The organism is Ravibacter arvi (genome assembly GCF_039540405.1).
Classification (GTDB): Bacteria; Bacteroidota; Bacteroidia; order Cytophagales; family Spirosomataceae; genus Ravibacter; species Ravibacter arvi.
Window position 1 is genome coordinate 1 of record NZ_BAABEY010000028.1, and the last position, 115,343, is coordinate 115,343.

The 115,343-nt window shown below is 51.0% G+C and carries 101 protein-coding genes and 1 tRNA gene (1 of these 102 running past the window's edge); 46 read left to right on the forward strand and 56 right to left on the reverse strand.

Annotation, left to right across the window (positions count from 1 at the left end; translation table 11 throughout):
* Positions 1-286: 286 nt before the first annotated feature.
* Positions 287-577, reverse strand: coding sequence for a chaperone modulator CbpM (locus ABD852_RS15645; RefSeq protein ID WP_345030579.1), 291 nt, complete (start codon positions 575-577; stop codon positions 287-289).
* Between the two features lie 99 nt (positions 578-676).
* Complete coding sequence (locus tag ABD852_RS15650; RefSeq protein ID WP_345030581.1) at positions 677-1,579, reverse strand: DnaJ C-terminal domain-containing protein; 903 nt, start codon at positions 1,577-1,579, stop codon at positions 677-679.
* A gap of 328 nt (positions 1,580-1,907) precedes the next feature.
* On the opposite strand from ABD852_RS15650, the gene ABD852_RS15655 reads away from it, so the two are divergent.
* The 3 genes from ABD852_RS15655 (at position 1,908) to ABD852_RS15665 (ending at position 7,680) form a co-directional block, all read left to right on the forward strand.
* Positions 1,908-3,221 (forward strand): TolC family protein, encoded by a 1,314-nt coding sequence (locus ABD852_RS15655; RefSeq protein ID WP_345030583.1) that lies wholly within the window; start codon positions 1,908-1,910, stop codon positions 3,219-3,221.
* Positions 3,222-3,253: 32 nt separating this feature from the next.
* Positions 3,254-6,499, forward strand: a complete 3,246-nt coding sequence (locus ABD852_RS15660; protein ID WP_345030585.1) for an efflux RND transporter permease subunit — start codon at positions 3,254-3,256, stop codon at positions 6,497-6,499.
* 68 nt (positions 6,500-6,567) lie between these two features.
* Positions 6,568-7,680, forward strand: a complete 1,113-nt coding sequence (locus ABD852_RS15665; protein ID WP_345030586.1) for an efflux RND transporter periplasmic adaptor subunit — start codon at positions 6,568-6,570, stop codon at positions 7,678-7,680.
* Positions 7,681-7,689: 9 nt separating this feature from the next.
* Here the strand turns inward: ABD852_RS15665 and ABD852_RS15670 are convergent, their stop codons facing one another.
* On the reverse strand, positions 7,690-8,082 hold the full coding sequence (locus tag ABD852_RS15670; RefSeq protein WP_345030588.1) for an ExbD/TolR family protein: 393 nt from the start codon (positions 8,080-8,082) through the stop codon (positions 7,690-7,692).
* 48 nt (positions 8,083-8,130) lie between these two features.
* Positions 8,131-8,805, reverse strand: a complete 675-nt coding sequence (locus ABD852_RS15675) for a MotA/TolQ/ExbB proton channel family protein (RefSeq protein ID WP_345030590.1) — start codon at positions 8,803-8,805, stop codon at positions 8,131-8,133.
* 379 nt (positions 8,806-9,184) lie between these two features.
* Between ABD852_RS15675 and ABD852_RS15680 the strand changes: the two genes are divergently transcribed.
* From ABD852_RS15680 to ABD852_RS15710, 7 genes are all read left to right on the forward strand, one after another.
* Positions 9,185-10,021, forward strand: a complete 837-nt coding sequence (locus ABD852_RS15680) for an MBL fold metallo-hydrolase (RefSeq protein WP_345030592.1) — start codon at positions 9,185-9,187, stop codon at positions 10,019-10,021.
* Positions 10,022-10,060: 39 nt separating this feature from the next.
* Positions 10,061-10,825 carry a patatin-like phospholipase family protein gene (locus ABD852_RS15685; protein ID WP_345030593.1) on the forward strand — a complete coding sequence of 255 codons (765 nt, stop codon included), beginning with the start codon at positions 10,061-10,063 and terminating at the stop codon, positions 10,823-10,825.
* 171 nt (positions 10,826-10,996) lie between these two features.
* Positions 10,997-12,196, forward strand: a complete 1,200-nt coding sequence (locus tag ABD852_RS15690) for an aminotransferase class V-fold PLP-dependent enzyme (RefSeq protein WP_345030594.1) — start codon at positions 10,997-10,999, stop codon at positions 12,194-12,196.
* 80 nt (positions 12,197-12,276) lie between these two features.
* Complete coding sequence (locus tag ABD852_RS15695) at positions 12,277-13,521, forward strand: amidohydrolase/deacetylase family metallohydrolase (RefSeq protein ID WP_345030595.1); 1,245 nt, start codon at positions 12,277-12,279, stop codon at positions 13,519-13,521.
* 87 nt (positions 13,522-13,608) lie between these two features.
* Positions 13,609-14,076 carry a RidA family protein gene (locus ABD852_RS15700; protein WP_345030596.1) on the forward strand — a complete coding sequence of 156 codons (468 nt, stop codon included), beginning with the start codon at positions 13,609-13,611 and terminating at the stop codon, positions 14,074-14,076.
* A 280-nt stretch (positions 14,077-14,356) separates the two neighbouring features.
* Positions 14,357-15,385 (forward strand): RluA family pseudouridine synthase, encoded by a 1,029-nt coding sequence (locus ABD852_RS15705; protein ID WP_345030768.1) that lies wholly within the window; start codon positions 14,357-14,359, stop codon positions 15,383-15,385.
* A gap of 88 nt (positions 15,386-15,473) precedes the next feature.
* The gene (locus tag ABD852_RS15710; RefSeq protein WP_345030598.1) at positions 15,474-15,917 is read left to right on the forward strand and encodes a GNAT family N-acetyltransferase; all 444 of its coding nucleotides are present in this window, start codon (positions 15,474-15,476) and stop codon (positions 15,915-15,917) included.
* A 175-nt stretch (positions 15,918-16,092) separates the two neighbouring features.
* Here ABD852_RS15710 and ABD852_RS15715 read toward each other — a convergent pair whose 3' ends face one another.
* Positions 16,093-16,620: a CopD family protein gene (locus ABD852_RS15715; protein WP_345030600.1), complete on the reverse strand. Its 528-nt coding sequence runs from the start codon at positions 16,618-16,620 to the stop codon at positions 16,093-16,095.
* 186 nt (positions 16,621-16,806) lie between these two features.
* Between ABD852_RS15715 and msrA the strand changes: the two genes are divergently transcribed.
* The gene (gene msrA / locus ABD852_RS15720; RefSeq protein WP_345030602.1) at positions 16,807-17,373 is read left to right on the forward strand and encodes a peptide-methionine (S)-S-oxide reductase MsrA; all 567 of its coding nucleotides are present in this window, start codon (positions 16,807-16,809) and stop codon (positions 17,371-17,373) included.
* Positions 17,374-17,512: 139 nt separating this feature from the next.
* Positions 17,513-18,043 (forward strand): hypothetical protein, encoded by a 531-nt coding sequence (locus ABD852_RS15725; protein WP_345030604.1) that lies wholly within the window; start codon positions 17,513-17,515, stop codon positions 18,041-18,043.
* Positions 18,044-18,135: 92 nt separating this feature from the next.
* On the opposite strand, the gene ABD852_RS15730 is transcribed toward ABD852_RS15725, so the two are convergent.
* The 5 genes from ABD852_RS15730 to ABD852_RS15750 form a co-directional block, all read right to left on the reverse strand.
* Positions 18,136-18,501, reverse strand: a complete 366-nt coding sequence (locus ABD852_RS15730; RefSeq protein ID WP_345030606.1) for an SxtJ family membrane protein — start codon at positions 18,499-18,501, stop codon at positions 18,136-18,138.
* 10 nt (positions 18,502-18,511) lie between these two features.
* Positions 18,512-18,661, reverse strand: coding sequence for a DUF5989 family protein (locus tag ABD852_RS15735; protein ID WP_345030608.1), 150 nt, complete (start codon positions 18,659-18,661; stop codon positions 18,512-18,514).
* A 51-nt stretch (positions 18,662-18,712) separates the two neighbouring features.
* Entirely contained in the window at positions 18,713-19,825 is a 1,113-nt protein-coding gene (locus ABD852_RS15740) for an SGNH/GDSL hydrolase family protein (RefSeq protein WP_345030609.1), read from the reverse strand.
* Between the two features lie 36 nt (positions 19,826-19,861).
* On the reverse strand, positions 19,862-21,724 hold the full coding sequence (locus tag ABD852_RS15745; protein WP_345030610.1) for a carbamoyltransferase family protein: 1,863 nt from the start codon (positions 21,722-21,724) through the stop codon (positions 19,862-19,864).
* Positions 21,725-22,033: 309 nt separating this feature from the next.
* Positions 22,034-22,288, reverse strand: coding sequence for a 4a-hydroxytetrahydrobiopterin dehydratase (locus ABD852_RS15750; RefSeq protein ID WP_345030612.1), 255 nt, complete (start codon positions 22,286-22,288; stop codon positions 22,034-22,036).
* Between the two features lie 269 nt (positions 22,289-22,557).
* On the opposite strand from ABD852_RS15750, the gene ABD852_RS15755 reads away from it, so the two are divergent.
* The 4 genes from ABD852_RS15755 (at position 22,558) to serS (ending at position 26,491) form a co-directional block, all read left to right on the forward strand.
* On the forward strand, positions 22,558-23,229 hold the full coding sequence (locus tag ABD852_RS15755) for a tetratricopeptide repeat protein (RefSeq protein WP_345030613.1): 672 nt from the start codon (positions 22,558-22,560) through the stop codon (positions 23,227-23,229).
* 78 nt (positions 23,230-23,307) lie between these two features.
* Positions 23,308-23,811 (forward strand): 6,7-dimethyl-8-ribityllumazine synthase, encoded by a 504-nt coding sequence (ribH, locus tag ABD852_RS15760; protein WP_345030614.1) that lies wholly within the window; start codon positions 23,308-23,310, stop codon positions 23,809-23,811.
* Between the two features lie 19 nt (positions 23,812-23,830).
* Positions 23,831-25,171, forward strand: coding sequence for an aspartate kinase (locus ABD852_RS15765; protein ID WP_345030615.1), 1,341 nt, complete (start codon positions 23,831-23,833; stop codon positions 25,169-25,171).
* 45 nt (positions 25,172-25,216) lie between these two features.
* Positions 25,217-26,491 carry a serine--tRNA ligase gene (gene serS, locus ABD852_RS15770; RefSeq protein ID WP_345030616.1) on the forward strand — a complete coding sequence of 425 codons (1,275 nt, stop codon included), beginning with the start codon at positions 25,217-25,219 and terminating at the stop codon, positions 26,489-26,491.
* 64 nt (positions 26,492-26,555) lie between these two features.
* Here serS and ABD852_RS15775 read toward each other — a convergent pair whose 3' ends face one another.
* Positions 26,556-27,506: an acyl-ACP desaturase gene (locus ABD852_RS15775; protein ID WP_345030617.1), complete on the reverse strand. Its 951-nt coding sequence runs from the start codon at positions 27,504-27,506 to the stop codon at positions 26,556-26,558.
* Positions 27,507-27,738: 232 nt separating this feature from the next.
* On the opposite strand from ABD852_RS15775, the gene ABD852_RS15780 reads away from it, so the two are divergent.
* Positions 27,739-28,491 (forward strand): lysophospholipid acyltransferase family protein, encoded by a 753-nt coding sequence (locus ABD852_RS15780; protein ID WP_345030619.1) that lies wholly within the window; start codon positions 27,739-27,741, stop codon positions 28,489-28,491.
* A gap of 193 nt (positions 28,492-28,684) precedes the next feature.
* Entirely contained in the window at positions 28,685-29,062 is a 378-nt protein-coding gene (locus ABD852_RS15785) for a hypothetical protein (RefSeq protein WP_345030621.1), read from the forward strand.
* Between the two features lie 27 nt (positions 29,063-29,089).
* Here ABD852_RS15785 and ABD852_RS15790 read toward each other — a convergent pair whose 3' ends face one another.
* The 6 genes from ABD852_RS15790 to ABD852_RS15815 all read right to left on the reverse strand — a co-directional run bounded on the left by ABD852_RS15790 (position 29,090) and on the right by ABD852_RS15815 (position 33,948).
* Complete coding sequence (locus tag ABD852_RS15790; RefSeq protein WP_345030623.1) at positions 29,090-29,557, reverse strand: GNAT family N-acetyltransferase; 468 nt, start codon at positions 29,555-29,557, stop codon at positions 29,090-29,092.
* Positions 29,558-29,577: 20 nt separating this feature from the next.
* Entirely contained in the window at positions 29,578-30,528 is a 951-nt protein-coding gene (gene ctlX / locus ABD852_RS15795) for a citrulline utilization hydrolase CtlX (protein WP_345030624.1), read from the reverse strand.
* A gap of 97 nt (positions 30,529-30,625) precedes the next feature.
* Entirely contained in the window at positions 30,626-31,339 is a 714-nt protein-coding gene (locus ABD852_RS15800; RefSeq protein ID WP_345030626.1) for a DsbA family oxidoreductase, read from the reverse strand.
* Positions 31,340-31,498: 159 nt separating this feature from the next.
* The gene (locus ABD852_RS15805) at positions 31,499-32,479 is read right to left on the reverse strand and encodes a YheT family hydrolase (RefSeq protein WP_345030628.1); all 981 of its coding nucleotides are present in this window, start codon (positions 32,477-32,479) and stop codon (positions 31,499-31,501) included.
* A gap of 9 nt (positions 32,480-32,488) precedes the next feature.
* Positions 32,489-32,866, reverse strand: coding sequence for a co-chaperone GroES (locus ABD852_RS15810; RefSeq protein ID WP_345030629.1), 378 nt, complete (start codon positions 32,864-32,866; stop codon positions 32,489-32,491).
* Between the two features lie 65 nt (positions 32,867-32,931).
* Positions 32,932-33,948 carry an alpha/beta hydrolase gene (locus ABD852_RS15815; RefSeq protein ID WP_345030630.1) on the reverse strand — a complete coding sequence of 339 codons (1,017 nt, stop codon included), beginning with the start codon at positions 33,946-33,948 and terminating at the stop codon, positions 32,932-32,934.
* Positions 33,949-34,324: 376 nt separating this feature from the next.
* Here ABD852_RS15815 and ABD852_RS15820 point away from each other — a divergent pair, with 376 nt between their 5' ends.
* The 4 genes from ABD852_RS15820 to carB all read left to right on the forward strand — a co-directional run bounded on the left by ABD852_RS15820 (position 34,325) and on the right by carB (position 41,286).
* Positions 34,325-36,544: a bifunctional alpha,alpha-trehalose-phosphate synthase (UDP-forming)/trehalose-phosphatase gene (locus ABD852_RS15820; RefSeq protein WP_345030632.1), complete on the forward strand. Its 2,220-nt coding sequence runs from the start codon at positions 34,325-34,327 to the stop codon at positions 36,542-36,544.
* Between the two features lie 3 nt (positions 36,545-36,547).
* Positions 36,548-38,104 (forward strand): alpha,alpha-trehalase TreF, encoded by a 1,557-nt coding sequence (gene treF / locus ABD852_RS15825; RefSeq protein ID WP_345030635.1) that lies wholly within the window; start codon positions 36,548-36,550, stop codon positions 38,102-38,104.
* Between the two features lie 112 nt (positions 38,105-38,216).
* Positions 38,217-38,287: transfer RNA gene (locus ABD852_RS15830), tRNA-Gln, on the forward strand.
* A gap of 170 nt (positions 38,288-38,457) precedes the next feature.
* Positions 38,458-41,286 carry a carbamoyl-phosphate synthase large subunit gene (gene carB, locus ABD852_RS15835; protein ID WP_345030637.1) on the forward strand — a complete coding sequence of 943 codons (2,829 nt, stop codon included), beginning with the start codon at positions 38,458-38,460 and terminating at the stop codon, positions 41,284-41,286.
* 70 nt (positions 41,287-41,356) lie between these two features.
* On the opposite strand, the gene ABD852_RS15840 is transcribed toward carB, so the two are convergent.
* From ABD852_RS15840 to rpsL, 4 genes are all read right to left on the reverse strand, one after another.
* Positions 41,357-42,733, reverse strand: coding sequence for a Gfo/Idh/MocA family protein (locus ABD852_RS15840; protein WP_345030639.1), 1,377 nt, complete (start codon positions 42,731-42,733; stop codon positions 41,357-41,359).
* A gap of 235 nt (positions 42,734-42,968) precedes the next feature.
* The gene (locus ABD852_RS15845; RefSeq protein ID WP_345030642.1) at positions 42,969-44,810 is read right to left on the reverse strand and encodes a carbon starvation CstA family protein; all 1,842 of its coding nucleotides are present in this window, start codon (positions 44,808-44,810) and stop codon (positions 42,969-42,971) included.
* A 236-nt stretch (positions 44,811-45,046) separates the two neighbouring features.
* Positions 45,047-45,514: a 30S ribosomal protein S7 gene (rpsG, locus tag ABD852_RS15850; protein WP_345030645.1), complete on the reverse strand. Its 468-nt coding sequence runs from the start codon at positions 45,512-45,514 to the stop codon at positions 45,047-45,049.
* A 117-nt stretch (positions 45,515-45,631) separates the two neighbouring features.
* Positions 45,632-46,042 carry a 30S ribosomal protein S12 gene (gene rpsL, locus ABD852_RS15855; RefSeq protein ID WP_345030648.1) on the reverse strand — a complete coding sequence of 137 codons (411 nt, stop codon included), beginning with the start codon at positions 46,040-46,042 and terminating at the stop codon, positions 45,632-45,634.
* Between the two features lie 300 nt (positions 46,043-46,342).
* On the opposite strand from rpsL, the gene glmS reads away from it, so the two are divergent.
* The 5 genes from glmS (at position 46,343) to ABD852_RS15880 (ending at position 51,039) form a co-directional block, all read left to right on the forward strand.
* Positions 46,343-48,181 (forward strand): glutamine--fructose-6-phosphate transaminase (isomerizing), encoded by a 1,839-nt coding sequence (glmS, locus tag ABD852_RS15860; RefSeq protein WP_345030651.1) that lies wholly within the window; start codon positions 46,343-46,345, stop codon positions 48,179-48,181.
* A 151-nt stretch (positions 48,182-48,332) separates the two neighbouring features.
* The gene (locus tag ABD852_RS15865) at positions 48,333-48,932 is read left to right on the forward strand and encodes a hypothetical protein (RefSeq protein ID WP_345030654.1); all 600 of its coding nucleotides are present in this window, start codon (positions 48,333-48,335) and stop codon (positions 48,930-48,932) included.
* 115 nt (positions 48,933-49,047) lie between these two features.
* Positions 49,048-49,623 carry a gliding motility lipoprotein GldD gene (gene gldD / locus ABD852_RS15870; protein WP_486374942.1) on the forward strand — a complete coding sequence of 192 codons (576 nt, stop codon included), beginning with the start codon at positions 49,048-49,050 and terminating at the stop codon, positions 49,621-49,623.
* Between the two features lie 107 nt (positions 49,624-49,730).
* Positions 49,731-50,462, forward strand: a complete 732-nt coding sequence (locus tag ABD852_RS15875; RefSeq protein WP_345030657.1) for a hypothetical protein — start codon at positions 49,731-49,733, stop codon at positions 50,460-50,462.
* Positions 50,455-51,039: a precorrin-2 dehydrogenase/sirohydrochlorin ferrochelatase family protein gene (locus ABD852_RS15880; protein ID WP_345030658.1), complete on the forward strand. Its 585-nt coding sequence runs from the start codon at positions 50,455-50,457 to the stop codon at positions 51,037-51,039. Before ABD852_RS15875 ends, ABD852_RS15880 begins: the two co-directional genes overlap by 8 nt.
* Before the next feature lie 27 nt (positions 51,040-51,066).
* On the opposite strand, the gene ABD852_RS15885 is transcribed toward ABD852_RS15880, so the two are convergent.
* Genes ABD852_RS15885 through rsmA form a run of 4 tightly spaced genes read right to left on the reverse strand, consistent with a single transcriptional unit; the run spans position 51,067 to position 53,990 of the window.
* Positions 51,067-51,390 carry a nucleotide pyrophosphohydrolase gene (locus tag ABD852_RS15885; RefSeq protein ID WP_345030660.1) on the reverse strand — a complete coding sequence of 108 codons (324 nt, stop codon included), beginning with the start codon at positions 51,388-51,390 and terminating at the stop codon, positions 51,067-51,069.
* 1 nt (position 51,391) lies between these two features.
* Positions 51,392-51,844, reverse strand: coding sequence for a D-aminoacyl-tRNA deacylase (gene dtd, locus ABD852_RS15890; RefSeq protein WP_345030661.1), 453 nt, complete (start codon positions 51,842-51,844; stop codon positions 51,392-51,394).
* Positions 51,841-53,196 carry a magnesium transporter gene (gene mgtE, locus ABD852_RS15895; RefSeq protein WP_345030663.1) on the reverse strand — a complete coding sequence of 452 codons (1,356 nt, stop codon included), beginning with the start codon at positions 53,194-53,196 and terminating at the stop codon, positions 51,841-51,843. The genes dtd and mgtE overlap by 4 nt, the downstream gene beginning before the upstream one ends.
* A 23-nt stretch (positions 53,197-53,219) precedes the next feature.
* On the reverse strand, positions 53,220-53,990 hold the full coding sequence (gene rsmA, locus ABD852_RS15900; protein ID WP_345030664.1) for a 16S rRNA (adenine(1518)-N(6)/adenine(1519)-N(6))-dimethyltransferase RsmA: 771 nt from the start codon (positions 53,988-53,990) through the stop codon (positions 53,220-53,222).
* Positions 53,991-54,153: 163 nt separating this feature from the next.
* Between rsmA and ABD852_RS15905 the strand changes: the two genes are divergently transcribed.
* Positions 54,154-57,768 carry a PAS domain S-box protein gene (locus ABD852_RS15905; RefSeq protein ID WP_345030666.1) on the forward strand — a complete coding sequence of 1,205 codons (3,615 nt, stop codon included), beginning with the start codon at positions 54,154-54,156 and terminating at the stop codon, positions 57,766-57,768.
* Here ABD852_RS15905 and ABD852_RS15910 read toward each other — a convergent pair whose 3' ends face one another.
* From ABD852_RS15910 to ABD852_RS15920, 3 genes are read right to left on the reverse strand one after another with little or no spacing between them, the layout of a single operon-like run.
* Positions 57,769-58,335, reverse strand: coding sequence for a hypothetical protein (locus ABD852_RS15910; protein ID WP_345030669.1), 567 nt, complete (start codon positions 58,333-58,335; stop codon positions 57,769-57,771). It lies immediately after the preceding gene.
* Between the two features lie 21 nt (positions 58,336-58,356).
* Positions 58,357-58,662 carry an NADH-quinone oxidoreductase subunit NuoK gene (gene nuoK, locus ABD852_RS15915; protein ID WP_345030671.1) on the reverse strand — a complete coding sequence of 102 codons (306 nt, stop codon included), beginning with the start codon at positions 58,660-58,662 and terminating at the stop codon, positions 58,357-58,359.
* A complete protein-coding gene (locus ABD852_RS15920) occupies positions 58,659-59,183 on the reverse strand; it encodes an NADH-quinone oxidoreductase subunit J family protein (RefSeq protein ID WP_345030673.1) in 525 nt (174 codons plus the stop codon). Before ABD852_RS15920 ends, nuoK begins: the two co-directional genes overlap by 4 nt.
* A gap of 192 nt (positions 59,184-59,375) precedes the next feature.
* On the opposite strand from ABD852_RS15920, the gene ABD852_RS15925 reads away from it, so the two are divergent.
* Both ABD852_RS15925 and ABD852_RS15930 read left to right on the forward strand, forming a co-directional pair.
* The gene (locus tag ABD852_RS15925; RefSeq protein WP_345030675.1) at positions 59,376-60,863 is read left to right on the forward strand and encodes a peptide MFS transporter; all 1,488 of its coding nucleotides are present in this window, start codon (positions 59,376-59,378) and stop codon (positions 60,861-60,863) included.
* A gap of 9 nt (positions 60,864-60,872) precedes the next feature.
* Positions 60,873-61,286, forward strand: a complete 414-nt coding sequence (locus tag ABD852_RS15930) for a MaoC family dehydratase (protein WP_345030676.1) — start codon at positions 60,873-60,875, stop codon at positions 61,284-61,286.
* Positions 61,287-61,374: 88 nt separating this feature from the next.
* On the opposite strand, the gene ABD852_RS15935 is transcribed toward ABD852_RS15930, so the two are convergent.
* Positions 61,375-61,551, reverse strand: a complete 177-nt coding sequence (locus tag ABD852_RS15935; protein WP_345030685.1) for a histone H1 — start codon at positions 61,549-61,551, stop codon at positions 61,375-61,377.
* Between the two features lie 281 nt (positions 61,552-61,832).
* Complete coding sequence (locus ABD852_RS15940; protein WP_345030687.1) at positions 61,833-63,101, reverse strand: aminotransferase class I/II-fold pyridoxal phosphate-dependent enzyme; 1,269 nt, start codon at positions 63,099-63,101, stop codon at positions 61,833-61,835.
* Between the two features lie 379 nt (positions 63,102-63,480).
* On the opposite strand from ABD852_RS15940, the gene queA reads away from it, so the two are divergent.
* Together queA and ABD852_RS15950 are read left to right on the forward strand one after the other, a co-directional pair.
* Positions 63,481-64,530: a tRNA preQ1(34) S-adenosylmethionine ribosyltransferase-isomerase QueA gene (gene queA, locus ABD852_RS15945; RefSeq protein ID WP_345030688.1), complete on the forward strand. Its 1,050-nt coding sequence runs from the start codon at positions 63,481-63,483 to the stop codon at positions 64,528-64,530.
* Positions 64,531-64,602: 72 nt separating this feature from the next.
* Positions 64,603-65,277, forward strand: a complete 675-nt coding sequence (locus ABD852_RS15950; RefSeq protein ID WP_345030690.1) for a 2-C-methyl-D-erythritol 4-phosphate cytidylyltransferase — start codon at positions 64,603-64,605, stop codon at positions 65,275-65,277.
* Positions 65,278-65,343: 66 nt separating this feature from the next.
* Here ABD852_RS15950 and ABD852_RS15955 read toward each other — a convergent pair whose 3' ends face one another.
* Together ABD852_RS15955 and ABD852_RS15960 are read right to left on the reverse strand one after the other, a co-directional pair.
* Entirely contained in the window at positions 65,344-67,260 is a 1,917-nt protein-coding gene (locus ABD852_RS15955) for an SGNH/GDSL hydrolase family protein (RefSeq protein WP_345030692.1), read from the reverse strand.
* Between the two features lie 73 nt (positions 67,261-67,333).
* The gene (locus tag ABD852_RS15960) at positions 67,334-68,947 is read right to left on the reverse strand and encodes an acyl-CoA carboxylase subunit beta (protein WP_345030694.1); all 1,614 of its coding nucleotides are present in this window, start codon (positions 68,945-68,947) and stop codon (positions 67,334-67,336) included.
* A gap of 194 nt (positions 68,948-69,141) precedes the next feature.
* Here ABD852_RS15960 and ABD852_RS15965 point away from each other — a divergent pair, with 194 nt between their 5' ends.
* Together ABD852_RS15965 and ABD852_RS15970 are read left to right on the forward strand one after the other, a co-directional pair.
* A complete protein-coding gene (locus ABD852_RS15965; RefSeq protein WP_345030695.1) occupies positions 69,142-70,851 on the forward strand; it encodes a PQQ-dependent sugar dehydrogenase in 1,710 nt (569 codons plus the stop codon).
* Positions 70,852-70,915: 64 nt separating this feature from the next.
* A complete protein-coding gene (locus ABD852_RS15970) occupies positions 70,916-71,788 on the forward strand; it encodes an aldo/keto reductase (RefSeq protein ID WP_345030696.1) in 873 nt (290 codons plus the stop codon).
* On the opposite strand, the gene ABD852_RS15975 is transcribed toward ABD852_RS15970, so the two are convergent.
* The 7 genes from ABD852_RS15975 to ABD852_RS16005 form a co-directional block, all read right to left on the reverse strand.
* Entirely contained in the window at positions 71,789-72,787 is a 999-nt protein-coding gene (locus ABD852_RS15975) for a PorP/SprF family type IX secretion system membrane protein (protein WP_345030697.1), read from the reverse strand.
* A 1-nt stretch (position 72,788) separates the two neighbouring features.
* Positions 72,789-75,539: a PKD domain-containing protein gene (locus ABD852_RS15980; RefSeq protein WP_345030698.1), complete on the reverse strand. Its 2,751-nt coding sequence runs from the start codon at positions 75,537-75,539 to the stop codon at positions 72,789-72,791.
* Positions 75,540-75,687: 148 nt separating this feature from the next.
* Positions 75,688-77,193: an ATP-binding cassette domain-containing protein gene (locus tag ABD852_RS15985; protein ID WP_345030700.1), complete on the reverse strand. Its 1,506-nt coding sequence runs from the start codon at positions 77,191-77,193 to the stop codon at positions 75,688-75,690.
* A gap of 124 nt (positions 77,194-77,317) precedes the next feature.
* Positions 77,318-78,298, reverse strand: a complete 981-nt coding sequence (locus ABD852_RS15990) for a pyruvate dehydrogenase complex E1 component subunit beta (RefSeq protein WP_345030701.1) — start codon at positions 78,296-78,298, stop codon at positions 77,318-77,320.
* Between the two features lie 250 nt (positions 78,299-78,548).
* Positions 78,549-80,864: a penicillin-binding protein 1C gene (gene pbpC, locus ABD852_RS15995; protein ID WP_345030702.1), complete on the reverse strand. Its 2,316-nt coding sequence runs from the start codon at positions 80,862-80,864 to the stop codon at positions 78,549-78,551.
* Between the two features lie 77 nt (positions 80,865-80,941).
* Entirely contained in the window at positions 80,942-81,691 is a 750-nt protein-coding gene (locus tag ABD852_RS16000) for a tetratricopeptide repeat protein (RefSeq protein ID WP_345030703.1), read from the reverse strand.
* An 86-nt stretch (positions 81,692-81,777) separates the two neighbouring features.
* Positions 81,778-83,091, reverse strand: a complete 1,314-nt coding sequence (locus ABD852_RS16005; protein ID WP_345030704.1) for a DEAD/DEAH box helicase — start codon at positions 83,089-83,091, stop codon at positions 81,778-81,780.
* 115 nt (positions 83,092-83,206) lie between these two features.
* Here ABD852_RS16005 and ABD852_RS16010 point away from each other — a divergent pair, with 115 nt between their 5' ends.
* Complete coding sequence (locus ABD852_RS16010; protein ID WP_345030705.1) at positions 83,207-86,155, forward strand: FAD-binding and (Fe-S)-binding domain-containing protein; 2,949 nt, start codon at positions 83,207-83,209, stop codon at positions 86,153-86,155.
* Between the two features lie 7 nt (positions 86,156-86,162).
* On the opposite strand, the gene ABD852_RS16015 is transcribed toward ABD852_RS16010, so the two are convergent.
* The 6 genes from ABD852_RS16015 to ABD852_RS16040 form a co-directional block, all read right to left on the reverse strand.
* Positions 86,163-86,951, reverse strand: coding sequence for a TPM domain-containing protein (locus tag ABD852_RS16015; protein WP_425568818.1), 789 nt, complete (start codon positions 86,949-86,951; stop codon positions 86,163-86,165).
* Positions 86,952-86,953: 2 nt separating this feature from the next.
* Positions 86,954-87,397 carry a TPM domain-containing protein gene (locus ABD852_RS16020; RefSeq protein ID WP_345030706.1) on the reverse strand — a complete coding sequence of 148 codons (444 nt, stop codon included), beginning with the start codon at positions 87,395-87,397 and terminating at the stop codon, positions 86,954-86,956.
* Positions 87,398-87,433: 36 nt separating this feature from the next.
* A complete protein-coding gene (locus ABD852_RS16025; protein ID WP_345030707.1) occupies positions 87,434-88,015 on the reverse strand; it encodes a LemA family protein in 582 nt (193 codons plus the stop codon).
* A gap of 156 nt (positions 88,016-88,171) precedes the next feature.
* A complete protein-coding gene (locus ABD852_RS16030) occupies positions 88,172-89,314 on the reverse strand; it encodes a deoxyribodipyrimidine photo-lyase (RefSeq protein WP_345030708.1) in 1,143 nt (380 codons plus the stop codon).
* Between the two features lie 51 nt (positions 89,315-89,365).
* The gene (locus ABD852_RS16035; RefSeq protein WP_345030709.1) at positions 89,366-91,057 is read right to left on the reverse strand and encodes a S41 family peptidase; all 1,692 of its coding nucleotides are present in this window, start codon (positions 91,055-91,057) and stop codon (positions 89,366-89,368) included.
* A gap of 107 nt (positions 91,058-91,164) precedes the next feature.
* Positions 91,165-93,126, reverse strand: coding sequence for an acetoacetate--CoA ligase (locus ABD852_RS16040; protein WP_345030710.1), 1,962 nt, complete (start codon positions 93,124-93,126; stop codon positions 91,165-91,167).
* A 321-nt stretch (positions 93,127-93,447) separates the two neighbouring features.
* Between ABD852_RS16040 and ABD852_RS16045 the strand changes: the two genes are divergently transcribed.
* Positions 93,448-95,067 carry a pseudouridine synthase gene (locus ABD852_RS16045; protein ID WP_345030712.1) on the forward strand — a complete coding sequence of 540 codons (1,620 nt, stop codon included), beginning with the start codon at positions 93,448-93,450 and terminating at the stop codon, positions 95,065-95,067.
* A gap of 18 nt (positions 95,068-95,085) precedes the next feature.
* Here the strand turns inward: ABD852_RS16045 and trpB are convergent, their stop codons facing one another.
* The 7 genes from trpB to ABD852_RS16080 form a co-directional block, all read right to left on the reverse strand.
* A complete protein-coding gene (gene trpB / locus ABD852_RS16050; protein ID WP_345030714.1) occupies positions 95,086-96,291 on the reverse strand; it encodes a tryptophan synthase subunit beta in 1,206 nt (401 codons plus the stop codon).
* 61 nt (positions 96,292-96,352) lie between these two features.
* The gene (locus ABD852_RS16055; protein ID WP_345030716.1) at positions 96,353-96,991 is read right to left on the reverse strand and encodes a phosphoribosylanthranilate isomerase; all 639 of its coding nucleotides are present in this window, start codon (positions 96,989-96,991) and stop codon (positions 96,353-96,355) included.
* A gap of 15 nt (positions 96,992-97,006) precedes the next feature.
* Positions 97,007-97,819 carry an indole-3-glycerol phosphate synthase TrpC gene (gene trpC / locus ABD852_RS16060; protein ID WP_345030718.1) on the reverse strand — a complete coding sequence of 271 codons (813 nt, stop codon included), beginning with the start codon at positions 97,817-97,819 and terminating at the stop codon, positions 97,007-97,009.
* Positions 97,820-97,822: 3 nt separating this feature from the next.
* Positions 97,823-98,557: a carboxylesterase family protein gene (locus ABD852_RS16065; RefSeq protein ID WP_345030720.1), complete on the reverse strand. Its 735-nt coding sequence runs from the start codon at positions 98,555-98,557 to the stop codon at positions 97,823-97,825.
* A 38-nt stretch (positions 98,558-98,595) separates the two neighbouring features.
* Complete coding sequence (gene trpD / locus ABD852_RS16070) at positions 98,596-99,588, reverse strand: anthranilate phosphoribosyltransferase (RefSeq protein WP_345030722.1); 993 nt, start codon at positions 99,586-99,588, stop codon at positions 98,596-98,598.
* 56 nt (positions 99,589-99,644) lie between these two features.
* Positions 99,645-100,211: an anthranilate synthase component II gene (locus tag ABD852_RS16075; protein ID WP_345030724.1), complete on the reverse strand. Its 567-nt coding sequence runs from the start codon at positions 100,209-100,211 to the stop codon at positions 99,645-99,647.
* 77 nt (positions 100,212-100,288) lie between these two features.
* Positions 100,289-101,698: an anthranilate synthase component I family protein gene (locus tag ABD852_RS16080; protein ID WP_345030726.1), complete on the reverse strand. Its 1,410-nt coding sequence runs from the start codon at positions 101,696-101,698 to the stop codon at positions 100,289-100,291.
* A 381-nt stretch (positions 101,699-102,079) separates the two neighbouring features.
* Here ABD852_RS16080 and nth point away from each other — a divergent pair, with 381 nt between their 5' ends.
* Positions 102,080-102,727: an endonuclease III gene (gene nth, locus ABD852_RS16085; protein WP_345030728.1), complete on the forward strand. Its 648-nt coding sequence runs from the start codon at positions 102,080-102,082 to the stop codon at positions 102,725-102,727.
* Between the two features lie 146 nt (positions 102,728-102,873).
* The gene (locus ABD852_RS16090; protein WP_345030731.1) at positions 102,874-103,728 is read left to right on the forward strand and encodes an FKBP-type peptidyl-prolyl cis-trans isomerase; all 855 of its coding nucleotides are present in this window, start codon (positions 102,874-102,876) and stop codon (positions 103,726-103,728) included.
* A gap of 84 nt (positions 103,729-103,812) precedes the next feature.
* Here the strand turns inward: ABD852_RS16090 and ABD852_RS16095 are convergent, their stop codons facing one another.
* From ABD852_RS16095 to ABD852_RS16105, 3 genes are all read right to left on the reverse strand, one after another.
* On the reverse strand, positions 103,813-105,042 hold the full coding sequence (locus ABD852_RS16095) for a metallophosphoesterase family protein (RefSeq protein ID WP_345030733.1): 1,230 nt from the start codon (positions 105,040-105,042) through the stop codon (positions 103,813-103,815).
* A gap of 66 nt (positions 105,043-105,108) precedes the next feature.
* A complete protein-coding gene (locus tag ABD852_RS16100) occupies positions 105,109-105,825 on the reverse strand; it encodes a hemerythrin (protein WP_345030734.1) in 717 nt (238 codons plus the stop codon).
* A gap of 105 nt (positions 105,826-105,930) precedes the next feature.
* Positions 105,931-107,406, reverse strand: a complete 1,476-nt coding sequence (locus ABD852_RS16105) for an arginine deiminase family protein (RefSeq protein ID WP_345030735.1) — start codon at positions 107,404-107,406, stop codon at positions 105,931-105,933.
* 200 nt (positions 107,407-107,606) lie between these two features.
* Here ABD852_RS16105 and sufC point away from each other — a divergent pair, with 200 nt between their 5' ends.
* From sufC to ABD852_RS16140, 7 genes are all read left to right on the forward strand, one after another.
* The gene (gene sufC / locus ABD852_RS16110; RefSeq protein WP_345030736.1) at positions 107,607-108,365 is read left to right on the forward strand and encodes a Fe-S cluster assembly ATPase SufC; all 759 of its coding nucleotides are present in this window, start codon (positions 107,607-107,609) and stop codon (positions 108,363-108,365) included.
* Positions 108,366-108,397: 32 nt separating this feature from the next.
* Positions 108,398-109,720, forward strand: coding sequence for a Fe-S cluster assembly protein SufD (gene sufD, locus ABD852_RS16115; RefSeq protein WP_345030739.1), 1,323 nt, complete (start codon positions 108,398-108,400; stop codon positions 109,718-109,720).
* Positions 109,721-109,782: 62 nt separating this feature from the next.
* Positions 109,783-111,012 (forward strand): aminotransferase class V-fold PLP-dependent enzyme, encoded by a 1,230-nt coding sequence (locus tag ABD852_RS16120; protein ID WP_345030742.1) that lies wholly within the window; start codon positions 109,783-109,785, stop codon positions 111,010-111,012.
* A gap of 11 nt (positions 111,013-111,023) precedes the next feature.
* Positions 111,024-111,452, forward strand: a complete 429-nt coding sequence (locus ABD852_RS16125; protein WP_345030745.1) for a SufE family protein — start codon at positions 111,024-111,026, stop codon at positions 111,450-111,452.
* A gap of 12 nt (positions 111,453-111,464) precedes the next feature.
* Positions 111,465-111,785 carry an SUF system Fe-S cluster assembly protein gene (locus tag ABD852_RS16130; protein WP_345030747.1) on the forward strand — a complete coding sequence of 107 codons (321 nt, stop codon included), beginning with the start codon at positions 111,465-111,467 and terminating at the stop codon, positions 111,783-111,785.
* Positions 111,786-111,833: 48 nt separating this feature from the next.
* Positions 111,834-112,262 (forward strand): BrxA/BrxB family bacilliredoxin, encoded by a 429-nt coding sequence (locus ABD852_RS16135; protein ID WP_345030748.1) that lies wholly within the window; start codon positions 111,834-111,836, stop codon positions 112,260-112,262.
* Positions 112,263-112,353: 91 nt separating this feature from the next.
* The gene (locus ABD852_RS16140) at positions 112,354-113,454 is read left to right on the forward strand and encodes a vWA domain-containing protein (RefSeq protein WP_345030750.1); all 1,101 of its coding nucleotides are present in this window, start codon (positions 112,354-112,356) and stop codon (positions 113,452-113,454) included.
* A 17-nt stretch (positions 113,455-113,471) separates the two neighbouring features.
* Here the strand turns inward: ABD852_RS16140 and ABD852_RS16145 are convergent, their stop codons facing one another.
* Positions 113,472-114,116, reverse strand: a complete 645-nt coding sequence (locus tag ABD852_RS16145; RefSeq protein WP_345030752.1) for a response regulator — start codon at positions 114,114-114,116, stop codon at positions 113,472-113,474.
* Positions 114,117-114,404: 288 nt separating this feature from the next.
* Between ABD852_RS16145 and ABD852_RS16150 the strand changes: the two genes are divergently transcribed.
* Positions 114,405-115,343 carry the 5' portion of a sensor histidine kinase gene (locus ABD852_RS16150; RefSeq protein ID WP_345030753.1) on the forward strand. It continues 402 nt past the right edge of the window, so 939 of the gene's 1,341 nt are visible here — the first part of the coding sequence; the start codon lies at positions 114,405-114,407; its stop codon lies beyond the right edge, outside the window.

Genomic DNA, 115,343 nt, shown 5'->3' on the forward strand with positions numbered 1-115,343 from the left:
TTACTCTAAAAGAATATCAGCTTATGCTTCTTTATATTAGCCCCTTTCAAACATAATACCTCTGCGGTTTACTTTTAACCACAAAGCTCACAAGGAGCACAAAGGCCCTTGGCGCCTAATTCATTAAAATAACCTCTGCGCTCTTGGTGTTCTCTGTGGTTTATTTTTTGACCACAGAAAATAGACAGGCTGTTAACAGGTCCGCCTGGGTGAGAGATTTCCTGTTTTACAAATAACTTGGTAGTTGCCTCAAAGCAAATAAGAAAGGGGAAATGGATAAATTTCGCTAATCCTCGTATAGTTTCAGTCTGTTCTGAAGCCCGGCTACTTCGCGCTTCAATAGATCAATTTTGTACAAGAGGTACTGAATCGTTTCTATTCCCTCGGAATTAATGTCAAGCTCATAGTGCCACCGGATGTACTTTTCAAGCTGTGGCAGGACTGAAAACGGCAGGAATCGCTCATTTTCGAAAAAAACAACCTCTATCAACCCCCCTTCGGCGAGAGATTCAATGAAGGTCCGCTCAATGTCATACTTTCGACAATAGCTCGTTACGCTGATCATTTCAGTCTTCATATTTATAAAAGGTTGTCGGCTTTGTTCAGCGGGCGATCCACAGAATGATTCCGAAGGTTGGTATCCGACTGCTTACGTCTGCCTTTTTTATGCTTTTGGTTATAACCTTGCAATCTCTTCAAACAGTGCTTTTTGCTTTTCCGAGAGATTGACAGGGATCTTTACCTGGTAGGTCACAATCAGGTTGCCAAATTCGCCCTGCTTTTTGTACACGGGAAATCCCTTCCCTTTTAACTGCACTTTGGTGTTATTCTGCGTACCGGCAGCTACTTTCAGCTTGACCTGTCCGGTCAGTGTTTCCAGGGTTATCTCCCCGCCCAGGACCGCTGTATACAAATCTATTTCCCGGGTCATATAAAGATGGTCTCCAACGCGCGAGAACACCGGGTCCGGGAGAATGGTAAAAGTAATGTACAAATCGCCGGGCGGACCGCCGTTGGCCCCCGGCGCGCCATAGCCGCTCAGTTTAATCACCTGCCCGTCCGACACGCCGGCCGGAATAGTGATCCTGATATTTTTTCCATTCACAGTAAGCACACGTGGCTGAGTCTCTGAAGCTTCCCGAAGGCTCAGCGAAAGCTCGGCCTGGTAATCGTGTCCCCTGAACCGCGACTCACGGCTGCCTGAACGACTGCGTTGCCCGAAGAGGGACTCAAAAAAGTCGGAGAAATTACCGCTGTCAAAATCCCCGGTGTAGTCTTGCCACCCCTGATAGGCGCCGCCGGTACCGGCTGACGAACCCTTCTGCCGTCTCCCCGCCTGCTCGAATTGTTCCGCATGCTGCCAATGCTCGCCGTACTCATCATACTTTTTCCGCTTTTCCGGGTCGCTTAGTACCTCATTCGCTTCATTAAGCTGCTGAAACTTCAATTTGGCTTCTTTGTCGTCCGGATTTAAGTCCGGATGTAGCTTCCGTGCAAGTTTTCTGTAAGCTTTTTTAATGTCGTCGGGGGAAGCATCCCGGCTGACCTCGAGAACTTTATAATAATCGATATAGGCCATTGGTTCCTTTCAGGTTACGAAGATGAAAATACGACTTTTGTCGCTCAAATAATATAGTCCGCTTTGAAACAGATCCCGTCCGGACTCCCCGTAACAGAATAAAAAACTAAAATAAAGGCTCGCTTCCTTATAAAATTTTGAACTAATACAACTTATTTCATAAATAATCGAATAAATGATAACTTTTTTCAATTTGCTTTGTTTGCCTAATCAGGTGCCCTTTTTCCGAAAAAAGTTCTTTATGATCGCCCGCGTATCAAAAAGTTTCATCTATCTCTTTTGTTGGTTCTCCGCATCATTGTCAGTTCACGCCCAACAGACCATTTCTTTGCCTGATGCCGTAAAGACCGCCAAAGAAAACTACGGAAGTATTAAGGCCAAGGCAAAATATGCCGCCGCTTCCAAAGCCGCCGCCGACTATACCCGGAGCGAATATCTGCCCAATCTCAATTTATCGGCGCAGTGGGATTACGGAACCGTAAACGGGCAAATAGGACCGGCCTACGGGTTCGGCGGGTTGGGTGTTGCCTCGTCCGGTCTCCCGTCGGCTTCTCAAAACTGGCGCGCGGCATTCGGGGCCATTTACCTGACGAATGTCAACTGGGACTTCTTCGCCTTTGGCCGTGTAAAACAAAAGATCAAAACTTCCGAGTCGATCGCCGTACGTGATGAGAAAGACCTGGAACAAGAAATATTCCAGCACACGATCAAAGTCTCGGCCGCCTACCTCAACCTGCTCGTTGCACAAAAGCTGCGCGCTTCCCTCGAAAAAAACCTGGAAAGAGCGCAAGCTATCGGCCTGGTGGTGACCACACGTGCGCGCACAGGGCTGGTTCCCGGCGTAGACTCGTCGCTGGCAAATGCCGAAATTTCAAATGCCCGGATTGCGATCACCCGTGCGCTCGACTTTGAGCAGGAACGGAGCAACCAACTTTCGGTACTGATGGGCGTGGCTCCCGAAACACTCACACTTGATTCATTATTTGTGACCAGCATACCCGTCGGACTTCAAACGCCTGCCGGACAGGTCAACGATACCCACCCGACCCTGCAGTATTATAAAAGCCGCATCCGGGTGAGCGAGCAGCAACGCCAGTATCTCAAAACGTTTTATTACCCGACCTTCTCTATGGTAGGGGTATTTCAAACCAGGGGATCCGGCTTCGGGAGCGCCTACGCGGCCAACCCTACCGATTATACCCACAGTATTCTTACGGGCTTTAATCCGGTAAGAAGCAACTTCCTGTTCGGCCTGGGTGTTACATGGAACCTCACCCAACCGCTTCGGTACGCACACCAGGTAAAATCCCAGGATCTTATAAGCCGCGCCTTGCTGGATGAGTACCAATTGGCCGCCCAACAGCTGGACGCCCAGGCTGTACTTGCCGAAACCAAAATCAAAAATGCGCTCGACAACTACAGGGAAGCGCCGTTGCAAGTCAAAGCCGCCTCGGATGCTTACCTCCAGAAAACGGTCATGTACCGGAATGGTCTTGCGAATCTGGTAGACCTTAACCAAACCTTATATGCCCTCATCAGGGCAGAAACAGATCGCGACATTGCCAACAACAACGTTTGGCAGGCGTTACTTCTCAAAGCCGCGGCATCGGGCGATTACTCAGTTTTCGAAAACGCGTTTTAATTATCTCCGGAACGACCAGCAGAAAAATTACCATGAATCTCATACGTTTCGCTTTACGAAAACCCATTACCATTATGGTACTGGTCTCCGGCATGCTTTTCTTCGGAATCAACGCGGTCAGAACGATTAAAATTGACATTTTCCCGAAGCTCGACCTGCCGGTCATGTACCTCGCCCACCCGTTTGGCGGTTATACTCCCAACCAGATGGAGACATTTTTCGGCAAACAGTACGTCAATATACTACTGTTCGTCAACGGGATCAAGACCATCGAAACCAGGAACGTCCAGGGACTTACCCTGATGAAAATTTCGTTTTATCCCGGTACGAATATGGCACAGGCCTCGGCCGAACTGAGCGCTTTTTCCAACCGGATACAAGCCATTTTCCCACCGGGTTCCAACCCGCCCTTCATCATCCGCTTTGACGCGTCCACGCTCCCGGTAGGCCAACTGGTCCTTTCCAGCGAGACCCGCGACAATAACCAGTTGCTTGACCTCGCCAACGTTTACGTGAGATCCTCATTTACATCCATCCCGGGGATTGTATCAGCGCCTCCCTTCGGGGGAAATGTGCGCACCATCGTGGTGAAAGTCAACCCGGAGCAGTTAAGGGCGCACAACCTGACGCCTGACCAGCTGGTGGAAGCCATCCGGCTCAACAACCAGACAAGCCCGTCAGGCAATATTCGCGTCGGTGAAAAGAACTACATTACCCCCACCAATACCACGATAAGAAACGTTGCTGATTTCGGCGATATACCACTTTTTAAAGGGGGTGGGGTACAAAACCTCTACCTCCGCGATATTGCCACCGTTGAAGATGGCGCTGATGTAACCATGGGGTACGGATTGGTCAACGGAAAAAGATCGGTTTACCTCAGTATTGCCAAAAGCGCCGACGCCTCTACCTGGGAAGTAGTCCAGAACCTGAAAAGAAGCCTGCCCCGCATCCAGAGCACTCTCCCTGAAGATGTCAGGCTCAGCTACGAATTTGACCAGTCACAATACGTGATGAATGCGGTCAAAAGCCTGGTCGAAGAGGGTGTTATCGGCGCGATACTTACCGGTTTAATGGTATTGTTGTTCCTGGGCGACCCGAGGGGAGCGCTCATCGTAATCCTCACTATTCCCACCTCGATTATTACGAGTATCCTCTTTCTCAACCTTTTCGGCCAAACGATCAACATTATGACATTGAGCGGGCTGGCCCTCGCTATCGGGATTCTCGTTGACGAAAGCACGGTAACTATCGAAAACATCCACCAGCACCTGGACATGGGAAAACCCAAAGCGCTGGCTGTCTGGGACGCCTGTAAGGAAATTGCATTCCCTAAATTACTGATCCTCTTTTGTATTCTTGCCGTTTTCGCGCCGGCTTTCACCATGCAGGGCATTCCCGGCTCCATGTTTATGCCCCTGGCGCTGGCGATAGGCTTCAGCATGATAGCCTCTTATTTCCTCTCCCAGACATTTGTGCCGGTCATGGCCAACTGGATCATGAAAGGGCACGAGAAAAAGCAACTGCCTGCCGACCTGGAGGCCCACCTGACGGACAGCTCGTGGGAGCAGAAGCAAATCCTCCTGGAACGGGAAGACAGCAATCTTGACGGAAAAATAAGCCGTTTTGAACGGCTTCGGATGCGCTTTCTGCGATTTACCCGCCGGACCATGCCCTACCGGCGGCCTATCGTGGTGATCTATCTGTTGTGCACCGTCCTGCTGGCAGGGTTCATGGTTCGCCATATCGGGAAAGATGTTCTTCCCAAAGTAAACGGACGGCAGTTCCAGGTCCGTTTGCGCGCCGCCGAGGGCACCCGCATCGAACGCACCGAACAAAAAACACTGGGCCTGATCCAGGTGGTAAAAGACCTCGTAGGAGCCGAAAACGTATCCGTCACCTCGGCTTATGTAGGCCAGCACCCCGGCCAGTTTTCCGTAAGCCCCATTTATCTCTGGATGTCCGGGCCCCAGGAAGCTGTATTGCAGGTCGCGCTGAAAGAAGGATTCCACGCCGATCTTGATGAACTGAAAGAACAAATCAGGCAGCACACTAAGAAAGTCATACCCGACATCACCCTCTCCTTCGAACCCATAGACCTTACCGACAAGATTCTCAGCCAGGGCTCACCCACCCCTATTGAAGTCAGAATGATGGGCCGGAGCAAGGCGGTCAACGAAGCGTACGCGAAAAAAGTGATGGAGAAAATGCGGGAAGTTCCTTTTCTCCGGGATATACAGCTTGGGCAATCCAACAAATACCCCGCTATCAAAATAGAAATCGACCGTTTGCGCGCATCACAACTCGGGGTAGATATGGCCGATGTTTCCAGGTCGCTGATCACCTCCACTTCTTCCTCCCGCTATACCGACAAAAATATCTGGGTAGACGAAAAAAGCGGCAACAGCTATGCTGTGCAGGTACTGGTTCCGGAAAGCCAGATGAACAGCATCTCGGATCTCAACGAAATACCGGTACTCAAGGGACAGGCCAGGCCGGTTTTGGGTGACATCGCCACTTTTACACCTGATACTACTTACGGGGAGAACAACAACCTTGGTGCGTTGCCCGTTCTTTCGGTAACTGCCAATTTATATGAAAAAGACCTCGGCGCAGCACAGAAAGCGGTACAGGAAGCCATTGCCTCGCTGGGTGAACTTCCCCGTGGCCTGACCGTGGAGCTGATCGGGATGAGCCAGACGCTTACGAGCACCCTGGATAGCCTCGAAAGCGGGCTATTGGTAGCCATTGTCGTGATTTTCCTGATGTTGGCAGCCAACTTTCAGTCTTTCAGGGTTTCGGGCATTGTCCTCACCACAGTGCCGGCGGTAATTGTCGGCTCTCTTGCGCTTTTGCTGATGACCGGATCCACGCTCAATCTTCAGTCGTACATGGGTATTATCATGTCCGTGGGAGTGTCCATTTCCAATGCCGTACTCCTGATTACCAACGCAGAGGAGCTCCGGCTTAAAAGCGGTAATGCCGTTGATGCAGCCTATCAATCGGCCTCGCTGCGCCTGCGCCCTATCGTGATGACGGCCCTGGCGATGGTGGTAGGCATGATCCCCATGGCCCTTGGCCTCGGCGACGGCGGCGATCAAACCTCCCCGCTTGGACGGGCCGTGATCGGCGGGTTGTTTACCTCAACCTTTGCCGCTTTGTTTATTCTCCCGCTGGTATTCGCCTGGGGACAAGGCAAAAGCTCCACACAGAGCGTTTCGCTTGATCCCGAAGATAGCGAAAGCAGGTTTTACGTTGCACCACCGAAGGGCCAATGAATATCATTCCGATAAAAAACAGAAAACATAACAGAAAACGGGATTCACGTCTCCATATTCCTTTTGTCATGACATCAGCCAGTCCGATCCGTCTTTTATTGCCTGCCTTGTTTGCGGCCGCCGTCTTATCCGGTTGCGGGAAAACTACCGCGAAGGAGCCGGAACAAGCCGAGGCTGCACCTGTCGAAGTAATCCGTTTAAAGAAAGGCGGGGTCTCATCCGAGTTAAAGCTGCCGGGTGAGCTTATTGCCTTTCAGAACGTGGACCTGTACGCCAAGGTCAACAGCTTTGTCAGGAAGCTGCATGCAGATGTGGGCAGCCAGGTGAGGGAGGGCACCCTTCTTGCCACGCTGGAGGCCCCTGAGGTAACCTCGCAACTTGCGGGCGCCGAGTCCCGCCTGAAATCGCAGGAAGCTGTGTTCCTGTCCAGCAAAGCCACTTACGAACGTTTGCTGGAAACCAGTAAAACCCCGGGAACCGTATCCCCCAACGACCTGGACATAGCTTTTGCCAAACAACAATCGGACGCCGCCCTGCTCGAATCGGCAAGGGCCACACACCGCGAAATTGCCGATAACCGCAACTATCTCGAAATACGGGCCCCTTTTTCAGGAGTCATCACAGCACGGAATGTCAGCACAGGCGCCTATGTCGGCCCCTCGGGAAAAGGGTCTGAATTTCCGCTTTTTTCTTTAGTGGAACAGCAAAAGCTTCGTTTGGTCGTAAGCCTCCCCGAAGCATACACCGGGTATACCAACCCCGACGCTGCTATCAGGTTCAGCGTGAGGGCGCTCCCCGGCAAGTTTTTTGAAGCCAAAATGAGCCGGCAATCCGGTGCTTTGGATGCCCGGCTCCGCGCTCAGCGAATTGAAATGGATGTACCGAACCAGGCCAAAACGCTCCTCCCGGGTATGGTTGCCGAAGTAAGCGTTCCCTTGTCCACAAAAGATTCTTCACTGAATGTCCCGGTAGGAGCCGTTCTGAATGCTCCGCTCGGCCTGTTCGTCATTAAAGTCACTGACGGGAAAGCCGTTTGGGTTCCCGTTACAATGGGCAGGAACGACGGGGTGAACGTGGAAGTAATAGGAAATATAAGCGAAGGAGACCTGGTCGTCCGGCACGCAAACGAAGAAATCCGGGATATGTCGACCCTGAAAAATGTAAAAGAAGCGGAGAAATAAAACCGGGTATTATTTGGCGGTTGCCATCACCATTTTGATATCCTCCTTAGCTCCGATTTCAAGCACATCTACCAGGTCCTGAACTGCCAGGCTTTTATCCAGGCGCAGCACAATGGTCCGCTCCTGGACATTCAGGAAAGTATTGTGCAGGGTTGTCTCCAACTGGTCCACCGGTATCGGTTGCTTGTCCAGGAAATAATTCCGCTCAGCATCAACCGATAAAGTCATTTGTTTGGTATAGCTCCTTTGGGCGGCAGCTGCCTGGGGCAGCATCAGCTTGATCACGTTCGGGTTGGCCATCGTAGAGATAATCAGGAAGAACAACATCAGGAAGAACATGATGTCGTTCAGCGAATGGGTAAAAACCTCCGGGGCAAACCTGCTTTTTCTGCGTATTTTCATTACCAGTTCAATTTCTCGCGACAAATTTCACATCAATGCGGGGGCGGCTTACTTTCCTACCGGCTTTTGAAGCACGTCCAGGAAATCGGAAGCAGCCATTTGCAAACGCAATGCAAAGCGATCAATTTTCATGTTCAGCATATGATAGCCGGCGTAAGCGATCAAACCGATAATCAGACCTGAACCTGAAGTGATCATCTTCTCATACATACCACCCGATATTGTGCTGATATTGAAATCGTTGGAGAGTGAAATGTCATAGAAAATCCGGATAATCCCTGCAATGGTACCCACGAACCCCAACATGGGAGCGATACCCGCAATTACCCCCAGGTACGACAGGTTTCCTTCAAGACGCTGCAGTTCGATCTGGCTGGCATTTTCGATAGTCGTTTCAATATCTTTGATCGGGTAGCCGATGCGGCTGATGGCGCGCTCGAAAATTCTCCCGATGGCGTTCCGCTGGTTACGGCAAAGAGATTCGGCCGACTTCAGATTGCCTTCCTGAACAAAGTCTCTGATGTTGTCCACAAAATTCTGCTCAACTTTTCCGCTGGCATTGATTCCGAGAAAACGTTCGATAATCAGAAATATCGTTATCAGCAACAACAGCCCCAAGGGAAGCATTACCCATCCCCCTTTGCTCAATAAACCAAATAATGTCAGTCCCTGATCGGATGTAGCAACAAGGGTGGTATCGGAAATAGCCTGAAGAAGTACCATTCTGGAAAATTTACAAAAATTATGTTATCTGGATCTTATGTATGACGCCAAGCCGGGATGCTTTACACAAAAAAACGGGAACGATCCCGGTTTATTGTTTCAGGCCCAAAGTTAGAAAAATAAATATAGCACAGCCTTCTACTCATCCACCGGGCATTAAATAATTTAGAATTGTTAACATGATAAAAAGGTTTGAGCGGTGAGCGGTGAGCTATTTATTCATCAGTCGTTTGTGTGCCGCTTGTAGCTGATACCTCAAAGCTCATGGCTATTTCAGGCTTCCCTGCCTTTCCCAACGGTTATCGCCTGCCGATTGCGTTGATTTTTTGAAGATATTCCTTTAATTGCCGCCATTCTCAGGCAAATGAGATTATAGCTTATGAATTTACACATAATTGATACCGGGTTTTTCAAACTGGACGGCGGGGCGATGTTCGGCGTCGTCCCGAAATCGCTCTGGAGCAGGCACGTACCCGCCGACGAAAACAACCTGTGCAACTGGGCGGCAAGGTGCCTGCTCATAGAAGACGGCGATCGCCTGGTACTGGTCGACACCGGGCTGGGCGACAAGCAGAGCGAAAAGTTTTTCGGCTATTACTTCAGGAACGGTGACGCCTCTTTGCTGGATTCGATACATAAAGCCGGGTTCAGCCCGGCAGACATAACGGATGTGGTGCTCACGCATCTCCATTTCGATCACGTCGGAGGAGCCGTAAAGCGGGTAGCCGGCGGTTTCGGACCGACTTTCCCCAATGCCAGGTATTGGTCCAATGCCGCACACTGGCAATGGGCAACGCATCCTAACCCACGGGAAAAAGCATCGTTTTTGTCAGAAAATATTCTCCCCCTGGAGGCCTCCGGGCAACTGAATTTTATCAATGAGGGGAACTCGCCGTTTACCCATATTTCATTTCTGCATGTTAACGGCCATACCGAACAAATGATGCTGCCGTTGATCAACCAGGGCAAGAGAAAAATTCTGTTTGCCGCCGATTTACTCCCTTCAAGCGCGCATATCCCGCTGGCCTGGGTAATGGGCTACGATGTGCGCCCGCTGCTCACAATGGAAGAAAAACAAACCATATTGACAAGGGTGCTCCATGAAGAAATCGTCCTCGTTTTTGAACACGACGCCACCTTTGAAGCCGGTGTGCTGAAACAGGGAGAAAGGGGGGTCGAAATCGCCGAACGGGGTTTGTTAAGTGATTTTATCTGAAGCGAAAGCGGCCGAAATCAAAGATTTAGCAATTGGGTCATGACCACAGGATTGGTATTGTCCGGCGGCGGGGCGAGGGCCTTTATGCACCTGGGCGTCATTCAGGCACTCGAGGAATCCGGAATAAAGATTGATCACATCTGCGGCACGTCGGCAGGCGCCATAACGGGTGCTTTCTACGCACACGGGTACAGCCCCAAAGAATGCCTTGAAATACTGAGCAAGTCGGAACTCCTGCGGTCGGTGAGAATCGCGTTTGGCGGGAAAGGTCTCCTGAGAATTTCCAGGATGGAAAAATTATTGAAAAATTATCTTCCCGACAACCAGTTCAGTGCATTGAAAATCGGCCTTACGGTTACGGCAACCGATATTGTCGCCGGAGAAACCGTTGCTTTCGACTCTGGAGAAGTCATACAACCCATATTGGCCTCTTGCGGGCTGCCCGGCCTTTTTGAGCCGTACCACTATGACGATCGGGAGCTGGTAGACGGCGGGGTGCTCAATAACATGCCCGTTGAAATGCTGGCCGGAAAAACCGACTTTGTTATCGGTTCGCACTGCAACCCTTTTTTACTCGATCGCCCCCTGAAAAATTCGCTGGAAGTCGCCTACCGGGCACTGCTTCTGGCCGTTCATCACCAAAACCTCGACCGGTTGAAAAGTTGTGACCTGCTTATTGAGCCGCCTGCTATGTCACGATTCAGCATTTTCGATTTCGGAAAGGCCGGCCAGATTTTCAATGCCGGCTACGAATACGCCGTGGCCGCCCTGAGAGAAGCTCCTGACCTGCCCGAAAGGAGATAAAGTACAATTTATTCGTCAAAAAGAGTAAAACCAAAAGCTCTCTGTCTCTTTGATTCATGTGAATGAAAGCTGTGAACTGCGAGGTATTGATTATGCGGCCGGTTTATGCCGCTAAACCTTGCGGTTTGTGGTGATTCCATCAAATCCATCAAACTTCCCCCGTTGTGATTTATGCTGAACCGAAGACAAGTGATCAAAAAGCTTTCGGTTGTCCCGTTGATCGGGAGCCTGGAAAGTAATGCAGCCCCGCCGGCACCGCCCATTGACTGGGTCAAAGACCTGGGAATCAGAACATTCATTAACGCAGCCGGTACGTATACGTCTATGACCGGTTCACTTATGCCGGACGAAGTGATGCTGGCCATCCGGAATGCCTCGACGAGCTTCATGATGCTGGACGACGTACAGACCAAGGTCGGCGAGCGGATAGCTTCCATCACGCATGCAGAGGCCGCCGTGGTAACCGCCGGGTGCTTTTCAGCGCTTACCCTGGGGCTGGCAGGTGTGCTCACCGGAACGGATCAGGCAAAAGTTGAGGCGCTGCCCCACCTGGAAGGAACGGGTATGAAATCGGAAGTGATCATGCAGAAAGGTCATTCTATCGGCTACTCACATGCATTGACCAATACAGGCTGCAGGATCATCTACATTGAAACCAGGGAAGAACTGGAAAAAGCCATCAGTGAACGAACCGCCCTTATGTGGTTTCTCAATATTCAATCCGATAAGGGCCAGATCGGGCATGAGGAATGGGTAACCATCGCAAAAAAGAAGGGTATACCCACCATGATCGACATTGCCGCAGACGTACCGCCGGTAGAAAACCTGTGGCGGTTTAACGATATGGGCTTTGACCTGGTTTGTGTATCGGGAGGCAAGGCCATGCGCGGTCCGCAGAGCGCCGGCATCCTGATGGGCAAAAAACACCTGATCGAGGCAGCCCGGCTGAGCATGCCCCCACGCGGATCCACCATCGGCAGGGGTATGAAGGTCAATAAAGAAGAAATTATCGGCATGTACGCAGCACTCGACCGGTTTGTGAAACTGGACCAGAAAAAAGAATGGCAAATCTGGGAACAACGCACCGCCACGATTGAAAATGCTGCGAAAAGCGTAAGCGGCGTTACGACCAAAGTCACCCATCCGCCGCTGGGCAACCATACCCCTACCCTGAACGTTGCGTGGGACTCCTCGAAAATCCGGCTCGATACCAAGGGACTCCTCGAAAAACTCAGAAATGGCGAGCCATCCATTGAAGTGATGGGCGCCGGACCGGCCGCAATCAACATAACCACCTGGATGCTCAAAAGCGGGGAAGAAAAAATTGTTGCCAGCCGGCTGAAAGAAGTCTTAAGCCAGGCGGCGCGATAATAGCTTTGAGGTGTGAGGTTTGAGCCGTAAGCCGCACAAACGACCCGCACCTCACACCTCACTACTCAAACCTTGTACCTATGAAGAAATCAATCCTAAGCGTTTTCCTGGCTGTTGTCGCCGTATTGGCGCAGGCGCAGGAATATTCAGTTCTTATAAAAGGGGGGCATTTGATCGACCCCAAAAATAACATCAGCCGGGTAATGGACATCGGCCTGCTCGATGGGAAAGTGAAGAAAGTAGCCCCCAATATAGACCCCAAACAGGCCCGGCAGGTGGTGGACGCGAAAGGCATGTACGTAACCCCCGGATTAATTGACATTCACGGCCATATCTTTGCGGGGACGCAGGCCAATCACTACCTGAGCGACGGGTTCGTGGCGGTGCCGCCCGACGGGTTCACCTTTCGTGTCGGCGTAACCACGATCGTAGACTGCGGCGGTGCGGGCTGGAGCAATTTCGACACCTTTAAACGGAATATTATTTTCAATTCGCAAACGCGGGTCCTTTCGTTCATGAACATCGTCGGACAAGGCATGCGCGGCGGCAACTGGGAGCAGGATACCAGCGATATGGACCCCATGATGGCCGCAGCCATCGCCGTCAAAAACAGGAACGACGTAGTGGGCTTCAAGGTCGCGCACTTCCAGGGCCGGGACTGGAAGCCGGTAGACAACGCCGTAAAGGCAGGGATGATAGCCAAAATGCCGGTGATTGTTGACTTCGGCGGCGCGAAACCCGCGCTCTCATTGGAAGAGCTGTTCCTGAAACACCTCCGTCCGGGAGATATCTTCACCCATACTTACACGCTGCTGCCCGGGGATATTCGGGAAACGATTGTCGACGAAGCCAGCGGAAAGGTAAAACCCTTCGTTTGGGAAGCCCGGAAACGCGGGATTATTTTTGACGTGGGTTACGGCGGTGCAAGCTTCAACTATACCCAGGCTATTCCCGCAGTTAAAGAGGGATTTCTCCCAACCACCATCAGCACCGACCTTCACATCGGCAGCATGAACGGCTCGATGAAAGACATGCTCTCCATCATGTCCAAGTTTTACGCGATGGGCATGAAGCTGGAAGATGTCATTAAGGCCAGCACCTGGGAGCCCGCCGTTGTCATTCAAAGGGAAACGCTGGGCCACGTGTCGGAAGGCGCCATTGCAGACCTCGCGGTCTTTTCCATGCGGAAAGGCAATTTCGGCTTTTACGACAAAACCGGCTACAAGGTGAGCGCCAAAGAAAAACTGGAATGCGAAATGACCATTAAAGGCGGTAAAATTGTTTACGACCTGAACGGAATTGCCACCCCGGTTTACTCGAAGTAACAACCTCGGGAACTTTGCGCTATTACCAGACAAATCTCCCTATATTACCACGATCATCCCTAGTATTCATACTTAACACGTAATTTCATGAACACAGAAAAAAGAAGATCGCTGCTGAAAAGACTGGTAGCCTCGGTTGCCGGCGTAGCCGGGCTGGGCACCATGGCAAGTGCCAAAAATGCACCCGATGCAGCGCCGGAAAAGGAAGTCGGAGACGTAGTAAACTACCAGGACGTACCCTTGTTTTCAGGGCATACCAAATTCGGCAATCTCATTTTTGTGGCCGGGAAAGGCGCCCATTTCGACGGCGATATCACCGCACATACCAACCATGTACTGGACGAGCTTGAAAAAGAGCTGAAAAAGGCCGGCTCCTCAATGGAAAAGGTGCTGAAAGTAAGCGTCTTCCTCCATGATCTGAACGATTACAAAAAGATGAACGAAGCTTACAAGGGCCGGTTCGGGAACAAGCCCCCCTGCCGCACCACCGTGGCAGTGTATGGCGGCGTGCCCGGCGATTCACTTGTAGAAATGGACTGTATTGCTTATATCTAGGGTTTCCCTGCCAATGGAAATTCAAGTAGCTTTCCTGCGTTTTACCGATAACTGAAAACTATCGGTAAAACCGGGACTGACGTTGACGGATGAAATCGGAAGTCGGAGGTCGGAAATCGGAAGACAGGAGTCGGAAATCGGAAGACAGGAGTCGGAAGACAGAAATCAACCGCTTCGATATGCGGCGCAGCCGATTTCCGATTTCCGACCTCCGACTTCCCACTATATTGCCGGAACTGTCTTACTTTTGCTACCCGAAAAGAAAGCAATTGATCGTGATATGAATACAGAACCTGTCCTTGAGGAAGACGACGACGAGCTATTTGAGCACTACCGGCTGGTTGCCGACAAGGGACAAGGGCTGATGCGGCTGGATAAATACCTGAGCCTTCATGTCCAGAATGCTTCCCGCAACAAGGTTCAAAACGGTATCGAAGCCGGAGCCATTAAGGTAAACGACCTGCCCACGAAAGCCAGCTATAAAATAAAACCGGGGGATGTTGTCACCCTGTCGCTTCCCAAGCCCCCGAGAAATACTGACATTCTTCCGGAGAATATTCCGCTGGACATCATCTACGAAGACGACGAACTGCTGGTGGTCAACAAACCCGCCGGCATGGTGGTACATCCTGCGCACGGCAACTGGGAAGGCACACTCGTCAATGCGCTGCTGTACCATTTCCGGAATCTACCGACCTCGGCCAACGGTGAAATCCGCCCCGGGCTGGTCCATAGGATCGACAAAGACACTTCCGGGTTGCTCGTCATTGCCAAAACCGAATTTGCCATGACGCACCTTGCCAACCAGTTCTTCCATCATTCCACCGAACGAACGTACCTGGCTTTGGTATGGGGCGAAATGAAGGAAGAAAAGGGCACTATTACCGGCAATATCGGCCGGAGCGTTAAAGACCGTAAAGTCATGGCGGTGTACCCGGACGGGGACCAGGGCAAGCATGCCGTCACTCATTTTGAAGTAGTGAAACCGCTCCGGTACGTGTCGCTTCTGAGGTGCAACCTGGAAACCGGTCGTACCCACCAGATCCGTGCGCACCTTCAATACAAAGGGCACCCGCTTTTTAACGACGCAGCCTATGGCGGCGACCGGATTCTGCGGGGTTTGCAAGGCGGAAGCTATAAAGCGTTTGTGGAGAATTGCTTCAAACTAATTCCGAGACAAGCCCTGCACGCCAAGTCGCTGGGGCTGGAACATCCCAGGACCGGCGAATGGCTCCAGTTTGAAGTAGATCTTCCCGAAGACCTGAAAACAGTAATCGAAAAATGGGAGAATTACCTGAACTACAACTAAGTATCGCGACTGTTTAGGTATCTTTGCGCCCAAAGCCCTCCGGAGAGGAATTGCCAGGCCTTATCCGTTCACCAAAAATGATACCGACATGAGCGTAACGATACGAAAAGGTACGAAAGAGGATGTGCCATCCGCCTTCCAGCTGGTAAAAGAGTTAGCAATTTTTGAAAAAGCTGCTGATATCCTCGTCAATACGCCGGAAAAAATGAGCCGCGATCTTGACAACAACCTTTTTAACTTTATTGTTGCCGAAAAGGACGGGCACATCATCGGGATTTCACTCTACTATTTCCGCTATTCCACCTGGAAGGGAAAACGGTTGTACATGGAAGATATCATCGTTACAGAATCGCATCGCGGAAATGGCATAGGGAAGCTCCTGTTCGACGGCACGGTAGCGATCGCCAAAGAAATGGCCTGCACCGGCATGATGTGGCAAGTCCTGGACTGGAATACATCTGCCGTTAACTTCTACCGGAAGTACGGCACCAGCTTTGACGACGAATGGATCAATTGCAATCTTGACTTTTAGTGGGAGTCGGAAATCGGAGATCGGAAGTCGGAAATCGGAGGTTGGAAATCGGAAATCGGAGGTTGGAAATCGGAAGTCGGAAATCAGAGATCGGAAATTTAGAAATGGAGAGTTAAGAACTCTTCATAAGCGGTGCGGCCGATTTCCGACCTCCGATTTCCGACCTCTCCTCCCGTTACTTCCTGTTCCGGTTGACCAGCTTCACGGCAACCATGATGGACACCGCAAACAATACCACTCCCAGGACACCCCATATCCAATCCAGCGAGCTTTTCAATACCACCAGGAATACGATTGCGACCAGGAGGATGGTCGCCAGTTCGTTCCACAATCTTAGCTGCACGGAAGTCCACCGGAAAACACCCTTTCTGACTTCCAGGAGTAGCTTGCGCGTATAAAAATGATAGTAAAGCAGCACCAGGACAAAGGCGAGTTTCAGGTGCATCCACCCCTGGCTAAGCCAGTCGGGTACCAGGAATAACATAGTAACGCCCGAGGCGAGCGTCAGGCACATAGCCGGAACCATAATGGCATTAAACAACAAACGCTGCCACTTTACGAGGTGCTCCCCCAGCGATTTCCTCCCTTCTTCAGGCAAAACCTGCGCCTCGGTGTGGTAGACGAGCAGCCGTGGCAAATAAAACAACCCGGCAAACCAGCTGACTACCGAAATAATATGAATGGCTTTGATGTAGAGGTACATTTTACTAACCCTATTTCCGATTCCGCCCGAAACTTTTAACGCGCAAATTCTGTTTTTAATCCAACCATGCGACCTGAAAAATACTACCTGATTGCGGCGCGTTACGGCGCACTCTTTTTACTGCTCTGCTGTGCAGCTCTCCTTTCTTGCGCACAATCCGACAAAAGTGGGACTAAAAAAACGAAAATGGAAATTAATACTTTATCTGCCATTCCGGGAGTTGGGGTGGCAACGTTCGGCAACGGTTGTTTCTGGTGTACCGAAGCGGTATTTGAAACGCTGGACGGCGTTTATGGCGCAGTATCGGGGTATTCGGGCGGTACGCTGAAGCATCCTACCTATAAGGAAGTCTGTACAGGAAATACGGGCCATGCCGAAGTGGTCAAGGTCTATTATGACCCCAAAAAGTTAAGCTATGCAGAGCTGCTGCAAGCATTTTTCAGAAGCCACGACCCGACTACCCTCAACCGGCAGGGTGCAGACGTAGGCACGCAGTACCGTTCGGTTATCTTTTACCACGACGACGCCCAGAAAACATTGGCGGAGTCCATTATCAAGGAACTGGATTCTTCGGGGGCATATGCCAAGCGGATCGTAACGGAAGTGAAGCCGGAAGCTCCCTTTTACCCGGCCGAAGATTATCACCAAAGTTACTTTGAGAACAATCCGGAGCAGGGCTACTGCGCGGCGGTGATCGCTCCCAAACTTGACAAGTTCCGGAAAGTCTTTAAGGATAAATTAAAAAACAAATAGTCTCCGCTTAACATGCGGCCGCTTTTACCGTTGAATAATCCATTTTGCCCGCTCAGCAAAATTTAGCCCCCAATCTTTGATACATTAGCTTTATTGTTGTTCATTTGCATCTCATTGTATGTTCAAACTTTAGAAACAGATGAAAAAATTATTCGCAATTTTCGTTATGGCTACAGCAGTTTTTGCTGGTACTAACGCCCACGCCCAATTTGAGAAAGGAGACAAATTACTGAACGCTGGTGTTAACCTCGGCGGCACCTACGGTGGCGGCGGCGTCGGTTTAGGTGCTTCTTTTGAAGCAGGCGTTCATGACTTCATAAGCGTTGGTGCACAGCTGGACTGGGTATCCTGGAATTACGGTTGGACAGGTTACAAGTGGAAGTATAACTTCACTACTATCGCTGCGCGTGGTTCATACCACTTTGGAAAACACTTCCTGCAAATGGATAACCTCGACCTTTATGCCGGACCTGCTATTGGTTATCGTATTTCTAAGTACAAAGATCCTAGCGGTTACAGTGGCCCGTCGTATGTAAGCTCGTATGATAACGGCGTATTTTTTGGTGCTTTTGCCGGAGCACGCTACTATTTCAAAGAAAACCTGGGTGTTTTTGCTGAAGTTGGGTACAATGCTTCTCCGCTGAAAGCAGGTATTACCTTGAAGTTCTAATTGAAAAAATATTATAAAGAAAAAGCCCCGGACATCCGGGGCTTTTTTTACGTCTTAGTAATTCCTGCGCTGAAAAGTTCAGCACCTATCTCTTACCAGACATTCTTCAAATCCTTCGCCACATACTGGTGATTCCGTTCGGTAAATGCCGATTTTGAAGGATCTTTTCTGAGTCCCAACAGGTTTTTCCCCCGACCGGTACGCGCCATCAGGGCTACCGGAAAAAGGACCAGGAAGAAAATAATCGAGAGCAAAATGCGGCTGTTTACATAACCCAACCCTTCTGCAAGCTTGAACCAGCCTTTAACGATCAGATCGCCCAAAAAAGGAACAAACACACTGGCCAGCCCCACGAATACTCCTACATATAAAAGCCAATCCCGCTTAAAAATAAAATATAAAACCAGCATACCGGTCACAATGACCAGCTGCGCTTTCGACTTATCTTCCGACGCCATACGCTCTTCTCTAAAACAATGTATAAATAAACGGAGCTACCGCAGACCCGCCTCCGATAACGATCAGGATACCAATCAGTAGCAGCACGAGAATTACCGGCGCTAACCACCACTTCTTTCTTTCCTTGAGGAACGCGAACAAATCATTAAGAAAATCCATAGTCAAATAAGCAGGTATTGTTTTGTACCGCGGGCTAGTCCCGTCGGCTTGTTACTTAATTATTTCATAAAGTTTATCGGCAATAACCGCATTAACAGCTGCACTGGCGTGCCCGTCGTTCTTCCCCACAATCCGCTCTTTTTCCGGTATAGCTGCGATTTCCTTTTTCAAAGTAATCACTTTCACCCCCTTTTCCTTTAAAAAATCCTCTACAGGACGGGTATAACCTTCACTCTTGTCGAGCTGGAACAGGAACGGCACAAATACAGCACAAACCGGGGCGCCCGTACTGTCGCCATAAGCCAGGATTTTTGAGAGGTCGCTGAAATGATTTTTCAAAACAGTGGAGTCCGAATAGGCCTTTTCCACGAACTGGTCAAAAGTACTGAACTGCGCATGCGGAAGCTGCCAGTAAATAAAATTGGGCAGGTAAAACCGCCTGACTACCTGCTCTGCAATACCTTTGACGTCGTCAAAGGGTTGTCCCCCCGTGATTTTGAGACCATTTGCCTGAGCAACCCGTTCAATATCATTCGGGAAATATTGCAGTACTATAACGTCGGGCTTCACCGGATATTCTGCCAGTCTTTTCGCTTCGTCGCCTGTGTCGGAGCCCGAAACTCCCAGGTTTCTAACCTCGTAACCCTCGCCCAACTTCTTTTCAAGCTGGTTAGAAAAGCGCTCGTCCACCGTTTTCAGCCCATGTCCCGCTGAAAAAGAATCGCCTATAACGAGTACCTGCTTCTTGCCCGGCGCAGGCTGCGGTTCCCGGTCACGGTACCCCAATGCATTCAGCGGCTTCCAGTATTTGCTCCACCAAATCTGGGAAGCTTTTGAAAGCACACCTTCATGACTTTGCGGGACAAACATAAAGATAACCTCGACAAAAATCAGGAACAGCGAAAGGGGGAACAACAGCGTCATCAGGTTGGAAACCCAGCCTCTTTTCGTGTTTTTCACCACGCCGTAGTAGAAGCACCGCAGCAGCTCCACAGCGACTAACACCCAGAAAACGGTCTTGCAAAGGCGTAAAAAAAGACTGTCGCTCAGCGGATACTGGGGATACGACAGGGTAATCCCTACCCGATCCGGCAGAAATAATAAAACAAAAAAAGCGCCGAGAAGGCAAATCCTGAAAATACTGCTAACCAGTTTTGACATCATGGGTGTAGATACGTACCGGGTTCGTAGATTAACGACTTAATCGAGCACAAACTCTTCCTGCCAATTATCGCGTTCGGTCCATTCGGGCTGCTCGGTCTTGCTGAACACATAATTACCGACCACCAGATAGTCCATTTCGGTGCGCATAAAGCATCGGTAGGCATCGTTAGGCGTATGCACAATCGGCTCGCCGCGTACGTTGAAGCTGGTGTTTACCACAACGCCGTAACCCGTCAAATCTTTAAATGCGCTGATCAACTGGTGATATTTCGGATTCGTCTCCTTATGTACGGTCTGAATCCTCGCAGAATAATCAATATGCGTGATAGAAGGCAGATCAGAACGCAGAAAATAGAGTTTTTCCCGTACATCTGCGGCATTGTAGCCTTCCGGTAAAGGATGCCGCCTTCTTTCGGCCACCGGGTGAACAAGCAGCATATAAGGAGAAATCCCGTCGTAATCGAAATATTCGCTTACATCTTCCGCGAGCACCGAAGGCGCAAACGGCCTGAATGACTCCCGGTATTTGATTTTCAGGTTGAGCTTTTTCTGCATCTCCGCATTGCGCGGGTCACCCAGGATACTCCGGCCCCCCAGGGCGCGCGGACCGAACTCCATTCTTCCCTGCACCCAGCCTACCACATTGCCTTCCGCCAGAATCTTGGCCACGTCTTCCGACAATTTTCCGAAGTCCTCGTAGTGGGTATAGACCGCCTTGTATTTTTTAGCGGTGAGTTTCACATCGAGATCTGAAAAAACCGGCCCCAGATATGACCCTTGCATGGCATCCGGCTTCCAGTCAACAATCCTTTCCTTTCCAAAATAAATATGGTAACCGGCGAGAGCAGCGCCCAGCGCCCCGCCGGCATCACCCGCGGCCGGCTGAATATAAACCTCATCAAATACTCCTGACTTCTGCAATTTGCCGTTTGATACGCAGTTAAGCGCAACGCCTCCGGCAAGGCACAAATAATCGGCACCGGTCAACCGCTTGGCTTCTTTCGCCATCAGGACCATCGATTCTTCGGTAACACGCTGAATGGCCAGGCCGAGGTTACAGTGCACGGCGTCGAGGCTGTCCTCGGGATTCCTCTTTTTAAACCCGAAGAGGGCTTCCCATTTCTCTTCATTGACCATCTTCAGCCCGGTCGCATAGTCAAAATAATCCTGGTTCAGCCAGACGGAACCATCTTCCTTCAGCTCTATCAGGTCTTTCTTGATAATTTCGACATAGCGCTGCACGTCTGCAGACCCCGGATCACCGTAAGGCGCAAGTCCCATCAGCTTATATTCACCGGAGTTCACACGGAAGCCCAGGAAATAAGTAAATGCTGAATAAAGCAGCCCGAGGGAGTGCGGAAAGCGGAGCTCTTTCAGGATCGTAATATCTTTTCCTTCGCCGAGGCAAATGGAAGCAGTAGCCCATTCGCCCACACCGTCAACCGTCAGGATGGCTGCTTTCTCAAAAGGCGAAGGATAATAGGCACTGGCCGCATGAGACAAGTGATGTTCCGGGAAAAGCATTTGCACCGGCTTCTTTTTGTCATATCCCAACTTGACCAGTTCTTCGTTGATCATCCTTTTGAGAAACATCTTCTCCTTGATCCAAACCGGCATGGAGGTAATAAACGACTTCAGTCCCCTGGGAGCGAAGGCATAATAAGTCTCCAGAAGGCGCTCGAATTTCAGGAGGGGCTTATCGTAGAAGACAATTGCATCAAGCTGATTCAGAGTTGTACCGGCATATTCCAGGCAAAATGCAACGGCATTGGACGGGAAACCCGGATCGTGTTTCTTACGTGTGAATCTTTCTTCCTGCGCTGCCGCCACAATGACGCCATTTTCGATAATGGCCGCTGCTGAGTCGTGGTAAAACGCTGAAATACCAAGAATTATCATCAAAAAAAAATTTCATTTCAAACCGCGTACAAAAGTAATATTTCTACCGAGGTTTTTTGAAAATAAAAGCATCCGCCGATCATTTTTTGCCCCCGCCAGTAGTTGGACACAGGCGTACAACCCCATTTCCCGGCCGGGATGGAATGACCTGTCACCCGATTTATCCGATTACAAATGATTAACAACCAGCTAAATACTTTCCTTTTTCGAAATTCGAATCAGTTCCAAAAAAGGAGGACGTTGTGTGTTGTTCCATAAAGGCCGTCCGTGACTTACGGATGGTCTTTATTTTTCTATTTACGGCTGTTGCTAGTGGTTTGTCCTTTCACGGCGCGCCCAGATTTCATCGATCCGTTCAGCCAGATCGCGGTCTTTCTGGGTAACGACGTGGCCGGCACTGTGGGTGGTCAACTTAATCGTGACTTCATTATACGTATTTGACCACCACGGGTGGTGATCCAACTTTTCCGCCAGAAATGCCACCTCCGTCATAAAAACGAACGCCTCCTTAAAGTCATTGAACTTAAACCGGCGCACCAGATGCTGTTCTTCTTCTTTCCACATACGATCTTCTTTTTTAATTGAAATTTACCAAAATTAAAACTTAATCAACAGTAACCTCTTTAAAACAAGGCATCAGCGCGGGATAAAAAGGGTACGCGGCGACGGTTTCAAACCGCTCATGTTTCGCCGTCGCAGAACGGCACCGGGAGACCTGCTAAACTTTTTACCGCTAACACGCTTGTATATAATAAGTTTTTCTAAATTTGCAGTCCGAAATTAGAACGATAGTGTAGCAACCTATGTGTGCCAAAAAATCAACAGATACTCATTTGGAGTTTTTGGAAAGCTCTGAAGGCTTGGCCAACGAACTGGACAAAGCTCAGAATTTCTTTCAAAGCAACAACAAACTGTTCCTCATCATCGGTGGTGTGCTGCTTGCCGGACTGCTGGGGTTTGTTGGGTATCGTTATTACCAGGACGGTAGGGAAGCTGACGCTCAAAAAGCCCTTTATAAAGCCGTTTACGACTTTGAAAGCGACTCTCTTAGCCTTGCTTTAAAAGGAAAAGGCGGTAATGAAGGCCTCCTGAGCATCGCCGATAATTATAGCGGAACGGATGCCGGCAACCTGGCCAGTTTCTATGCGGGAGTTGCACTTCTTAAAGATGGAAAATTTGACGACGCTATTCAGCGGCTCAAGTCATTCGGCTCTTCAGACCTGCTTCTGCAGGGTCGTGCCTACGCATTGATCGGCGATGCGTACATGGAAAAAAACAATGCTAAAGAAGCCATTGATTATTACAAGCGGGCTTCCGACTATAAGGCAAATGCATTTTTTACCCCCAGCTATCTTTTGAAGCTCGGGCTTGCTTACGAAAAAAACAGCCAGCCGAAAGATGCGGCTTCGACCTATAAACGTATTATCGACGACTTCCCCATGTCGAGCGAGGTGATGAACGCCAAGAAGTACCTGGGCGTAGTCGAAGGCCAAGTCGGTGAGTAGAAAAACTTACAGCCATTCCGGAGAGGATAAAGCCGACAAGGTTTTATCCTTTTTTTATTTGAAGTAAAAATAACTGATATGTCGAGTTCCGATAAAAATCTCAGCACTTTTAGTACCGAAGGGCTGGAAGACGTTTCCTCCCTGAAGTTTGCCATTGTGGTGGCAGAATGGAATACGGAAGTTACTGAAGCCCTCTTCGAAGGCGCCTGGCAAACGCTCATCAAGCATGGCGTCCGCGAAGAGAATATCTTCCGCGGAAATGTGCCCGGCAGCTATGAGCTCACGCTCGCTTCACAATGGTTTGCCGAAAGAGAAGACATCGCCTCGGTAATTGCGCTTGGCGCCGTCGTCAAAGGAGAAACACTTCATAATGAATACATTAATCACTCCGTTGCGCAGGGGCTGACCAACGTTTCATTGAAATACAACAAGCCCGTTATATTCGGCGTGCTGACCCCCAATAATATGGAACAGGCACTGGACCGGGCAGGCGGCAAGCATGGAAATAAAGGCGACGAAGCCGCCATTACTGCTCTTAAAATGGTCTCGCTGAAACAGCGGCTCAATCTTAACCAACAATAAAAAGAATACCTTTTAGTATATGCAAGTCTGGAAATTTGGAGGCACGTCCGTAGGGAAGCCCGAGCGCATGAAATCTATTCACCGGCTGGTAGTATCAGATCCAGGCCGTAAAATAATCGTCCTGTCTGCGCTATCCGGCTCCACCAACGCACTGCTCAGCATCGGTGAGTCAGCCTATGCAAATGATGTTGCCGCAATTGATCAAAAGATCGCTGAGCTCAGGGCGCACTACGATGCCTTCGTAGCAGAGCTTTACAGCACAGAAGACGGCCTGGCGGCTGGGAAGGAAATCGTTGCGTCCGAATTTTCCCATATTGCTTCATTGACGGGCATCAGGCCCTACACGTCGAAGCAGGACAAGGAGCTTGTCGCTGAGGGCGAGATCTTAAGCACCCAGCTTTTTGCCGCTTACCTGGCCGAACAGAAAGAGAGCTCCGTGCTCATTTCCGCTCTTGATTTCATGCATATCGATGCAGATGCAGAGCCGGAAAGTAAGCTGATCGAGACCAAGCTCGATGCCATTCTTGCTCAATACACCGACAAACAAATTATTGTTACCCAAGGATTTATTTGCCGGAACCCGAGAAATGAGATCGACAACCTGAAAAGGGGCGGGTCCGACTATACGGCATCGCTTATCGGCGGTGCGATCCGGGCGGAAGAGATCCAGATCTGGACAGATATTGACGGTATGCACAATAACGATCCGAGAATCGTGAAGCGGACATTCCCGGTCCGGGAGCTGAGCTTCGAAGAGGCTGCAGAACTGGCATATTTCGGCGCCAAAATTCTCCACCCCAGCACGATCACGCCTGCAAAAATCAGGAATGTGCCGGTGAGGCTGAAAAATACCATGCAACCGGAAGCTCCGGGAACCCTGATTTCCACCCGGACCTCGGGTGAGCAGGACGTGAAAGCAATTGCCGCCAAAGACAATATCACGGCTATCTACATCCATTCTACCAGGATGCTGAATGCATACGGTTTTCTGAGGAGGGTTTTCGGCATTTTTGAAAACTACAAAACTCCGGTAGATATGATCACGACTTCGGAAGTTTCTGTGTCGGTGACCATCGACAACCCGGCTCACCTGGAAGCGATTTCGGCAGAACTCCGTGAATTTGCCGACCTCGAAGAAAATGACCGCGACCAGACCATCATTTGTATCGTGGGGAACTTCAGCGCCGATAAAGCCGGTATTGCCTGGAAAGTGCTCGATTCCGTGAAACACATCCCGATCAGGATGATTTCCTATGGGGCCTCAGAGCACAACCTGTCGCTCCTGGTGCATACCTCCTATAAGGAAGAGGCGCTGAACGCATTGAACGAAAGCCTGTTTTTCCAGAATACTCCCGCTTAGCAAACCCATAGCGGGCTTACCAAGACAACACCAACGTAAAGGACCATGCTACAAATCGGAAGTATACGTGAAAATCCGCAGTGGGCCATTGATGGGTTAAAGAAGAGGAATTTCCCCCTTCCGGATGAAACCATTGCCAGGGTATTGGATCTGGACCGGAACCGCAGGGAGCTGCAGGCCGAATCCGACAATATTCTTGCAGTAGCCAATAACAAAGCCAAAGAGATCGGTTCGCTGATGAAGGCCGGCGAAAAAGCCGCTGCCGAAAAAGCGAGAGAAGAAACAGCGGCGCTGAAATCGCGGACAAAAGAACTGGAAAGCCTGTTGAAAGATGCAGAGAATGCCCTGTTCGATGAGCTGGTAAAAATTCCGAATATCCCGCATGCTTCTGTTCCTTTCGGTAAGTCGGCAGACGACAATGAAGTCGTCGCCAACTGGGGCGAAGTCCCGGCATTGCCTGAAAATGCACTTCCGCATTGGGAACTAATCAAAAAGCTTGACATCATCGATTTTGAGCTGGGAAATAAGATAACGGGTGCAGGTTTTCCGGTGTACAAGGGTAAAGGCGCGCGCCTGCAAAGGGCCATGATCAGCTTTTTCCTCGATCAGGCAGTACTGGCCGGATATACAGAAATCCAGCCCCCGTTGCTGGTCAACGCAGACTCCGGCTTTGCTACCGGTCAGCTTCCGGACAAAGAAGGGCAGATGTATGAAGCCACTGCCGACAGTCTTTTCCTGATCCCGACGGCCGAAGTCCCGATTACCAATTTATACCGCGACGTCATCGTGGCAGAGGATCAGCTTCCTATCAGGAATGTGGGTCACACGCCCTGTTTCAGGCGTGAAGCCGGAAGCTGGGGCGCCCATGTCCGCGGCCTGAACCGGCTGCACCAGTTTGACAAAGTTGAAATTGTGCAGGTACAACAGCCTGAAAACTCCTATGAGGCGCTGGATCAGATGGTTGCTCATGTAGGCGGGCTATTGCAAAAACTGCAGCTCCCCTACAGGATACTACGGTTATGCGGCGGCGATATGGGCTTCACCTCCGCGATTACCTACGACTTTGAAGTGTGGTCCTCTGCACAGGAGCGCTGGCTGGAATGTAGTTCCGTTTCCAACTTTGAAACCTACCAGTCCAACCGCCTTAAACTCCGTTACCGGGTCGACGGGAAAACCCAGCTCCTGCATACGCTGAATGGCTCTGCATTGGCATTGCCGCGGATCCTTGCGGCTCTCCTGGAAAACAACCAGCTGGCAGACGGCACTATCAGGTTACCTGAGGTCCTTGTGCCCTATACCGGATTTGATCGGCTCAGCTAACGTTGAAGCGCCTTTTGTAAAAGAAAAACCTGCATCCTGCAGGTTTTTCTTTTACAAAATCTTTCTATTTGATCCAGCTGAACTGGTATTGCATTTCGGGAACCCGGGTTCGGTCCGCAATTCTTCTCAACCGGGCCGGGAGCGCCATCAGGTAATCCCTGCCCTTCTCGGCCGCATCGTTAAGGCCGCTCACTTTTTCAATTTCCCATTCCTTAAGCAACCCCTCCAGGATTTCAATATAATCGATGGTGGTGTATACGCCCAGCCTCTGGGCTGCGTCAGAAAAATGGGTAAAGGTTTCACCTATCTTCACCCCCGTTTCACGGAGAAAATGTGCCGGCATAACAATCTTCTTCCGCATCATGTCTTCCAGCGCCAGCATCATCTCATTGGGATCTACTTCCAGTATCTTGGCAACGAATGTTTTGTAAGCCTTCGCGTGCCGCATTTCATCGGAAGCAATAACCCCGCAAATTTTTGACAGGTGCGGATTGCCGTATTTCTTGGCGATGGTAGCCGTTCGCCGGTGAGACACATTGGTCGCCAGCTCCTGGAACGATGTATAAATGAAGTTGCGGTAAGGGTCCTGGCCCGTTCCGATATCGAACCCGTCCTGGATGAGATACTGCGTCGATACTTCCATCGCCCGCATGTTTACCCTTCCCGAGAGGTACAGGTACTTGTTAAGCAAATCTCCATGCCTGTTTTCTTCGGCGGTCCAGGCACGTACCCATTTCGCCCAGGCATTAGGCTCCTCACCCTGCTGATCAATCCCAATAACGTCCATCAACCAGGATTCATAAGTGGGCAGGGCTTCTTCGGTAATGGTATCCCCAATCAAAACCGCTATATAATCATACGGCAGGTCATTGCAGCTTTCCTGGAGAAGCTTCACTTCTTTCAGGTAATTTTCGTCGGAGAAGTCCGGCAAAAAATCGGCGGGCTGCCAATGATCTTCCACAGGCCTCAGATAATCGAACATAACGCCCTCAATCTTCTGCGCGAGGTAATTCATAACCTCTAATCTGTGCGGTGATAACTGCATAAGGATATACTTACTCTATTCGGTTAGATTACAATGGAATGACTTTCTTCCAGCAAATTAAGCTTCCTGAGGCTTCGGATCCTATGACATTGGTCAATCCGGCCATTTTGTAAAGTTCGCTAATATGTGATAAACATATACTAAATGTACCCTTTTTCATACCAAAAATGCTTATTTGCACCTTTGTTTATTTTTTCGAGACATGAAACGCGTAGTCGACTATCTCCTCAGTATTCTGTACATGATTCATTTCGGCCTTACCCTGGCTCTTTTTCATGTCTACCAGGTTATTGTGTTTACTCTATTCGGAAGAAAGGGCCAGAAGGTAGCCGCCGATCACCTCAATTTCTCTCTTACCTACGGTCTTCTGTGGACCGGCGCCTCCATACGATTCGAGCATAAAACCCCCATTCCCGAAGGACGTCCGATCATCTTTGTCGCCAACCACCAGAGCACTTACGACATTTCGGGAATCAGCTGGTTCCTGAGAAAATATACGCCTATTTTCGTTTCAAAGATAGAGCTTGCCAAGGGCATCCCGAGTGTGTCCTACAACCTCCGGAAAAGCAACGCCGCACTCATCAACCGCAAAGACAGCAAACAGGCCATCACCGAGATCGCCCGGCTGGGAAAGCATATCCAGGAAAACAATTTTTCCGCGGTAATCTTCCCGGAAGGCACCCGTACCCAGTCGGGAATCATGAAACCCTTCGCAGTAGGCGGGCTTGCCACACTTTTAAAACGGGCGCCCGGCGCCCTCATCGTACCCGTTGCAATCCAGGGAACAGGCGCGCTGAACCCCACGCGTGGGATTTTTCCCCTGGTCTCCTTTACAAAGCTCTCCTGGACTTCACTGGAAGGAATAGAACCCGCGGGCCACACTGCCGAAGAACTCACTCAAATGGCCCGGAATGCCATCCAGCAACAATTGGATCTAGCCATCAAGCAATCCTGAAATGCAGCTATCGCCTACCTGCATTTCAAAACAATCTCCTGTTAACAGCACCGGTATTGTGTCTTTTTTTAACTACAAAACCGCGAATTTTTACTAGCAGGCGAGGTTTAACAATCGTTAACAAGCCTCCGTGTAAACTTTTTTGCCTTTCGTGCGTTCTAATACCAAAACATAGCGTTTGGAACTATTGGCCATGAAATACATTTTAACCGTCTCCCTCCTGTTTGTGCTCGCGATGGAGGCGGTGGCCCAGAAAGCTTCTCGCTACCGGAACGTTTTTGAGACAGAAGCCGCAGACCAGGTTGTCATAAAAGAACTACAACGTGAAGTTCTTGAAGGCATACAGGTCGGCAGACAAAACCGGCAGTTGTCGGCAAAAGAGGCCCGCGGCGTTCTCAAACAATACAGCCGGATTTCTTCACGAGAAATAAAGCTGTACAAGAAAAGAAAACTGAATATGCGCAAACTGGCACAGGTCAGAACCGATCTTGAGTCTTTGGTGCAGCAGTTGTACGCGACGGTAAGATTTGAAAAAAGTCAACGGGGCGGATGGGTCCGCGCCAAAAGATAATGATATAGTTAGTTGAAGGTTTAGGTGTTACGAAAAGCGGTCTGCATATTGCGGTCCGCTTTTTTTTATCTCCTTCACCCATTTCAGGTGCGTATCGGCGAACCCTTCCCGTGCATAGAATCGATGGGCATCCAGCCGCTTCCGATTTGTAGACAGTTCCACCTGTGTGGCTCCCGCTTTCCCCGCAAAGGAGATCAACGCTTCCAGCAATGCCACCCCTACCCCACAAGACCGGAACCCAGGCGCTACATACAACTCCTGAATCTCGGCGATGGCTTCCGCATGATGCAACAGCCACTGAACGTGACAACTCCCCATCCCGACCGGCTTCCCTTCCGCTTCCGCCAGGATATATATATTTCCTTTCGCCTGCATATTCTCTCGCCAGGCCCGCGCAAAACCATCACGCGGCAATTCTCGCCCCGACAATGCTTCGTTGAAACTCAGGAAAGCTCCCTCGTCTTCCAACGTGGCCGTACGTATCGAAATATGCATCCTGGGTTTCAAGAAGTCTCCTATTTTTCCGGCAGGTGAATTTCAGTCATCATACAGCGGGCAGAACCGCCGCCCAACGCTTCAATCACGGAGAGATCCGCATAAATCAACCGGGCTGTAAACTCTTCCAGTATGGTTTTCTGCTGTGTGGAAAGCGAATGAAATGCCGCCGTCGACATCACCATCATTTTCTGGTTCTGGTTGTTCCGAACCATCAGCATATTCCCCGCAAAAGCAGCAAGCTGCTCCGGGAAAATTTCGATAATCTGCTTGTCCGTTTCTTCAAGCACCTTCCGGAGGTTGTAACGTTCATCCTCATTTTTCAACGCATTCAGGCACACCACAGCAAATCCGTCGCCTATACACATCATTACATTGGTGTGATAAAGAGGGTAGCCTTTTTCGTCTGATGCGCTGAACTGCACGATCTCGTACCCCATCGCTTCTGAGAAGGCCTGTAGCGGTTCCAGGTGAGTTCTAGGCGACAAGGCAGCATAGGCAATTTTAAACCGGCGGTCAAACACCATACTACCTGTCCCTTCCAGGAACTTACCTTCCTTTTCAAAATGCGACAAATCGATAATTTCCTCCACCTGGAACTTGTCCCGCAGGCTCTCGATAATGTCCAGCCGTCGCTCCCGCCGGCGGTTCTCCGCCAGCATAGGATAGAGCACTACCTTCCCGCTCTGGTGAAAGGAAACCCAGTTATTGGAGAAAACGGCATCCGGGCTGGCAACATCCTCACGATCTTCAAAAACAGTAACTTCCACCCCCGCCGCCGCAAGATTTGCAACCATGGCGTCAAACTCTTCTCTGGCCGCTACCGCCGGGTCGCGCTTCATAAGAACGTCGTGCTGGAAGACGTTCGTCTGCCCCGTTTCCGCATTATAGCCAAACGATAATGGCCTGATCATCAACTGCTTTGACGTTGCCTGAGGCTGAACTGTTGTTGAAATCTGTACTTTGCGCATGGATCAATTCGTTCTGGTGGAATCTCCAAAAGTTAACAAAAATAAGTGAAAAGTCACGTTACTTTTGCCGACAATCGCCAATATCACAACCGGTTAACTAGGCGCAACCCGACTCCGGACTGCACGAAGGGCCGTCTCCCACCCGGGTCAAAACAACCGGCGGATTTTGAGCTTCCCATTCCGAAAATGCCTTCGAAAGCGCTTGTACAAACCTCTCGACCGGCTGCGCGCCGGAAACCGCGTATTTGCGATTGAACACAAAAAAGGGGACGCCGGTCAGCCCGAGCTGTGCTCCCTCTTTGACATCGCTCTTTACTTCTTCGGACAAACGGCCGCTTTCAAACATGTCCGCAACGTCCTCCCCCTTCAGACCTAACGATTGCCCGAGTTCGGCCAGAACCGCGCGATCCGAGACATCCTTCCCAGACACGAAATGCGCCTCAAAGAGCTTTTCCTCCATTTCGCTGCCCATACCCGACTCCTGCGCCAGGTGGATGAGGCGGTGAGCGTCAAAAGTATTGGCCACCACCACCTTTTCAAAATTCATTTGCAATCCTTCTTCCGCCGCCCTGTGCGCCAGGTTGTCACTCATCTCGCGGGCCTGCTCCGGCGAAAGCCCTTTACGTTCCGAGAGGTAAGTGTAGGTATCGGTACCGGGGGCATTTTTCGGGATAGAAGGGTCCAATTGGAAACTCTTCCAAACGGTTTCTATCCGTTTTCCTTCTTCGAACGAGGCAAGCGCCTCTTCATAATGATGTTTCCCGATGTAACAAAACGGACACATAACGTCCGACCAGATTTCTACTTTCATTGGAAATGACGTGATATTCAGAAATAGAAACCAGAAGTGGTTCGATCCATACAACCCGGTTTCATCAATTCTTTGGGGTAAAAAAACAGAACACGGACCATACGAAACAGGTCCGTCTTTTTGACAACAATCCCCAGGCAATGAATGTTCAACCGGGCCTTACTTCATTAAATCAACCAGGAAGTTTGTGGCCACCTTCTCGGACCAATAGGGTCCGTTTTTCGCACCACGTTGCAGGAAACCGCAGTGCCCGCCCTGGCTGGAAAGCCAGAGGTTCACTTTACTGAGCCTTTCCAGCTCTTTTAAGGGGAGGCTGTATTCGGGTACCATCGGATCATTCGCCGCATTGACAATCAGCGTGGGCCGGTCAATGGTAGAAAGAAAATACCTCGCACTGCAGCTGCTATAATAATCACCGGCGCCTTCATAACCGTGTAACGGTCCCGTGTAAAGATCATCGAAGGCATATACGGAAGTCGCGTACCGCAGTTTGGCGGCATCAACGTGTGCGGGATGCGCCCGGGCCTTTTCTTCAACTTTAATCTTCAGGCTTTTCAAAAACCGCTGCTGATAGATCCGGTTGACAGGTTTGTCCAGGTGAAGGCTGCAAGCCTCCAGGTCCAGCGGGACGCTGAAACAAACCGCTCCCGCTACTTCCTTCGGGCGGAGGCGGCTTTCTCCCAGGTATTTCAGAGTCAGGTTTCCACCCAGGCTAAAGCCAACCAGCGCAATTTGCCTGTAACCGGTCCCGATGGCATGACGAATCACCAGGTCCAGGTCTGCAGTCGCGCCGCTGTGGTAGAACCCCGGGGTAAGATTGAGTTCGCCGCCGCAACTACGGTAATTCCACGCCAGGCAGGAAAATCCCGCGCCCCGCAAGGCCTTCACCATGCCCTTCACATAGGGACGGTGACTATCGCCTTCAAAGCCATGTGAAAGAATAACGAGCGGTTTATCGTCCATTTGCGGGCCGGCTTCACACCAATCCAGCAAAAGAAAGTCACCATCCGGGGTAGGTAAACGTTCGCGCCTGTAAACAACACCCTCTACCGTCCTGAAGAGAGCGGGGTACACCGTTTGCCAGTGGCCATTCCAAAGCCACAGAGGGGTCTGGAAACCGGGATTTCTGACGACTCCCATAAGCGTCGGTTATGCCAGATCTTCGCTGCGGTCTAGCAGCAAGATGGCTGACTGCGGCACCACCACATACTTTTCGCCGTCATACTCCAGGTCAATCGCGTTGCGCTGGAGATAAATAGCGAGGTCGCCCTCCTGGGCCTGAAGCGGCATATATTTGACTTTCTCGTCGGCGTCCTTCCATACCTCGTCCTCTACCGCCGAAGGGATCGGGTAGCCTGGTCCTACTTTAATCACATATCCCGACTGGACCTGCTCCTTTTCCGTCACGGTAGGCGGCAGGTAAAGACCACTGTTGGTCCGGTCGGTCGGGCTCTTGGGCTTAATTAACACCCGGTCTCCTACCACTAACAAACGCCTCAGCCGGTTATCGGAAGTCACTTCAAACATATTAATACTGAAAAACTACAATGATCCGGCAAAATTAGGACAATCGGACGGAAACCAAAAACGATTCAATTCCCCGCCGGCGTATTTTCCACGGGTGGCAGTTTCAGCACCTCTTCGAAAAACTTTTCGGTTTCGCGCAATACGCCGTCCAGGTCATGGGAGGTTAAATAGCTGGTCATTACGTGGTGACCGCTCTTGGGGAAAACCACTTCCCTTTTCTTATCTGCCGGGGTTCCCAGCAACCCAAACATGTCACGCATGGCTTCCACCGACACCGTTTTATCTTGTTCCTCTTCATTTTTGTAATAATACCCAAGAAAAACCGGCATCTTAATCTTCTCATACACCTCTTTTTTTGCCACCGCATCCATGGTCTGCTGGAGTGTGATCAATCCGCGGGAACTATAACTGTTCATCCAGTATTTTTGTCTTTCGGGGGTGTAGTCATTTAACATGCGTTCTCCTATTGCGATACGGACGGCCTTCTCTCCCCAGGGCCCCGTAGCCACTTTCAGGGCACTCTCATAAATATCCAGGCAGGGCGAGTACAGAACCACGCCCAGAAGATCCGGGTTAGTGGAGGCGAGATATACGCTCAGTAGCCCTCCCGCCGAATTCCCGACTAGGATCACTTTGTTCCCCAATACCTTGCCTATGGCCAGGGCGCGCTTGGCCCCTTCCAGAAAAGATTCGGGCGTAAGGTTCTGGTAGGCATCTGGATTGCTGATGCCGGCATCTTCCAGCCGCGACAGGTAAAGATTGGCGCCATACCGGGCAGCCAGTTGCGTATGGATCGGTTCTCCTTCCGCCCAGCTCGCACCAAAACCATGAATATAAACGATGCTTACCGCTGTCTTTTGCTTTCTGGCTGTATCAGCCCAGATTATCCGGGCTTCATTGTCCGGCTTCAAGCCCGGTACCGACGCTTCTGACAATTTGATTTCCTGTTCCAGAGCTACCAGGTTGGTATCTACAGTGGGTAATTGAGGGTTTAACATGGCATGAGGGACCTTCGGACCAAAAAGAAAAAGCAGGAGCGTAACCGACGCCAATCCCGCTAGAATCCATAAAAAGCGTTTCATATCGTAAGAGGTTCGAGGTGTGAGGTATGCGCGATGAAGCCGGGGCGAGGGGGTATCCCGCAGCCCGCTGTTAAAGATCCGAGGATTTTTGAAAAATCCCAAATGTTGCAACTTGTCCAACGACTTGATGTAGCCGGCAAACCGGGGCCTGTCCTTCAAAAAGCGGTCCTTTATCCCCGTTGAAGTCAATAATTCCGGTGTTCAGCCGTTATTAATACTACTGATTGTTCTCTGCCAGCCACTTTTAAAGAGCGAAAAACGCAACCTGGATACCGGCATTTGCTGCTATCGGGAGACCGTCGGCCGCTTGATTAATCCTGAGAAACAGCTTCCGGAAATGCCGGCAGCAGGTTCTGAATAGCTTCCTGAAACTAACATGATCAACAATAAAGGAAAACTTATTATTGCCGCTTACCGGCTGCCGTTCAAAATCGTCTACCAGAATAACCACCGCGAATTATTTCAAAACTCGGGGGGTCTGGTTTCGGCGGTATTGTCTTTAAGTACTCAGAAAAATTACCCTTTTTCTGGAAACATCAGCTGGGTAGGCCACTCGGAAAACACAGCCCTAGAACTACAGGAGCTAACACACGAAGCCGGGCCGATCGACGCCATCCCGGTGACCATCCCGGCAGAAATCAATGCCCTTTATTACGAGGGATTCTGTAATGACCTGATCTGGCCGCTTTTTCACTATTTCCCGTCCGAAGCCAATTTTGACAAGACGTATTTTGAGGCCTACCAGGCAGCCAATCAGCTGTTTGCCGATAAAATTGCGGAGATTACGGAACCGGGCGATACGATCTGGATCCACGATTACCAGCTTATGGGCCTGCCGGCGCTGCTGAGGGAAAAATTCCCGGGTAACACCATCGCGTTTTTCTTCCACATCCCCTTTCCGTCGTTTGAGATTTTCCGCCTGCTTCCTGTATCCTGGCGTAAATACCTCATCGACGGGATATTGGGTGCCGATCTTATCGGGTTTCACACCAACGATTACGTGCGGTACTTCCTCGGGACCGTCCAGAGGCTGTACCCCCAATACGAGCAGCGCCTCCATTATCTGAATCTCGGTAACCGGCTCGTCGAGATCGACGCCTTTCCCATCAGTATTGACTTCAACAAGTTTGACGATGCTTACCAACAGCCCGAGGTCGTAAAAATACGCACTGAAATCAAGCAGCACATCCCGCATAAAATCATATTTTCCGTCGACCGCCTGGACTATTCCAAAGGGCTTTTACACCGGCTGATCGGGTATGAACTGTTCCTCGAAAACAACCCCGGCTGGCGCGGGAAGGTCACCTTCCTGATGGTGGTTGTGCCGTCGAGGGACACCATCGGGCAATACCAGCAAATGAAAACCGAAACCGACATGCTCGTCGGGAAAATTAACGCAAGGTTCGGGGAAATCAATTGGCAGCCGGTGATTTATCAATACCGGTCTTTGCCCTTCGAAGAATTGGCGGCTATGTATTCGGCGAGCGACGTGGCGCTTATCACGCCGGTACGCGACGGTATGAACCTGGTTTGTAAAGAGTACGTCGCCAGCAGGCATGACAACCGGGGCGTTTTAATTTTAAGTGAGATGGCGGGCGCGGCAGCTGAGCTCTCCGAGGCTATTCTCATCAATCCGACAGACAATGACGATACGGCAAATGCCATTCAACGCGCCCTCGAAATGCATCCGGATGAACAGGAAGGCCGGATGAAAGCCCTGCGGCAAAGACTCAGAATATACGATATTGACACCTGGACAAACGATTTTTTTGCGCAGCTCAGCTCACTCGAAACCGAGCAGGAACGGCTAAAACATACCTATCTAAAAGGCAAAACCATGCGTGACATCAAAGAAAAATATGCCAACGCTGCATCCCGTATCATTTTCCTCGATTTTGACGGTACGCTCGTCCCCATCGAAAGAAACCCACAGGAGGTGAGGCTGTCGGAAGACATGGCTGAAATACTCCGCAGGATGGTTGCCGGCAATACCGTTGTCATTGTCAGTGGCCGGGACCGGCGCTTTCTTGAAAGGGAAATCGGCCGGCTGCCGGTTTATATTGTTGCTGAACACGGCGCGCTCGTCCGGGATATTGATACCAGGCTCTGGACACCTGTTTACGATAGCATGGATGATTGGAAGGGCGCCATCAGGCCCATTATGGATCTTTTTGTTGCCCGGTGCCCCGGCGCGTTTGTGGAAGAAAAAGAAACCTCGCTCGCCTGGCATTTCCGGGTGGTCGCCGATAAACAATATGCGCAAAGAAGGGCAAACGAGCTGTCATGGCAGCTTCATAATTTCCTTCATCCCGAACTCAATCTCCAGATTATTAACGGCAATAAAGTGATTGAGGTAAAGAAAACACACTACAATAAAGGCACGGCGGCACTAAGTTTTCTTGAAAATAAACCTTACGACTTTATACTGGCAATGGGCGACGACACCACAGACGAGGACATGTTTGAAGCGTTGCCGGAAACAGCCTATACCATAAAAATAGGAGAAGACCTGTCCGCAGCCCGCACCCACTTGCCTTCGCAGAAAGACGTACTGCCATTTTTGAAATCTCTCCTGGCCAGCCCAGGCAAACTATAGCCTATGCTTTCTACACCCGTAATTTCACACAAAACCGATTTTCTCCAGGAGTTCGGCGTACTTTTCAGAGATGTTCAGATGAGCGGAATTTTCTCGGATTCGATTACCTTTAATGACTGTATTCCCAAACATTCCCCCGCCGAAATATTGGCGAAATACAACACCGAACAGGAGGAAGCGGACTTTGACCTGGCCGATTTTGTCCTGGAAAATTTCGATTTCCCGGACTTCAAACCGCAGCACTACGAATCAAGGCTGGACCGGCCTATCGCCGATCATATCGAATTGCTCTGGGAAATCCTCACCAGGGAACATCTCGCCGAAAGCGGAAGCTCGCTCATTCCCCTGCCCAACCCGTACATTGTACCCGGCGGCCGTTTCAGGGGGCTCTATTACTGGGATAGCTACTTTAACATGCTCGGGCTGGAGGAAAGCGGGAAAATCGACCTGATTGAAAGTATGCTGGAAAATTTCAGCTTCCTGATCGGGGAACTCGGGTTTATCCCGAATGCCAACCGGACCTATTACCTGGGGCGATCGCAACCGCCCGTTTTTGTCCTGATGATAGAAATTCTTTCGCATCACAAAGGCCCGCAAACCTGGGACCGCTACCTCCCTTACCTGGAGAAAGAGTACCTTTTCTGGATGAATGGCCACGAACTCCTTTCGGAGGAAAACCCCGCGGCGAACCGTGTGGTGCGGCTGCCCGACGGCACCCTTCTGAACCGCTACTGGGACAATTCCGATGCGCCCAGGCCCGAGTCTTACCGGGAGGATGTAGAAGTGGGACGGCTTTCGGAAAGGAGCTCAAGGGAGGTGTACCGGCACATTCGTGCCGCCGCTGAATCGGGCTGGGATTTCAGCAGCAGGTGGTTCAAAAACGGCATGCGAATGGAGCACATTCATACTACCGACATCCTGCCCATTGACCTGAATTGCCTGCTCTGCCATACCGAAAAGGTGCTAATTGCCCATTATGCGGACTTACCGCACAAAAGGGAGCTTGTTGAGACACTTTCGCAAAGAATGTCAGCCCGGGAAACGGCCATACGCACTTTGTTCTGGGAAAAGCAAGCCGGCTTTTTCGTCGATTATGACTGGATAGAAGGGAAACGGCGCGATGTGCTGACGCTTGCCGCGCTTTATCCCCTTTTTTTTTCCTTGGCGTCCGCGCAGCAGGCAAAAAAAACCGCCGCAAAACTGGAAGCCCTTTTCCTGAAACCCGGCGGATTCGTGACTACTTTACATGAAAGCGGTCAGCAATGGGACCTCCCCAACGGGTGGGCGCCCCTGCATTGGATTACGGTCAGCGGACTGTCGCGGTACGGATTTGACGAACTTGCCAGGACCGGCTGCGAGCGCTGGCTCAGGGGCAATTACCTGGTGTATAAGAAAACAGGAAAAATGACCGAGAAGTACAACATGCTCGACCGCCTGGAAGATGCTCAGGGCGGCGAATACCCCAACCAGGATGGATTTGGATGGACCAACGGTGTCTTTCTCAAGCTGTCCAGGTTCATCAGGGAAGGCACGCTATCCTCCCAACCGCGCCGGTGGTAGCGGTTCCAAACCCCTTCCACAAAAGAATAACAAACATTTTTTAATAATATTTTCGGCCCGGATCTTGACAAGAATTGTTTATTCCTATACTTTTGCACCCACAATAAAGGATTGGCCGATGGTGTAATGGTAACACAGAACATTTTGGTTGTTTTATTCAGGGTTCGAGTCCTTGTCGGCCAACTACTTAAGAAGTCTCATTCAGTAACACGGATGAGACTTTTGTATTTTTTGGGGTTGATCTTGTCAATTCCGCGCACTGTCGCAGATTTGATAAAAATATTTAGTACTTAAGGCAAACACACCCTAACTTTGCGTAATTTTTAAATACCCAATTTCAAAGTCATACCAAGGTGCCCAAAAATCAAGATATAAAGTCAGTACTCATCATAGGTTCGGGTCCGATCATTATCGGTCAAGCCTGCGAATTTGACTATTCAGGCTCTCAGGCCGCCAGATCGCTCCGGGAAGAGGGAATCGAAGTCATTCTGATCAACTCCAATCCGGCCACGATTATGACCGATCCGATCAATGCGGACCACGTCTACTTAAAGCCGCTTGAGAAGAAGTACATTGTTGAAATCCTGGAAAAGCACAAGGTAGATGCCGTGCTGCCGACTATGGGGGGCCAGACGGCGCTCAACCTGGCAATTGACTGTGACAAAGCCGGAATCTGGAAAAAATACAACGTCCGGATCATCGGTGTGGATATCAAGGCAATTGAAACGACTGAAGACCGCGAGAAATTCAGGCTCAAGATGATTGAGCTGGGTGTAGGCGTCTGTAAAGGACGGACGGCCCGTTCCTTCCTGGAAGGAAAAGAAATTGCACAGGAAATTGGGTTTCCGCTCGTCATCCGCCCTTCCTTTACCCTTGGTGGGACAGGTGGTGGATTTGTCGAAAAGCCGGAAGACTTTGACAAGGCCCTTACCAGCGGGCTACACGCTTCGCCGGTTCACGAAGTTCTGGTAGAACAAAGTGTGATGGGCTGGAAAGAATACGAATTGGAATTGCTTCGCGACAGCACCGGCAATACCATTATCATCTGCTCGATAGAAAACTTCGACCCCATGGGCGTCCATACCGGCGACAGTATCACCGTCGCACCGGCCATGACGCTTCCCGATACCCTGTATCAGAAAATGAGGGACCTTTCCTTCAAAATGATGAACGGGATCGGCCAGTTCGCGGGCGGATGTAATGTGCAGTTCTCGGTTAACCCCGAAACTGACGACATCATCGCCATCGAAATCAACCCACGGGTGTCGCGCTCCTCGGCCCTTGCCTCCAAAGCAACCGGCTATCCTATCGCGAAAATTGCCGCTAAGATGGCAATTGGCTACAACCTGGATGAGCTCATGAACCCCATTACGGGAAGCACGTCCGCCTTCTTCGAGCCGACCATCGACTATGTAATTGTTAAAATCCCGCGTTGGAATTTCGACAAATTCCCCGGGGCCGACCGTTCACTGGGGCTCCAGATGAAATCGGTAGGCGAAGCGATGGGCATCGGCCGCAATTTCCAGGAAGCGCTTCAGAAGGCCTGCCAGTCGCTCGAAATCAGGAGAAACGGGTTAGGCGCCGATGGCCGTGAGCTGAGAGACCACGAAGCCATCAAACAGAGCCTGAAACACCCGAGCTGGAACCGGCTGTTCCACATTTATGATGCCTTCAAACTCGGGTTATCATTCAATACGATCCAGAACCTGACAAAAATCGACAAATGGTTCCTCCGCCAGATCGAGGAGCTGATCGAAATCGAGAAGGAAATCGAGCAATACGAACTGGAAGATCTCCCGCGCGAGCTTCTCCTGAAAGCCAAGCAAAAAGGTTATGCCGACCGGCAGCTTGCCCATCTGCTCGGCGTTAAGGAAAGCAAGGTTTACAACCGCAGAAAAGAGCTGAATATCAAGCGGGTCTACAAATGTGTAGACACCTGCGCAGCTGAGTTTACCGCCGAAACGCCTTATTATTACTCGACCTTTAACGCAACACAGGACGACCTCGACAACGAATCGGTGGTTTCCGACAAGAAGAAAGTCGTGGTGCTCGGTTCAGGCCCCAACCGCATCGGCCAGGGCATTGAATTTGACTACTCCTGTGTACACGGGGTACTGGCAGCGAAAGAATCCGGCTACGAAGCCATTATGATCAACTGTAACCCCGAAACCGTCTCCACAGACCCGGATATCTCCGACAAGCTGTATTTCGAGCCGGTGTTCTGGGAACACGTTTTCGATATCATTGAGCACGAAAAGCCGGAAGGTGTTATCGTACAACTCGGCGGCCAGACAGCACTCAAAATGGCCGAAAAGCTCGATAAATACGGCATTAAGATTATCGGGACCAGTTTCCACTCGCTCGACTGGGCGGAAGACAGGGGCCGTTTCTCCGCATTGCTCAGGGATCTTGATATCCCGTACCCAAAATTCGGGACGGTCAAAACGTCTGATGCTGCCGTGGAACTGTCCCGAGAGCTGGGTTTCCCGCTGCTTGTCAGACCGAGCTACGTGCTGGGCGGCCAGAACATGAAAATTGTGATCAACGAACAGGAACTGGAGCAACATGTAATCAAGATTCTCCAGGATATCCCGGACAACACCATTTTGCTGGATCACTTCCTGGAAGGCGCAATAGAAGCGGAGGCGGATGCAATTGCCGACGGAACCGACTCTTACATCATCGGCATCATGGAGCACATCGAGCCGGCCGGTATTCACTCCGGAGACTCGCATGCGGCATTGCCCACCTTCGGATTGTCGGCCGATGAGCTCAGACAAATTGAAGAGCACACGCAAAAGATCGCGAAAGCGATGGAAGTAAAAGGGCTGATTAACATCCAGTTTGCTGTCAAAGGTGGGGTGGTGTACGTAATCGAAGCCAATCCGCGGGCTTCTCGTACCGTGCCGTTTATTGCCAAAGCGTACCGCGAACCTTATGTGAACTACGCCAGCAAACTGATGCTGGGTGTGAAAAAAATATCCGATTTCAAATTCAACCCCTACAAAAACGGTTGGGCCATCAAAATCCCGGTGTTCTCATTCAACAAATTCCCGAATGTAAACAAGGAACTGGGACCGGAAATGAAGTCGACAGGCGAGGCCATCTATTTTATTGACGACCTTACCGACGATTTTTTCCAGAAAGTGTACGGCGAACGCAATCTGTACCTGAGCAGATAATCGCTTTAATCATACTAAAAAAGGGGGTCGGATACAGTATCCGACCCCCTTTTTTAGTATACGCTGCCATTCAAAACGCCCCTTTTATATTCCACCCTTTCCGGTACACCCGCTTCAGGTAGCGGTCAGCATCCGGATGGTTCGGAAAGCGCATTTTATCGGCGTCCCAATCGAGTACGACTCCCGGGACCCTGATCGCAACCGTACCGAGCAGAATGGCCTCAGTCATCGGGCCGGACTGCGCGAAATGAGATTCGGTGTTTTCTCCGCCCAAACAAGCATCTACGTAATGATGGTAGTGGTTCCTGGCCTCAATCCGTTTGAGATCCCGGCCAGTAAATTTGTCGGCCGGCAACAAAACCGGTGTTCCGCCGTGCGGGATGAGCAACGCCCCCTCTGTACCGATCAGCATCGATGATTCTGCAGGATAATTTTCTACGGAATATAGCGCCCGGATCTCTTCCGGCGGGTACATCGCCCCGTCAAACCACTCCAACGTCAGCTCATCTCCTTCAATCATCTTATTGCCCGGGAAGACCCACGTAATATGGTCGCCCTGCGGCCAGGTATCACTGCGACGCGCGGGCGAATCCTGCCAGGACTTTTGCACCTCTGCCACCACCGACCGGGGAGAAGAAAGCCCAAGACCTTTCCAGACGGCATCGAAGATATGACACCCGATGTCGCCGGACCAGCCGGTTCCGAAATCCTGCCAGGCCCGCCACTTCACCGGGTGATAGATGGCGGACGCATATGGGCGCATCGGCGCTGTTCCGACCCAGAGGTCCCAGTTCAGGCTTGCAGGCGCTTCTTCCGCCTGGTCGGGCCTCGGGCCGACCAGGCGATAATTATCAATAGCGCCGGGCCGGTTAGAGCAAAGGTAAGCGTGCTTCACCTTACCAATCAGCCCGTCTTTGATCCACTGTACGGCAGTCCGGTCGCCGGCACTCGACGCAATCTGTGTTCCGAGCTGGGTGACGACCCCTTGCTTAATGGCAGCCTTCGTCAGCAAACGTACCTCAGCCACATCGTGGCACATCGGTTTCTGGCAGTACACGTGCTTTCCCGCTTTGATCGCAGAATAAGCAATGGCAAAATGGTTGTGATCCGGAACCGTTACATTAACCGAGTCAATTTGATCGGCTTCTTTTCTCAACAGCTCGCGCCAGTCCGCATACAGCCTGGCAGTGGGATGCAACGCCGCTGCCTTTTTTAATTTCTCTTCATCCACGTCGCACAATGCCACAATATCTACCTTTCCATGCGACGCAAAATTGTTCAGATCCCCGGCACCCATTCCACCCACGCCAATAGACGCGTGCCTGAGCCTGCCCCTGGGAACCGGCCTGTTGCCCGTCATTGCGGCTAACGGATGGGCAAATGCAGCCGCTGCTGCGCCGAGCAGGAACTCCCTGCGGGAAAACGGGTACTTGTCAGCTTTTTTCATTTGTATAAAAAGGTTTGAGCGGTGAGTGGTGAGCTATTTATTCATCAGCCGTTTGTGTGCGGCTTGTAGCTGATACCTCAAAGCTCATGGCTATATCATGAAAAGGCGTTTAGATTAGGTGGCAACATCGGTGAGACAGGATGAACAATAAACCCTTTGACTCCCGATATTTACTTGAAATTTCTGAAAATATACCACCTGCCCGGCAGAGCGTCTCCCCAATAGCCTGCCACGCCTACCTCTCCACAAGCTCTTTAACCTCCTCGCCGTAGTAATCGGTTTTTACCGTTTCGATTTTCAACAGTTCGTACCATTTTTTGAAAGCCCCGACAAACACCACCAGCATGAGCACCATGGCGATAACCGCCAGGCCGGCCAGCAAATATTGCCCCTTGGGAAGATAAATATCGGTTACCTGGAGATAACCCGCCCAGAAGGTGATGAGCGCCATAAAAACGCCCGGAATCGCCGCGCACAACGCATACTTGCCCCGGTTCATACGGATCAGCATGGTGGTACAGACAATCAGCCCGCAAGCAGCCAGCAATTGGTTGCTGATCCCGAAGAGCGGCCAGATGCTGCTAACATTGCCGGTAAAAACCAGGTAGCCCCAGGCGAAAGTAAACGCGGCGCTGCTGATGATAATACCCGGCACCCAGTTTTTGTCGTTGAACTTAGGCATTACCGAACCCAGCATCTCCTGGAGAAAGAAGCGGCCCACCCGGGTTCCCGCATCGATCGCAGTCAGGATGAACACGGCTTCGAACATAATCGCAAAATTGTACCAGTAAGCCGTGAGCTCGTCCATATAAGGCACCTTGGCAAAAATGTGGGCCATTCCTACCGCCAGCGAAACCGCTCCGCCGGTCCTCCCATGCAGGTCAATACCAATGACGTCGGAATAATGCTGCAGATCCACCGTCTGAAGGCCGGGGTGTGCTGCCAAAAAGGCATCATAGGCTTCTTTCGGGGTATTGATAGCGAAATAATCCCCCGGCATCAGCGTACAGGCTGCAATCAGCGCCATCAAGGCCACAAAACCTTCCACGAGCATGGCGCCATAGCCTACAAAGAGGATTTGGCGCTCTTCTTCTATCATTTTAGGGGTGGTACCGGTAGCAATCACCACGTGGAATCCGGAAATAGCCCCGCAGGCGATCACGATAAAGATAAATGGCAGGACCGGCCCGCCGACTATAGGGCCGCCGCCGCCGATAAACTGTGTAAGCGCGGGCATCTGGACAGTAGGGTGGATCACGATCACACCGATAGCCAGCATAACGATGGTCCCGATTTTGAGGTAGGTGGAAAGGTAATCCCTGGGAACCAGCAACAGCCAGACCGGCAGTACCGACGCCAGGAAACCGTAAAGAGGAATGGCGACGGAGATTGTTTTAATATCCCAGGTAAAGAGGTCATTCATAAAATCGTTCTGCATCAGGCTGTGTCCGCCAATAATGCCCGCGATCAACAGCACGCCTCCCAGGATACTGGCGAAAGTCACGCTGTTTGCGCGGTAACGCATGATCAGCCCCATAATTACGGCGATAGGCATGGTGATGATCACCGTAAACAACGACCAGGACGCTTCGTGCATCGCATTGATACACGCCAGTGAAAGCCCCGCAAGCGTCAGGATCAGGATGAACAGGACGGCGAAACCGGCTACAGTTCCGGTAGTTTTCCCGATTTCTTTGGAAGCAATCGTAGCCAGGCTCTGGCCCTTGTGCCGTACGGAGGCGAACATCACGATCATATCGTGGACCCCGCCGGCCAGGACACAGCCTATCAGGATCCACAAGGCGCCCGGCAGGTAACCGAACTGGGCGGCGAGGACCGGTCCTACCAAAGGTCCTGCGGCTGCAATCGCAGCAAAATGATGCCCGAAAAGAACATTCTTGTTGGTGGCTACGTAGTCCTTGCCATCCGCAAATTCAATGGCGGGAGTAGTATGCCGGTTGCTGAGCTTAAGTACTTTGTTTGCTACAAAAAGCCCGTAGAAGCGGTACGCTATAGCGAAAATAAGCAGGGCGGCGAATACGAGTGTTAAAGCGTTTATATTGTCGAGTGATTCCATGCAGGGATTTTTTTAACCCGTTAAAAGTAAGGAAAAAATAGATAGCCCTCTGTTTCAAAGCGCGTCAAACTGCCCGGAACGGGCAATTGGTTTTCATCAACAGAAGCTTTCCTGCTGCCGCAGGAAATAACCTCCCGGTTACAGAACCATCATCTGGCTTTGAAGCTGACAGGCGGGAAAAGCAAAAAGGGAGCTCCGGACAGGAAACTCCCTTTTGTATTTTCAGGCGAACCCGATTACAGTCTGAAGTGCGAGAACGCCTTGTTGGCTTCTGCCATTCTGTGCGTATCGTCTTTCTTCTTCACAGAAGCACCTTCCCCTTTGGAAGCGGCGATGATTTCTGCTGCAAGACGGTCTACCATTGTTTTCTCACCACGCTTACGCGCATAGTTGATCAACCATTTCATTCCCAGCGCCTGCTTACGCTCCGGACGAACCTCCGTAGGCACCTGGAAGGTAGCACCCCCAACACGGCGGCTTTTTACCTCCACGGAAGGAGATACGTTGTTCAATGCCTTACGCCAGATTTCAAGACCATTTTCATTGGTCTTCTTCTCTACCAATTCCAGAGAATCGTAGAAAATGGAGTAAGAAAGACTTTTCTTGCCATCGTACATCAGGTTGTTAACAAATTTTGTTACCTGTACGTCGCGAAACTTCGGATCTGGCAGTAGGTATCTCTTTTTTGGTTTTGACTTTCTCATTGTCGGAATGCTGTTTTAAAAATAGGTCTCGTTTGGCAACTCTTTCACCCCGGTAACCGGGATTACTTCCCTTTATAGAAAATAACTAATTCACTATAATGCCTGAGAGAATTTCTTTTACTTCTTCTTACCTTTTGCCGGTGCTTCAACCTGACCCGGTTTCGGACGTTTTGCACCGTATTTAGAACGACGCTGTCTGCGACCATTTACCCCGGCGGTATCCAATGCTCCCCGAACAATGTGGTAACGAACACCTGGTAAATCTTTTACCCGGCCACCGCGCACCAACACGATAGAGTGTTCCTGAAGGTTGTGACCTTCACCCGGAATGTAAGCGTTCACCTCTTTCTGGTTGGACAAACGCACACGGGCTACTTTACGCAAAGCCGAGTTCGGCTTCTTTGGAGTGGTTGTGTACACGCGGGTACACACGCCACGACGTTGTGGACAAGAATCCAAAGCCGGAGATTTGGACTTCCACGTTAGTTTCTCTCTTCCTTTACGGACTAATTGTGAAATAGTAGGCATTTAATTGACTGATTTTTAACAATTTCAAGTTAAAATGAAACCATCGTTATTCATCCCGAAAAAAATTCGGACTGCAAAATTAAACAATCCTCAACCACTAACAAATTTCAACGGCAAGTATTTTATGGAACCTGCTCATTTTTAGCCCGATCAGGCCGTATTTGCCCGGAAAATCCAACCGCCCGGAAAAAATTTCCTGTTGTGTACGTACCCGGCACCCGCACCCCTTGCACCGACCCTTCCAGAGTCTTTAATTTGTACTTATCACAGCTTACTTATTAAAAAATTTAAAGAAACGTTATGTGTGGAATCGTAGGGTACCTGGGGAGGCGGGAAGCTTATCCCCTTATTATGAAAGGATTAAAACGACTCGAATACCGGGGTTACGACAGCGCCGGAATCGCCGTTTTCCAACAAAACAAGTTGAATGTTTTCAAGAAAAAGGGCAAAGTAGCCGACCTTGAACAGGCCATCGGCGCGAAAGATCTCAACGCGCAAGCCGGGATCGGGCATACCCGCTGGGCCACCCATGGCGAGCCCAACGATGCCAATGCCCACCCCCACCTTTCCGGTGACAAAAAGCTGGCCATTATTCACAATGGCATTATCGAAAACTACGCCGCACTCAAAAAAAGGCTCGAATCCAAGGGGCACCGTTTTCTCAGCGAGACCGACTCCGAAGTGCTTGTCCACTTCATTGAAGACATCCGGCAGGAAACAGGAGAAACGCTTGAAGATGCCGTCAGGATCGCCTTACGGGAAGTGGTCGGCGCCTACGCGATCGTACTCATGAGCGAAGACCACCCCGGCCGGCTCATTGCCGCCAGAAAAGGAAGCCCGCTGGTAATCGGCATCGGGAAGGACGAGTACTTTCTTGCCTCCGACGCCACGCCGATCGTAGAATACACCAAAGACGTGATTTACCTCAACGACCTCGAAATAGCCGTGGTCACCGCCGGCGAGCTCAGGATTACCGCTCCCGACAAAACAGAAAAACCACTTTTTATTCAAAAAGTCGAACTGGAACTGGAGGCCATCGAAAAAGGCGGGTACCCCCACTTTATGCTCAAGGAGATTTTCGGCCAGCCCAAATCCATTGCCGACAGCATGCGCGGAAGAATCCACGCAGGAAACGAATCCATCCAGCTGGGAGGCCTCACCGGCTACTTCGACCGACTTGCTGATGCCAGCCGCATCATTTTTATCGGCTGCGGCACCTCCTGGCATGCCGGCCTGGTAGCCGAATACCTTTTTGAAGAGCTGGCCCGGGTGAACGTAGAGGTCGAATATGCCTCCGAATTCCGGTACCGGAACCCCGTCATCCACCCCGGCGATGTGGTCATTGCTATTTCACAGTCGGGCGAAACCGCCGACACGCTGGCCGCTATTGAACTGGCCAAAGAAAACGGCGCAACCATCTTAGGCGTTTGCAATGCGGTCGGCTCTTCTATTGCCCGCGCCACACACGCCGGCGCCTACCTCCATGCCGGACCGGAAATCGGAGTAGCCAGCACCAAAGCCTTCACCTCCCAGGTGACGGTTCTTGCACTGATGGCTATCGCCCTGGGCAGGCGCAAAGGCACACTCCCCGACCATACTTTCCGGGAGCTTTTGAACGGGTTGCAATCGCTGCCGGGTCAAATCGAACAGGTACTCCGGAATTCAGACCGTATCAAAGAGATCGGCTATATTTTCACCTACGCCCGCAACTTTATCTACCTGGGCCGCGGCGTCCATTTCCCGGTTGCCCTGGAAGGCGCCCTCAAACTGAAAGAAATCTCCTACATCCACGCAGAAGGATACCCGGCAGCAGAAATGAAGCACGGCCCCATCGCGCTGATTGATGAAGACATGCCCGTCATTTTCATTGCAACACGGGACAGCTCCTATGAGAAGATCGTCTCCAATATCCAGGAAGTAAAAGCAAGGAAAGGGCGCGTGATCGCCATCGTGACCGAAGGTGACCAGTTGATTAAAACCCTGGTCGACTTCACCATCGAAATTCCATGGACCCACGAAATGATCAGCCCGCTGCTCTCCGTCGTGCCGCTGCAACTGCTCTCCTACTATATCGCGGTGATGCGCGGAAGAAACGTAGACCAGCCCAGGAACCTGGCGAAGTCGGTGACAGTGGAGTAGGGGTGAGGTATGAGGTATGAGCAGCTGGCATGCAGCTCATGGCTCACGGCTCATACCTCACCCTCCCTATTTCGCTACCGGTAATTTTTTGGCTTTCCAAATTCATTACATTTGCCTCGTCTCATCTATAACCTTAAGAGAATCAAAAAAAATGAAAGCCACGTTAACCACTTTTTTTTCCGTATTGGCGCTTTTTTTAACCGTACAATACACCATTGCCCAAAAACTGACTGTAAAGCAAGGCGACCTTAAGGCGCTGAGCGGCGAAACCTCACTCAATGTGGTTTACGAATATTCGCCCATGGGAGTAGGCAAATTTGACCGGGAGGAGGACTATCTGGCCAAGAAAGTGGCCGACTACAATGAAAAGGAAGCGGGGCGGGGCGATAAATGGAAGCTTTCCTGGATTGCCGACCGGCAGGAGCGATTCGAGCCCCAGTTCGAGGAGCTGTTCAACAAGTACGCAGAAAAAATCAAGGTAGGGTCGAACCCCTCCGCTGCCTATACCATGGTCGTTAAAACTACTTTTACCGAACCCGGTTTCAACGTTTATGTAACGCGCAAGAATGCCAGGATAGACGGAGAAGTACGGATCGTCAAAACCAGCGACCCCAACACACCTGTAGTGGTCATCAGCTTTGTCAATGCGCCCGGAAGGACCTTCGGCGGCAACGACTATGACACGGGTACCCGGATCCAGGAGTCTTATGCCGTATTGGGCAAAAACCTGGGCAAGATGTTCAGCAAATAAACGTTATGGAGTGGAAGGTGCGGGCGAAACCCATACCTTCCACCCCCATAGTTATCGGTAGCATTTAAATTTAATACCATTGATTCGCTGGTTAAAGTCCTCTCCTACTGTCTTTATCTTTATTCTGCCCGCTGCCTTTTTCCTGGCCGCCTGCGGGTCCGGCGGACAGGACGGATATATCCCTAAACCCAAAGGGTACCAGCGGATTGAGCTTCCGCCGCATGCCTATACCCGCTTGCCCGACAAACATCCGTATACTTTTCAAATCTCGAAGTACGCACGCGTGCTGCCCGATTCGTTCGCGCCCAACGAGCCCGACTGGATTTTTATTGACTACCCTAAAAACAAGGCCAATATTCAGCTCACCTATAAAAAGGTCAACAACAACCCAAAGCTGCTCAAAGAGTACATTGAGGACAGTTACAAGCTGGCGGCCAAACACCAGATCCATGCAACGGCCATACAGGAACAAATCCTTGTCACACCAAATGGTAAAACCGTTACCTTTTTCCGGCTTCTCGGCGACGTCCCCAGTCCCTACCAGTTTTATACCACAGATTCTACCCGGCACTTCCTCAGAGGAGCCATTTACTTCCCGGTAGCCAACAAAGGCGACTCTCTCGCCCCGGTCATCGATTACCTCAAAGCCGACCTGCTGGAACTCATCAATACACTTTCCTGGAGAAATTAAAGGAAATATCGCAATATTTACCTTTCCGGTCCGGTTCCATGACGCTATCTGATTGATTTGCGCTAGGATTACCTGTATATTTGTTTGTGTAATGCTTAGCTTAACCTATGGCCAAAAAGCAACCAAAGAATCAACTTGGTCTTGATTTTACCGTGCGCGGAGACCGCATGATTTACGTCGTCAGTGACGAAGGGAACCGGGATATATCCCGGCTGTTGTTCGACAAGCTCATGCGTCGCGAATGGGAGCTGGAACCTGCCGGGGACACGGCGGATATTACGTCCGGCCAGGAAGAGATCAGGACGATCGGGCATCGGTTGCTGTACCCGGAACAGGTGAAAATAGCCCGGGTATTCGGGCAACCTTCAGATTTCACCGGCTTTTCGGCCATCTACAACCAAAAGGGATGGGTTTTTGTCAACGCAGATGCCGAAAGCTATGAGCGGCGTTTTACCATATTCTTCCTGACGGCAACGCTCGGTTTATACCCCACCTACATGCAGGACGACTCGCTTCGTTCCAGGTCCGAGCAGCTTGTGCTGGAAGTATTGATGCCCGAAAAAGACATGAAAACTTTCCTCCCGGACAGCAGCACCCAACTGACGCCTTCGCTCGCGGCCGACATGTCCGACTTCTTTAAAGTGCCCTACATTCGGGTCCCTGCCCGTGCCTTTCAACTGGGGATTCTCACAGAAGAACAACTCGAAGCTTTTCCGCGGCTCAGGCCGCAGACGGGCAAGCAGGCAAAAGAAATCTTTATCTCGCACGATGCGAGCGTCGCCGACGATCTCGAAAATTATCTCTTCGGCGCCGGGGAGAAAGAAGAAGCTGATGAATAACCTGTTCCCGGTTTTCCTTAAACTCGAACATCTCCACAGCCTGATCGTAGGCGGCGGATACGTAGCGCACGAAAAGCTTACCGCGATACTGGCCAATTCCCCCCAAAGCAGGATTACGCTGGTAGCACCTGAAATCAGGGAAAGCATCCGGGAGATTGCCCTTGAAAATCCGCGGCTCACCCTTGAAAACAGGGACTTCGCTCCCGAAGACCTGGAAGAAAAAGACCTCATCTTCGTTGCTACCAACGTCCCGGAACTCAATCGCGCGATAAAAGCGCTCGCCTCCGAGCGACATCTGTTGGTAAATGTAGCCGACACCCCCGATCAATGCGACTTCTACCTCTCGTCGGTCGTACAGAAAGGAAATCTGAAACTGGGTATTTCTACAAACGGACTGTCCCCCACCCTCGCGAAGCGGCTCAGGGAAGTGCTCTCGGACGCAATTCCCGACAATCTGGAAACGGCTATGCATCAACTCAACGAACTCAGAAATTACCTGAAAGGGGATTTTGCCAGGAAAGTGGATGAACTCAATGCCCTCACGGAAAGCCTGGTTCGGAAAAGGGGCAAGGGTTGAGTCGTAAGGGGTGAGCTATGAGGTGGGTTAGAGTTTGGGGTTTTCGCGGTGGCGGTCTTTGTCGCGCGCGGTTTTTTTCTCCAGGTTTTTCCGGAATTCTTCCGTGAGGTCGATGCCGGTCTGGTTGGCCAGGCACATCAATACCCAGAGCACATCTGCCATCTCATCGCCCAGGTCTTTGCCAAGCTCCGATTTTTTAAACGACTGATCGCCATAGGTTCGCGCCATTATCCTGGCCAGCTCGCCCACTTCTTCCGTCAGGATGGCCATGTTCGTCAACTCCGAAAAATACCGGACGCCGTAAGTTTTGATCCAGGTATCTACTTCCTGCTGTGCTTCCGAAATGGTCATGTTAAATACGGTTTTTCGAATCAATAATGATGGTTACCGGGCCATCGTTTACGAGGTCTACTTTCATGTCCGCCCCGAAAACGCCGGTTTCTATTTTCTCGCCTGATTCACGCTCAAGAAAGGCTGCTGTCGCTTCGTAGAGGGGAATCGCTACCTCCGGTCGCGCCGCTTCGATAAAAGAAGGGCGGTTGCCCTTTTTTGTACTGGCGTGGAGGGTAAACTGGCTGATCAGTAAAATTCTGCCGCCGACCGCCTTCAGGTCCAGGTTCATTTTTCCCTCGCTGTCACCAAACACCCGTAAGGCGAGTATTTTCTTTCCCAGCCAGTCAATGTCCTCGGTGGTATCGCTATGGGTGATACCGAGGAGCACAACGAAACCTTTTTCTATTTTTCCCTGTACCGCATCGTCTATCCTGACCTCCGCTTTTGAAACTCTTTGAATTACCGCAATCATAAACCCAGCAGCACGTGTGCAATTCCAAAATAAACGCCGTACCCAATCAGGTCGTTGGCGGTTGTGATAAAGGGGCCGGAAGCAACTGCCGGGTTGATCCCGAGTTTATCCAGCAAAATGGGGGTTACCGTCCCCATAAATGAGGCGAGAAAGATAACGGCAATCAAAGCGAGCGATACGACAATGGCCAGGTGCAGCCCGTTTCCGAGAAGCATGTTGAAGCCAAACACAACGGAACTGATAATCAGCGAACTAATCAATGCCACCATAGACATCCGCATCAACCGAAGCCCCAGCGATTCATCCAATCCCGATTTATCGGCAAGGCTTTGCAGGATAATCGATGATGTCTGAATTCCCACATTTCCGCCCATAGACCCTATAATCGGGATAAAAGCCGCCATAGCCGGCACGAGCGCAAGGTCCTTCTCAAAAAGTCCTATGAATTTTGCCGCCAGCATCCCTCCCATCATCCCGACGAGCAGCCAGGGCAGACGGGCACGCGTCTGTTTCCAGACGGTATCGTCTTCCTCTACGTCGCCGGTGATACCGGCCATGGCCATGGTGTCCGAGCTGGCCAGTTCCTTGATCACGTCTACGACGTCATCAATGGTGATTTTGCCAAGCAACCGCCCCTGCACGTTCACCACGGGAATTGCTTCAAGGTCATACCGCTGCATCAGCTCCGCTACTTCTTCGGCCGGGCGGTAGGTTTCCACGTAGATCATGTCCTGGTCATACAGGCTTTCTACCCGGGTGTTCTTATGGGCAAGCACAATTTTCTTCAACGATATCCGGCCCAGAAGGATATTCTGGTCATCCACCACGTAAACGGCATACACCTTCTGGACATTCTCCGCCTGTTTCCGGATTTCTTCAATACACTGGTTCACCGTCCAGTTGATATTGGCCTTTACCAGCTCCTTCTGCATGAGACCGCCCGCCACGTTCTCGTCGTAGTGCAGCAGATCCAGGATGAACCTGGCCTGTTCGCGGTCTTCGAGCAAAGCAATTACCTCTTCCCGCACCCGGATAGGCTGATCATTCAGCAAATCCACGGCATCATCCGAATCGAAGAGGTTCACGTAGCGGGCTATCTCTTCGGAGGTGAAGTGTTTCAGGAACTCGTTCCGCTCCGACCGGTCAATACCGGCCAGAATTTCTGCGCCCGACGGCGTGTCAAGCAGGTTCAGCAGATAACGGGCTGAAGGCGTCTCGAGCTCATCCAGCACCAACGATATATCTGCCGGGAACAGTTCCCCCATCTCGGAACGAAGCGCATCCGAATCTTCTGCAGCAATCAGCGCATTGACATGCTCAAGGTATTCCTTACTTAGCTCGAATGTTGACATACCTTCTCGCGATTAATCTTTAGCTATTCCTTAACGGACGCCAACAGGCGGGTCAGCTCTTCAAAGTCGCTGACGCTGAGCTGTTCTGCCCGTTGGGTCATGAACCTGTTTTCCGGTATCTCCAGGCCGAGGGGAGCGAGCGCGTTTCTCAGCATTTTGCGACGCTGGTTGAACGCCGTTTTCACCACCGAAAAGAACAGTTTTTCGTCGCAATCAAGTTTTTTCACCTCGTTTCTTTTGAGCCGGATCACCCCGGACTGTACCTTGGGTGGCGGCGAAAAACTCCCCGGCGGAACCGTAAACAGGTATTCGATCTCATAAAATGCCTGGAGCAGCACACTCAGAATACCATAATCCTTATTTCCCGGCGGAGACGCAATCCGCTGCGCTACTTCTTTCTGAAGCATGCATACCACTTCCGACACCTCGTCACGGTAACTGAGCACACGAAAGAAGATCTGCGAGGAAATATTATACGGGAAATTACCGATCACCGCAAACGGGCTTCCCATCGAACCGGGTTGCCATTCCAGGAAATCTCCTTCAATAATACGGCCATGAAGGGCGGGAAAATGAACGTTCAGATAGTCTACCGACTCCTGGTCTATTTCGATCACCCAGGTTTCAAACCTTTTGTCTTCCAGTAAAAAGCCGGTCAACACGCCCATTCCGGGGCCTATTTCCAATGCTTTCTGATAGCCGCCATGACCGGTCAGCGCCGTAGCGATGGCCCGGGCGGCCGCTGTGTCCTTCAGGAAGTGCTGACCCAGATGCTTTTTCGCTCTAACTCTCATCGTTGTCGATTGCCGGGCTCCGTCTGAATCGGACCTCTCCTACCAGAACCTGAGAACTCCCTGTTTTAAAAATGTTGGACAAAAATAGGTTTTAATTCTTAGATTTAGTGGTTAATAAAAACAGTTAAATCGTTACGTGCGGGTATTCCGAGCCGCCTTTTACATGGAGACAATCGCCGACAAACACACCTGGCAAACCGCCAATTCTTCACTTGCCTATCTCAATATGCTGGGCGTAACACTGGACATTCACTTTAATATCCGGTCCGTCAACGCCTTCCTGCTCCGGAAAACAAGCTGGGCCCCTGAAGAACTGATCGGCAAAAACTTCATCGACTTCCTGATCCCCAGTGAAAACCGCGCGGAAATACGCCTCTTGCTGCAGGACGGCCTGGAGGGTCATACCCGCCTCGAACGCACCGAGATCAGTTTCTATGACCGCCACCAGGCGCTGCGCACCATGGTGGTTAACTCGGTCTGGCTCCTGGAAAACGACGGCGTACAACAGGCTTTCACCCTTGTGGGGGATGACATCACGCGCAGGAGGAAAATGGAAGCGGCACTCTCCAAATCCAACAGCCAGCTGCAGGACCTGGTTGAAAACACCAGCGACATTATCTTCCTGATCACCCTCGAGGGGAAGTTCATTTTCGTCAACAAGGAGTGGTGCGAGGTACTGGGCTACAACCTTCAGGAAATCAGCTCGCTATCACTGGACGATGTTCTGGATCCCGACCACAGGACCCAAACCTACGACCAGCTGGAACGAATTAAGGAAGGGGAAACGACGCCCGACTTCGAGACCGTTTTTCTCAGCAGATCGGGTAAAAAAATTATACTGTCAGGCAGCGTCAACTGCCGCTATGACAATGGAAAACCTACGGCCTTCCGTTGTATTCTGCATGACTTCACGGATAAGAATCGTGCAGAGAAAGCCGAAAACCTCTACTACAGCATTGCCAGCTGGACCATCAACTCGGCCCATCTCGACGACTTCTACCAGAAGATACACCACGAGCTGGGCAAAATCATAGATGCCAATAACTTTTTCATCGCCCTCTATGACGCGAAAGAAAGTTGTATCTATTTTCCTTATTACGTGGACGCCTACTTTCCCAAATCGGTCAGGTTCACGAAAAGAAAGCTGGGGACCGGCGTAACGGAATATGCCATTGCCTCCAACAAGCCGCTGTTCCTCTATGAAAATGACATAGAAGAGCTCGCCCGCACCAATAGCCTCTACCTCTACGGCGTTACGCCGAAAATTATGATATGCGTCCCCTTGAGGATAGGCGACCGCATCACTGGGATTATAGGTGTGAAATCCTATTCAAGCCCCAATACCTACGACCGGCGGGACCTTGAACTGCTCGAGTTTATATCGGGACAAATTGCACTTGCCATTGAACGGAAACAGCACGAAGAAGAGCTGAACAAATATGCGGCCCGCCTCAATGCGATCTTCGAAAGCAGCTCTCATATGATCTGGTCGGTTAACCGAAACCTGCAGCTAACCTCGTACAACAAAAACTACCTCCAGGTAATCGAGCAAAACGCGATTTCCGGTTCTGTTTCGAGGGGCAACAGCGCGCAGATGGGCTGGCGGATGTTGGGCATCCAGAACCGCCGCGCCCTGGAAAATCACTATAAGCAGACGTTCAAGGGGATTCCGCAGTACTTTGAAATGAAAATTAATACGCGGGCGGAAGGTGAGCTCTGGCTGGAATTCCATTTTAACCCGATCCTGCTCTCGGGTGGGAATATCGAAGAAGTCTCCGGTATCGCCCGGGACATTACCCGGCGCAAGCAGGCGGAAATCAGCCTGCGTCAGAACGAGGAAAAATTCCGGGGAATATTTGAAAACCTGCAGGACATCTATTGCAGAATGGATAGAAAAGGGACCATTACCATGATCAGCCCGTCTGTCTTCAAGCGAACCGGCTATACTCCCGCCGAAGTGCTGAACAAGCCGATCACGGATTTCTTCACCAACAAGGCGTTGATGATAGATTCTTTCCGGAAGCTCAAACGCTACAGCAGCCTCAGAAACGTAGAGGGCGAACTGAGAATTAAGGACGGGTCTATCCGCCAGTACATGTTTAATATGCTGATGTTCAGCAACGAGGCCGGCGATATGGTAGAGATAGCGGTGCTGGCGCGGGACATTACCGTCCTGAAGCAAAACGAATTTGAGCTGAGAAAATCGAAGGAACAGGCAGAACGCCTTCTGAAAGTAAAAGAAGATTTCCTGGCCAATATGAGCCACGAAATCCGTACTCCAATGAACGGGGTTATCGGCATGATCGACCTGCTGGGAAGCACCCGCCTCAACCCCGAACAACAGGATTATGTCCATACCATCAAGCGCTCTTCGGAAACGTTGCTCGACATTCTGAACGATATCCTTGATCTTTCAAAGATCGAAGCCGGAAAAATGGAATTGCACCCTGTTGCCGTTGAGCTCGATGACATTTTTGCCAAGCTCCTGGCGCTTTTCGGCCAGACTGCGAAAAACAAAAACAACAGCCTCCGGTTTACGAAAGCGACGGAACTGCCGCGGTACATTGTCGCCGACCCTACCCGCCTCCTTCAAATTCTCTCCAACCTTACCTCCAACGCGCTGAAATTTACCGAAAATGGAGAAGTACACATTGTGGTCAGCGACATTACCGAACCGGGCAGGAAACTGAAGCTGAAAGTAGAGGTGCGGGATACGGGGATAGGCATTTCTCCGGAAGATCAAAAGATGTTGTTCACCTCCTTTACGCAGGTCGACAATTCTTCCCGCAAGTCCTTCGGAGGAACCGGTCTCGGCCTTGCCATTTCCAAACAACTCTGTAAGCTGATGAACGGGGATATCGGGGTAGTTTCAAAGCAGGGGACCGGAAGCACTTTCTGGTTTACTTTCGAAACCGAAGTAAGCGCCAAGGTTCCCGAATCGTCTGCAGCCCGGGAAAAAGAGCCTTCCATTAATAATACCTTCGGCGATCGCCATCCCTACATCCTGCTTGTGGACGATAACGCCGTAAATCGCAAGGTGGCGGGTGAAATTCTCAGGAAAGCGGGGGCCGAAGTAGATGCGGCCGCGAGCGGGTTTGAGGCCATTGAGCGTATGGAGTCCCTGGCCGGGAAAGGGGGAAAGGGGTATGACCTGATCCTGATGGATATCCAAATGCCGGATATGGATGGCATCCAGACCACGGCTAAATTACGCGGGAAATTCGGAAAGCAATTGCCGCCTGTAGTTGCTATGACCGCCTATTCCATGAAGGAGGACCAGGAACGCTTTATCCGCCAGGGTATGGATGACTACCTGGCCAAACCGATCCGGGCCTTGCAGCTTATTCAAAAAGTAGCCGATCTCACCCGAACGGGAGACACCGGAACAGACCTCGAAGCTGAGGAAGCCGATACACCGGCCGGTCCGCCGGTATTGGACCAGGAGATTGTCTCGCAATTGAAATCGATAGGCGGGGAAGACCTGGTCTGGTCGGTATATGACGATTTTATCGGAGAATCTTCCGAGCTCGTTGCTGAAGCTGTAACCGCCTGGGAGGCAAAAGACATCGCTACCGTAAAAAGTCACCTGCATACCTTAAAAGGCAGCGCGGGAACAGTAGGAGCTATGCAAATTGCCGAAATTGCGCGGGACGCAGAGGGGCGGCTCAAAAATAATGACACGTCGACCCTCGCGGAAGCAATCCCGGCACTTTCAGATTCTTTTGCCTTGTTCTCCAAAGCTTATAAAGACCTGGTGGAGGATTATCTCAAAGCCTAGTCAGGCAGTAAAGATCCGGCGATCTGTGATCAGGTGACGCGACTGTTCCAGGAAATCCACAAAAGCGAGAATCTGCCTTTTCTGAACGGAAAAGTCCGTTTGCAGATCATATTCTTCGGTAAACAAATCGGAAAAGTCGGTGATAATATACCGGAGCGTCGTCACGCCGCGCGATTGCAGCGCCGGCAGGTAAAAGTTCTGATGGTCTTCCGCAAAACGTTGTTCCGAATAACTTTTGGTTGACTTGAGATCTACAGCCATGGATCTTCCCAAAACATCTGCAAAGCCATAGAAGAGCACATCGCCGATGGGGTACTCGCAATAGACCTGCGTGGCAACCATCGGGCTGGGCAGCAGATGGCGCGCTCTGATGATCACGTCGGGGTCGAACAAATCCTCACCAACCCCCTTTAAAACCGCGTCTTCAAATGAAACACCCCGCGCCTGCGCCTCGGTCTGCGGAATGGGCACCCGGTTGATCCGGTCCAGTAATTCCTGGTCGGTGACGAGCCCTCTTTCGAAGCGGGCGAAAGTGTTGAGAAGCGTCGGATAGACTTTGTACTTCATGATCGCTCCAAAGCAGTACGGCTAGCCCTTCAGCCGGTTTATCTGGTCCGGGTCCACCGTCTTGAAATGATCAAATACTCGCAGGATGATCGCGAGCGCAATGGCTACTTCACACACCGCAACCACCATCACAAAAAGAGCAAAAAGCTGTCCCTGCAGGTGGGCCGGGTCATGACGGCTGAAAGCAACCAGGTTGAGATTGACGGCGTTCAGCATCAGCTCCAGCCCCAGCAACACGCCGATTGCGTTTTTTTTGGTCACGGCAACTGCCAGGCCAATCGAAAACAGGGTACACCCTACGAGCAGGAAGTGCGTTACAGGGATCACGATCGCGTTTGTTTGATTCTGTTGAAAGCCAGGTAGCCGGTACCGACCAGTACCGCCAGTAAAAGTACCGCCACCATTTCAAAGGGGAGCAAATGGGTGGTCATAAGCGCCAACCCGATCTTTTCCATGGTAGATTTCTGCGCCGCATAGGGACCGTCGAGGACGAAGTCGGCGGTAACGATCACCTTTGCCAACATTGCGAAAACCAGCACGGCAACGACGCCGCCCAGTATCATGCCCCGGTTCTCTGCCAGGACACGGTTACTTGCAGCACTGGATTTTACTTTGGGCTGATGAGTAAGCATAATCCCGAAAACCAGCAGGACCAGCACCCCACCTACGTACACCATAATTTGCGCCACGGCCAGGAAATCGGCCATAGCCAATACATACAGGGCCGCAACCCCGAAAAAAGTGATGAACAAAGCGAATGCGGCGTACATCAGATTTCGCGTGAAAAGTATCAGGAGCGCCGCTGCTATCGCCAACCCCGCAAACAAATAAAATGCGATTTGCTCCATAAAGCCGGTTGTAGATTTTTGGTCCCGCCAAAGTTAGCCATTAATCCGATAGAGAATAGGGAGACTCCCGGCGACTTTTTCGGGACTTACCGATTATTTCACATTTATACTATATTGCGGCCTATTTGAGATTTCTTAATCTACTTCAAAATCAACAAAAAACCGTTTGCAAAAACTATACGTTTAAAATCTATGGAAGCAACCATCTCCCAAAAGCACCCGAGGGGCCTGTACGTTCTTTTCTTTGCAGAAATGTGGGAACGCTTCAGCTACTATGGCATGCGTGCGATCCTGTTGATGTACCTGATTGACCAGGTACGGGGCGGACTCGCCTTGTCTGTCGCGGAAGGAAGTGCCATTTACGGCATTTATACGGCGTCTGTTTACCTCCTTTCCCTCCCGGGCGGCTGGGTGGCCGATAACGTATTAGGCCAGAAAAAATCCATTTTCTATGGCGGTATCATCATCATGCTCGGGCATATTATCCTGGCTATACCGGCCTCCCAGGCGGTTTTCTTCCTGGGCCTGGCCGTAGTTGCCCTTGGAACCGGCCTGTTAAAACCCAATATCAGTTCCATTGTGGGTGAGCTCTACCCTGAAGGGGGCGCCCGCCGCGACGCCGCATTTTCAATCTTTTACATCGGCATTAACCTGGGCTCGTTCCTGGGAATGATGACGGTGGGGTACCTCGGCCAGAAAGTCAATTGGCATTACGGCTTCGGAGCGGCTGCTATCGGCATGTTTCTAGGTTTGCTGGTATTTAAATTTGCCGGTGACATCTACCTGAAGGGGTTGGGCGCCCCGCCCGTTCAAAAGAAACGCCAGGCAACCGATACCGCTTCCGGCAAAGAGAAGTCACTGGGTATCGGCCTCGTCGGTTTGCTCGTTGTTTTCCTCGTTACGCTCCAGCTAACAGGAGTTATCGACGTCACCTCCGCACAAGGACTGGCGCAGGCCATGGGCATTATCATTGTTTCGGTGGCGCTCATCTACTTTTTTTACATTTTGCTCGCCGGCGGATTAACCCTGCCAGAAAAAAAGCGGGTCGGCGTACTGATCATCTTTTTCTTCGCGGCAGCAGTATTCTGGTCGGGCTTTGAACAGGCAGGGACTACGTTTCAGATCTTCGCGGAACGCCACACGTTCAGAACCATCGGCAATTTTGAATTTCCTTCCAGCTGGTTCCAGAATTTCAACCCGTTCTTTATTGTTACCCTGGCGCCGGTTGTAGCTGCACTCTGGATTTACCTCGCACAACGTAACATCAACCCGCCGATCCCGGTCAAATTTGCGATCGGTTTATTGCTCCTTGCCTGTGGCTTTCTGATCATGCGGCTCGGCGCCCAGGAAGCCCTCAGCGGACAACTGGTGTCCCCCGTCTTTCTTGCTGCTACCTACCTCATCCATACGGTAGGAGAACTATGCCTCAGCCCGGTAGGATTGAGTTCTTTTACAAAACTGGCGCCAAAGCGCTTCGTAAGCCAGCTGATGGGAATCTGGTTTGTCGCAGCATCGCTCGGGAACCTTATCTCGGGTTTGTTTGCGAGCAATTTCGATGAAGAAAATATAGCGCAGATGCCGAACCTGTTTACCCAGGTATTTATGGTTACCGGCGGATTCGCGCTCTTGCTGTTGCTTTTTTACAAGCCTATCAAAAAATGGATGGGTGGAATCGAATAATTTTTACGCATGGACATAAAAGCAGAGGTGGGAGCCTCTTTCTCGCACGATTTCAGGTTTACGCAAGCCGACGTTGAGCTGTTCGCCCAGGTTACCGGCGACAACAATCCTTTACACCTCGACCCGGCGTTCGCGGCAAACACGCCATTCAAAACCCCCATCATCCACGGCATGCTCGGAGCGAGTGTCTTTACCAAAGTGCTGGGGACGATTTATCCGGGCTTCGGATCGGTTTACCTGGCGCAAACCCTGGAATTTCAACGCCCCATGTTCGTCGAAACCGACTACGAGGTGGTATTCACGATCGAGACCATTGACGCGTTAAAGCACGTCGCCACCATCAGGGGAGAAATCAAAAACAAAGAAACGGGCAAACGATGCACGGTCGGCACCGCCACGCTCATGAATAAGGAGAAATTCTGACCGGGGTTCCTCACCGGTGCCCAAACAAAAAGCGCATTTGAAGATTGGCTTCAAATGCGCTTTTTGTTATCTCTTTAAGGTGCTGGATTTACCCTTCGTTCTTCTTATTTTGTACCTCTGTCCGAATTTCCTGAGCCAGGTTTTTCAGGTCCTGCAATCCTTTACGAACGCGTGTTCCTGCTGCCTGGTTGTTCTTGTTATAGAACTTGTCAAAATCTCCTTCCAGAGACAAAACTAGATTTTTAACTTCATCGAATCTTGCCATGGTTATGATCGGTTGTTTAGTTGAAAAAATGGCTCAAAACCCCAAAAAGGGCGTTTTCGTCGAAATTTAGCAATTTATCACCATCAGCCAATTGAAAATATCAAAAAAACACACTAAATAATCCATGTTTTTTTAAAAACAACTTCCAACAATCTGAAAATCAATTAATTACAGAACAATAGCCATAGAATAATCTTTGGTGGCAATCGTTCAAATCCGGCACGGCACGGCCCCTAGCACGCTATAAATCAAGCTGATCTCCCGGGCGGGCAGACCCGTTGTTACGCCTCGGCTTTAACTTCTTCGGTGCGGTACTCCCGATTCTCCAGTTTCCGCGCAAGCAAACTGAAAGCATCCAGGGTATAAGCTACGTCTTCGAGGCTATGTGCAGCCGTAGGAATCAGCCGAAGCATGATTTGCCCCTTCGGAACTACCGGGTACACCACGATTGAACAGAACACGCCCAGGTTCTCACGCAGGTCACGCACCATACGGGTTACTTCGGGTACCCCACCCTCGCTCTGGAGGAAAACCGGTGTCACCGGAGAGGTAGTCTCCCCAATATCAAAACCGCGGCTCCGCAAGCCGTTTTGAAGTGCTTCCACATTCTCCCAAAGCCTTGCTCTCAGCTCGGGTTGTTCTTTTATGAGCTGCAATCTTCTTCTTCCCCCTACCACGTACGGCATCGGCAGCGCCTTCGCATAGGTTTGTGAGCGCATATTGTACTTGAGGTACATGATAATCTGCGGGTCATTGCTCGCCACGAAAGCGCCTATCGCAGCCATTGACTTGGCGAACGTCGAGAAATAAAGGTCAATGCCATCCTGTACGCCCAACAGCTCGCCGACCCCTGCGCCGGTAGCCCCCATTGTGCCGAAGCCATGTGCGTCGTCGACAAGCAGCCTGAAATTATACTTTTCCTTCAACGCAACGACTGCCTTAAGATCGCCTACTTTCCCGGACATCCCGAATACCCCTTCGGTAATTACCAGAACGCCGCCGCCTTTTTCTTCGGCAAGCTTGGTTGCCCTTTTCAGGTTAGTTTCCAGGCTCTCCATGTCGTTATGGTTGAACTTATAATAAGTTCCCATTTTCGCCTTATGGAGCCGGATACCGTCAATAATACATGCATGAGACTCAGCGTCATATACGATCACATCGCGATGATCCACCAAACTCTCTATAATAGATACTACCCCCTGGTAGCCGTAATTCAACAGGAACGCGTCCTTCTTTCCCACAAACTCCGCCAGCTCCTGCTCAAGCAATTCATGGAGGTCGGTATTGCCCGACATCATTCTGGCTCCCATCGGGTAAGCAAGTCCCCACTCTGCAGCGGCCTCGGCGTCTATTTTCCTTACTTCAGGATGATTCGCCAAACCGAGATAGTTATTCAGGCTCCAATTCAACACCTCCCGCCCCTTAAAACGCATCTTAGGCCCCAGTTCTCCTTCCAATTTCGGAAATGAAAAATAATGATGCCCGTCTACGAGCTGAACGGATGAACCGATGGCGCCCCAATTGTTACGCAGTTTCTCAAAAATGTCCACTTTCTATCTAAGCTATTTTGTAGGAAATAAAAGGGCTGAACCCTCCTGAACCGGGTGCAAATTTAACAAATAAATTATCTTAAACTATCATTAACCAAAGACTTGAACTACCGTCAAAATGTGCGATTATTCCTATTTAATCGCAACAAATAAATGCCATCTCCCCGCTTCTGTCGCTTAATCCCCATTCCTGCGTACATTTCGGGTTATGGAGCCGGAGGGATACTTGAAAACAGGTTGTAAAAAAAAATACTTTTAATTGAGCATAATCAAAAAATAAACTATTTTTGCGGTCTTATTTTTTTGTGAAACTACGTTTTCTACTCTCCCTAAAGGCTCCGCCGGGACGCATAAAGAGGAGCGATCACGCCAGCTACCTATGAAATTATCGGAATTCAAATTTGATCTACCCCAGAGTTTAATAGCGCTTCACCCCAAAGAACGCGGAGAAGCCAGAATGATGGTAGTTCACCGGAAGTCCGGCCTTATCGAGCATAAGTCTTTTTCTGAGATTATTGACTATTTCGATGACGGCGACGTGATGGTGGTTAACGACACCAAGGTTTTTCCTGCCCGTTTGTACGGTCAGAAAGAAAAGACCGGTGCTAAAATCGAAGTATTTCTCCTGCGGGAACTGAACCGTGAAATGCGCCTGTGGGATGTGCTGGTAGATCCCGCGCGGAAAATACGTGTCGGGAACAAGCTGTATTTCGGAGATAGCGAGCTCGTAGCCGAAGTTATCGACAACACCACGTCCCGCGGAAGGACCATCCGTTTTCTCTATGACGGGACGTACGATGATTTCATGAACATGGTGAACGAGCTGGGCGAAACGCCGCTGCCTCCGGAAATTATTTCCCGGCGGGCCGTGACCAGCGAAGACCGCGAGCATTTTCAAACAATATTCGCCGACAAGCTCGGGGCTGTGGCAGCACCCATGGCCGGAATGCATTTCACCAAGGTTATTTCCAAACGCCTCGAATTAAAAGGAGTAAATTTTGCGCCTATCACGCTTCACGTCGGTCTTGGCACCTTCAGAAATGTGGACGTTGAAGACCTCACCAAGCATAAAACCGATTCGGAAAACTTTTCGATCACGGAAAAGACTTCCAAAATTATCAACACGTGCCTCGACAATGGTAAACGTGTCTGCGCGGTAGGTACCACTTCGCTAAAGGCGATTGAATCGTCTGTTTCCGCCAGTGGACACGTAAAACCGGTTGAAGGCTGGACGGATCGCTTTATCTTCCCGCCCTATGACTTCAAGATTGGCTCGGCCCTGTTGACAAACTTCCATCTACCGGAATCCATATTGCTGATGAACGCCTGTGCTTTTGGCGGGTACGACCTCGTCATGAGCGCTTATGAGCAGGCGCTCAAAGAGAAATACCGCTTCTTCACGTATGGCGATGTAATGCTGATCGTCTGATCGGAGGGTGTGAGGTTTGAGGTGTGAGGGAGCTGACGCCTCACACCTCACCCCTCAAGACTCACCCCTAACATGAAACGCTACGCAATTATTGTTGCCGGAGGCAGCGGGTCCCGCATGAATAGCGAGATTCCAAAACAATTTTTACTCCTCGCCAACAAGCCGGTTCTATTTCATACGCTTGAGGCGTTTGCCGCTGCTGCACCTCTTGAGCTTATCCTTGTTCTTCCCGAAAACCAGATCAGCTACTGGGAACGCCTCCGGCAGGACTATAACTGGCATCTTCCCCACCAGGTGGTTACAGGCGGCGACACGCGTTTCCATTCCGTTAAAAAAGGACTTGAGCTGGTTAGCGACCCTGATTCGCTCATTGCCGTTCACGATGGTGTACGCCCGCTGGTTACTGCTTCCCTGATCAATAATTGCTTCGAAGAGGCCGGCCTTTTCGGGTCTGCCGTTGCCGCGGTGCCCTTAAAAGACAGCATCCGGGCCATAGGACCCACCAGTAACGGCCCGCTCGACCGCGAGGCATTCCGCCTTGTGCAAACCCCGCAGGCGTTCAGATCTGAATGGATGAAAAAAGCCTTTCTAGCCGATTATCAACCCTTTTTTACGGATTGCGCCAGCGTGCTGGAGTATGCCGGCTTCGACATACACCTGAGCAAAGGCGATTATAAGAATCTCAAAATCACCACACCCGAAGACCTGGCGTTGGCGGAGGTGCTGGTTGGGAGGAGTGAGGTGTGAGGGGAGAGGTATGAGGTATGAGGGGTGAGGTGTGAGCCGGCACCTCAAGGCTCACACCTCATACCTTCAATCCGCTACCAGGAAATAGACGATCCGGCATGCGCTTCCGGTTGCCGAAGGCTGTTTTTCCGGCAGGAGTGACACCGTTAACCGGTGCTTACCGGGTTTCAACTCATCGTCCAGCATAATGTACCAGGGCAGATGCAGCTGCCCGCTCCACTGCGTATATAGGTTCTGCGTCCTTGCCTTTTTCCCGTCAATGCTGTAGCTGATCTTCCCGGCATCGGGACCGGAAACTACCGCGAGTCCGATTGCCCGGCCCTCGAATGGAAGTTCAAAGGATCCACGGCCATTTTCTGCTACTAAAACAGGTACTTCCACGAACCCCTTCCTGGTCCCTTTTCCATCGGCGGGCTTCCAGCTCTGCACATAATTAAACCCTTTGCGTTTTTGCGCCTGCTCAATACCCAGGTAGCGCCCCCGCGCGTAAGATCCGGGATCGAGCGGCGCCGGCAATCCTGCCAGCGCTTCCTTCTGCGGAGCAGTATTCAACAAGGTCTTGATGGTATTGAAATACACCTCCTGGCCATATGGAGACGGATGAAGATCTTTGAAATCATACTTCCATGAAAATTCCCCCGCGTTTATACGGTCATATACCTCCCTGGCGAGGTTGACAAAAGCTGCCCCGTAGTGCCGCGCCACTTTCTGGTGTACCAGCACCTCTACAGGTTCTTTTCCCGCGTTCCAGTCGCCAGACTTGTCCGGGTCAGCAAACGCCATTACTACGACATCCATTTTCGGGTTGACCGTTTTGGCATGCTGAAGGATACCCTCCAATGCCCGGACCTGCGCCTTTTCACTGAACCCGTTAGTTCGGTCGTTGACTGCGCTCTCTACAAAAAGCAAATCGGGCACGCCCTGCTCAAGCACATCCCGCCCGAAACGAAAGGCGTGGGGCGTGCTCCCCAGAGAGGGAATCCCGGCGGAAATAAAAGTGAATTTCGTCCCCGGAAACTTCTCCGCCAGGTACTTCATAGTTTTGGTGCGCCAGCCGGGGTTAAAGGTAATGGACCCACCCAGGAAGGCCACGGTAGCAACTCCACCGGCTTTAAACTTTTGAAGGGCATTTGAAAGGCCGGCAGAAGTTTCGATGTAGGCCGAACTTTCCTTCATTTTCTGCACCGGATAGCTGTTCTGTTGAATAAACCCGGCAAAGACTTCAGGATGCTCAATCGTAAAATGGTGACCGTTGTTCTTTTGCTCGCTCCGTGACAGAGTGTAAACAGTTGCCGGGCCGCCGGCTTTTATATAATTCCGGATCAACAGGAAGGTATTTTCCTCGTTAGGCACCACCCGATCGGCCGGTCCGACCACATGCAGGACCGGCACTTTGAACGACGCCAGCCCTTCCAGGTCATTCAACGGTATATCTTCCATCTTTCCGGCCTCCTCTTCATTCAACCCATAGAGGGCCTTCCATTTCTCCCATTCCGACGGCGTACCGGTCCCCTCACCTTTCCCGCCCGGCCAACTGCGCGGATCACAGACCGGTGCTTCAGCATAAATGCAGCTTACCTTGCCCGGATTGCGCTTGGCCCAGCCGTAGGCGTACAAACCACCGCGGCTCACCGCCTCAAGCGCTACTTTCCGGGCAAAGCCTTTTTCTTCGGTTAAATAGCGGTAAAAGTCGTCCCAGACCAATAAAGCTGACGGGTGACCGAACATGTCATTGGTATTGACATAAGCAATATGAAAACCACGCGAGACCAGGAGGCTGTCCATATCGGTGTGCCATTCCGGAAAATGCGCCCGCCATACCCAGGGCTTGCCCTCCAACGCCATCGCAGGCTTCACATACCAGGCCTGACGCCCCTGGAAGTCGAAAACAACCTTCTCAAATCCTTTCCAGTTTTCTATTTTCTGGGCATACAAATGTGCGGTGGTCAGCAGCAGACCGAGCAACCAGGTTTTTTTCAACATAAAGCAGTTCAGGCAATGGATTCAGGGCGAACTTTCCTACTGAAGTTCAGCACCTCTAATTTCGGAATAATTGCTAGACCTGGAATACACCCACATTAAAAGTTTCGCGTATCGGCGCGAGGTTTGCCGCCGATATCCCCATGGAAATCACGCTACGGGTCTGAGCCGGCTCTATAATACCGTCTACCCAAAGCCGTGCCGCGGCGTAGTAGGGCGACAATTGCTCCTGGTAGCGGTCCAGAATGGTGTCGGAGAGACTATCCTGCTCCGCCTGTGTAAGCGTTTCCCCCTTCGATTTTCGCGCAGCTGCCTGTATCTGCAACAGTGTTTTGGCCGCAGTGCTCCCGCTCATCACCGCAATCTGGGCAGTGGGCCACGCGTATATGAACCGGGGATCATAAGCCTTCCCGCACATGGCGTAGTTCCCGGCCCCGTAAGAGTTTCCGATTATTATGGTAAGCTTGGGCACGACAGAATTAGCCACCGCATTGACCATTTTGGCCCCGTCTTTGATAATGCCGCCCTGCTCGCTCCGACTGCCTACCATAAAGCCGGTTACGTCATGAAAAAAAACCAGGGGGATCTTTTTCTGATTGCAGTTCATAATAAACCGCGCGGCCTTGTCAGCGGCATCCGCATAGATTACTCCGCCCATCTGCATTTCGCCGCGGCCCGATTTCACGATTTTCCGCTGGTTGGCAACAATACCGACGCTCCATCCGTCAATTCTGGCATAAGCGCAAACCAGCGATTTTCCGTACCCGGGCTTATACTCATCCAGGGTTCCTTCGTCAATTATGCAATCAAGCAGCTGCACCGTATCGTAGGGTTTAAGCCGGTCGGCGGGAAATATTTCATTTAATTTTGCGGCCTCCAGATGCGGGTTCCTTGACGCAACCCGATCGTATCCCGCATTTTCAGGCTTTGCGAGGCCCGCCATCCTCGCCTTAACGGCATCCAGGCAAGAGCGGTCGTCAGGGTACCTGTTATCTACTACGCCCGAAATTTCACTGTGCATTTCAGCACCGCCAAGTGCATCGGCGGCCACCTCCTCGCCAATCGAAGACTTTACGAGATAAGGTCCGGCAAGAAACAGGGAACCGGTGCCTTCCACCATAAGAATTTCATCGGACATTGCGGGCAGATAGGCCCCGCCCGCTACACAACTCCCCATAATGGCCGCGATCTGGACGATGCCCATTGCCGTCATTTTAGCGTTATTCCTGAAAACGCGCCCGAAATGCTCTTTGTCAGCAAAGAGCTCGGCCTGTAACGGAAGATAAATCCCGGCGCTGTCTACCAGGTAGATTACCGGCAGACGATTTTCCATAGCGATTTCCTGGGCCCTGAGGTTCTTCTTCGCCGTAATCGGGAACCAGGCACCGCCTTTTACCGAAGCATCATTCGCGACGATCATACAAAGCCGTCCCGAGACATTACCCAGGCCGGCAATAACACCCCCGGAAACACACCCGCCCTCTTCTTCGTACATGCCGTCGCCGGCAAATTCGCCTATCTCAAGAAAATCCTCCTCTGCGTCGAGCAAATAGCTCACCCGCTCCCTGGCCGTGAGCTTCCCCTTTTTGTGCTGCGCTGCCAGCTTGTCGAGCCCCCCTCCAAACCGGACCTGCTCTCTTTTCGCCTTTAGCTGCTGATAAAGCGCTTCTATCGGATTCTGCTCCATCATAAGTCGGAAATCAAATAGGACAATGTCATGAATTTATTTTCTTTCAATCGTCAATATATTGAAATTTATTCGAACAATCCAGCGTTTTACCTAAACCTCCCGTCATTCTTAACGCAGGTTTTCCGTGTATCCGGCTTCGGATATTGAACAACGTTTTTGAAAATGCTTACACCACCTAAAACCGTTACAAACGCATGAAATGTCACCACTACTTTGGTTTAAGAGCCTGTATTCTGCCGGTTCTTATTCTCCTGACAAGATTTGCCGCGCCAGGGCAGGGAGCGCCCGATGTGCGGCTGGACAGCGTGATCACCAGCGGGCTTTCCGAGCCGGTCCAGGTAGTAAACGCCGGCGATGGCTCCGGTCGTCTTTTTATTGTCCAGCAGGGCGGTACCATCAAGGTTTTCAACAGGGTCACCGACGCCTCATTCTCTGACCAGGGGGTTTTCTTCCGGATCAGCGGCATCCCGGTTACGGGCGAGCAGGGATTGCTCAGTATGGCTTTCCACCCCCAGTTTTCAACCAACAGGAGGTTCTACGTGTACTATACCAATGCACAGAACAATCTTGAGGTTGCGTCTTACCAAACGGGCGCCGATCCCAATCGCTTCGACCCCGCGACCGGCCAAATACTGCTCACCATACCCCACCCTACCTATACGAACCACAACGGCGGCGAAATGCATTTTGGCGCGGATGGCATGCTCTACCTTTCGGTCGGTGACGGCGGGGGGGCCGGCGATCCGGGCGGCAATGCCCAGGATCTCTCGAAGAACCTGGGCAAAATACTTCGGATCGATGTCAACCGCGCCGACCTTCGCCCGGCAGACAACCCTTTTCCGAACAGCCTGGTGTATGCCCTGGGACTGAGAAACCCATTTCGATGGAGTTTTGACCGTCAAACCGGTGCGGCATGGATCGGTGATGTAGGGCAGGGCAGGTTTGAAGAAATCAATGCTGTTTCTGAAACCGACCTTCGCGGCGCCAATTTCGGCTGGGATTGCCTGGAAGGAAATTCGACCTACACGGCCGGATGCACCGCTCCGGCCAACTATTTTGCTCCGGTTCACACCTACGCGACCGGAAGCGAGGGCCAGCGGTCCGTCATAGGCGGAGTAGTTTACAGGGGCGCCGCTTTTCCGAACCTTAATGGTTACTATGTCGGAGCAGACTATTTCGGCAGCCAGCTGCATCTTATCCGTCAAACAGGGACCACCTATTCCTTTACGCCTGACGATGTAGGTGTAACCGGGATCTCTGACCTCGGCGAGGCCGAAAATGGGGAGATTTATGCCGTCAGCCGTTTGACCAATATCCTCTACCGCGTAGAGGAAGGCCCGCCGCTGCCGGTAAAGTTTGCGAGTTTCTCGGTATCCAGATCAGAAGACAATTCGGCCGATATCCAGTGGCGCGTGTCAGCTTCTTCCGATTTTTCCTCCTTCGAGCTCCAGCGAAGCGATAACGCCCGCGAATTTACAGTGATTGCCCACATTCCGCGAAAAGACACCGGCGAAGAATTCACTAATTATTCCTTTACCGACGCCACCGTACAGCCGGATCGGCGCTATTATTACCGGCTGCGTGTTTTGGACAACGACGGATCTTTTGAGTTCTCACCAATCGCCGCTTTTTATGCCCCCATCACCGGGATTGACCCGCCTACAGGCGAAGCAAGGTTGGTCCGGCCCACGATCATCGAATCGGGAGAGCTGCAAATCTACCTGCAGGAGCCTTTCGACGAACTGCAGCTCATCGGCCTTTCCGGGCAATGTACGCACAAAATCGCCCTGGGCTTACGTACCGGCCAGCTCCGCATCAATCCCGGCCCCATACCGGCCGGACTCTACCTGGCGCGTTTTACCAATAACCGGAAGGTGGTAACCGAAAAGATCATCTTCCCCTAGTATTTGTTTCCCATTGGGAAAATAGGGTATTTTGCAGCCGACAAATCAACTGTATCATCCATCCATGAAGAAAGTAAGCCTAAGCGACTCAGGGCCTAAAGTTTCCGAAGCAATTTACGGATTCTGGCGCTGGCAGGACGAGGGGAGTGAAACCTACCGGAAAATTGAAAGTACCGTCAGGCTTTGTCTTGATCTGGGTATCAATACCTTTGACCATGCTGACATTTATGGCGATTCCACAGTTGAAACCAGTTTCGGGAAAGTAATGCGGCAAAACAACCTGAAGCGCGAAGACCTCGTGCTCTTCAGCAAGTGCGGTATCCGCAGGTCTACCGACGGTAAGTTCCTTGTTTACGACACTTCAAGAGCAAATATTCACAAGAGTATTGATGCCTCACTGAAGCGGCTCCAGACCGATTATCTCGATATCGTGATGCTGCATCACAGTGATCTTCTCGCCGACCCGGAAGAGACCGCCATGGCATTGGCCGAGGTGGTAAACTCCGGGAAAGCCCTGCACATAGGCGTTGCCAATTTCAGTGTTTTTCAGCACCAGTTGCTGGCTTCTTACCTGCGGAAGCCAATCGTGACCAACCACATTGAACTGAGCCTGATGAACACCTCGGCTATCAGCGACGGTCGCATTGACTTTATCAAGCAGAACTTCAGCAAACCCCTCGCCTGGTCGCCCCTCGCAGGGGGGCGCATCAAAGAAGGTACCGATTCCAAAGCGCAGTCGATCCGGGAAAAACTTGCAGAAATAGGCGACAAGCACCAGGCGAACCCCGAACAGATTGCGGTGGCATGGTTGCTTCGCCTCGGGACTCTGCCTATTATCGGGTCTACCCTTGAAGGCCGCATCCGGAATGCAGCCAGCGCCACCGGTATCCACCTGAGCTACGAGGAGTGGTACGAGCTGTACCACTTGTCGAAATAGCTAGAATTTCAGGAGATGCCGGACATTGCGGCTGTTTCCCCGGAATGAAACCAGGTCGTTGAATCCGTACCAGAGCGTTAGTTCGAGCGCACCGGTATTGAAGCCGAGGGTAGAAACGGGAATATCGTAACTTACCTGGAACATAACGTTGGCGCTGATAAATCCAAGCGTCGGGATAACAGCGTCGCGGCGGTCGCCGGCCACAAAACCCCGGTACCAGAGGCCCACGATCATCGGAGAATATACGACATTCGTCCCGACCTCCATTTGGTAGAGATTTCCTTGTTTTCGCGCATGAAATCCCAGGTTAAGCGATGATTCCCGGTCAAGGTCATGCCCCAGGCTATTACCGAAAAAGCCCGGCGAATCAAACGGCAGTTTCAGCCCGCCCTGGAGCCCGAACCGCTGCCCCATCCATTTATCAGTATCCACGGCTACGTGATGCCAGGCCGCCCCGAGCCACCAGGACGCACGTTCCGGACTGGAGGGGACGTGCTCCAGAACGCTGCCGAGCGAAAACGAAAACCGGTTCTCCGAAAGTGAATTGAGCGCGATGGGATCCGGTAGTCCCATCAAGTCAGAAACATAGACCAGGTCGGCGGCATTCCATCGGTTGGAAACCCAGGCCGCCTGCGCGCCGCCTATCAGTCTTAGCGAACGGTTGCTGTTGATATAGGTAAGCTTGGAGATTTGCGCGGCCAGCATATTGCTCTGCAGGGCATTGCCCCGCTGATCGTGAATAGCGTAGCCGCCCCAGCCTATGTCTCTCTTTGAGTCATAGCTGTCAAAGGAGACGATACCGGTGTTGAATGCGCTACCGATTGTTGCCCACTGGTTCCGGAAATTAACCGCAAGACGCGGCACCTTGGCGTCACCTACGAGGGCGGGGTTGTTATACGAAGGGATGGCGTTAAACTGGGAAAAATGCGGCGCCTGCGCCTCCGCTTTCATCCCTATCCCCGATAACAATAAACTCAGCAGGTACAATTTTCTCCTCATACTATCTTACCAGGTAAAAATTGCCTCGTATCACATCCGATTCCGTTTGGTCGCGGTATCTCACCTTTGCTTCAAAAACATACATGTCTGCGGGAAGGTCTTTTCCATTTTTCGTGCCGTCCCATGATGCCCCTGCGGACTGGCTTCCGGCGGGGACGTCCGCCATTTCATACACCACCTCGCTCCACCGGTTCCTGATCCGCATAAAAATGATCCGGTCAATACCGTCCCCGAATAACGTGTACCTGTCGCCATGCTGGTCGCCGTTCGGCGTAAATGCCTGGGGAATATCGACGTTACACTTCACAAAATCAAAGGAAAGCGATTGATCGGTACTTGCCTCGCAAGCCCCGTTTTTCGAGGCAGTCAGTTGAATCGTATATCCCCCGCTCTTAAATGGCAGCAGCGGTTCCTTCACATTCGTAGTAGTGGTCTTGGTACCGTCCGAAATTTCCCAGCGCCACCGGTCGCCGCCCGGTGTCTGGTTGACAAATTTCACCAACGCAGGCTCACAGGCCTGCTCTGCGACCTCAACCGTAAACGCCGGCTGCAGTACCGGGGCGATTGTCACCGGCAGTTCTTTTTTCGTGCTACACTCCTTTGCCCCGTCAAAAATGGTCAGGGTCACCTTATACTCTCCCTGTGAAAAAGTATGTGCCGGATTAAAATTGACTTCATCCGGAGGGCTTCCATCGCCAAAATCCCAGGCAAATGTGTATCGAGTGTCGGTATTGTTCGTGAACACTACCTCTTCTCCATCACAAGCCCTGTCGCCCGCTATAGAGAACTCCGGGGTGGGCGGCGCTTGTATCTCGACAACATGACTGACTTTTCCGGTGGCGCATTGGTTGCCGGCCTCCAGGGTTACGGTGTAAGTCCCGGCTTTGCCGTACTGGTGCTCAGGATTCGCTACGTTGGAAATTTGCGCGTCTCCGAAATCCCATTTCCAGTGATTCGGAGCAGGTACGGTTGCATCCTGGAACGCAACTGTGGAATTCGGACAGAAGGTACCCGCAGGCAGGGTAAAGAGTGGTTTAATCGCGCTGGGCAGGATTTTCACGACCCGCGTGGCTTCAGACACCCCGCAGACGTTCCGCACCTTCAGCCTGACGGTATAAACCGCCTCCTGGTCCGCCGCATTGAAAACATGAGAAATGGTATCGGAAGCTGTCTCCGTTTCAGGCCCGTTTTCTTCGAATTGCCACAGCGAGTAGCCCGCCTCATTTCCTTTCGACCGGTTGGAAAACACGATCCTCGCCGGTGCGCACCTCAGGTCTGCCTCATCAAGACCTATACTTGCTACTGCCAGCTCATTCAATACATTTATACGCCTCGTGGCGGAAGAAAGGCAAAGCCCTGTACCCACCTGGTAGGAAACTTCGAAATCACCTGCAGAATTCGGGTAAAAAAAGCTTTTCCCGGCAATCACCTGCACGTTTTGCTGCGACCACTGTCCGCCTGCCCGGGAGGCCTCGAGCGGTAGCGGGTTGGTTCCGTAACAGATCGTGGTATCAAGCGGCAGAGATGTAATTTCCACGGGAGCTTTGGGATGAACATAGAAGCTATCGCTGTCCATTCTTGTCCCGCAGGCGTTGGTAACAGAACCCGTGACGATATATTCTTTTGTCGAAACCGGGAGCGTGATTTCCTCGTCCGGGGATATGGTGCGCCCGTCCAGCATGTAAACCGCGCCGTCCCTGGCGCTCAACAGCCGGTATTTCAGCTCCTCACAACCGTCCGGCTGTTTTACAAGGCTTATTTCAGGAAGGGGCAAGGCCTGGAATGAGGTTGAAAACTCACCGTTTGACGCTGCACCGCATTCATTGCGCGGTGTAATGGATATCCGGAAATCTGCCGACTCCAACATTTTAATTTTCATTACTGACGAGTCGGGTTTCATCAGCTGTGCTACCTTGTATTTTCCGCCCACTATGCTCCAGTGAAACCGGTTGGCGTCGGATGAAGCCGAAGCATCAAGGACGAGCGTACTGTCGCTGTCGTCGGTAAAGCAGAGGGCGCCGTTGTTTAGTTCCTTTACATTTGCTGACGTTTTAGGAAGCTTTTTGAGCTTGAATGCTATCTGTTCGCTTTCAGAAGTGGCACCATTACACACGTCCGAGGTTACTTTCAGCTTCACCCAATATTCCTGGTCGGGATCGGTAAAACGCCTGGTAAGGCTTCCGGCAGTAGAAGTCACGCCGTCACTAAAGGTCCACTCCCATCTAAGCGTTTGGCCGGATCTGCCGGGAGAGAGATTTGAAAAAGTGCTTACCACATCTTCACAAGCGGCGGCAACCTTGGGGACAGCAATGGGAATTTTGTTAATGCTGAGCCGTGCAACCGCGAGATCGGGACAGTCCTCATCTGTGCTTGTGATAAAGATATTGTACACCATTAGTCCCGATGCCTCATTAGACCGGTAAGACGTTAGGTTGTAAGTCTTCGTTAACTCCTGAGCGCCATCACCCGTTACTTTGGTTGTCGTTCCGTCACCCCACTGAATTTCGTATTTCCCCGATCCGCATTTCCCCGGTGTGGCCAGTACTTTAACCGTATAGCTGAGCGGGTCGTTTTGCGGGTGCCAGCACAGGCGTTTACCTACCGAACCGTCATCTGAAAACATAATTGATACCTGCTGCGCCTTTACTTCACCAGCAAAAGGCCTCAACAGAAGTACTGAAAGAAAAAACACCGAAAGCAAATGCTTTACGAGTATTCTGCAGTTAATGCTCAGATTTATAAATTCAGACATGGTTCTCACCTGTTCTTACGCCCTTATCTTTATCCTCATGGGCACATGGTCACGCAGAATTCCCTACTCACAATCGCCGGTAAACCCGGTCGAATCAGTCTGTTTGCCTATGATAAAGGAACTTAATACTATACGCCTACTTCCCGCATTATGTTGACCGTTCGTCAATCGAATCAACTTTGCCGTTTTTCAACGCTAACTTTTTTGTCACACAAGAGGGTATTTCATTTGGATAGTGCGAAACATAGATAAGTGTATAACGCGAATTCCTGCAAATAACATCCACAACCTGCTTGAAAAATTCTGTAGTCGCGAGGTCAAGTCCCTGGCAAGGCTCGTCCAGGATAAGGAGCGGCGGGTTTTTCACCAGTGCCCTTGCCAGCAATACAAGGCGCTGCTCTCCCTTCGAAAGGTTTTTGAATATCTTGTCCAGCAGCCCTTCAATTCTCAGAATCTTCGAAATCAGCCTGATGCGGGCATCCTGCGACTCATCAATCTTTTTAAAGTAAATCCCGGTAGCGTCAAAAAATCCGGACCCGATGGTTTTGTATACCGTTGTATCGGCGGGAAAATACAAATGCAATTCCGGCGAAACATGCCCGATCCGCTGTTTGATCGCCCACATAGAAAGGCCCTGCCCTCTTTTAGGACGCCCGAAGATTTCAAAATTATTGGCGAACCGCTGCGGGTGATCCGCGGTAATGATACTGAGAAGCGTGGATTTCCCCGAACCATTCGGGCCTGAAAGCGCCCAATGTTCCCCTTTTTTTACCTGCCAGTCGACTCCGTCCAATACCGCGCGCCCGTCGTATACCACCCTGGTTCCGGACAACCTGAAGGCATACTCAAAATCGTCATGCTCCGGGATTCCCAATTCCTTCAAAAGTTCGGTATCGACCACCTGATGGTCCTGTCTTATCCCGAAGCTGCCGCGCACTTTTTCCCATTCGTACCGCGGCAGGGCGTGTTTCACGGTACCCGCCTCCAACTCCAGGACATGGGTAATAAAGCCTGGAATTTCGTTGGGTGAAGTAACCAGCAGAATTGTCTTGCCTCCGGCCGCCATTGCGGACAAGGCATTGCGCAACACTTCTCTGGAAAAAACATCGAGGCCTGTAAATGGATAGTCCATCAGCAACAGACCGGCGTCTTTCAGCAGCGAGATTGCCAGGAGCATGCGCCTCGTCTCGCCATTGGAAAGGGTTACGAAGGGATGGTCAAGCAGATGGGTGAGTGACAAAAGTTCCGAAACTTCCAGCAGGCGTTCCCGCGAAACAGTCTCCGGGCCCAGCTGAACCGAAGCGTCATCTATTGTTCCTACCGGTTTCAACCGGTTGGTAAGCACTTCCCGTACCGTAGGTGCGATCTCTGCATCCTGAGATTGGAAACGCTGTTGATAATACTGGGCCGCAGATTTCACAATCCGGTTGAAACTGTAGTCCGTAGCAACAAGTTCGGGTCTGACTTCACGACGTATTTTCCCGCTCCTGGGCATCAGGCGGCTGGCAATCGTATCGAGCAGAATCGACTTCCCGGCGCCATTGCCTCCGACAATGGCCCATTGCTCGCCCTGCTTTACCGACCAGGAAATATCTGACAGTATGGGAACATCAAATTTTCGGACAAAAACTTCCGACAGACTCAGCACTTCCATCGTAAAAGGATATAAAACAATCAACCAGGGATACGCGCGGTACCCTGGTTGATATCATTTAAATCAGATAACCGCCAGCTTCACTGCGGAATTGTATTGAAATACCTGCGATCAGATTCGGGACTTACTTATACATCACCGATTTCACAGCCTCCACCGTACGTTTCACGTTGGGAAGAATCTCTTCGATGAGCGTAGGCGCATACGGCAGCGGAACATCTTTGCTGTTTACCCGTATAACCGGGGCATCCAGATGATCAAAAGCGTATCGTTGCACATGGTAAGCGATCTCTGAAGAGATGGCAGCCAATGGCCAAGCCTCTTCAACGATCACCAGGCGGTTGGTTTTCTTGACCGAGGCCACAACCGTAGCATAATCTATCGGCCGAACCGTTCTCAGGTCCACCAGCTCCGCATTGATGCCTTCTTTTGCAAGCTCTTCAATGGCGGGTGTTACCACGCGGGGAATCATTTTACCAAAAGAAACAATCGTAACATCGGAGCCCTCCCTTTTTATTTCGGCTTTCCCCAGCGGAATGAGATATTCTTCCTCGGGAACCTCCATTTTGTCTCCGTACATCAATTCCGATTCCATGAAAATCACGGGATCATTGTCACGAATAGAACTTTTCAATAATCCTTTCGCATCGTACGGGTTGGCCGGCACTACTACTTTCAGACCTGGTGTATTGGCAAACCAGTTTTCGAAATTCTGAGAGTGCTGCGCACCCAATTGCCCGGCATTACCTGTCGGCCCGCGGAAAACAATAGGGACTCCGAATTGCCCGCCGGACATAGATAGCATTTTCGCTGCGCTGTTGATAATCTGGTCAATCGCAACCAGCGAAAAGTTAAAAGTCATGAACTCAATGATAGGCCGGAGGCCATTCGACGCAGCTCCGATACCGATACCGGCAAAACCGAGTTCGGCAATAGGGGTATCAATTACACGTTTGGCGCCGAATTCAGCCAGCATGCCCTGGCTTGCCTTGTAGGCCCCGTTATATTCTGCCACCTCTTCTCCCATCAGAAAGATGTTCGGATCGCGGCGCATTTCTTCGGACATCGCGTCCTTAATCGCATCTCTGAATGCTATGACTGCCATTCGTATTAATTCTTAATTTCTTTAATAAACTGCTGACTATTTGGCAAAGTGGTAAAATTAGGAAATGAGCGGCAATTCTCATAATAACCATGTAGAGTAGTCGCTATCTGCTTATCAGGAGCTGCTTTTTTTATCTCTGTGACGATATCTCAAATATACGAACAATTATCAATCAAAATCTTATGACCCGCGTCCTTAAGACCCATAACACAACCCTATAAATACGGGATTTCCCCCGGAGGAACCTTAATCAAAACCGCTTCACAAATACTACAACATCCGTATTTCTTCCCTTTGAGTCCACACAGGAGATTTTCACGGTACCCAATGGAGGCACCAGAAAAACGGGGCTTACCGGATCCGTCTTTTTCAGCAGGCGGTCATTTACAAACCACGTCACATATTCCGCATCATGGCTGGCCTGGCTGAGCAACTGTATCTCGGAGCCCCCATCGCCCTGCAGGTAATATTCGCTGCCTTCCTGCGGACTTACAATCACCGGCGGGCCGTCTTCGGCCATCCGCTGGCACATCCTGTTATGCGGTGGTATTTTCAGGTAAGGGATTTTCGCCTTATGATAAAACGCGATCAGCTCGGGCGCAAGATTTGGGTAGCTCCGCTTTTCAAAACCCTCGGCGGGGAGGCAGTAGGTACAATAGGAAACCGTCCCATCGGGATCCGTAAATACCCACCGAAGGTGTTCGCATCTTCTAAATTCCGATATGCCCTCGATAGCGTCCCCGTTCACCAGTTCTGTGCAGCCATCGGCCGGGATAGCGCCCGAATGCGAGCATACTTTCCTGAGTTCCAGGCGGTCCGGTCTTTCAAACCAATCTTTCGGCGAATTATACTGGATCGAATTGAACAGCTCAAACAACAACGGCGTCGCTATATTGGCGCCACTCAGCTCCGGCACACCCGCTCCCGAAAAATTGCCTACCCAAACGCCTATGGTATATTTCCTGTTATAACCGATGCTCCAGGCATCCCGCTTTCCGTAAGAAGTTCCCGTCTTCCAGGCAATCCGGGGCAGCCGGTAGGTATGGTCGAAATTATTGGGCAAATCGGGCCGGTCCGATTTCGACAGGATTTGGGTGATCATATACGCCGCCTCTTCCGACATAAGTGTCATCGCGCTTTTCCCGGTACCCGCATCCATAGTCAGGTTCATCGGTCCATACCGGCCGCCTCTGGCGAAGACCGCATACAATCGCGTAATTTCTTCCAGTGTTGTGCCGCAGCCGCCCAGTACCAGGGAAAGGCCCAGGTCGTTTGCCTGTTTCTCAATGGTCCTGAAACCTGCCCTGGTCAACTGGCTTACCATAGTCCGGACCTCCAGCTGATTCAGCACCTTTACTGCCGGGATATTCAGCGAATTCGCAAGCGCAAACTCAACCGTCACCGGTCCTTTGAATTTCTGGTCGAAATTTTCCGGTTGATAGCCAGCAAAATTCGACGGCACATCGTTCACCACAGTTTTAGGAATACAAATCCCTTTATCGAAAGCCACGGCATATACAAACGGCTTCAGAGTGCTTCCGGGTGAACGAACCGCCCGAACGCCGTCGACCTGTCCCCCGTCTACCGGGTTTTCGAAATCTGCCGACCCGACGTACCCCTCCACTTCCATGGTTTCATTATTCAGCACCAGCACGGCGGCATTGCGGATTCCCATGCCCCGGATCCGGTTGACGTAGTTCTCCACCAACGCCTCTGCCTGCGACTGAACGGCTTGCCTGAGGGTAGTAACAATCCGGCTTTCCGCCGGTAGCTCGCGCCTGAGCCGCAACGACAAATGAGGCGCTTTTTTGGGCGCCTCCCTCCGATAGGCCACAAGGGGTTCCTGCAGCGCGTCCCTGATTACCGGTACGGAAAACAGGCCCTCTTTTTCGAACCGTTTCAACCATTTGTTCCTTTCAGTAAGCAATGCTTTTTTCCGTTGCGGGTTGAGTTGCTCCGGATTGTTCGGGATAACGGTCAGCGCTGTAATCTCGGCCAGGCTTAACAACTGCGGCGGCTTTCCGAAGTAAAGTACCGAAGCTGCTTTTATCCCTTCAATATTTCCGCCGAAAGGAATCAGGTTGAAATACATCTGCAGAATTTCATCCTTCGAATAGCTGCTCTCCAATCGCAGCGCGGTCCACATTTCGATCAGCTTGCTCCCGTAAGTCCTTGGCCGTCGTTCGAGCATCCGGGCCACCTGCATGGTGATGGTAGAAGCACCCGAACGCTGCCTGGCGCCTGAGAAATTCCCGGCCAGCGCCCGTACCACAGCCAACGGATTAATACCGGGGTGATAGTAAAAATATTTGTCTTCCTTCCGGAGAAAAGTCCTTTTCAAAAGAGGAGTTATCTCGGAGAGCTCGGCATACAGCCGCCATTTGTCATCATCGGAAAGAAATGCATGCAGCAGGTCTCCATTGCGGTCTTTCACCTGAACCGCATACCCGACCACCGGCCGGAGCGGGAACACCAGGTTATATAACACCCACCCCGAAATAATCAGCGCCCCCGCTTTGAGCCAAAAGCGCCGAAACCATTGGGAAATACGCCTGCCGGGTGTCATTGGAGAATACTGTTCCTGATAAACAAAAGCCGGAGTACTTCCTTGTTGAAGACTCCGGCTCACTCTTTAAAAGGTACTTAGTTTGCTGTATTTTTGAAAAACCCTTTCGGGTCCGGAGCTTTATCGCTCAATTGTTCTATAAACTGAAGATTCACCAGGGAAAAGTTCAAGGCCCTGCCTTTATGAATACTTTCCCAGGCTTCATTGTAGTTCCCGCGGTAATACTCGGCGACCGCCAGGTTGAAATAGGTTTGCGCATAAGCCGTGTCAAGCGCTGCTGCCTGGGTCAGCAGGCGGTGAACATCTTCTATTTTGACGCTATCGGGCGCCTCTTCGTAAAGCTTGATCGAAATAGAAGACAAATCTACCAGCAACGGTACATTCTGAGGATCTATCTCAACGCCCTTTTTGAGCATTCTGGCAGCAGACTGGAAGTCCTCCCGCTGGAAGCACACTACGCCAAGCCCCCAATAGGCGTCCACGTTCTTTTCGTTCAGAAGGAAGGCGAGGTTAAAGCGGTAGGAAGCCGTATCGAGCTGGCCCTCCTGCAGGTATTCCCATCCCCTCGCGGCAAAAAACTGGCTGGCTTCTTTCCTGGAACCGAAATTGGCGTCACAGTCATTCAGGAAGCCGATTTCCTCTTTTATCTGATCCGAGGACTTACGGAGCTCTCCGAAAAGGGGCAGAACCTTTCTTTCGGAAAGCGAAATGATCCTTTTCTCATGAGAGACTTCCGCTGCCGGTTGGCTGTTGCTCACAAACTGGGCCTGGGCATTGCTCACGCCTGGAAATGCTAAAACAACCCATATACCTACCCGAATCTTCATGTTAAATTGACTGTCTAAACTAAATCTACTGTAAGAAGGGAAATGCCAATTATGAAACGGTAATTATACAACAATTATTACATTTTTCATTTCTTCCGTCCACGTGTCTTTTTCTCAGTCGTTTTCCGCTTGTTTACGGGGCGCGCCTTTTTCTCGTGGAATGCGCCTTTAAAATCGGGGTCTTCCCGGCGCCGCTGGTTGTCAATTTCCCTTAGCATTGCCTGTTTTTCCTCAAAAGGAGTGGGTGCTACCGTAATGTCAGGCAACTGATCCCGCGGAATTTTCATCCGGATAAGGTCTTCGATTTTGGCAATATGATATTCGTCAGCAATGGTCAGAAAAGTGATGGCGCTGCCCTGGTGGTGCGCTCTCCCGGTACGGCCGATCCTGTGGACGTAATCTTCGTAAATCAACGGCACATCAAAATTGATCACGTGGCTGACTTCGGTAACATCGATGCCCCGGGCGGTAACATCGGTAGTAACGAGTACGCGGATGTTCCCGTTTTTAAAATCATTCATGGCATTAATCCTCGTATTCTGCCCCTTATTGGCGTGAATTACCCTTATTTCGTCGGCCGTCAGGACCTTTCGCTCCAGGAATTTGAAAATATTGTTAGCGGTCTCTTTCGTCCTGGTAAATACCATCACCCGGTTAAACGCCTCGCCTTTTTCAAGCAAATGTTCGAGCAGGTAAACCTTTGTCCGGAAATTGGGCACTTCATACAAAATTTGCCCGACCTTTTCGGCGGTGGTCGCCTGGGGGGAAATCTCTATGCGGGAAGGATATTCAAGGAATTCCGCCGACAACCTTTCTACTTTTTCCGGGAAAGTTGCCGAAAAAAGTAAATTCTGTCTTTTCCGGGGAATAACCTCCAGTATTCGCCTGATCTGCGGCATGAAACCCATGTCCATCATCTTGTCGGCCTCGTCGAGAACCAACGTGTTGAGCTGTTTCACCACGATCTCATTTTTCAGGTAGAGGTCCATGAAACGGCCGGGCGTACTTACTATAACATCCACGCCTTTGCGGATGCCGTCGATCTGGGCCGTAGGCCCTATTCCGCCGAACAGGCAGACGTAGCGCAACCCGGTGTACTTTGCCAGCGCCTCTATCACGGCGCCGGTCTGGAGCACCAGCTCACGGGTGGGCGCCAGGATCAGCCCCCGTACGTGATCACCCTGCGGGTATTTCAACTTCATCAGCAGCGGAAGTACGAATGCTGCCGTTTTGCCGGTCCCGGTTTGTGCAATACCGAGCACGTCATGACCGGCCAGGATCATAGGGATACCTTCCTGCTGAATCGGCGTAGGCTCGCTATAGCCCGCCTCCTCGATCGCATTGAGCAGCTGACGGTTCAGTTTGAGGTCTTCGAATGAAATTTTCCCTTGATTTTCCATAGGGCAAAGGTAGACAAATCTGAGAGAAGGACAGATTTACCACGTGCTTTCCTGTTTTCAAGTCCCGATACTTGATTAACTTTGTATGTTTTCAATATATTGTATTTTACGAAGAATGCCCAGCGAAATTTCAGTACCCGGTGTTTCCTTTGATTCCCTCAAAAATACTTTCGAAGGGGAGTTTTACAGCGACAGCATTATGCGGACGTTGTACGCAACTGACGCATCGGCCTATCGTGAAATGCCCCTGGCGGTGGCGCTGCCGAAATCGGAGAATGACCTGAAAGCGCTGATCCGTTTTGCCAACCAAAACCGGGTACCGCTTATCCCGCGAACCGCCGGTACTTCGCTGGCAGGCCAGGTGGTAGGCAAAGGCATCGTGGTGGATGTGTCGAAATATTTCGGGAAAATTCTCGAGATCAACCCGGAGCAGATGTGGGCCAGGGTGCAGCCCGGCGTAGTGAGAGACGAGCTTAACATGGCCCTGAAGCCTTTCGGCCTCTATTTCGGGCCCGAAACGTCAACCGCTAACCGTGCAATGATTGGCGGAATGGTCGGCAACAACTCCTGCGGATCGAATTCCGTGGTATACGGCAGTACCCGCGAACACCTTCTTGAAGTACGGGCTTTGCTATCCGACGGTTCCGAAGCCGTCTTCAAAGATCTTTCCGCTGAAGAGCTGGGGGCGGTACTGGGCAGCGGGAACCCGTTGCTACGCTCCATTTACCAAAAAACCGACAAAATCCTTTCCGATACCTTTAACCAGGCTGAAATCAGAAAGAATTTTCCCAAAAAATCGATTGAACGCAGAAATACCGGGTATGCACTAGACATGCTGCTCGACTGCAGTCCCTACTCCGGCGACGGGCCGGCGTTTAACATGTGCCGGCTGATTGCAGGCTCAGAAGGAACGCTTTGCTTCATTACCGAAATCAAGGTCAACCTGATCCCGCAGCCCCCCAAATCCCAGGGGCTGGTGTGCCTGCACTTCCATTCCATTGACGAGGCCCTGCGCGCGACCGTACTTTCGCTTAAATACAAGCCCCAGGCCGTAGAACTGATCGATTCCTACATCCTGGAATGCGCCGCCAAAAACCCGGAGCAGAGGCAGAATGCATTTTTTGTGCAAATGACCGAAAACGGCGAATACCCGGCAATCCTGGTCGTGGATGTTTCGAACGAGACACCCGAACTTGTCCGCCGGACCGCAGACCTGCTCACCGCCGAAATGAAGGCGAACGGGATGGGATACCACTACCCGCTGCTGGTAGACGAGGATACCAAAAGAATATGGACGCTGCGAAAAGCAGGATTGGGCCTGCTGGCCAATATTCCCGGGGACGAAAAAGCCGTAGCAGTAATTGAGGATACCGCCGTTGATGTGGCCGACCAACCCGAATACATCCGGGATTTCAACCTTATTCTCCAGAAGCACGGAATGTCGGCCGTACACTATGCGCATGCCGGTTCGGGAGAAATACATCTCCGGCCGATCATTAACCTGAAGACCAGCGAGGGGCATGCCCAATTCAGGCTTATTGCAGAGGAAATTGCCGCACTGGTAAAAAAATACGACGGCTCCCTATCCGGGGAACACGGCGACGGGCGGCTCAGGGGCGAGTTTATCCCGAAAATGGTAGGCGACCATAACTACGCCCTTTTCAAAGAAATAAAGGCGGCCTGGGACCCTAACGGTATCTTCAACCCGGGCAAGATCACGGACACGCCCCCCATGGACACCTTCCTTCGCTATGAGGCAGATCAGCAAGTCCCGGAGATACCGACCTATTTCAGGTTTGAGAACCAGACCATTCTCCAGCATGCAGAGCAATGCAACGGATCGGCAGACTGCCGGAAAACGCACCTGAGCGGCGGCACGATGTGCCCGAGCTTTATGGCCACCCGCAACGAAAAGGATACCACCCGTGCCCGCGCGAACATTCTCCGCGAGATGCTGACCCATTCCGATAAGAAAAATCGTTTTGATCACCCGGAGATCAAAGAGGTTTTTGACCTCTGCCTGGCCTGCAAGGGATGTAAAAGCGAATGCCCGTCGAATGTGGATGTAGCCAAACTGAAAATGGAATTCCTGCAGCACTATCATGATGCGCACGGAGTTCCGCTTCGTTCGTGGCTGGTAGGGAACTTCAGTAAAATGACCGGCCTGGCTTCCCGTCTCGCACCCTGGGCCTACAACCTGATTTTCAAAACCCCTGCGCTTCGGAAAATAGCCAACCGGGTGGTTGGTTTTCATCCCGAACGGACGATGCCGCTGCTGGAGAAACAAACGCTCCGCGAATGGTTCCGAAAGAGGGGCGAGACCGGTAGAGGCAACCGAACGGTGTATGTTTTTTGCGATGAATTTACCAATTACAACGATGTAGAGATAGGCAAAAAGGCAATCCTCACACTCGAAAAACTGGGTTACACCGTAAGAATACCGGACCATGCACCGTCAGGACGGCCCCAGTTGTCGAAAGGATTGCTGAGAGATGCCCAAAAAATTGCCGGGCAGAATGTCTCAATGCTGAAAGACATCATTTCTGAAGAAACTCCGCTTATCGGCATTGAACCTTCGGCGATCCTGACTTTCCGCGATGAGTACCCCGATCTCGTGCCGGAATCGCTCGTAGGGGCGGCGAAAAGTCTTGCGGCGAATTGCCTGCAATTTGAAGAATTCATATCGCGTGAAATGGAAGCAAAACGGATTTCAAAGGACGCCTTTACGCGCGAAAAACGGTTGATCAAGCTTCACGGGCATTGCCAGCAAAAAGCGATGTCGGGCATGATTCCTACCAAAAAAATGCTTTCTTTCCCTGAAAACTATACGGTTCAGCTTATACCGTCCGGTTGTTGCGGAATGGCCGGGTCATTTGGCTACGAAAAAGAGCATTATGATCTTTCTATGAAAATAGGTGAACTGGTCTTGTTCCCTACGGTCAGAAACCAGCCGGAGGAAGTCCTGATTGCAGCACCCGGCACAAGCTGCAGGCACCAGATTCACGACGGGACCGGGCGCGAAGCGCGGCACCCGGCAGAAATTCTCTGGGAAGCGCTCGTATAGCAGGCTGCTAATAGCTTCCGCCGGCGCCGCCGCCGCCGAAGCTCCCGCCGCCAAAGCCACCAAAGCCGCCGCCTCCACCGCCGCCAAAGCCGCCACCGAAGCCGCCTCCCCAGCTTCCGCTGGAGCGTCCACGGCCGGAATAGGTGGTATAAGGCCAGAATACCGGGCCGGCGTCAAAACCGCGCCCTCCATTTCTGCCCCCACCCTTTCCGCGGTTGGAAATGGAGATGAGCACAATAATGAAGATTACGATAAAGATGATTAACCCGATCGGGAATTCCTCTTCCTCTTCGGCGGGATCAGCCTTGTATTCCCCCGATGCATATTGGGCAATGGCGTCAACCCCGCGGTCAAGGCCGCGGTAAAACATGCCGTGTTTAAACTCAGGTATGATCACCTGGCTGACAATCCGTTTGGCAATGGCATCGGGGATAGCGCCTTCCATCCCGTAGCCGGTGGCAATAAAAACCTTCCGGTCAGTGGCCGCCCAAAGAATTACAATGCCATTGTTTTTGCCCTGCTGACCTACACCCCAAGCCCTACCCAGCGCAAATGCGTAGTCCGCGATCGGGTATTCGCCGGTAGAGGGCACAATCACGACGGTTATTTGTGATGAGGTCGAATCGTTGTATGCAACAAGCTTCCGCTCCAGCGCTTCGATTTCTGTCGGATTGAGCTGCCGGGCAAAATCATTCACCAGTCTCGGGGGATCGGGTTTTTCCGGAATGGGCTGAGCCATTCCGCCGAATCCGCCCAACAGCAGAAAAAATATGAATAGAATCCCTTTAGCTCTCATTTTTATTTGCCAAAAACAATCTCATTTGGCAGTTCATTTCCGGAATCTCCCGTTTCCGGGAAATATTTTTTCAGCTGCTCGCCGGCTTCCAGTATGCCATTGACAAAGCCGTCTGCGAATGCAGATTTGACAAAATGTGACCGCAGATGTTCCTTCGTCGTTTCCCAGAAATCTGCCGATACCCGCTCATGAATCCCCGAATCTCCCAAAACGGCGAATTTATGGTCTTCATAGGCGAGATAGAACAAAACGCCATTGCGCAAGGCAGTTTTATACATTTCGAGCTCGTCGAAAACCGCCCGGGCACGGGTCATTACGTCATCCTGGCAATTACTTTCTATGAACACCTGGATTTCACCTGATGTCTGGCTCTCAGCGCTGCCGATTGCAGCAATAATCCGCTTCTGCTCGTCAGGTGAAAAAAAGGAAGCTTTTGTAAACGACATGGCCGCGAATATTTTGCTGAGCGTGCAGAAGCCGGGTCAGAACTGAACCGCCGGTGCGTTTTGAGCGGCCTGCGAAGCCTCAAACGGTGTTTTGGTCTGGAAACCGAATATGCCGGCCATAATATTGGCCGGGAAGGATCGTACCGTCGAATTGTAATCCCTTACGGTACCGTTAAAGTCATTTCTTGCTATAGTGATCCGGTTTTCTGTTCCTTCAAGCTGCGCCTGAAGTTCCAGGAAATTCTGGTTGGCCTTAAGCTCCGGGTAGCGTTCGACCGATACCAGCAACCGGGACAGCGCACTGCTGAGGCCATCCTGGGCAGCCTGGAATTTCTGTATGTTTTCCGGGGTAAGGTTATCCGGGCTAATCGTGGTCTGCGTTGCTTTTGCACGTGCCTCAATCACGCTTTCCAGTGTGCTTTTCTCGAAGTCAGCAGCCCCTTTTACAGTATTTACCAGGTTGGGTATCAGGTCGGCCCTCCGTTGATATTGGCTTTGCACTTTCGCCCAGGCCTCTTTTACGGCCTCGTCTTTGCTCACCATCCCGTTGTACGTGCCACAGCTTGTGAAGCCGAAGGCCGCGACGATCATCATCAGAGATACTATAATTCTGGACATAGCTGTATTGATTAGTTTTTGTGATGCTAAATTTAAACTCAGATCAAATGTAACGAATAATAGAAAACAAGTAAAAACTTTACACAAACGGCTAATGGGTGATACATACGCTTCTGTCGTCTGCCAAATGGAAAGCCCTCAGCCGCTTGCCTGCTGCTATCCCGCCTTTTTTACGGGCCCCAGCCCCGCGTAATAGTTCCAGTTTCCCCAAACCAGGGCCACTTCGTAGTAAACTGACCCGCTCTCGATCCAGCTTGCGCCCCAGGTCCAGTTCACGCCCATTTCGTCAATCAGATAATGCGCTACAACGGACATTTCCTCAAGCGTTATGGTGCCGCTCCGGTTGAATTTTTTCATAAGGCTGTTCACGCCCACGTCGCTTGTTTCTCCTTCCCGCCACAGCTCGAAAGCCTCCTTGTCATAACGCCAGGGGCGGTCAATCTCGTGAGCCAGCCCTGCAGACTTAAATAACCTGGTGCCGTATTTCAGGGCAACGAACTGCAAATAGTCCCGCCAGATCAGTTGCCGGTACAGCGCATCACCCAGTTCCGAACCATTGGTTTTATGATAGGCTACCCGGGGAGAAACCAGGCCCACGGAAATCCAATTCAGCAAATCTTCTACGCCTGCCTTTCCTGCGGCCAGTCCGGCAGCGATTTCCGCTTCGGTCGGAGGCGATATCCCCGGCTCGAACGCCTCCAGTTCATCCGCATCAAAACCCAGCTGGCCGTAATCGGGAAACACATTCCCTTCGTCGGGCGGGCAGGAATTAGTCAATTCCCGGCCGACCACCGGAAGCCTGATTTTCAGCGCTCCGACGGCCCCTGCAAATTCTTCCGCATCTTCGGGAAGCCGGGAAATGTAAAAAGGAAGATCATGCGGATGAATGAGCGTATTCATCCACGTAAGCGAAATATCGACGTTTATTCCTTTCAGCTTTTTACTTAATGACGCCTCGACGTTAGTCTCTTCGAGGGTAATTTCTTTAGACGCCCTTACCTCGGTTACGCTATACTGGTTGGCAAGGTCGGCAACCACTTTCTCCGGATCGCCCATCCGGATCAGGAGATTCCCGCCCTTTTCCCGCATGGAGGCCTGCAAATTCTGCACCACTGCGAACAGAAAGGCTGCCCGGCGGATTCCCGCCTTTCTCATCCCGGGTTCTCTTACCCGAAACCTCCGGGGGTCAAAAACATAGACAGGGATCACCTCGTCGGCGTCGGAAACAGCATTCCAGAAGGCTTCATTGTCTTGAAGCCGCAGGTCGTTGCGGAACCAATATAAAATACGGTTTGACACAGCTATAGCTTTCGTTGGTACAGTTAAAAAATTAGTGGCGACGGCCCGGGATCACTTCAGGCGCATTTGACCGAACTTCCCTTTTTCCAGCGCCGCGGCATTGCCAAACTGTCGCAAAGCTACCTGAAAGACCGGATCGGAAGGATTAATAATCTGATAAATTTCATTCGAAAGCCCGTCTTTCCGCTGGCGTCCCCAGACATACCTGCCTATCAACGCCTTGATTTCCAACTGTATTTGTGCTTTTGATTTCTGGTATTCCTTTTCATGAAAAACGATGCCCTGCTTTTCGCTTTCCCTGACGATTTCTTTCAGCATTGGTTCGTTCACCTGAAAATCCGAGAAGAAAGATTCAAACGGTTTTTTTAACAGACCTTGCTGATTCAGGGCTGCATACTTTAAGGCGAAGTCGCGGAGGATGTTCTTACCCCTTAATTCAAACAGGTAATTGCTGTTCCGGCTGCTGTCCCTGGGAACGAAGACGTCGGGCATAATGCCGCCGCCGCCGAACACTTCGCGGCCTCCGACGGTAGTATACCTCAGCTTTTTATTCAGATGAATGCTATCGGCATGAAAGAACTCACCGCTGTCATACCGGTTGGAAAGATCCTTACCATACTCCTCGCTATGGCCCATTTCGTAGGGCTTTTGAATGCTTCTGCCGGAAGGCGTATAGTATCTCGACACGGTTAGCCGCAGTTCCGAATTATCGTCCAGTTTTAGCGGCATCTGGACCAGCCCCTTCCCGAAGGTGCGGCGACCTATCACAAGGGCGCGGTCCTGGTCTTGCAGGGCACCGGCGAGAATTTCCGATGCGGAGGCGCTTCCTTCATCCACAAGCACCACAATCGGTCCTTCTTCGAATATACCGGCAATATGCGCCCGGCTTTCTTTGTCCATTCCGGCCCGCTTGCCTTTGGTATACACCAGAAGCTTGTCGCCTGCAATGAATTCATCCGCCATGTTGACCGCTTTCTCCATGTAGCCTCCGGGGTTCCCGCGCAAGTCAAGAATAAGGCGATTCATTCCTTTTTCTTTCAGCATTCCCAGCGCTTTCTTAAACTCGTCGTAGGTTGATTCCGAGAACCGGGTCACCTTGATATACCCTACATCCTTACCGGCCATGTAGGCGGCGTCAACGGAATAGGTGGGAATACGGTTCCGGGTAACCTCAAACATTATCGGTTTTTTGGCGCCGTTTCGAGCGATTTCCAGCTTCACTTTGGTTCCCCGCTTCCCGCGCAGCATTTTAAAAACCCTGGTATTGGTAGCGCCCGGCCCCGAAAGCGGTGATCCGTCAACAGACAATATCCGGTCACCGCTCTGGATCCCGATCTCTTCTGAAGGTCCGCCGAAAAGCGGTGTGACCACATATACAGTGTCGTTCTGTATATTGAACTCCACCCCAATACCGTCAAAGCCCGACTCCAGTTGTGAACGGGCAGCCACCGCCTCTTCAGCCGTCAGGTAAGCCGTATGCGGATCCAGCTTTTCCAGCATTTTGGAGATCGAATAATCCACCAGCTCGGCGGTACTGACCGAATCGACGTAATCGCGCTCAATCCGGTTTAATACCTGTCTAAACTTGTCATAGCCCGCAGAAACGTCGCTTACTTTTGAGCTGCCGCCCAAAAGCGTCGCCCCGATCACCATTCCGCCTGCCAGGGCCAGGCTCAGCATAATCGGTATGCGTACCTGGACAGGTGAATTACGAACATCATCCCGGCCTTGTTGATTACTCATCTGATTTTTGGTTTGAGGGGCAAGCTTGGAGTCTTGAGGTGTGAGGGATGAGGTGTGAGGGATGAGGGGTTGCTGCTCATCCCTCACACCTCAAGGCTCACACCTCCCTACTGTTTCATCTGCTGCGCCAGTGTTTCAAAGAAAGTCATTGAACCGGGATTGGCCATGGCCTCCTTGCTTACAGCCGTACCCGGGTTGGCACCCATCAGTACCTTTTTTACCGGAGTTTCCATCTTCTTTCCACTTTTCGTATAGGGAATTTCCTTTACTTCGATAATCTGATCCGGGACATGCCTGGGGCTATATCCTGAACGGAGCCTTGTTTTTATCCCGTTCACCAGCTCGTCGGTAAAACTTGCGCCGTCGTTCAGCACCAGGAACAGCAGGATGCGGTCGGCATCTTCCAGATACACCACCAGGCTATCTTTCACCTCGCCGAAGCTTTCGGTAGCGCCGTAAATTTCTGAAGGCCCTATCCTGACGCCCTGCCGGTTCAAAGTCGCATCGGAGCGGCCATAAATAATCACCGTTTTGTCTTCCGTGATTTCAATCCAATCGCCGTGGGCCCACACGTTTTCAAAACGGGTAAAATAACTGTCGTAGTATTTTTTATTGCCGGTGTCTTTCCAAAAATATACCGGCATACTCGGCATAGGCTGAGTAATCACCATTTCGCCTTGTTTCCCGATAACGGCATTTCCGCTGTCGTCGAAGCATTCTACGCGCGCTCCCAGCATACGGCACTGAATTTCCCCGGCATAGACGGGCAACAGGGGACATCCGCCTACGAAGGCCGTGCAAACGTCGGTACCCCCGCTAAGCGATACCAGCCACGTATCCTTTTTAATGTGCTCATACACCCAGTTAAATAATTCAGGCGTTAGCGGAGAGCCTGTAGAACCAATACATCTGACACTTCGCAGGTCCTTTTTTACCAACGAATCACCGGCTTTCACACAAGCGGAAAAAAAAGACGCCCCGGCCCCGAACTGGTTCACCTTTGCGGCTGAGACTATATCCCAGAGGACATTGATGTCCGGAAACCCCGGTGATCCGTCGTAGAGCGTGAGCGACGCGCCGGTGAGCAATGCGCTCACGGCGTAATTCCACATCATCCAGCCCGTGGTGGAATACCACATAAAATTATCCCCTGGCCGCACATCCTGGTGAAAGATCAGCGCTTTCATATGCTCCAGCAGGCAGCCGCCAGCACTATGCACGATGGCCTTTGGCTTACCGGTAGTGCCCGAAGAATAGAGGATCCAGATCGGGTGAGAAAAGGGCATTGCCTCGAACTCCAGCACCGATGCGGGAACAGCCAGGACGTCGTTCCAGGATACAAAATCGTGGAAATCGGCCTGTTCATCAAGGTATGGGATCATCACAACATGTTTCACAGAAGGAATGGCGCCTCTTATGAGGGAAATATCCTCCTGCTTATGAAACTCCCGGCCGTTGTACACATAACCATCGACCGCGAATATCACTTTCGGCTCAATTTGCTGAAAACGATCGATCACCGCTACATTTCCAAAATCCGGCGAACAGCAGGACCACACCGCGCCTACCGCATTGGCCGCCAGAAAGGCCGCTACCGCATGCGGGGTATTGGGCAACACCCCGGCAACCCGGTCGCCGGGTACAATACCAATTTTGCGAAGCCAGGCGGCAACAGCACCCACCTGCGCTTCCAGCGTGTCCCAGGAAATCGGCGTCAGCTTTTGTCTTTCCGACCTGAACCAAATCGCAGGCCGTTTTTTTTCCTTGTTTCTAAAAACATGCTCTGCGTAGTTGAGCGTCGTGCGATCAAACCATTGTGCCCCGATAAACCCTTCCTTCGGGCGGATAAGCACCTGGGTATACGCATCTTTCTTTTTTATGCCGAAGTAAATCCATAAACTTTCCCAGAAACTCTCGGTATCAGTTACCGACCAATTCCACAATTCCTCGTAAGTATTAAAGTAGAGCCCTTTTTTGATGAACAGCCAATCCATGTACTTCTTAATATTGGCATTTTCACGTAACGACGGGTCAGGTTTCCAGAGCGGGATTCTCGCAGTATTATCCATAAAAAAACAAAAGGTACCAAAGGGTTTGAAAGGCGCCATCCCCTGTCCCGGATACCCCGGACAAGGGATGGTGCGCAAAACAGGGCATTAAAATAGCATTTTTTTATAAACAAGACGGAAGATGCGCTTAGCCGCTGAATATATTTTACCTTTGATGTGCTTTCCGTAGTTTCAAAAAGCGCAATTCAGACTGCGACAGCAGCAATGCGGATTCCGCCGGATGGATGGCCATAGCAACCTGAAATTGCCGGCGTGCGCGGACCGCGCAGGTCGGGGTAACCGATTGCTGACTACTGAAGGCACACAACTTTATTTATCCAGATGAGAAACAAAAACGATTTCGAGAGAGGCGGGGAAGGGCGTGGTCGGCATGACGGAAAAGGCAGAAAAAGCCGGGGCGAAGGACAGGCCTTCGGAAGGAAAGATTCCCATGAGGGCCGGGAAGGGTCGGGCGGCAAAAGGACGGACCGCGACTGGCAAAAGGACGGGCCGGCCCGAAAGCGGGAAGGAGGACCTGAACGGTCTTTCAACAGGGAAAAAACCGGCGGTTTCAGAGGGAATACAGGAAACAGCGACCGGTTTGACCGTAACCCGGACCGGACCGGAAAACCGGCCTTCAGCAGAAGCAACGAAGGAGGTGACCGACCATTCAACCGAGAAAGATCCCAGGGATTTGAAAGGAAGCGGAACGAAGGCGACCGGCCCTTCAGCCGCGAAAGAGCCGGAGGCTTTAAAAGAGAAAATGACGATAGCAGACGACCGTTCAACCGGGAACAACGGTCCACGGACTTCGATAACAGAAAGGAAAGAGACGAACGCCCCTATAACCGGGAAAGAGCCGGAGGCTTTAAGAGGGACAACGACGGAAACAGCCGCCCGTTCAACCGGGAGCGCACCGGTGGTTTCGATAACAGAAATGAAGGGGGCGAGCGCCCTTACAGCCGGGAAAGAGCCGGCGGATTTAAGCGCAATACTGAAGGAGACGGTCGTTTCAGCCGCGAAAGGTCTTCCGAAGAACGCCGCTCTGAAGAAAGGCCGCGGGCAACCCGTAGCTTTGGCGAAAGACGACCGGAATCGGGTTTCCGGGACAGACCGGAACGTGAAAGGGGAAACCGGGAGTTCAGAGAACGCCCCGCGCGCCGCTTCCCGGATGATGAAAACAAACGTCAGCCTACGGCCCCGGCCCGTGGTTTTCGCGACGACGAAAACGATGGGGGACAGGATAGCCAGGACGGCCCGATCCGCCTCAACCGCTTTATTGCGAACGCCGGTATTTGTTCAAGAAGAGAAGCCGATGAGCTGATCGAATCGGGACAAATTACAGTAAACGGGCAGGTAGTGAGCGAAATGGGCTTTAAAGTAAAGCCCTCCGACATCGTCAAATACGGAAAACGCATTCTAAATGCCGAGAAGCTCGTTTATATTCTTCTGAACAAGCCGAAAGATTACATTACTACTACGGAAGACCCGGAAGACAGGAAAACGGTATTGCAATTGATAGAAGGCGCCTGCGAGGAAAGGGTTTACCCCGTAGGCCGGCTGGACCGGAATACAACCGGTCTTCTGCTGATTACCAACGACGGAGAACTGGCCGACAAGCTTACCCACCCCTCCAACAATATCAGGAAAGTTTACCAGGCGGAATTGGACAAGCCTATTACCCTGGAAGATTTTGAAGCCCTGAAAGAAGGTGCAGAGCTGGAAGACGGCTTTATAAAGCCCGACGACGTGGGAATTGTAACACCTGACGCCTACGTGGTGGGAATTGAAATTCACAGCGGCAGAAACCGCATTGTAAGGCGCCTGTTCGAGCACTTCGGGTACCAGGTAAACAAGCTCGACCGAACCACGTTCGCAGGGCTCAACAAAAAAGACCTGCCGCGCGGAAAATGGCGTTTCCTAACCAAAAAGGAGGTTATTACGCTTAAATTTCTGACTTAGAAAGGAAAAAAATGGGGTTTACAGCCCCATTTTTTTCATATAAGTGCTCATGTCTTTATCGCCGCGCCCTGACAAATTGACTACCACCACTTCGTCGGGACCGATAGCCAGTCGCCCCAGTACCGCCAACGCATGTGACGACTCCAGGGCGGGGATAATCCCTTCCAGGCGGGTTAGCTCAAAAGCAGCGTCCACCACCTCTTCATCCGTTGCAGAAAGGAAAGTACCCCGGCCGGTCTCAAACAAATGCGCGTGAATAGGCCCGATTCCCGGGTAGTCAAGCCCGGCGGAAATAGAATAAGGTTCTACGACCTGGCCGTCCTCTGTTTGCATCAGGATGGTCCTGCTGCCGTGCAGGACACCGGGTTTTCCCAATGCGGTCGTTGCTGCCGAGTGCCCCGAATCCACACCCAGGCCGGCGGCCTCTACCGCAACTAATTTCACCGACGGACTGTGCAGGTAATGGTAAAAAGCCCCGGCAGCGTTGCTGCCTCCACCCACACAAGCGACTACGCAATCAGGGTTTTCGCGGCCTTCGTGCTCCAAAAGCTGCATTTTTATTTCCTCGGAAATAACCGACTGAAACCTGGCAACCATATCCGGGTACGGATGTGGGCCGACGACCGACCCGATGATGTAATGGGTGTCGTCAGGATTGCTGATCCAGTGCCGCATAGCCTCATTGGTAGCATCTTTGAGCGTTTTCGAACCGCAGGTAGCAGCCCTGACTTCTGCCCCCAGCATACGCATGCGCGCTACGTTCGGGGCCTGCCGCTCAATGTCCACCTCTCCCATGTACACAATACACTCGAGGTTCATCAGCGCGCAAACCGTTGCCGTAGCCACGCCATGCTGACCGGCCCCGGTTTCAGCCACAATTTTTTTCTTTCCCAAACGCTGCGCCAGCAGGATCTGGCCGATGGTATTATTTACCTTATGTGCGCCGGTGTGGCACAAGTCCTCGCGCTTGAGGTAAATCCGGCCGCCATATTTTTCGGAAAGCCGTTTTGCATGGTACAAAGGAGTAGGCCGACCCACGTAATTTTTCAGCAAGTCCCTGAACTCCGCTTCGAATGAAGGTTCGGCAATCAGTTGCAGGTAACGTTCCCTGAGCTCTGTAACATTGGGATATAACATTTCAGGTACGAATGCTCCACCGAAATTGCCGTAATACCCCCTTTCGTCCACCTCAAAATCTCTGATTTGCTGCTTGATATCGTTCATTTTGTTACAGTAATGCTAATAGGCCCTACTCTTCTTACGGCCCGTACATGGCCACCCGGGATCACTCCTCTGTTTCCGGCCTGATTTTCTGGATAAAAGCCCGGACTTCATCAATATTTTTATAGCCGGGCTGCGATTCAAATTTGCTATTAATATCTACCCCGTAAATGGGCAGCGATTTTGACAAGGCAAGCACCTCGTCTATATTATCGGGACCGATTCCTCCACTCAGGAAAAATGGTTTTTCGTTGTCATATTTCTTCAGGATATTCCAGTCGAAAGCGACACCGTTACCGCCCGGTTTTTTGCCCGGTGTGTCGAAAAGGAAAAAATCGCAGTACGGCTTGTAATTGTTGAGCATGGCAAAGTTAAAATGCTCATCCATCAGGAACGCCTTGATAATGTTCACCCCTTTCTGCCTGATGCTGCGGCAGAAGTCCGGCAGCTCGCTGCCGTGGAGCTGCACATATTGCAAATCATACTGTTTGACCACGGAAAGGATATAATCGGGGCTGGCATTTACAAAAACCCCCACCTTGTTGATCTGCTTCGGAATAGACTTTATTGTTTCGTCATCCAGCAACTGACCGACATAGCGCGCGGATTTTTCATAAAAAATAAACCCGATAAACGCCGGCCGAAGCGCAACAAGCGCTTCAATATTTGCGCGGTCACGCATTCCACATACTTTCACTTTCATAGTCGAACAGGTTTGTTATGCATGTTTGGGGGCGCGGGAATTCACAATTTCCTGCTGAAGCCCGCGAAGCGCAGCGGCGGGATCTCCGGTTTTCATAAAGGTCTCGCCGATCAGAAACCCGCGATACCCCGCTTCAAACAGGGTCCATATGGTCGCAGCGTCTTTAAGCCCGCTTTCCGATATCTTGACAAAAGAGTCGGGGATACGCCCGGCCAATTCAAGCGAGACGTCCACCGAGGTTACAAAATTCTTCAGGTTACGGTTGTTCACGCCCACCATGTCTATCGAATCACACAGCGATTGTTCCAGCTCCGCTTCATCATGGACCTCCAGCAACACTTCCATACCAAGGTCATGCGCTTTCCGGCTAAGGTCCCGTACTTCCGCCGGTGTCAGGCAGGCCGCAATCAGCAAAACCAGATCGGCTCCGATCGCCCTGGCTTCATACAGTTGGTACGCATCTACTACAAAATCCTTCCGCAGCATAGGGATTCCGGGGTTCTCCATCCTGGCGGCAATAAAATCATCAAAGCTTCCGCCGAAATAATTCTTATCGGTCAGCACGGACAATGCCGCAGCGCCCGCATCGGCATATCCTTTGGTTACTATTTCAGGGCGCACTGTGCCGTTAATAATCCCTTTGGAGGGCGATTGCCGCTTGAATTCAGAGATAACGGCCGGCATTTGCGCCGTCTTCAAAACCGATTTCAGCGAGTTTACAGGCTTTGAAAACAAAGGCCTGCGCTCCAGGTCGGCAATAGAAACTTCCGCTTGGGCTGCGGCGATTTCCCGCCGTTTGTTCGCAACTATTTGTTCGAGAATATTCATATGCTACTTTTTCCGGGAATGGCTCAACAGCCACTCCAGCAATCTATACTCATTTGCCGGATCATACACGAAATGAATGGCATGCCCCTCTCCTTTTAACCGTGTGTATTTCACCTGGCCGCCACAATCCTTTAATACTTTTACTTTCTGATCGGTTTCGGCAACAGGAACCACGTGGTCTTCTGTTCCATGGAAAGTCCAGACAGGAACGTCTTTCAACTTACACAACTGGAAAGTATCGCTTGCCCAGGCACATAATGGCGCCAAGGCCGCGAATGTTCCCGGGTGTTGTTTGGCTACATCAAAAACACCGCCGCCGCCCATGCTCACTCCCGTCAGGTAAATCCGGTCTTTGTCAATCCTGAATTTCCCGGCTACCTCCTTCAGAAGCGGCACGGACCAATCGTCGGAAGACCAAAGCTTCCCGGTAGGACATTGCGGGGCTACCAGGATAAAATCAAACGCAGCGCCGTCTTCCGCCATCCTGGGTAAACCGGCTCCTTTCACCAATGCGAGATGATTTCCCCTGGCAGAACTGCCGTGCAGGTAAACCACCAGCGGGTATACTTTCTTTGAGGCGTTGTAATCTTTTGGCAGGTAAACCAGGTAAGGGTAGTGGTCCGTCGAGGCGTCGCCCGGCGTAACGTCGCCCGGTTGGTTTCCTCCTCCGGCCCCGCAACCTGCGGCTGCCGAGAGAGCCCCTGCGATTATTGCCACCAGGAAAACGAATCTGATCATGTTCTACCCTTAATAAAAATCAAAAATAACCAAGATTATCAGGAAGCTTCCAGGAATGACTTAAAATGTTGCAGGGCTTTCCCGCTTTCCAGCGCTTCCCTGGCCCGGAGCATCTCGGTATCGAGCGTGGAAGACGGGTTTGCCGCGTATAACGCCAGCCCTGCGTTGGCAATTACCACTTCTTTTTGTGCTTCGGTGGCGGTGTTCCGCAGCACCGCTTCAAAAATCCCTGCAGACTCCGCTACGGTTGTCCCGCCCGACAACAATTCCGGGGCCAGCACGGGAAATCCCAGGTCCTGCGGGTGGATCACCTCATCCTTCAATGCCGTGCTGATCTTGAACGGTCCCGTAAGGGATACCTCATCATATCCGTCCAGACCGTGCACTATCAGAAAGTTTTTGTCGGTCTGTTGATATAAATACGCATACAAACGCATAATTTCCAGGTTAAAAACACCTATCAGCTGCTTTGAAGGCATGGTTGGGTTCACCATCGGGCCCAGGATATTAAAAAAGGTTTTGATCCCCAGCTGTCCTCTTACGGGCCCCACATTTTTCAAAGCGGGGTGAAACATAGGCGCATGCAGGAAACACACACCGGACCGCGAAATCGTCCGTTTCAACACCTCCGGATCATTCGTAAACGGCGCTCCGAAATACTCCAGGACCGTTGAAGAGCCGCAAAGCGACGACACTCCGTGATTCCCGTGCTTGGCCACATTCTGCCCGGCTGCCGCCACGACAAAGCACGAGAGGGTGGAGATATTGAAAGTATCCTTTCCGTCCCCACCCGTACCGCATACGTCCATGGGGTCAAATTCCGAAAGATCTATCGGCACACGTAATTCAAGCAATGCGTCGCGGAAGCCCTCAAGTTCTTCTACTGTAATATTCCGCATTACAAAGGCCGTCATAAACGCAGCCATCTGCACCTGGTTATAGGTACCCCGGGCAATGCCGATGAGCACTTGTCGCGCCTCCTCCCGGGTCAGGTGTTTGTACTCAAACAAATGGGTCAGAATATCTTTCATTTACTTTGCTTATTGATCCATACATTGGTTTCGGCTACTCCTGGTTTGCCTGGTTGTCAGGCCTGCAACCAGTTTTGCAGCATTTCCTTTCCGAAGTCGGTCAGTACCGACTCGGGGTGGAATTGCAACCCTTTTACATCGTATTCGGTATGGGAAATACCCATCACCCTTCCTTCCGCATCGACCGCGGTAATTTTCAATGTATCCGGCAATGACTCCGGCACTACGGTCCAGGAGTGGTAGCGGCCCGCCCGGAACGTTTGCGGAACACCTTTGAACAATCTTTCTGAAGGGTCCGCCACGGTAATATCATGGCTGACCCCGTGCAGAACATCGGTCATGTTCTCCAGTGTGGCGCCGAACGCCTCGGCGATGCCCTGTTCGCCCAGGCAAATGCCCAGAATGGATTTCGTTGCCGCATACGTTTTGATCACCTCCTGCATAATTCCCGCCTCTGACGGAATGCCCGGACCCGGCGATAAAAGTATCTTGTCGTAGGCATTCACCGCTTCCAACGCAATCTTGTCGTTCCGGATCACTTCCACATTGGAGTGAAGCTCCCGTAGGATATATACCAGGTTGTAAGTAAAAGAGTCGTAGTTATCAAGAACCAGAATTCGCATATTGATAAGGTTTGAAAATTAGGTGTGAGGGGTGAGGTATGAGGTGTGAGGGGTGAGCGCTCAAACCTCACACCTCCCTACAGTGCCTCCGCTTCGTTTACTGCTTTTCGGAGCGCGGCGAGCTTGTTATTAATTTCCTGTAATTCGCTTTCTATATCTGATTTGGCCACCACGCCCATACCGGCACGGTAGTAGAGCGTATTGTCTTTGCTCAGGAAAGTCCGGATGGCTATGGCATGATTAAAATCTCCGTTGAAACCCATAAACCCGATAGCTCCGCCGTAAATACTCCGGTTAGTGCTTTCCAGTTTGTCGATTATGGTCATGGCCATGTGCTTGGGGGCACCGGAAAGTGTGCCGGCAGGAAAAGTATCTGCTACCAGCTGCAGCGAATTGGTTGAATCGTCCATCGTGCCCGACACCGTCGATACGAGATGGATCACATGGGAATAGTACTGTACCTCCTTGTAGGTTTCTACCCTTACGTTGTCACAATTGCGGCTCAGGTCGTTCCGGGCCAAATCTACCAGCATTACATGCTCGGCACTTTCTTTCGGATCATCCAGCAACTTCTGAGCGGCGATTGCATCGGCGGCATCATCGCCTGTCCGTTTGAAAGTACCTGCAATAGGATGGATTTCGGCTCGGTTTCCCTTGATAAAAATCTGTTTTTCCGGCGACGACCCGAAAATCCGGTAGCTGCCATAGTCAAAATAGAAGAGATAGGGAGATGGGTTAATGGAACGGAGCGCTCTGTATACGTTGAAGTCATCGCCCCTGAATTTGCGGCTGAAGCGTCGTGAGGGAACAATCTGGAATACGTCTCCGCGCAGGCAGTGATCAATACACTTTTTTATAACGCCGCGCATTTCGTCGTCGGTAGCGTTCGATGTCTCGGAAGAGGTAGTTTTAAAATCGTAATCCGGAATATTTCGGTTGCGTATCAATACCTCAAGGCGGTCCAGGCCATCGCTAAAATCCTGCCCGCCATAACTGTGCTCAAAAAGATACAGTTCATTTTTGAAATGGTTGATGGCGATTACGTAGCGAAAAATCTGGTAAAATACCTGGTCAACCTCCGTTTCCTTTTCTTGCGGCTGCAGGGAAATATCCTCGAAATAGCTGACGGCATCATAGCTGAGATGCCCGAACAAGCCGTTCGTGATAAAGGGAAAGGGATGGTCTTCGACAGTGAAGCGCGCCGAGAAACGCTGTAATTCTTTCACGGCGTCTTTGGGCCTTTCGAGGTCAAAAACCTCCTCGGATCCGTCGGGGAACCGCTGGCTCACCCGTCCGTTATTAATCTTGAAAGATGCTACCGGCTCGCAGCAGATATAGGAAAAAGAATTGGATGCGGTATGATAATCCGAGCTTTCAAGCAGGATGGAATTGACAAATTTATCGCGCAGCTGCAGGTAAATGGAAACCGGGGTGATGGTATCTGCGAGCAGCTTTTTGTACCTGCTTTTAATCTTGTAAGTCGTCATTATTGAAAATTTCTTGTTTTAAAGGTTTAAGCCGCGGCGAACCGCTATGAGCGCTGGGTTTGAGGTTTAATGGCGGCTCGTGCCCCTGCAGCTCAGGCCTGATACAGCAACGGCCCGTTGTCTGGATGGACAACGGGCCGCAAGTTTGTTTACTTTTATATTAAACCGTAACTACATAGCGGGGGTGTCCACCGAAGTGAAAGAGTTGTGCCACCACCACAATACTATATTCGCTACTTTGTTCATTATCTGATTTTTCTATATCTCCCGCAAATGTAAATATGCTGACGGAATAAACGAAACCTTCTCCCCGGATTTTTTATTAAATATTAATAATTTTGCACCGCACACGCCTGTCGTACAGGTGTATTGGCTTTTATCATGCTTAAAAAAGAACGCTTCAAGCGGTTTATTGCGTATTTCTCCGTTAATTTTCCGGACCCTCAGACGGAGCTGGTTTACGGAAACCCCTACGAATTGCTGGTAGCGGTAGTGCTGTCGGCTCAATGTACCGACAAACGTGTCAACATGGTTACGCCGTTGCTTTTTGAACGGTTCCCGGACGTTCCCACGCTGGCCGCCTCCACCGCCGAGGAGGTTTTCAACTATATAAGATCCATTTCTTATCCCAACAATAAAAGTAAGCACCTGGTCGGCCTCGCAAAGATGCTGCAGGAAGAATACGGGGGCGAGGTTCCGGCCCGGATCGACGATCTGCAACGTTTGCCGGGAGTCGGGCGTAAAACTGCTAATGTAATCGCATCGGTAATTTTCAACCAACCGGCAATGGCCGTCGATACCCACGTTTTCCGGGTTTCGCACCGGCTGGGGCTCGTTCCGAAAACGGCAACAACGCCGCTTGCAGTAGAAAAAGAACTGGTGAAGTTTATTCCGAAAGACCTGATCCACAAGGCACACCACTGGCTGATCCTCCACGGTCGCTATATCTGCCTGGCCCGAAGCCCCAGGTGCAGCGAATGTCAGCTCCGGAGTTTTTGCAAGTATTACGAGGCGAGGAATCAGGAATAAGACGTGGGGTGAGGGATTGGATGAAAGTTTTCAGAGTACTACAACCAAAACGGTATCAAAGCGCTCTTTAATAAACAATTTAAATTTAATGCAACGTCAGGCAGGGTTCGATCTTCTTTCCTGGCAGAAAACAAGAACCAATTTTCATGAAAAGGACAGTAGTAGCAAGTATCTTAATTCTATGTGTGGCGTATCTTACCTCCTGTATGAAGGGAGTGGACGAGGTAGAGAAACAACAGGAGAACGAAAAGCAAATCAAGGAGTACCTCACCGCAAACGGCCTGATCCCTTCCAAGGATACATTGGGCATGTATGCCATGATGGAGAGTTTTAACCCGGGAGCAAGAAAACTCACTCTTGGCGACTCTGTCTCGGTCAACTACGAGATTTTCAGGCTGGACGGCACCAAAGTAACCGGTAGCGAATCGGGCAAGCCGCTGGTTTTCCTGCACGGGTATGCGCCTATTTATGCAATGGATTTTGTAGCTACCTGGATGCGTGTCGGTGAAAAAGTTACGGTGCTGGCCCCCTACTACCTTGCCTTTGGTTCAGGCGGAAGCTCTGACGGCAAGGTGCCGGCCTATTCTCCGATACGGCTGGTAATGGAAATTGTGCACACCAAGAGCGAAAACGACCAAATTGTAGAGTATATCGCGAAAAACAAGCTCACTGTAGACTATACGACTCCCGAAAATATCAGGATTGTGCGGCTCAACCAGGTGACCGGCGATACCCTCGGTATGGGAAAACAGATTACGGTTGCCTATAAAGGTTACCTGCTGAGCGGCAAAAAGTTTGATGAAGGTGCGTTTAACCACCTGACCGGCTCGAACCAGGTCATCAAAGGATTTGACAAAGGGCTCAGGAACATGAGGCCTGGTGAAAAAGCCTGGATTATTTTCCCTTCCGCACAAGGCTATGGCGCTTACGGCACAGAAGACCGGAGAATCCCCGCCTTTGCCCCGCTCGCATTTGAAGTGGAAATTACGAAGGCAAATTAGATAATGAAGCCACGAATTCACGAATATCGGTTATTCGTGAATTCGTGGCTTAAATAATTTAGAGGGCCCCGGCTTTGCTGTATCCTAATACCAACTCAATTTGGGTGTATGCCGGAGTACCTCATGACGGAGTGCGCCTGTCTCCAGCTCCACCTCCCATTTTTCCTCTAAAATCAGGTTGCTTTCCAGGTCTTTATAAGAGGCGGTCAATTGGTTTCCGCGGAAGGTCAGCGCGACATAGGCGTTATATCCTACCTGGTGCCTGCGGATTTTCTTCCGCACGCGCCGGTCGTAAAAATCAAGCTGCCCGATCACCTCGCGGTCTCCGGGTTCGTCGGTTTCTACGGGCATTCCCCCCACGCCGATGCACCGGCCATAGATAGACAAGCCCCTACACACCTCACGGAACTTATACCCGATCAGTCGGTGTTCATGTCCCCAGAACCAGATAGCCGGCCTCGACGCGCCGGCCATCAAAGCCGCAATCTGTGATGCCGGCCTCGGGTATTCCTTCCGAAATCCTGACAGGACGGGGTGATGCGACAAGAAGATCAATCCCCTTTTGTCATGGGGGTCACCCAGCCGGACCTGCTCTTCCAGCCAATCGGTCTGTTCTTTTCTCAGGTGGGAATCAGGCGCAAACAATACCTCCAGCAGCGGGTGTCCAACCGAAGTATAACCGGTATCGAGCCCTATTACTCGCCAAAAGTCGTTTTCCAGGCAAAAGAAACCCGCGCGCTGCGTATGTTTGACATCGCCTTCCATGGCGTACATTGCCGTCAGCAGGTGGTCAAAAAAAGCGTTGCCGTTGGAATACATTTCATGGTTACCGGAAAGCGCCAGGCTCCCCGACTTGCCAAAATACCAGGAAGCATGCGGAGCCGTAAAATTCTCCCTGATTTCCTCACGCGTTCCCACATAATAAACGTCTCCCAGGTGAAGCGTATAGCCGGGCATGTCCTGGGCCACCAGGTGTGCAATCTGATCGGATTCCCTGGTATCGTTTGCCCAATCTGAAAGCAGTGTCACCGTTACCGCCCCCTCCTTATCTGACGGCTGCATCCGGTAAACACCGTTATCGCCGTCTACCGGGTAGAACGGATAAGCATGGCGTTTGCCAAAACGGCTTTTCAGGTAATGCCAGGCGAAACCAAAAATGTTGGTCTTGAAAAATTCGTCCAGTCGCCGGGTTACGGAAGAGGTCTCGGCAACGTGCTTTTCATACAGTTTCTGCTGGGTTTTGGCGTGGTTTTCGGCCGCCGTATGCCCCAGGTTCAGGTACTTATCAGATGTGTTTTCCGAGCGTTCTGGCATTTTACCGGCTCATGTGTATTCAAAACCAGGCCGGTATCTGCTGACCGGAATAAAATATCGGATCGCTTATAACGCTTCTCTCAATTTCTTCTCAAGCTCTTCCGCCAAGGGAACGAGCACATGGTCCTCAATAATAGCGTGTTTCCGAAGCTCCATTTCAAAGAGCTCCACCTGGTTCAGGAAAATCCGGTACGGAAGCGGCGGCGCCTCGTTTCCTTCCACGAAGCTGTGGATAATCACGCTTACCTCTTTCAGCTCATCCTCTACCTCGTCGTGGTGCTCACTAAAGCTGGCTATTGAGTTTTCTCCGAGTATCGCCCTCACTTCTTCCTTGCTTAACCCCCCTTTTTCCGCCAGGATAAGCTTTTTGATATAGGGTAAAACGAGGCTTTCTTCCAGTTTAAAGTGCTTTACCAGCTTGTTTTTATATTGGTTGAAAAACAAGGCGAGGCTCGCCAGCAGCTGGTGGGTCTGCCCGAACTTGCTAAAAATATGCAGCAGCGACTGCTCCAGTTCGGGAATTTTCTTGGTCAGGTAATACCGGTGGGAAGCATGGATATAAGCCACAATCTCCTCAAGTGAAAAACGCCGCAGCTTTTGATGAAAAAAATCGGTATCGCTGTCGGTATCGTACAAATCCAATATAAGCTCAACAAGCTCATGATTCAGCTCTATCCCTTCAAATGCCGGGCGTTTGGCCGCAGAGGTTTCGTCCAGGCGTTCGGTCACCAGCTCATACATTTTGGTAGTGGAGATCAGTTCTTCGTACGTTCTCGGATTCATAGCTCAAACACTTTAATTTTCTCTAAAGTTATTATCTTTTGGAAAAAAGCAAAATGACTTCAGTGGCAAACGGCATAAATAAGCCGCTTTTCCTGTAATACGGAATCATTCCAAACCCGGGATTCCCTCCCGGCAAAGCGGCAGGCTCATGCAATGGAACCCCCCTCTGGCCCGTGAAAGCTCTGCCGAAGGGAGCTTGATCAATACGTTCCGGAGTGCCTCCGGTTTTCTCTCCCCGCTTTCAAAAGCATGCAGGAGGGTTTCCGCATCAATCGTTTCAAACCCTGCCTCCCGGAACGCCTGCAGCGTCATGTCGTTCCGGTCGTAGCCCAGCACCACACCGTCGCGTATGGCCAGCAGGTTACAGGAGTCCGTCCATTGCTCACGGTCACTGAAAGGGAACTCGCCTCCGCCCGAGTAGATAAACTTCACCGGTTCAGTCGCACCCAAATCTTTCCGGCTGATTTCTTCAAGCAGATCTTCCAGGTTTTCGAATCTGCCGGGGATTTCCTCTCCGTTGACAAACTGGAGAATTTCCAGTTCCTCTTCAATTTCCTTGCCGGCAAAAAAATGCAGCACATCCTTTTTCCGCTGGCGGTCACTGTGTCTGCCCAGCGATTTCAGCAATACCCACACGTTACTTTTAACCTGGGTAAAGATGGTATCAATGTGCATATAATCCCGTTTTTTGGGGATTTTGATTACCGTAACTTTCTCTACCACCTGCTTGTCGAACAACAATTGTATGGTTTGCTGCACGGCCAGCAAGGAAGTGCGCTCGCTATACCCGATCAGCAAATGGTGGGGCGCAACAATCATGACATCGCCGCCTTCCATCGTAGCCCGGTGAAATTCGCTGCTGTACTTGTCTTCCGGGAGCAGGAACGGCCTGGTATTGTCCGGAAGCTCCAGGATATTCTTCCTGCTCTCGCTGAAAAAGGGGTGATTGAAGAAAATATACTGCGCGAGCAGCGACTCCCGGGTGCGCACGGTTTTCGCAGGCTTGTTCAGAAGGATATGCCGGTTGATCACAATCCCGATGTCCCTCGTAAAAATCAGGTTCGGCAGGGGCGCGAAGAGCATCGAACGATCGGGAAGCGTGCCCGAGATAAAAATCCGGGCCAGTTCGGGCGCATCGAACTGCTCCAGGTATTCAAGCGTTTGGTAAGAGCGCTGTTCTATACCGCAAATAGACGAAATCAACCTCACTCTCAGTGTTTTATCTTCCAGTATGTCCGCAAGAAGAGTTTCAAACTCCACTACATGGCCGGAGTCGAAATAAGCCGCATTTCCCGGCTTGAAAAAATCACGCTCCTCATTCATCATCGACTGCCGGGACCTGTTTTGTACTTTCTCCGGATCAAGGAACCACAGCAATAGCAACACGTAATAATCGTACTCTTTCCTCCTCATGGTGTCAAGATGAACGATGTCCTCGAACAGCCAATCCTGCGCCTTCGAGGGAATCACCTTTCCGAGGCCGCGGTCGGGACTATGAATCAGTACTTTTTTTAGATTTCCGATTTCTGAAGATACCGCTATCTCCGGCACGGTGTCCGTTTGTCGTTGTTGATGTATCACGCCAGGCTTATAGTTGATTTGACTCAGAGCCTATTTAACAGATTGCGCATAAAAAACCAAATTTTCGGAACGACTCCGCGGAGGAATCGGTTCATTAGATGAGTACCAGGGGGAAATCGGCCGCCGCGTTTTATTAAACGGCCAATCCTTTGTACTTTTGTATTCTTTTTAGTTTTTTGAAAACGTCATTTGCCAGGCATATGCTTAAAATTAATGGTCTCCGGGCTTCGATAGGAGACAAGGAAATACTAAACGGGATCAATCTGGAAATCAACCCGGGGGAAGTACATGCGATCATGGGACCCAACGGTTCAGGGAAAAGTACCCTGGCGTCTGTCTTGGCCGGACGCGAGGATTATGAGGTTACAGGCGGCAGCATTACCTATAACGGGATTGATCTGCTGGAAAAGTCGGCCGAGGAGCGTGCCGCCGAAGGCATTTTCCTGGCCTTTCAATATCCTGTGGAAATTCCCGGCGTAACCACCATTAACTTTCTCAAAACCGCGGTAAACGAAATCAGAAAATACAACGGAAAGGCCCCCCTTGACGCTGCCCAGTTTTTGAAGCTCGTCAAAGAGAAGGCCAAACTCGTCAACATGAACGATTCCCTGTTGAAGCGGGCATTGAACGAAGGCTTTTCCGGCGGAGAGAAAAAGCGGAATGAAATTTTCCAGATGGCGGTGCTGGAACCCACGCTCGCCATTCTCGATGAAACAGACTCCGGTCTTGATATCGACGCGCTCAGGATTGTATCCGAAGGCGTAAATAAATTACGCTCCCCTGAGCGATCCACCATAGTGGTAACCCACTACCAGCGTTTGCTTGATTATATCGTGCCCGACTTTGTACACGTGCTGTACAAGGGCCGTATTGTAAAGTCTGGACCGAAAGAGCTCGCCCTGGAGCTGGAAGAGAAAGGTTATGACTGGATTAAGAAAGAAGCGGCAGACGCGGTTTAATCCTGGAAGTTTCAGGTTCAAGTACCTTTTTTATGAAAGAAATTAACACCCTGACGGCTGCGCTTTCCGAAGACTTCACGCAAATGGAGACATCGGCCGGCGGTCACGCAGCTACCCCTTTTTTCGGACAACAGAAGGATGCCTTTAAACAGTTTGAAACACTGGGCTTCCCCACTACGAAAAACGAGGAATGGAAATATTCAAGCGTAAAAAATCTCGTTAACGAGCGTTATTCGTTCAACACGGTCTCTGATTTGAGCGAGGCAGATTTGGCTGCGCTCAGCATTCCGCACCTGGAAGGCAACCTGTTGTATTTTCTCAACGGTGTTTTTCAGCCCCATCTGTCACAGATTATTTCGCCCGCCGAGCAGGTGCTGATCCTTCCGCTCCAGGAAGCGTTTGAGCGCTTTCCGGACCTGGTCGAGCAGTATTTTAACCGCCTGGCGAAAAATGAGGAGGAGGCATTTACCGCGCTCAATACGGCTTTTGCCGTAAACGGATTGTTTATCCACGTCCCTAAAGGAAGAATTGTTGACCAGCCGATCGTCCTGCGCTTCGTCACCGACGCCCGCAAGGAAAGCAGCGGCGTATTCTCACGGATGGTGGTTGCCGTGGAGGAAAATGCACAGGTCCGGTTTGTGGAATCCTTCAGAACTGTAGGCGAAAACAAGTCACTGACCAATACCGTAACCGAGGTGCATGTAGCGGAATCTGCCAACGTGGAATACTACAAGGTGCAGATAGAATCTGAGAACGCGCATCATGTGGGCACTACCCAGGTGCGGATGCTTGATAAAAGCCAGTTTTATGCTGCTACCGTAACGCTTGACGGAGGGTTTGTACGCAACAACCTCAATATTGAAATAGACGGCGAATTCTGTGAGGCGCACATGTACGGCCTGTACCTGCCCGATGGCAAACAGCACATTGATAATCACACGCTGGCCGACCACCGAAAGCCCAACTCTTACAGTAGTGAACTCTATAAAGGCGTGCTGCTGGACCAGTCGGTAGGTGTTTTTAACGGTAAAGTGTTTGTACGCCCGGATGCGCAGAAAACCAATGCCTACCAATCGTGTAAAAACGTGGTGCTTTCTCCGGGCGCCAAAATGAATACCAAACCGCAGCTCGAAATTTTCGCCGATGACGTGAAATGCTCGCACGGGACAACCACCGGGCAGCTCGACGATGAGGCTCTCTTTTACCTCCGGTCGAGGGGAATCCCGAAAAAAGAGGCTTTGGGCCTCCTGATGTTTGCGTTTTGCGAAGATGTACTCAGCAATATCCGCATTGCACCGGTACGCGAATACCTGGAGAAAATAGTAGCCCAAAAGCTGAACGCAGAAAACGAGTAGCGGCTTGACCGGTTTTTCCCTGTAAGGACCCGGAGCGTTGTTACTGAAAATTTTAGCGGATTATGACGACTCAGAAACTGGATATAGATGCTGTCAGACAGCAATTTCCGATACTTCACCAACAGGTAAACGGCAAGCCCCTGGTTTATTTTGATAACGCCGCGACGACGCAGAAACCGAAAGAGGTCATCGATGCGCTTTCTCAATATTATACCGGCTATAATGCCAATATTCACCGTGGTATCCACACGCTGGCGGAGAAAGCTACCAGTGCGTTTGAGGCCACCCGTTCGGCCTTCCGCACTTTTCTGAACGCTGCCGGTACCGAAGAAATTATCCTCACTTACGGCACTACCGACGGGATCAACCTGGTGGCCCAGACTTTCGGCCGCAGTTTCATAGGAAAAGGCGACGAGATCCTCATCAGTACCATGGAGCACCATTCCAATATTGTGCCCTGGCAAATGCTCTGCGAAGTAAACGGCTGCGTGCTTAAGGTAATCCCGGTGGACGAAAGCGGCGAGTTGGATATGGCGGCTTTCGAAAACCTTCTGTCTGACCGTACCCGCCTGGTTTCGGTAGTGCACGCCTCCAACGCGCTCGGGACCATTAACCCGATAACCGAAATTATACGCAAGGCACATCATGTCGGGGCTAAAGTTCTGGTAGACGGCGCCCAGGCGGCTTCCCACCTTACTATTGACGTCCAGGCCCTGGACGTTGACTTCTATGTGCTTTCGCTTCATAAGATGTACGGCCCTACCGGGGTTGGCGTACTTTATGGAAAAAAGGACCTTTTGAATAGCATGCCGCCCTACCGGGGCGGTGGCGAAATGATAAAAGAGGTCACTTTCGCCAAAACTACCTACAACGATCTTCCCTATAAATTTGAAGCCGGAACACCGAACATTGCGGATGTCGTGGCTGCGCGGACTGCGATTACATTCATAGAATCGCTCGGGAAAGACCGTATTGCGGCACATGAACTGTCACTTCTGCAATACGCAACCGATGCGCTTCAGGGCATAGACGGGCTCAGGGTTATCGGTACCGCAAAAAATAAAGTCAGCGTTCTATCATTTGTCATCAAAGGTGTTCACCACCAGGACCTGGCCGTCATACTGGACCAGCAGGGAATTGCCGTCAGGACCGGCCATCATTGCACCCAACCCCTGATGCAACGTTTCGACATTACAGGAACCACCAGGGCCTCTTTTGCTGTTTATAATACAACTGCCGAAATCGACCGGCTCAGAGAAGGAGTTGAACGTGCGGTAAAGATGTTGAAATAGCGAAATAAAGCATGACCATAAACGAGAAGCAGGACGAAATTGTTGAATCCTTCGAGCTTTTTGACGAACCGTTGGACAAGACCCAGTATATCATCGACCTGGGTAAAAAACTGCCCGCTATGGACGGGAAATACAAGACAGAGGATCACCTGATCAAAGGTTGCCAGTCGAAGGTTTGGCTCGGAGCTGAACTGAAGGGGGACCGGTTGTACTTTTACGGCGACGGCGAGCCGGAGGCGCAGATTGCCAAAGGCCTGATCAGCATGCTGATAGATGTTCTTTCGGGCCACGGGCCGGAAGAGATAGCGGGTGCGGACCTGTATTTCATTGAAAAGGTCGGAATGAACAATCTAGTCACTTCAAGAAGGGCCGGCGGTCTCAGTTCCATGATTCAAAGAATGAAGCAGTACGGCGAGGCCTACGCCAGACTGCTGGCATAAACTACCATAATAATGTCCGAAACAGCAGACGAAGTTCTGAAAGAACAAGTCGTAAAAGCAATAAAAGAGGTGTACGACCCGGAAATTCCGGTCGACGTGTATGAGCTGGGGCTGATCTATGATCTCAAAATTTTCCCGGTAAATAATGTCTACGTTCTGATGACGCTCACCTCGCCGTCCTGCCCTTCTGCAGGTTCGCTTCCGGGCGAAATCGAGCAAAAAATCCGTGAGGTACCGGGAGTAAGCGACGTCAGTGTCGAGCTTACCTTTGACCCGCCCTATTCTACGGAGATGATGTCCGACGAAGCAAAACTGGAACTGGGTTTTATGTAACCTGGTCCGGGTACAACGATTTCTAAATAAAATAAACATTTCTTTACTATGTATCCGCCACAATTAGTTGCCCCCATGAAAGCCGACCTTACAGGGGCGGGTTTTACGGAATTGCTTACTTCCGAGGATGTTGACAATTTCTTTGCCAATGCAAAGGGAACCACGCTTGTCATGATCAACTCGGTTTGCGGTTGCGCCGCAGGTGCTGCCAGGCCGGCCGTTAAAGCTGCTCTCGCGCACAGCGACGTAAAACCGGATAACCTTGTCACGGTATTTGCGGGTGTTGACCAGGACGCCACTGCGAAAATGAGGGAATATACCCTGCCCTATCCGCCGTCATCACCGGCGATCGCGATTTTCAAGGACAAGAACCTGGTACATTTCATTGAAAGGCACCACATAGAAGGTCGTTCAGGTCAAATGATCGCCGAACACCTTGTAGACGCTTTTCAGGAATTCTGCGGCGAAAACGCCTGATTTCCTGCCAGACGCTTCTCTGTACCGCTGGTACGGGGAAGCGTCTTCACATAGCACTGCACTGACTGGCAAACTATTTCCTGGCCTGCCCATGACCGGTCACCTTTTCACCGCCTACCTTTCCGAAACCAAAGCTACTTCAGCCGGCTTTGACCAGCTTCTCAAAATCTTTGAGCAGTTAATGCTCGCCTCCGGCGATCCGGCACAGGCAATGACCTGGCTAAGTGAGCTGGACAGCCGGTACAAGCTAACCGGAGATCAATACGGAATCGGGGACTTTTTTAACGACTTGTTGGAAAAAGGCTATCTGCAGCAAAAGGAAACGCCGGGGGGTTCATTTACCCTGAGCCCGAAAATGGAGCAGAACATCCGCCGAAATGCCCTTGAGGAAATTTTCGGGAAGCTCCGGCGGTCAAAAAAAGGAGGCAATCATTCCACCCCGTTTTCAGGTGCCGGTGACGAGCTCGGCAGCGACTTGAGGCACTATGAATTCGGCGACAGCCTGGACCAGATTGCGATGCAGGAATCCGTAAAGAATGCCCTTGCCAACCATGGTACCGGTGATTTCACGCTGATGGAAAGCGACTTGCAGGTGGTAACCAAAGAACAGAAATCTTCCACCGCTACGGTCGTCATGATTGATATCAGCCATTCCATGATCCTCTATGGGGAAGACCGGATTACCCCGGCCAAAAAGGTCGCGCTGGCACTTTCCGAGCTGATCCGCACCAGGTACCCGAAAGACTCGCTTGACTTTATCGTTTTTGGAAACGATGCCTGGGAAATTCAGTTGAAAGACCTGCCTTACCTACAGGTAGGCCCCTACCACACCAATACGGTTGCCGGCCTTGAGCTCGCAATGGACCTCCTCCGCAGAAAAAAGACCCGGAATAAGCAGATTTTCATGATTACAGACGGCAAACCGACCTGTTTGAAAGAAGGAATCCGGTACTATAAGAATGCTTTCGGGCTGGACCGGAAAATACTTAATAAAACGCTTACGATTGCCTCGCAATGCCGCCGGCTGGATATTCCGGTTACGACCTTTATGATCGCGTCCGATCCGTATCTCCAGCAATTTGTGAGGACTTTCACCCGCGTAAACAACGGTCGGGCCTATTACAGCAACCTCGACGGGCTGGGGGGATTCGTATTGGAAGACTTTCAGCGCAACCGACGGAAGACGTTGTAGGCGGCGAAGAAAAACGCTCACACTACCAGCTTCATTTTCGCGATCAGCTCCACCACGTTGTTCACTTTTAATTTCGTGAAAATACGGGATTTAAAAGTACTCACCGTTGATAGCTGAAGATTCAGTATCTGGGCAATCTGCGCCGTGCTGTTTCCCTTGATCAGGAGGGTAGCCACATCCATTTCCCGTTTCGAAAGCGTATTGACCATCGCCATATCACTCGATTCGCTGGTCACTATAGAATCCAGCATTGCCTGCTGCAGGTTCGAACTGATGTATTTCTTTCCCTGCTGAATGCATAAGATGGCCCTTTCCAATTCTTCTTCCGGAGATTCCTTGGAAACAAAGGCATTGGCCCCCGATCGTAAATAGGGGATGGCATAAATCCGCTCGCTGAAACCGGTAAAAATAAGGACGGGCACGCCAGGATCCTTTAGCCGGATCGTCTCAATCATTCCTACATTGTTTCCACCCGGTATATCGATATCAAGAATAATCAAATCAAACTTTTCCTTCCGCATTTGTGACAACAACCCCTCAAAATCTACCGTATAAAAAAGCTCCGCATTTATTCCCCGGTTTTTCAGCAAAATCTCTATACCAACCTTCACAATCACATGGTCGTCTGCTACTAATATTTTTGAAATCTGATGTGTAGTCATTTTATGATAGATGTGATCCTGAATTTCTCATCAGGAGAAAGGGTTTGGGCACAAACGAATACGAAATAAGCACAAAAGTAGGAAAGAAAAAATGAGATAAACCGAAATCGCTTCCACCACATCCACAGAAAAACTTTTATCGACCCTTTTTGAAGGTTATATAAATGCATTCTATGAGGTCAGGAAATAATTAATAAAAGTTATTCTACAAATAAAATAAAAAGTGTACTATTTTTACCATTTTTATTTCCCGATAGCCCCCAAGTTTTGCATCAATCCCACAACCCTATGAACATCCATACCGGGGAAAAACGCCATGTTTCCTTTTCTGATCACCGTATTTTACGTTTTTGGAAATACCTGGTCGGCAGTCCTGTGGCATTCCCGCTCCAAGCCCGCATATATCATTCCATTTGCCTTATGGTGATGCTGGTAATGGCTTACAACATACCCTTCAGCCTCCTGATAGGGTTACACTGGCTGGCCGCTGCAGCCTGCGTTCTCACGGTTCTGCAATACTATCTTTTCAGGCTTTCGCGGTTTGGCGGGAAAACCGACGTGAGCCGAACCTTCACATTATTGCTGTTTTATATCTTTTTCGTTTACAATTACTTTTCAAATTCCGGTATTAACGGATCCGGGATGTTGTCATTCGCATCATGGGCATTTATCGCTATGGCCATAACTCCGCCCAGACAACAATGGTGGGCGGGGGCCTTCATCGCCATGTCGGTCGTGATGGTTATGATTTACGAGTACAATTACCCGGACACCGTGCAGAACACCTACAAAAGCCTGGAGGACAGGTTCATTGATATCGGATCGACCATCCTGGTTTTTATCTTTCTCTCGATTATAACTTTCACCTTTGTTATCAGCAATTATACGAAAGAGCGCAACACGGCGTTGCAAAAAGCGAATCAATTGAACCTGTCAAATCTCCGCAAAGACAAGTTGATTTCGCTCATCTCCCACGATTTCAACGCCCCGCTGAGGAACGTCAAACAGTACCTGAAATTATGGCGCGATCACGAACTGGACCACGATAAAAGAGAGTTATTGGAAAAGGAATTGCTTCGCGTCACCACCGACACACAGAACCTGCTCCTCAATTTGCTCTCGTGGAGTCGAAACAACCTCGACAATGAAGAAGATATCCGGTTGGCACCCGTGGTGGTCTCAGACGCGCTGATTGATACCTTTAATGTGTACAATGGTATCGCTTCG

Bases quoted from the DNA above. Each gene is read 5' to 3' on its own strand.
- ABD852_RS15645 (WP_345030579.1), bottom strand. From the start codon at position 577: ATGAAGACTGAAATGATCAGCGTAACGAGCTATTGTCGAAAGTATGAC.
- ABD852_RS15650 (WP_345030581.1), bottom strand. From the start codon at position 1,579: ATGGCCTATATCGATTATTATAAAGTTCTCGAGGTCAGCCGGGATGCT.
- ABD852_RS15660 (WP_345030585.1), top strand. From the start codon at position 3,254: ATGAATCTCATACGTTTCGCTTTACGAAAACCCATTACCATTATGGTA.
- ABD852_RS15665 (WP_345030586.1), top strand. From the start codon at position 6,568: ATGACATCAGCCAGTCCGATCCGTCTTTTATTGCCTGCCTTGTTTGCG.
- ABD852_RS15670 (WP_345030588.1), bottom strand. From the start codon at position 8,082: ATGAAAATACGCAGAAAAAGCAGGTTTGCCCCGGAGGTTTTTACCCAT.
- ABD852_RS15675 (WP_345030590.1), bottom strand. From the start codon at position 8,805: ATGGTACTTCTTCAGGCTATTTCCGATACCACCCTTGTTGCTACATCC.
- ABD852_RS15680 (WP_345030592.1), top strand. From the start codon at position 9,185: ATGAATTTACACATAATTGATACCGGGTTTTTCAAACTGGACGGCGGG.
- ABD852_RS15685 (WP_345030593.1), top strand. From the start codon at position 10,061: ATGACCACAGGATTGGTATTGTCCGGCGGCGGGGCGAGGGCCTTTATG.
- ABD852_RS15690 (WP_345030594.1), top strand. From the start codon at position 10,997: ATGCTGAACCGAAGACAAGTGATCAAAAAGCTTTCGGTTGTCCCGTTG.
- ABD852_RS15695 (WP_345030595.1), top strand. From the start codon at position 12,277: ATGAAGAAATCAATCCTAAGCGTTTTCCTGGCTGTTGTCGCCGTATTG.
- ABD852_RS15700 (WP_345030596.1), top strand. From the start codon at position 13,609: ATGAACACAGAAAAAAGAAGATCGCTGCTGAAAAGACTGGTAGCCTCG.
- ABD852_RS15705 (WP_345030768.1), top strand. From the start codon at position 14,357: ATGAATACAGAACCTGTCCTTGAGGAAGACGACGACGAGCTATTTGAG.
- ABD852_RS15710 (WP_345030598.1), top strand. From the start codon at position 15,474: ATGAGCGTAACGATACGAAAAGGTACGAAAGAGGATGTGCCATCCGCC.
- ABD852_RS15715 (WP_345030600.1), bottom strand. From the start codon at position 16,620: ATGTACCTCTACATCAAAGCCATTCATATTATTTCGGTAGTCAGCTGG.
- msrA (WP_345030602.1), top strand. From the start codon at position 16,807: ATGGAAATTAATACTTTATCTGCCATTCCGGGAGTTGGGGTGGCAACG.
- ABD852_RS15725 (WP_345030604.1), top strand. From the start codon at position 17,513: ATGAAAAAATTATTCGCAATTTTCGTTATGGCTACAGCAGTTTTTGCT.
- ABD852_RS15730 (WP_345030606.1), bottom strand. From the start codon at position 18,501: ATGGCGTCGGAAGATAAGTCGAAAGCGCAGCTGGTCATTGTGACCGGT.
- ABD852_RS15735 (WP_345030608.1), bottom strand. From the start codon at position 18,661: ATGGATTTTCTTAATGATTTGTTCGCGTTCCTCAAGGAAAGAAAGAAG.
- ABD852_RS15740 (WP_345030609.1), bottom strand. From the start codon at position 19,825: ATGATGTCAAAACTGGTTAGCAGTATTTTCAGGATTTGCCTTCTCGGC.
- ABD852_RS15745 (WP_345030610.1), bottom strand. From the start codon at position 21,724: ATGATAATTCTTGGTATTTCAGCGTTTTACCACGACTCAGCAGCGGCC.
- ABD852_RS15750 (WP_345030612.1), bottom strand. From the start codon at position 22,288: ATGTGGAAAGAAGAAGAACAGCATCTGGTGCGCCGGTTTAAGTTCAAT.
- ribH (WP_345030614.1), top strand. From the start codon at position 23,308: ATGTCGAGTTCCGATAAAAATCTCAGCACTTTTAGTACCGAAGGGCTG.
- ABD852_RS15765 (WP_345030615.1), top strand. From the start codon at position 23,831: ATGCAAGTCTGGAAATTTGGAGGCACGTCCGTAGGGAAGCCCGAGCGC.
- serS (WP_345030616.1), top strand. From the start codon at position 25,217: ATGCTACAAATCGGAAGTATACGTGAAAATCCGCAGTGGGCCATTGAT.
- ABD852_RS15775 (WP_345030617.1), bottom strand. From the start codon at position 27,506: ATGAATTACCTCGCGCAGAAGATTGAGGGCGTTATGTTCGATTATCTG.
- ABD852_RS15780 (WP_345030619.1), top strand. From the start codon at position 27,739: ATGAAACGCGTAGTCGACTATCTCCTCAGTATTCTGTACATGATTCAT.
- ABD852_RS15785 (WP_345030621.1), top strand. From the start codon at position 28,685: ATGAAATACATTTTAACCGTCTCCCTCCTGTTTGTGCTCGCGATGGAG.
- ABD852_RS15790 (WP_345030623.1), bottom strand. From the start codon at position 29,557: ATGCATATTTCGATACGTACGGCCACGTTGGAAGACGAGGGAGCTTTC.
- ctlX (WP_345030624.1), bottom strand. From the start codon at position 30,528: ATGCGCAAAGTACAGATTTCAACAACAGTTCAGCCTCAGGCAACGTCA.
- ABD852_RS15800 (WP_345030626.1), bottom strand. From the start codon at position 31,339: ATGAAAGTAGAAATCTGGTCGGACGTTATGTGTCCGTTTTGTTACATC.
- ABD852_RS15805 (WP_345030628.1), bottom strand. From the start codon at position 32,479: ATGGGAGTCGTCAGAAATCCCGGTTTCCAGACCCCTCTGTGGCTTTGG.
- ABD852_RS15810 (WP_345030629.1), bottom strand. From the start codon at position 32,866: ATGTTTGAAGTGACTTCCGATAACCGGCTGAGGCGTTTGTTAGTGGTA.
- ABD852_RS15815 (WP_345030630.1), bottom strand. From the start codon at position 33,948: ATGAAACGCTTTTTATGGATTCTAGCGGGATTGGCGTCGGTTACGCTC.
- ABD852_RS15820 (WP_345030632.1), top strand. From the start codon at position 34,325: ATGATCAACAATAAAGGAAAACTTATTATTGCCGCTTACCGGCTGCCG.
- treF (WP_345030635.1), top strand. From the start codon at position 36,548: ATGCTTTCTACACCCGTAATTTCACACAAAACCGATTTTCTCCAGGAG.
- ABD852_RS15840 (WP_345030639.1), bottom strand. From the start codon at position 42,733: ATGAAAAAAGCTGACAAGTACCCGTTTTCCCGCAGGGAGTTCCTGCTC.
- ABD852_RS15845 (WP_345030642.1), bottom strand. From the start codon at position 44,810: ATGGAATCACTCGACAATATAAACGCTTTAACACTCGTATTCGCCGCC.
- rpsG (WP_345030645.1), bottom strand. From the start codon at position 45,514: ATGAGAAAGTCAAAACCAAAAAAGAGATACCTACTGCCAGATCCGAAG.
- rpsL (WP_345030648.1), bottom strand. From the start codon at position 46,042: ATGCCTACTATTTCACAATTAGTCCGTAAAGGAAGAGAGAAACTAACG.
- glmS (WP_345030651.1), top strand. From the start codon at position 46,343: ATGTGTGGAATCGTAGGGTACCTGGGGAGGCGGGAAGCTTATCCCCTT.
- ABD852_RS15865 (WP_345030654.1), top strand. From the start codon at position 48,333: ATGAAAGCCACGTTAACCACTTTTTTTTCCGTATTGGCGCTTTTTTTA.
- ABD852_RS15875 (WP_345030657.1), top strand. From the start codon at position 49,731: ATGGCCAAAAAGCAACCAAAGAATCAACTTGGTCTTGATTTTACCGTG.
- ABD852_RS15880 (WP_345030658.1), top strand. From the start codon at position 50,455: ATGAATAACCTGTTCCCGGTTTTCCTTAAACTCGAACATCTCCACAGC.
- ABD852_RS15885 (WP_345030660.1), bottom strand. From the start codon at position 51,390: ATGACCATTTCGGAAGCACAGCAGGAAGTAGATACCTGGATCAAAACT.
- dtd (WP_345030661.1), bottom strand. From the start codon at position 51,844: ATGATTGCGGTAATTCAAAGAGTTTCAAAAGCGGAGGTCAGGATAGAC.
- mgtE (WP_345030663.1), bottom strand. From the start codon at position 53,196: ATGTCAACATTCGAGCTAAGTAAGGAATACCTTGAGCATGTCAATGCG.
- rsmA (WP_345030664.1), bottom strand. From the start codon at position 53,990: ATGAGAGTTAGAGCGAAAAAGCATCTGGGTCAGCACTTCCTGAAGGAC.
- ABD852_RS15905 (WP_345030666.1), top strand. From the start codon at position 54,154: ATGGAGACAATCGCCGACAAACACACCTGGCAAACCGCCAATTCTTCA.
- ABD852_RS15910 (WP_345030669.1), bottom strand. From the start codon at position 58,335: ATGAAGTACAAAGTCTATCCGACGCTTCTCAACACTTTCGCCCGCTTC.
- ABD852_RS15920 (WP_345030673.1), bottom strand. From the start codon at position 59,183: ATGGAGCAAATCGCATTTTATTTGTTTGCGGGGTTGGCGATAGCAGCG.
- ABD852_RS15925 (WP_345030675.1), top strand. From the start codon at position 59,376: ATGGAAGCAACCATCTCCCAAAAGCACCCGAGGGGCCTGTACGTTCTT.
- ABD852_RS15930 (WP_345030676.1), top strand. From the start codon at position 60,873: ATGGACATAAAAGCAGAGGTGGGAGCCTCTTTCTCGCACGATTTCAGG.
- ABD852_RS15935 (WP_345030685.1), bottom strand. From the start codon at position 61,551: ATGGCAAGATTCGATGAAGTTAAAAATCTAGTTTTGTCTCTGGAAGGA.
- queA (WP_345030688.1), top strand. From the start codon at position 63,481: ATGAAATTATCGGAATTCAAATTTGATCTACCCCAGAGTTTAATAGCG.
- ABD852_RS15950 (WP_345030690.1), top strand. From the start codon at position 64,603: ATGAAACGCTACGCAATTATTGTTGCCGGAGGCAGCGGGTCCCGCATG.
- ABD852_RS15955 (WP_345030692.1), bottom strand. From the start codon at position 67,260: ATGTTGAAAAAAACCTGGTTGCTCGGTCTGCTGCTGACCACCGCACAT.
- ABD852_RS15960 (WP_345030694.1), bottom strand. From the start codon at position 68,947: ATGATGGAGCAGAATCCGATAGAAGCGCTTTATCAGCAGCTAAAGGCG.
- ABD852_RS15965 (WP_345030695.1), top strand. From the start codon at position 69,142: ATGAAATGTCACCACTACTTTGGTTTAAGAGCCTGTATTCTGCCGGTT.
- ABD852_RS15970 (WP_345030696.1), top strand. From the start codon at position 70,916: ATGAAGAAAGTAAGCCTAAGCGACTCAGGGCCTAAAGTTTCCGAAGCA.
- ABD852_RS15975 (WP_345030697.1), bottom strand. From the start codon at position 72,787: ATGAGGAGAAAATTGTACCTGCTGAGTTTATTGTTATCGGGGATAGGG.
- ABD852_RS15980 (WP_345030698.1), bottom strand. From the start codon at position 75,539: ATGTCTGAATTTATAAATCTGAGCATTAACTGCAGAATACTCGTAAAG.
- ABD852_RS15985 (WP_345030700.1), bottom strand. From the start codon at position 77,193: ATGGAAGTGCTGAGTCTGTCGGAAGTTTTTGTCCGAAAATTTGATGTT.
- ABD852_RS15990 (WP_345030701.1), bottom strand. From the start codon at position 78,298: ATGGCAGTCATAGCATTCAGAGATGCGATTAAGGACGCGATGTCCGAA.
- pbpC (WP_345030702.1), bottom strand. From the start codon at position 80,864: ATGACACCCGGCAGGCGTATTTCCCAATGGTTTCGGCGCTTTTGGCTC.
- ABD852_RS16000 (WP_345030703.1), bottom strand. From the start codon at position 81,691: ATGAAGATTCGGGTAGGTATATGGGTTGTTTTAGCATTTCCAGGCGTG.
- ABD852_RS16005 (WP_345030704.1), bottom strand. From the start codon at position 83,091: ATGGAAAATCAAGGGAAAATTTCATTCGAAGACCTCAAACTGAACCGT.
- ABD852_RS16010 (WP_345030705.1), top strand. From the start codon at position 83,207: ATGCCCAGCGAAATTTCAGTACCCGGTGTTTCCTTTGATTCCCTCAAA.
- ABD852_RS16015 (WP_425568818.1), bottom strand. From the start codon at position 86,951: ATGAGAGCTAAAGGGATTCTATTCATATTTTTTCTGCTGTTGGGCGGA.
- ABD852_RS16020 (WP_345030706.1), bottom strand. From the start codon at position 87,397: ATGTCGTTTACAAAAGCTTCCTTTTTTTCACCTGACGAGCAGAAGCGG.
- ABD852_RS16025 (WP_345030707.1), bottom strand. From the start codon at position 88,015: ATGTCCAGAATTATAGTATCTCTGATGATGATCGTCGCGGCCTTCGGC.
- ABD852_RS16035 (WP_345030709.1), bottom strand. From the start codon at position 91,057: ATGAGTAATCAACAAGGCCGGGATGATGTTCGTAATTCACCTGTCCAG.
- ABD852_RS16040 (WP_345030710.1), bottom strand. From the start codon at position 93,126: ATGGATAATACTGCGAGAATCCCGCTCTGGAAACCTGACCCGTCGTTA.
- ABD852_RS16045 (WP_345030712.1), top strand. From the start codon at position 93,448: ATGAGAAACAAAAACGATTTCGAGAGAGGCGGGGAAGGGCGTGGTCGG.
- trpB (WP_345030714.1), bottom strand. From the start codon at position 96,291: ATGAACGATATCAAGCAGCAAATCAGAGATTTTGAGGTGGACGAAAGG.
- ABD852_RS16055 (WP_345030716.1), bottom strand. From the start codon at position 96,991: ATGAAAGTGAAAGTATGTGGAATGCGTGACCGCGCAAATATTGAAGCG.
- trpC (WP_345030718.1), bottom strand. From the start codon at position 97,819: ATGAATATTCTCGAACAAATAGTTGCGAACAAACGGCGGGAAATCGCC.
- ABD852_RS16065 (WP_345030720.1), bottom strand. From the start codon at position 98,557: ATGATCAGATTCGTTTTCCTGGTGGCAATAATCGCAGGGGCTCTCTCG.
- trpD (WP_345030722.1), bottom strand. From the start codon at position 99,588: ATGAAAGATATTCTGACCCATTTGTTTGAGTACAAACACCTGACCCGG.
- ABD852_RS16075 (WP_345030724.1), bottom strand. From the start codon at position 100,211: ATGCGAATTCTGGTTCTTGATAACTACGACTCTTTTACTTACAACCTG.
- ABD852_RS16080 (WP_345030726.1), bottom strand. From the start codon at position 101,698: ATGACGACTTACAAGATTAAAAGCAGGTACAAAAAGCTGCTCGCAGAT.
- nth (WP_345030728.1), top strand. From the start codon at position 102,080: ATGCTTAAAAAAGAACGCTTCAAGCGGTTTATTGCGTATTTCTCCGTT.
- ABD852_RS16090 (WP_345030731.1), top strand. From the start codon at position 102,874: ATGAAAAGGACAGTAGTAGCAAGTATCTTAATTCTATGTGTGGCGTAT.
- ABD852_RS16095 (WP_345030733.1), bottom strand. From the start codon at position 105,042: ATGCCAGAACGCTCGGAAAACACATCTGATAAGTACCTGAACCTGGGG.
- ABD852_RS16100 (WP_345030734.1), bottom strand. From the start codon at position 105,825: ATGAATCCGAGAACGTACGAAGAACTGATCTCCACTACCAAAATGTAT.
- sufC (WP_345030736.1), top strand. From the start codon at position 107,607: ATGCTTAAAATTAATGGTCTCCGGGCTTCGATAGGAGACAAGGAAATA.
- sufD (WP_345030739.1), top strand. From the start codon at position 108,398: ATGAAAGAAATTAACACCCTGACGGCTGCGCTTTCCGAAGACTTCACG.
- ABD852_RS16120 (WP_345030742.1), top strand. From the start codon at position 109,783: ATGACGACTCAGAAACTGGATATAGATGCTGTCAGACAGCAATTTCCG.
- ABD852_RS16125 (WP_345030745.1), top strand. From the start codon at position 111,024: ATGACCATAAACGAGAAGCAGGACGAAATTGTTGAATCCTTCGAGCTT.
- ABD852_RS16130 (WP_345030747.1), top strand. From the start codon at position 111,465: ATGTCCGAAACAGCAGACGAAGTTCTGAAAGAACAAGTCGTAAAAGCA.
- ABD852_RS16135 (WP_345030748.1), top strand. From the start codon at position 111,834: ATGTATCCGCCACAATTAGTTGCCCCCATGAAAGCCGACCTTACAGGG.
- ABD852_RS16140 (WP_345030750.1), top strand. From the start codon at position 112,354: ATGACCGGTCACCTTTTCACCGCCTACCTTTCCGAAACCAAAGCTACT.
- ABD852_RS16145 (WP_345030752.1), bottom strand. From the start codon at position 114,116: ATGACTACACATCAGATTTCAAAAATATTAGTAGCAGACGACCATGTG.